Origin of the sequence: Thauera sp. 63 (genome assembly GCF_000310165.2) — a bacterium.
Classification (GTDB): Bacteria; Pseudomonadota; Gammaproteobacteria; order Burkholderiales; family Rhodocyclaceae; genus Thauera; species Thauera humireducens.
Genome location: NZ_AMXC01000008.1, coordinates 1 through 113,083, shown reverse-complemented (window position 1 = coordinate 113,083; position 113,083 = coordinate 1). Strand labels below are relative to the sequence as shown.

The 113,083-nt window shown below is 66.0% G+C and carries 111 protein-coding genes and 4 tRNA genes (1 of these 115 cut by a window edge); 27 read left to right on the top strand and 88 right to left on the bottom strand.

The window, feature by feature from the left end; genetic code table 11:
* From C664_RS09450 to C664_RS09400, 11 genes are all read right to left on the bottom strand, one after another.
* Positions 1–95, bottom strand: the beginning of a protein-coding gene (locus tag C664_RS09450; protein WP_038011413.1) for a TIGR03088 family PEP-CTERM/XrtA system glycosyltransferase. The gene continues 1,033 nt to the left of window position 1, outside the view; the window shows 95 of its 1,128 coding nt (coding positions 1–95); the start codon lies at positions 93–95; its stop codon lies off the left edge, out of view.
* A gap of 44 nt (positions 96–139) precedes the next feature.
* The gene (xrtA, locus tag C664_RS09445) at positions 140–1,660 is read right to left on the bottom strand and encodes an exosortase A (protein ID WP_004258417.1); all 1,521 of its coding nucleotides are present in this window, start codon (positions 1,658–1,660) and stop codon (positions 140–142) included.
* 6 nt (positions 1,661–1,666) lie between these two features.
* On the bottom strand, positions 1,667–2,899 hold the full coding sequence (locus C664_RS09440; RefSeq protein WP_004258413.1) for a TIGR03087 family PEP-CTERM/XrtA system glycosyltransferase: 1,233 nt from the start codon (positions 2,897–2,899) through the stop codon (positions 1,667–1,669).
* 4 nt (positions 2,900–2,903) lie between these two features.
* A complete protein-coding gene (locus tag C664_RS09435; protein ID WP_004258410.1) occupies positions 2,904–3,953 on the bottom strand; it encodes a FemAB family XrtA/PEP-CTERM system-associated protein in 1,050 nt (349 codons plus the stop codon).
* A gap of 29 nt (positions 3,954–3,982) precedes the next feature.
* The gene (locus C664_RS09430) at positions 3,983–4,825 is read right to left on the bottom strand and encodes an XrtA system polysaccharide deacetylase (RefSeq protein ID WP_004258407.1); all 843 of its coding nucleotides are present in this window, start codon (positions 4,823–4,825) and stop codon (positions 3,983–3,985) included.
* A 2-nt stretch (positions 4,826–4,827) separates the two neighbouring features.
* Complete coding sequence (gene wecB, locus C664_RS09425) at positions 4,828–6,024, bottom strand: non-hydrolyzing UDP-N-acetylglucosamine 2-epimerase (protein ID WP_004258404.1); 1,197 nt, start codon at positions 6,022–6,024, stop codon at positions 4,828–4,830.
* Positions 6,021–7,097 (bottom strand): XrtA/PEP-CTERM system-associated ATPase, encoded by a 1,077-nt coding sequence (locus tag C664_RS09420; RefSeq protein ID WP_004258401.1) that lies wholly within the window; start codon positions 7,095–7,097, stop codon positions 6,021–6,023. Before C664_RS09420 ends, wecB begins: the two co-directional genes overlap by 4 nt.
* Positions 7,098–7,108: 11 nt before the next feature.
* On the bottom strand, positions 7,109–8,611 hold the full coding sequence (locus tag C664_RS09415) for a TIGR03016 family PEP-CTERM system-associated outer membrane protein (protein ID WP_038011375.1): 1,503 nt from the start codon (positions 8,609–8,611) through the stop codon (positions 7,109–7,111).
* A 1-nt stretch (position 8,612) separates the two neighbouring features.
* A complete protein-coding gene (locus C664_RS09410; protein ID WP_004258394.1) occupies positions 8,613–9,566 on the bottom strand; it encodes an XrtA-associated tyrosine autokinase in 954 nt (317 codons plus the stop codon).
* 14 nt (positions 9,567–9,580) lie between these two features.
* Entirely contained in the window at positions 9,581–11,128 is a 1,548-nt protein-coding gene (locus C664_RS09405; RefSeq protein WP_004258392.1) for an XrtA system polysaccharide chain length determinant, read from the bottom strand.
* Positions 11,129–11,211: 83 nt separating this feature from the next.
* Complete coding sequence (locus C664_RS09400) at positions 11,212–11,841, bottom strand: XrtA/PEP-CTERM system exopolysaccharide export protein (RefSeq protein ID WP_004258387.1); 630 nt, start codon at positions 11,839–11,841, stop codon at positions 11,212–11,214.
* Between the two features lie 273 nt (positions 11,842–12,114).
* On the opposite strand from C664_RS09400, the gene C664_RS09395 reads away from it, so the two are divergent.
* Positions 12,115–13,524: an MBL fold metallo-hydrolase RNA specificity domain-containing protein gene (locus C664_RS09395; protein WP_004258384.1), complete on the top strand. Its 1,410-nt coding sequence runs from the start codon at positions 12,115–12,117 to the stop codon at positions 13,522–13,524.
* Here the strand turns inward: C664_RS09395 and C664_RS09390 are convergent, their stop codons facing one another.
* From C664_RS09390 to C664_RS09380, 3 genes are read right to left on the bottom strand one after another with little or no spacing between them, the layout of a single operon-like run.
* A complete protein-coding gene (locus tag C664_RS09390) occupies positions 13,525–14,919 on the bottom strand; it encodes a sigma-54-dependent transcriptional regulator (protein ID WP_004258379.1) in 1,395 nt (464 codons plus the stop codon).
* Positions 14,916–16,511 (bottom strand): sensor histidine kinase, encoded by a 1,596-nt coding sequence (locus tag C664_RS09385; RefSeq protein WP_004258375.1) that lies wholly within the window; start codon positions 16,509–16,511, stop codon positions 14,916–14,918. Before C664_RS09385 ends, C664_RS09390 begins: the two co-directional genes overlap by 4 nt.
* Positions 16,477–16,734: a PP0621 family protein gene (locus C664_RS09380; RefSeq protein WP_004258371.1), complete on the bottom strand. Its 258-nt coding sequence runs from the start codon at positions 16,732–16,734 to the stop codon at positions 16,477–16,479. The genes C664_RS09385 and C664_RS09380 overlap by 35 nt, the downstream gene beginning before the upstream one ends.
* Before the next feature lie 164 nt (positions 16,735–16,898).
* Between C664_RS09380 and C664_RS09375 the strand changes: the two genes are divergently transcribed.
* From C664_RS09375 to C664_RS09365, 3 genes are read left to right on the top strand one after another with little or no spacing between them, the layout of a single operon-like run.
* On the top strand, positions 16,899–18,056 hold the full coding sequence (locus C664_RS09375) for a pyridoxal phosphate-dependent aminotransferase (protein ID WP_004258368.1): 1,158 nt from the start codon (positions 16,899–16,901) through the stop codon (positions 18,054–18,056).
* A 57-nt stretch (positions 18,057–18,113) separates the two neighbouring features.
* The gene (gene mtnA / locus C664_RS09370) at positions 18,114–19,214 is read left to right on the top strand and encodes an S-methyl-5-thioribose-1-phosphate isomerase (protein WP_004258364.1); all 1,101 of its coding nucleotides are present in this window, start codon (positions 18,114–18,116) and stop codon (positions 19,212–19,214) included.
* Positions 19,211–19,894, top strand: a complete 684-nt coding sequence (locus C664_RS09365) for a class II aldolase/adducin family protein (protein WP_004258361.1) — start codon at positions 19,211–19,213, stop codon at positions 19,892–19,894. Before mtnA ends, C664_RS09365 begins: the two co-directional genes overlap by 4 nt.
* A 27-nt stretch (positions 19,895–19,921) precedes the next feature.
* Here C664_RS09365 and C664_RS09360 read toward each other — a convergent pair whose 3' ends face one another.
* Positions 19,922–20,803, bottom strand: a complete 882-nt coding sequence (locus tag C664_RS09360) for an NAD(P)-dependent oxidoreductase (protein WP_004258358.1) — start codon at positions 20,801–20,803, stop codon at positions 19,922–19,924.
* Positions 20,804–20,814: 11 nt separating this feature from the next.
* Positions 20,815–21,696, bottom strand: coding sequence for an NAD(P)-dependent oxidoreductase (locus C664_RS09355; RefSeq protein ID WP_004258354.1), 882 nt, complete (start codon positions 21,694–21,696; stop codon positions 20,815–20,817).
* 86 nt (positions 21,697–21,782) lie between these two features.
* Between C664_RS09355 and ybiB the strand changes: the two genes are divergently transcribed.
* Together ybiB and C664_RS09345 are read left to right on the top strand one after the other, a co-directional pair.
* Positions 21,783–22,700, top strand: a complete 918-nt coding sequence (ybiB, locus tag C664_RS09350) for a DNA-binding protein YbiB (RefSeq protein ID WP_038011373.1) — start codon at positions 21,783–21,785, stop codon at positions 22,698–22,700.
* A gap of 39 nt (positions 22,701–22,739) precedes the next feature.
* Positions 22,740–23,105, top strand: coding sequence for a PilZ domain-containing protein (locus C664_RS09345; RefSeq protein WP_004258347.1), 366 nt, complete (start codon positions 22,740–22,742; stop codon positions 23,103–23,105).
* A 33-nt stretch (positions 23,106–23,138) separates the two neighbouring features.
* Here C664_RS09345 and C664_RS09340 read toward each other — a convergent pair whose 3' ends face one another.
* The gene (locus tag C664_RS09340; protein ID WP_004258342.1) at positions 23,139–24,008 is read right to left on the bottom strand and encodes a pirin family protein; all 870 of its coding nucleotides are present in this window, start codon (positions 24,006–24,008) and stop codon (positions 23,139–23,141) included.
* Positions 24,009–24,097: 89 nt separating this feature from the next.
* Positions 24,098–24,697: an FMN-dependent NADH-azoreductase gene (locus tag C664_RS09335; RefSeq protein ID WP_004258338.1), complete on the bottom strand. Its 600-nt coding sequence runs from the start codon at positions 24,695–24,697 to the stop codon at positions 24,098–24,100.
* A gap of 94 nt (positions 24,698–24,791) precedes the next feature.
* Here C664_RS09335 and C664_RS09330 point away from each other — a divergent pair, with 94 nt between their 5' ends.
* Together C664_RS09330 and C664_RS09325 are read left to right on the top strand one after the other, a co-directional pair.
* Positions 24,792–25,739 (top strand): LysR family transcriptional regulator, encoded by a 948-nt coding sequence (locus tag C664_RS09330; protein WP_004258334.1) that lies wholly within the window; start codon positions 24,792–24,794, stop codon positions 25,737–25,739.
* A gap of 36 nt (positions 25,740–25,775) precedes the next feature.
* Positions 25,776–26,291: a disulfide bond formation protein B gene (locus C664_RS09325; protein ID WP_004258330.1), complete on the top strand. Its 516-nt coding sequence runs from the start codon at positions 25,776–25,778 to the stop codon at positions 26,289–26,291.
* Positions 26,292–26,325: 34 nt separating this feature from the next.
* Here the strand turns inward: C664_RS09325 and C664_RS09320 are convergent, their stop codons facing one another.
* The 9 genes from C664_RS09320 to C664_RS09280 form a co-directional block, all read right to left on the bottom strand.
* Positions 26,326–26,646, bottom strand: a complete 321-nt coding sequence (locus tag C664_RS09320) for a hypothetical protein (protein ID WP_004258327.1) — start codon at positions 26,644–26,646, stop codon at positions 26,326–26,328.
* A gap of 125 nt (positions 26,647–26,771) precedes the next feature.
* A complete protein-coding gene (locus C664_RS09315; RefSeq protein WP_004258324.1) occupies positions 26,772–26,996 on the bottom strand; it encodes a YgaP family membrane protein in 225 nt (74 codons plus the stop codon).
* Positions 26,993–30,256, bottom strand: coding sequence for an efflux RND transporter permease subunit (locus C664_RS09310; protein WP_004258321.1), 3,264 nt, complete (start codon positions 30,254–30,256; stop codon positions 26,993–26,995). Before C664_RS09310 ends, C664_RS09315 begins: the two co-directional genes overlap by 4 nt.
* 14 nt (positions 30,257–30,270) lie before the next feature.
* The gene (locus tag C664_RS09305; RefSeq protein WP_004258319.1) at positions 30,271–31,341 is read right to left on the bottom strand and encodes an efflux RND transporter periplasmic adaptor subunit; all 1,071 of its coding nucleotides are present in this window, start codon (positions 31,339–31,341) and stop codon (positions 30,271–30,273) included.
* Between the two features lie 74 nt (positions 31,342–31,415).
* On the bottom strand, positions 31,416–31,805 hold the full coding sequence (locus C664_RS09300) for a sirohydrochlorin chelatase (RefSeq protein ID WP_004258316.1): 390 nt from the start codon (positions 31,803–31,805) through the stop codon (positions 31,416–31,418).
* 58 nt (positions 31,806–31,863) lie between these two features.
* Complete coding sequence (locus C664_RS09295; protein ID WP_004258313.1) at positions 31,864–32,718, bottom strand: tRNA threonylcarbamoyladenosine dehydratase; 855 nt, start codon at positions 32,716–32,718, stop codon at positions 31,864–31,866.
* A gap of 16 nt (positions 32,719–32,734) precedes the next feature.
* The gene (locus C664_RS09290; protein WP_004258309.1) at positions 32,735–33,700 is read right to left on the bottom strand and encodes an MBL fold metallo-hydrolase; all 966 of its coding nucleotides are present in this window, start codon (positions 33,698–33,700) and stop codon (positions 32,735–32,737) included.
* A 114-nt stretch (positions 33,701–33,814) separates the two neighbouring features.
* Positions 33,815–34,306, bottom strand: coding sequence for a single-stranded DNA-binding protein (ssb, locus tag C664_RS09285; protein WP_004258307.1), 492 nt, complete (start codon positions 34,304–34,306; stop codon positions 33,815–33,817).
* A 49-nt stretch (positions 34,307–34,355) separates the two neighbouring features.
* On the bottom strand, positions 34,356–35,540 hold the full coding sequence (locus tag C664_RS09280) for an MFS transporter (protein ID WP_038011370.1): 1,185 nt from the start codon (positions 35,538–35,540) through the stop codon (positions 34,356–34,358).
* A 150-nt stretch (positions 35,541–35,690) separates the two neighbouring features.
* Here C664_RS09280 and uvrA point away from each other — a divergent pair, with 150 nt between their 5' ends.
* Positions 35,691–38,528 carry an excinuclease ABC subunit UvrA gene (gene uvrA, locus C664_RS09275; protein WP_004258302.1) on the top strand — a complete coding sequence of 946 codons (2,838 nt, stop codon included), beginning with the start codon at positions 35,691–35,693 and terminating at the stop codon, positions 38,526–38,528.
* Positions 38,529–38,553: 25 nt separating this feature from the next.
* Here uvrA and galE read toward each other — a convergent pair whose 3' ends face one another.
* The 47 genes from galE to C664_RS09045 all read right to left on the bottom strand — a co-directional run bounded on the left by galE (position 38,554) and on the right by C664_RS09045 (position 71,828).
* A complete protein-coding gene (galE, locus tag C664_RS09270) occupies positions 38,554–39,576 on the bottom strand; it encodes a UDP-glucose 4-epimerase GalE (RefSeq protein ID WP_004258299.1) in 1,023 nt (340 codons plus the stop codon).
* 82 nt (positions 39,577–39,658) lie between these two features.
* Complete coding sequence (gene rplQ / locus C664_RS09265) at positions 39,659–40,054, bottom strand: 50S ribosomal protein L17 (RefSeq protein ID WP_004258295.1); 396 nt, start codon at positions 40,052–40,054, stop codon at positions 39,659–39,661.
* Positions 40,055–40,079: 25 nt separating this feature from the next.
* Positions 40,080–41,060, bottom strand: coding sequence for a DNA-directed RNA polymerase subunit alpha (locus tag C664_RS09260; RefSeq protein ID WP_004258292.1), 981 nt, complete (start codon positions 41,058–41,060; stop codon positions 40,080–40,082).
* A 38-nt stretch (positions 41,061–41,098) separates the two neighbouring features.
* Positions 41,099–41,728: a 30S ribosomal protein S4 gene (gene rpsD / locus C664_RS09255; protein WP_004258287.1), complete on the bottom strand. Its 630-nt coding sequence runs from the start codon at positions 41,726–41,728 to the stop codon at positions 41,099–41,101.
* 14 nt (positions 41,729–41,742) lie between these two features.
* Positions 41,743–42,132 (bottom strand): 30S ribosomal protein S11, encoded by a 390-nt coding sequence (gene rpsK, locus C664_RS09250; protein WP_002931621.1) that lies wholly within the window; start codon positions 42,130–42,132, stop codon positions 41,743–41,745.
* 12 nt (positions 42,133–42,144) lie between these two features.
* Positions 42,145–42,507, bottom strand: a complete 363-nt coding sequence (gene rpsM, locus C664_RS09245; RefSeq protein ID WP_004258282.1) for a 30S ribosomal protein S13 — start codon at positions 42,505–42,507, stop codon at positions 42,145–42,147.
* A gap of 53 nt (positions 42,508–42,560) precedes the next feature.
* Entirely contained in the window at positions 42,561–42,674 is a 114-nt protein-coding gene (rpmJ, locus tag C664_RS20295; protein WP_004258276.1) for a 50S ribosomal protein L36, read from the bottom strand.
* Between the two features lie 24 nt (positions 42,675–42,698).
* Entirely contained in the window at positions 42,699–42,917 is a 219-nt protein-coding gene (gene infA, locus C664_RS09240; protein ID WP_002931617.1) for a translation initiation factor IF-1, read from the bottom strand.
* Positions 42,918–42,920: 3 nt separating this feature from the next.
* Positions 42,921–44,246, bottom strand: coding sequence for a preprotein translocase subunit SecY (gene secY / locus C664_RS09235; protein WP_004258275.1), 1,326 nt, complete (start codon positions 44,244–44,246; stop codon positions 42,921–42,923).
* Between the two features lie 14 nt (positions 44,247–44,260).
* Positions 44,261–44,698, bottom strand: a complete 438-nt coding sequence (rplO, locus tag C664_RS09230) for a 50S ribosomal protein L15 (protein ID WP_004258274.1) — start codon at positions 44,696–44,698, stop codon at positions 44,261–44,263.
* 1 nt (position 44,699) lies between these two features.
* Positions 44,700–44,882, bottom strand: a complete 183-nt coding sequence (rpmD, locus tag C664_RS09225) for a 50S ribosomal protein L30 (protein WP_004258273.1) — start codon at positions 44,880–44,882, stop codon at positions 44,700–44,702.
* A 3-nt stretch (positions 44,883–44,885) separates the two neighbouring features.
* Positions 44,886–45,410: a 30S ribosomal protein S5 gene (gene rpsE, locus C664_RS09220; RefSeq protein ID WP_004258252.1), complete on the bottom strand. Its 525-nt coding sequence runs from the start codon at positions 45,408–45,410 to the stop codon at positions 44,886–44,888.
* 12 nt (positions 45,411–45,422) lie between these two features.
* Positions 45,423–45,776 (bottom strand): 50S ribosomal protein L18, encoded by a 354-nt coding sequence (gene rplR / locus C664_RS09215; protein WP_004258249.1) that lies wholly within the window; start codon positions 45,774–45,776, stop codon positions 45,423–45,425.
* 11 nt (positions 45,777–45,787) lie between these two features.
* A complete protein-coding gene (gene rplF / locus C664_RS09210; RefSeq protein ID WP_038011369.1) occupies positions 45,788–46,321 on the bottom strand; it encodes a 50S ribosomal protein L6 in 534 nt (177 codons plus the stop codon).
* A 10-nt stretch (positions 46,322–46,331) separates the two neighbouring features.
* Positions 46,332–46,727 (bottom strand): 30S ribosomal protein S8, encoded by a 396-nt coding sequence (gene rpsH, locus C664_RS09205; protein ID WP_004258240.1) that lies wholly within the window; start codon positions 46,725–46,727, stop codon positions 46,332–46,334.
* A gap of 13 nt (positions 46,728–46,740) precedes the next feature.
* Positions 46,741–47,046, bottom strand: a complete 306-nt coding sequence (gene rpsN / locus C664_RS09200; RefSeq protein ID WP_004258236.1) for a 30S ribosomal protein S14 — start codon at positions 47,044–47,046, stop codon at positions 46,741–46,743.
* Positions 47,047–47,053: 7 nt separating this feature from the next.
* Positions 47,054–47,593 (bottom strand): 50S ribosomal protein L5, encoded by a 540-nt coding sequence (gene rplE, locus C664_RS09195; RefSeq protein WP_004258233.1) that lies wholly within the window; start codon positions 47,591–47,593, stop codon positions 47,054–47,056.
* 9 nt (positions 47,594–47,602) lie between these two features.
* The gene (gene rplX, locus C664_RS09190; protein ID WP_004258231.1) at positions 47,603–47,920 is read right to left on the bottom strand and encodes a 50S ribosomal protein L24; all 318 of its coding nucleotides are present in this window, start codon (positions 47,918–47,920) and stop codon (positions 47,603–47,605) included.
* 11 nt (positions 47,921–47,931) lie between these two features.
* Positions 47,932–48,300 carry a 50S ribosomal protein L14 gene (gene rplN, locus C664_RS09185; protein WP_004258229.1) on the bottom strand — a complete coding sequence of 123 codons (369 nt, stop codon included), beginning with the start codon at positions 48,298–48,300 and terminating at the stop codon, positions 47,932–47,934.
* A 152-nt stretch (positions 48,301–48,452) separates the two neighbouring features.
* Positions 48,453–48,722 (bottom strand): 30S ribosomal protein S17, encoded by a 270-nt coding sequence (gene rpsQ / locus C664_RS09180; RefSeq protein WP_004258226.1) that lies wholly within the window; start codon positions 48,720–48,722, stop codon positions 48,453–48,455.
* Positions 48,719–48,913 (bottom strand): 50S ribosomal protein L29, encoded by a 195-nt coding sequence (gene rpmC, locus C664_RS09175; RefSeq protein WP_004258225.1) that lies wholly within the window; start codon positions 48,911–48,913, stop codon positions 48,719–48,721. The genes rpsQ and rpmC overlap by 4 nt, the downstream gene beginning before the upstream one ends.
* A gap of 2 nt (positions 48,914–48,915) precedes the next feature.
* Positions 48,916–49,332: a 50S ribosomal protein L16 gene (gene rplP, locus C664_RS09170; RefSeq protein ID WP_004258222.1), complete on the bottom strand. Its 417-nt coding sequence runs from the start codon at positions 49,330–49,332 to the stop codon at positions 48,916–48,918.
* Entirely contained in the window at positions 49,332–50,102 is a 771-nt protein-coding gene (gene rpsC / locus C664_RS09165; RefSeq protein ID WP_004258219.1) for a 30S ribosomal protein S3, read from the bottom strand. Before rpsC ends, rplP begins: the two co-directional genes overlap by 1 nt.
* Positions 50,103–50,111: 9 nt before the next feature.
* Positions 50,112–50,441 (bottom strand): 50S ribosomal protein L22, encoded by a 330-nt coding sequence (gene rplV / locus C664_RS09160; RefSeq protein WP_004258218.1) that lies wholly within the window; start codon positions 50,439–50,441, stop codon positions 50,112–50,114.
* A gap of 9 nt (positions 50,442–50,450) precedes the next feature.
* A complete protein-coding gene (gene rpsS, locus C664_RS09155; protein WP_004258198.1) occupies positions 50,451–50,726 on the bottom strand; it encodes a 30S ribosomal protein S19 in 276 nt (91 codons plus the stop codon).
* A 10-nt stretch (positions 50,727–50,736) separates the two neighbouring features.
* Positions 50,737–51,564, bottom strand: coding sequence for a 50S ribosomal protein L2 (rplB, locus tag C664_RS09150; protein WP_004258193.1), 828 nt, complete (start codon positions 51,562–51,564; stop codon positions 50,737–50,739).
* A 6-nt stretch (positions 51,565–51,570) separates the two neighbouring features.
* Entirely contained in the window at positions 51,571–51,876 is a 306-nt protein-coding gene (rplW, locus tag C664_RS09145; RefSeq protein WP_004258188.1) for a 50S ribosomal protein L23, read from the bottom strand.
* Positions 51,873–52,493: a 50S ribosomal protein L4 gene (gene rplD / locus C664_RS09140; RefSeq protein WP_004258181.1), complete on the bottom strand. Its 621-nt coding sequence runs from the start codon at positions 52,491–52,493 to the stop codon at positions 51,873–51,875. Before rplD ends, rplW begins: the two co-directional genes overlap by 4 nt.
* A 10-nt stretch (positions 52,494–52,503) precedes the next feature.
* The gene (gene rplC, locus C664_RS09135; RefSeq protein ID WP_004258176.1) at positions 52,504–53,142 is read right to left on the bottom strand and encodes a 50S ribosomal protein L3; all 639 of its coding nucleotides are present in this window, start codon (positions 53,140–53,142) and stop codon (positions 52,504–52,506) included.
* Between the two features lie 112 nt (positions 53,143–53,254).
* Entirely contained in the window at positions 53,255–53,566 is a 312-nt protein-coding gene (rpsJ, locus tag C664_RS09130; protein ID WP_004258173.1) for a 30S ribosomal protein S10, read from the bottom strand.
* A gap of 63 nt (positions 53,567–53,629) precedes the next feature.
* Positions 53,630–54,820 carry an elongation factor Tu gene (gene tuf / locus C664_RS09125; protein ID WP_004258139.1) on the bottom strand — a complete coding sequence of 397 codons (1,191 nt, stop codon included), beginning with the start codon at positions 54,818–54,820 and terminating at the stop codon, positions 53,630–53,632.
* Between the two features lie 30 nt (positions 54,821–54,850).
* Positions 54,851–56,950, bottom strand: a complete 2,100-nt coding sequence (gene fusA / locus C664_RS09120; RefSeq protein WP_004258169.1) for an elongation factor G — start codon at positions 56,948–56,950, stop codon at positions 54,851–54,853.
* A 108-nt stretch (positions 56,951–57,058) separates the two neighbouring features.
* A complete protein-coding gene (gene rpsG, locus C664_RS09115) occupies positions 57,059–57,529 on the bottom strand; it encodes a 30S ribosomal protein S7 (protein ID WP_004258166.1) in 471 nt (156 codons plus the stop codon).
* A gap of 33 nt (positions 57,530–57,562) precedes the next feature.
* Entirely contained in the window at positions 57,563–57,940 is a 378-nt protein-coding gene (gene rpsL, locus C664_RS09110) for a 30S ribosomal protein S12 (protein WP_004258162.1), read from the bottom strand.
* A gap of 133 nt (positions 57,941–58,073) precedes the next feature.
* Positions 58,074–62,288, bottom strand: a complete 4,215-nt coding sequence (rpoC, locus tag C664_RS09105) for a DNA-directed RNA polymerase subunit beta' (protein WP_004258159.1) — start codon at positions 62,286–62,288, stop codon at positions 58,074–58,076.
* Between the two features lie 86 nt (positions 62,289–62,374).
* Positions 62,375–66,508 carry a DNA-directed RNA polymerase subunit beta gene (rpoB, locus tag C664_RS09100; RefSeq protein WP_004258157.1) on the bottom strand — a complete coding sequence of 1,378 codons (4,134 nt, stop codon included), beginning with the start codon at positions 66,506–66,508 and terminating at the stop codon, positions 62,375–62,377.
* A 196-nt stretch (positions 66,509–66,704) separates the two neighbouring features.
* Positions 66,705–67,079 carry a 50S ribosomal protein L7/L12 gene (gene rplL / locus C664_RS09095; RefSeq protein WP_004258155.1) on the bottom strand — a complete coding sequence of 125 codons (375 nt, stop codon included), beginning with the start codon at positions 67,077–67,079 and terminating at the stop codon, positions 66,705–66,707.
* A 65-nt stretch (positions 67,080–67,144) separates the two neighbouring features.
* Positions 67,145–67,645: a 50S ribosomal protein L10 gene (gene rplJ, locus C664_RS09090; protein WP_004258152.1), complete on the bottom strand. Its 501-nt coding sequence runs from the start codon at positions 67,643–67,645 to the stop codon at positions 67,145–67,147.
* 266 nt (positions 67,646–67,911) lie between these two features.
* A complete protein-coding gene (gene rplA / locus C664_RS09085; protein ID WP_004258150.1) occupies positions 67,912–68,610 on the bottom strand; it encodes a 50S ribosomal protein L1 in 699 nt (232 codons plus the stop codon).
* Between the two features lie 2 nt (positions 68,611–68,612).
* Positions 68,613–69,044 (bottom strand): 50S ribosomal protein L11, encoded by a 432-nt coding sequence (gene rplK, locus C664_RS09080; protein ID WP_004258147.1) that lies wholly within the window; start codon positions 69,042–69,044, stop codon positions 68,613–68,615.
* Between the two features lie 131 nt (positions 69,045–69,175).
* On the bottom strand, positions 69,176–69,709 hold the full coding sequence (gene nusG, locus C664_RS09075; protein ID WP_004258143.1) for a transcription termination/antitermination protein NusG: 534 nt from the start codon (positions 69,707–69,709) through the stop codon (positions 69,176–69,178).
* A 1-nt stretch (position 69,710) separates the two neighbouring features.
* Complete coding sequence (gene secE / locus C664_RS09070) at positions 69,711–70,058, bottom strand: preprotein translocase subunit SecE (RefSeq protein WP_004258141.1); 348 nt, start codon at positions 70,056–70,058, stop codon at positions 69,711–69,713.
* 24 nt (positions 70,059–70,082) lie between these two features.
* Positions 70,083–70,158 (bottom strand) — tRNA-Trp (locus C664_RS09065).
* Between the two features lie 57 nt (positions 70,159–70,215).
* Entirely contained in the window at positions 70,216–71,406 is a 1,191-nt protein-coding gene (gene tuf, locus C664_RS09060; RefSeq protein ID WP_004258139.1) for an elongation factor Tu, read from the bottom strand.
* Positions 71,407–71,491: 85 nt separating this feature from the next.
* Positions 71,492–71,566 (bottom strand) — tRNA-Thr (locus C664_RS09055).
* Between the two features lie 17 nt (positions 71,567–71,583).
* A tRNA-Gly gene (locus C664_RS09050) sits at positions 71,584–71,657 on the bottom strand.
* Between the two features lie 86 nt (positions 71,658–71,743).
* Positions 71,744–71,828, bottom strand: a tRNA-Tyr gene (locus tag C664_RS09045).
* A gap of 228 nt (positions 71,829–72,056) precedes the next feature.
* On the opposite strand from C664_RS09045, the gene C664_RS09040 reads away from it, so the two are divergent.
* From C664_RS09040 to C664_RS09030, 3 genes are all read left to right on the top strand, one after another.
* Positions 72,057–75,587, top strand: coding sequence for an indolepyruvate ferredoxin oxidoreductase family protein (locus C664_RS09040; RefSeq protein ID WP_004258135.1), 3,531 nt, complete (start codon positions 72,057–72,059; stop codon positions 75,585–75,587).
* 65 nt (positions 75,588–75,652) lie between these two features.
* Positions 75,653–76,405, top strand: a complete 753-nt coding sequence (locus C664_RS09035) for a class I SAM-dependent methyltransferase (protein ID WP_004258132.1) — start codon at positions 75,653–75,655, stop codon at positions 76,403–76,405.
* Positions 76,406–76,517: 112 nt separating this feature from the next.
* The gene (locus tag C664_RS09030) at positions 76,518–77,225 is read left to right on the top strand and encodes a hypothetical protein (RefSeq protein ID WP_004258129.1); all 708 of its coding nucleotides are present in this window, start codon (positions 76,518–76,520) and stop codon (positions 77,223–77,225) included.
* 15 nt (positions 77,226–77,240) lie between these two features.
* On the opposite strand, the gene C664_RS09025 is transcribed toward C664_RS09030, so the two are convergent.
* Complete coding sequence (locus C664_RS09025) at positions 77,241–77,870, bottom strand: response regulator transcription factor (protein WP_038011402.1); 630 nt, start codon at positions 77,868–77,870, stop codon at positions 77,241–77,243.
* A gap of 239 nt (positions 77,871–78,109) precedes the next feature.
* On the opposite strand from C664_RS09025, the gene C664_RS09020 reads away from it, so the two are divergent.
* The 3 genes from C664_RS09020 to C664_RS09010 all read left to right on the top strand — a co-directional run bounded on the left by C664_RS09020 (position 78,110) and on the right by C664_RS09010 (position 81,412).
* Complete coding sequence (locus C664_RS09020) at positions 78,110–78,997, top strand: ABC transporter substrate-binding protein (RefSeq protein WP_004258123.1); 888 nt, start codon at positions 78,110–78,112, stop codon at positions 78,995–78,997.
* Positions 78,994–80,916, top strand: a complete 1,923-nt coding sequence (locus C664_RS09015) for a hybrid sensor histidine kinase/response regulator (RefSeq protein ID WP_004258120.1) — start codon at positions 78,994–78,996, stop codon at positions 80,914–80,916. The genes C664_RS09020 and C664_RS09015 overlap by 4 nt, the downstream gene beginning before the upstream one ends.
* A 73-nt stretch (positions 80,917–80,989) precedes the next feature.
* Positions 80,990–81,412 carry a PhaM family polyhydroxyalkanoate granule multifunctional regulatory protein gene (locus C664_RS09010; protein ID WP_004258116.1) on the top strand — a complete coding sequence of 141 codons (423 nt, stop codon included), beginning with the start codon at positions 80,990–80,992 and terminating at the stop codon, positions 81,410–81,412.
* Positions 81,413–81,466: 54 nt separating this feature from the next.
* On the opposite strand, the gene C664_RS09005 is transcribed toward C664_RS09010, so the two are convergent.
* The 8 genes from C664_RS09005 to C664_RS08970 form a co-directional block, all read right to left on the bottom strand.
* Entirely contained in the window at positions 81,467–82,657 is a 1,191-nt protein-coding gene (locus C664_RS09005) for a CaiB/BaiF CoA transferase family protein (protein ID WP_004258112.1), read from the bottom strand.
* A gap of 54 nt (positions 82,658–82,711) precedes the next feature.
* Positions 82,712–83,947 (bottom strand): phenylacetate--CoA ligase family protein, encoded by a 1,236-nt coding sequence (locus C664_RS09000; protein ID WP_004258109.1) that lies wholly within the window; start codon positions 83,945–83,947, stop codon positions 82,712–82,714.
* A gap of 61 nt (positions 83,948–84,008) precedes the next feature.
* Entirely contained in the window at positions 84,009–84,824 is an 816-nt protein-coding gene (locus C664_RS08995; protein ID WP_004258106.1) for an ABC transporter ATP-binding protein, read from the bottom strand.
* 54 nt (positions 84,825–84,878) lie between these two features.
* The gene (locus tag C664_RS08990; protein WP_004258102.1) at positions 84,879–86,210 is read right to left on the bottom strand and encodes an ABC transporter substrate-binding protein; all 1,332 of its coding nucleotides are present in this window, start codon (positions 86,208–86,210) and stop codon (positions 84,879–84,881) included.
* Between the two features lie 49 nt (positions 86,211–86,259).
* Complete coding sequence (locus C664_RS08985) at positions 86,260–87,336, bottom strand: branched-chain amino acid ABC transporter permease (protein ID WP_004258101.1); 1,077 nt, start codon at positions 87,334–87,336, stop codon at positions 86,260–86,262.
* Positions 87,337–87,351: 15 nt separating this feature from the next.
* The gene (locus C664_RS08980) at positions 87,352–88,281 is read right to left on the bottom strand and encodes a branched-chain amino acid ABC transporter permease (RefSeq protein ID WP_004258096.1); all 930 of its coding nucleotides are present in this window, start codon (positions 88,279–88,281) and stop codon (positions 87,352–87,354) included.
* A 12-nt stretch (positions 88,282–88,293) separates the two neighbouring features.
* The gene (locus tag C664_RS08975) at positions 88,294–89,115 is read right to left on the bottom strand and encodes an ABC transporter ATP-binding protein (protein WP_407084166.1); all 822 of its coding nucleotides are present in this window, start codon (positions 89,113–89,115) and stop codon (positions 88,294–88,296) included.
* A gap of 11 nt (positions 89,116–89,126) precedes the next feature.
* On the bottom strand, positions 89,127–91,106 hold the full coding sequence (locus C664_RS08970) for an AMP-dependent synthetase/ligase (protein ID WP_004258089.1): 1,980 nt from the start codon (positions 91,104–91,106) through the stop codon (positions 89,127–89,129).
* A 261-nt stretch (positions 91,107–91,367) separates the two neighbouring features.
* On the opposite strand from C664_RS08970, the gene C664_RS08965 reads away from it, so the two are divergent.
* Both C664_RS08965 and C664_RS08960 read left to right on the top strand, forming a co-directional pair.
* Positions 91,368–92,444 (top strand): hypothetical protein, encoded by a 1,077-nt coding sequence (locus C664_RS08965; protein WP_004258085.1) that lies wholly within the window; start codon positions 91,368–91,370, stop codon positions 92,442–92,444.
* Between the two features lie 3 nt (positions 92,445–92,447).
* Positions 92,448–93,572: a peptidoglycan -binding protein gene (locus C664_RS08960; RefSeq protein WP_004258083.1), complete on the top strand. Its 1,125-nt coding sequence runs from the start codon at positions 92,448–92,450 to the stop codon at positions 93,570–93,572.
* Positions 93,573–93,588: 16 nt separating this feature from the next.
* On the opposite strand, the gene C664_RS08955 is transcribed toward C664_RS08960, so the two are convergent.
* The 3 genes from C664_RS08955 to icmF form a co-directional block, all read right to left on the bottom strand.
* Complete coding sequence (locus C664_RS08955; RefSeq protein WP_038011397.1) at positions 93,589–93,990, bottom strand: DUF2721 domain-containing protein; 402 nt, start codon at positions 93,988–93,990, stop codon at positions 93,589–93,591.
* A 96-nt stretch (positions 93,991–94,086) separates the two neighbouring features.
* Positions 94,087–95,721, bottom strand: coding sequence for a methyl-accepting chemotaxis protein (locus tag C664_RS08950; RefSeq protein WP_004258076.1), 1,635 nt, complete (start codon positions 95,719–95,721; stop codon positions 94,087–94,089).
* Between the two features lie 207 nt (positions 95,722–95,928).
* Positions 95,929–99,195 (bottom strand): fused isobutyryl-CoA mutase/GTPase IcmF, encoded by a 3,267-nt coding sequence (gene icmF, locus C664_RS08945; protein ID WP_004258072.1) that lies wholly within the window; start codon positions 99,193–99,195, stop codon positions 95,929–95,931.
* A gap of 229 nt (positions 99,196–99,424) precedes the next feature.
* On the opposite strand from icmF, the gene C664_RS08940 reads away from it, so the two are divergent.
* From C664_RS08940 to C664_RS08925, 4 genes are all read left to right on the top strand, one after another.
* The gene (locus tag C664_RS08940) at positions 99,425–100,462 is read left to right on the top strand and encodes an AraC family transcriptional regulator (protein WP_004258067.1); all 1,038 of its coding nucleotides are present in this window, start codon (positions 99,425–99,427) and stop codon (positions 100,460–100,462) included.
* Positions 100,463–100,606: 144 nt separating this feature from the next.
* Positions 100,607–102,667, top strand: coding sequence for a PAS-domain containing protein (locus C664_RS08935; protein WP_004258062.1), 2,061 nt, complete (start codon positions 100,607–100,609; stop codon positions 102,665–102,667).
* Positions 102,664–103,392, top strand: a complete 729-nt coding sequence (locus C664_RS08930) for a response regulator transcription factor (RefSeq protein ID WP_004258058.1) — start codon at positions 102,664–102,666, stop codon at positions 103,390–103,392. The genes C664_RS08935 and C664_RS08930 overlap by 4 nt, the downstream gene beginning before the upstream one ends.
* A 90-nt stretch (positions 103,393–103,482) precedes the next feature.
* A complete protein-coding gene (locus C664_RS08925) occupies positions 103,483–103,965 on the top strand; it encodes a VOC family protein (RefSeq protein ID WP_004258054.1) in 483 nt (160 codons plus the stop codon).
* Between the two features lie 78 nt (positions 103,966–104,043).
* Here C664_RS08925 and ypfJ read toward each other — a convergent pair whose 3' ends face one another.
* Positions 104,044–104,910 (bottom strand): KPN_02809 family neutral zinc metallopeptidase, encoded by an 867-nt coding sequence (ypfJ, locus tag C664_RS08920; RefSeq protein ID WP_004258050.1) that lies wholly within the window; start codon positions 104,908–104,910, stop codon positions 104,044–104,046.
* Positions 104,911–104,981: 71 nt separating this feature from the next.
* Entirely contained in the window at positions 104,982–106,388 is a 1,407-nt protein-coding gene (locus C664_RS08915) for a KamA family radical SAM protein (RefSeq protein WP_004258044.1), read from the bottom strand.
* Between the two features lie 500 nt (positions 106,389–106,888).
* Between C664_RS08915 and C664_RS08910 the strand changes: the two genes are divergently transcribed.
* The 6 genes from C664_RS08910 (at position 106,889) to mnhG (ending at position 113,014) form a co-directional block, all read left to right on the top strand.
* Positions 106,889–109,798, top strand: coding sequence for a monovalent cation/H+ antiporter subunit A (locus C664_RS08910; protein WP_004258040.1), 2,910 nt, complete (start codon positions 106,889–106,891; stop codon positions 109,796–109,798).
* Positions 109,798–110,139 (top strand): Na+/H+ antiporter subunit C, encoded by a 342-nt coding sequence (locus tag C664_RS08905; protein ID WP_004258037.1) that lies wholly within the window; start codon positions 109,798–109,800, stop codon positions 110,137–110,139. The genes C664_RS08910 and C664_RS08905 overlap by 1 nt, the downstream gene beginning before the upstream one ends.
* Before the next feature lie 79 nt (positions 110,140–110,218).
* Positions 110,219–111,853, top strand: coding sequence for a monovalent cation/H+ antiporter subunit D (locus C664_RS08900; RefSeq protein WP_004258035.1), 1,635 nt, complete (start codon positions 110,219–110,221; stop codon positions 111,851–111,853).
* A complete protein-coding gene (locus C664_RS08895) occupies positions 111,850–112,374 on the top strand; it encodes a Na+/H+ antiporter subunit E (protein WP_004258032.1) in 525 nt (174 codons plus the stop codon). The genes C664_RS08900 and C664_RS08895 overlap by 4 nt, the downstream gene beginning before the upstream one ends.
* A complete protein-coding gene (locus C664_RS08890) occupies positions 112,371–112,655 on the top strand; it encodes a K+/H+ antiporter subunit F (protein ID WP_004258028.1) in 285 nt (94 codons plus the stop codon). The genes C664_RS08895 and C664_RS08890 overlap by 4 nt, the downstream gene beginning before the upstream one ends.
* Positions 112,652–113,014: a monovalent cation/H(+) antiporter subunit G gene (gene mnhG, locus C664_RS08885; protein WP_004258025.1), complete on the top strand. Its 363-nt coding sequence runs from the start codon at positions 112,652–112,654 to the stop codon at positions 113,012–113,014. Before C664_RS08890 ends, mnhG begins: the two co-directional genes overlap by 4 nt.
* Positions 113,015–113,083 lie beyond the last annotated feature (69 nt).

Genomic DNA, 113,083 nt, shown 5'->3' with positions numbered 1-113,083 from the left:
ACGGCGTGGCGAAACCGGTCGTACGCCATGTGGTTGATGAGATTGACGACGCCGTTCTCGAGCCCGCCCACGTCGAAGCTGTAGAGCACATGCATGACCAGCGGACGCTCGTCACCCTTGCCGACGGAACCCCGGACGATCATCTCGGAATGCTCTGTGCCGGCGCCTCCACCGCTTGCTCGATCGCGGCGGCGTGGCTCGAAAGGAACGCCTGAAGGCGAGCGCGTGCGGCTTCTTCATCCAGCCCCTCGGGCGTAGCGAGCACGACGACCGCGGAGTCGTCGGCCATTCCGAGCAGCCGGTCGAGCACCAGCCGCAGTTTGGCTTCGACATCGCCTACCAGGCTGCGGCCGTTGATGCGGTACCAGTGCCAGGTGAGCACGCGCCCCTGTGGCGTAGAGATGAGGTTCTCGCGCACCGGTTGGCCCGCGAATACAAGCGTGCGCGAGGTACGCAGCAGACTGACGTCCTTCATTGAGGGTGAGGCGGGGCCATTGCCCCAGGCCACCATTTCACTGTTCTCGCGCTGGTCGAAGTACCAGGCGGCATGGAGCAGCACCGGCGCTGCGCTTTCATGGGTTGCATAGTTCCGCGAGATCTCGGCACGAGCCCCCCCATAGACGGGGCGGTAGTCGAAGGACGCGCCAGGAGATTCGATCCACCCATTTGCGGGCGCGGGCGCGGACAGCGCGACCGGAAACTCGGGAACCGGGGCATCGAGCAGCTTGAGCACGGGTGGGAACAGGGCCACGGCCACCAGCAAGGGCAGGACCGCGAGCCCGCGCATGACGCGCGTCTTATCACCCTGGACCGCCTCGCCTTGCGGCACCATGGCCGCCGGCGCCTCCTGCCACCTGCCGCCGATCCAGAACATCAGGAAGATGACCACGCCGAAGAAGACCCAGCCATAGAGGATGTGATCGACGCCAACCGCGATCTTGTTGTCGGAAAGATAGCCAAGCATGACGATGAAGTACGCCCGCAGCCAGTTGGCGAGGATGGGCACTGCAACGGCGACGAACATGAACAGCAGGCGGCGCTTGAAGCTGGTGTAGTGCAGATAGGCATAGAGCGCCCCCACGAAAAGCGAGGCAATGAGGTAACGCACGCCGCTGCAGGCTTCGACCACGGACCAGCGTCCGTTGGGCACGATGAAATGCAGCCCTTCCTGGTACACGGGCACGCCGGACAGGCGCAACGCCCACACGGTGAACTCGGCGGTGTAGTGCATGAGCGTGGGCAGCATGAACTCGCCGATCGGCACGCCGAAGAAGAGGAACAACAGCGGGAACAGCAGCACCCGACTCAGCCGCCAGCCGAGCACACCGACGAAGGCCGAAACCAGCAACGCGAACAGCGCAAAATGCTGTGCCGCTGCGACGCTGACCATGCCGCCGAGCAGCCAGAGCGATCCGGCGGCGAGGATGGGTAGCGTCATCCAGGCAGTGGGCTGTGGTTGCAGGCTGCCGACACGATCCCGCGCGCGCCACACCAGCCAGCCGAAAGCGGGCAAGACTGCCAAGCCGTGCGCAAAGGTTTCGGAGTGCCACCAGATACCCGCGATACCCTGCGCAGTCTGCCAGTACCAGCCGAGCACCCACAGAAACGTGAGGGTGAGCGCGAGGGGGACAGCAGAAAAGGCACGGTATGTATGGGTCATGGCGGATCAGCGCGCTCGTGGGAGCGCATCCTTTGCGAGCACATCGAGCCGGGCAAGGTGGGCTTGCCAGCTGTAGTTTTCCACCACACAGCGCCGCGCGGCGGCGCCCATCACGCAGCCGACGTCTGGATCTTGCAGAAGCCGGGTGACCATACGGACGGCCTCCTCGCCATTCTGTGCAATCTCGCAGTCCTCCCCCTTACGGGCGGAAAGCCCAACGGCGGCCTCCGCCGACACCACCACCGGCCGCGCCATCGCCATGGCTTCCAGCACCTTGTTCTGAATGCCGCGCGCGATGCGTAACGGAGCGACGACGACATTGGCGTGGGCGCTGTAGGGACGCACGTCCGGCACCGTACCGGTGACGGTGATGCCTTCGCCCGTCAGCGCCTGGACGGCGGGGGCGGGATTCATGCCGACGATCCAGAAGCGCGCCTCGGGCACGCTGCGGCGGATCTGCGGCAACAGTTCGGTGGCGAACCAGGTGACGGCGTCGATGTTGGGCCAGTAGTCCATGGCGCCGCTGAACACGATCACCGGGCCACCCGCGGGATAGGGTGATTCTCCACCGTTGGCCGGCGAGAAGTAGTCCGCATCCACCCCGTTCTGCATGACCTGCGTGCGCTCGCGCGCCTCCGGCGCCGAGCGGATGAACAGGGCCGCTTCGGCTTCGGTGACGAAGAGGCTCGCATCGCTGTCCATGGCCGCCTTGCGCTCGAAGGCCAGCAGGTGTTCGCCTTCGCGGCGATACAGCCAGGACATCGGCCACGGCCGGTCGGCGGCGTACTGCGTCCACTTGGCCGAATCGACGTCGCAGAAATCGACGATGCGCCGCTGCAGGCCCGGCGCGTCGAGGTACTGTGCCATGGGCCCCGAGAAGGCCACCGCCTGAGTGATGCCATGCTGCGCGACTGTGGTGCGCACCCATTGCGCGAGGCGCGCGCTGCGGTAGTACGGGAGGCTCAGCGCCTCGCCGGTCAGCAGGCCGCGCAGGCTCTTGATGCGGCCGAATCGCGGATCGAGTTCGACCGCGCAGACGTCCTCGCACCATTCGCCAAGCCGGGCGACATGCTGGCGGTCGTCGGGATGGTCGACGAAGGTGCCGAGGAAGACGCGCCGGGTGCGCGCCAGCTGGCGCAGGATGTTGAACGAGCGCACCTTGTCGCCCTTGTTGGGCGGGTACGGGATGCGGTGCACCAGATACAGGACCGGAGGAAGGGAAGCGCGCGGATCAGCCAAAGCCCTACCCCAGGTTGCGCACGATGTGCGGCCCGATCGCGTTCGCCACGCCCAGTGGCAAGCGCTTCCACAGCGCGATGAAGGCGCGGTACTTCGGGTTCATCGGGTTGTTCTGCGGCACGCTGTCGCGCTTGTACAGGCGGTATTCGTAGGACAGCGGCTGCGGCTCGAAGCCCCAGTTTTTCTTGAAGCTGTAGGGACCGGTGCCGACCTTGCTGCGGCCGTAGTCGAAGACCTTGCAGCCACGTTCACAGGCGCGGCGCATCAGCTCCCAGTACTTGAAGTCATTGGCGGCCAGGTCGCGCGCGGCCAGGTCGTCGCCGGCGTAGTACGGCAACACCTCGTCGCGGAAGTAGAAGCTGAGCACGCTGGACAGCGGCTTGCCCACGGGGTCGGTGACGGTGAGCACCTCGCAGGCCTCACCGAAGCTGTCCTTGAGGCGCTGGAAGAACTTCTTCGATAGCGCCGGCGTGCCGTGGCGCCGCACGTTGTCGGCGTAGAGCGCGAAGAAGCGGTCGACGTTGGCGTCGATCTCGCTGACGAGCGCGTTCTTGATGCCCTTGCGCACCATCGCTCGCTGCTTGCGCGGGATGGCGAGCATGTTGTCCTCGACCTCGGGCAGGATGGCCTTGCGGAAGGTGACGTAGAGGTCCTGCCGCGGCCAGTCTTCGTGGCGGACCTGCAGGTTGCGGTACTCGAGGTGCTGAACGCCCAGCTTGCGGGCGAGCGCGTCGGCCTCGGCCTCCAGCGCGGACACGGCCTCGGGTCCGGCATCGTCCGCCGCGGCAACGCCGCCATAGACGCAGAACGGCAGCGAGGTCAGCGCATGGCCGAAGAGCCGGCTCCTGACCTCGGCCAGCGGCAGCACGGCGATGATCTCGCCCGCGCGCTCGGCGAACAGGAAGAAGCAGCGGTGCCGCAGCACGTCCTCGACGATGCCCTGCCAGGCCGACAGGTGGAAGAAGGTCGCCTGCGGGCAGGCGCGCACGAAGGCGTCCCAGCGCGGGACATCGGCGGGCGTGAGTGTGCGGACCTTGATCGGCAGTCTGTCCATGGCGTCCTCAGGGCGAACTCAGGTCGTGTTCAGGCCGCGTCGCGGAAGACGTCGTCCGCGCGCCCCCAGGCAAAGTCGGACAGCAGGCGGTCGAGGCGGGATTCGGTACGCTCGAGGTTGATGTAGTGACGGAAGCGGGTCTTGGCCGTGGCCTCACGCACGCGGGGCTGCCCGGGATCGATCTCCCATGGATGGAAGTAGAAGATCGCTGGGCGCTTGTCCGCCGCATTCACGCGGGCGATCTGCCAGCGCGACACCGTGTAGGGCAGCAGCCGGAAGAAGCCTCCGCCGCCGGCCGGCCAGTTGCGGCCAAAGGCGCGCAGCGTGGTGACGGGCACTTCCATCAGCCCGTTCTCGAGGCGCCACGGAAAGCGCGGTGCGTCGGGAATGCCGTAGTGGTCGTGCTTGACCGGATAGACGCTCGAACTGTAGGCGTAGCCGGCTTCGGCGATGCAGTCGTGCGCCCACAGGTTGTTGGTACCGATGGAAAAACTCGGCGCCCGATAGCCGCTGACGCCCTGCCCGGTGATGTCCTCGAGCACGGCCTTGGCCAGCCGGATGTCGGCGGTGAAGGCCTCGGGCGTCATGGCGCTGGCGCGTTCGTGACCGTAACCATGGCTGGCGACCTCGTGACCGTTGTCGGCGATGCGGCGGATGAGTTGCGGGAAGCGCTCGGCGATCCAGCCCAGCGTGAAGAAGGTGCCGCGGGCACCGTGGCCATCGAGCAGCGCGAGGATGCGGTCGACGTTGCGCTCGACCCGGCAGGGCACGGCGTCCCAGCCTTCGCGCGGAAAGTGCGGCGCCAGCGCGGAGACCTGGAAGTAGTCCTCGACATCGCAGGTGAAGGCATTGGTGATGCGGCTGCTGCTCATGGTCACACCCTTGCGGCCTGGGGTTCGGCACTGGCCTGTGCGTCCAGCCAGTCGTACAGGTGGGCCGCGATCCGTTCGGCGGTATGGCCGTCCCAGTATTCGGGAATGCGACCGGCCTTGCCACCGGTGGCCAGGATCGTGCGCGCCGCCGCCACGATGGCCTCGGGCGCGATCCCCACCAGCGTGTTGGTGCCCTGCTCCACCGTGATCGGGCGCTCGGTGTTCTCGCGGATGGTGACGCAGGGCACGCCCAGCGCCGTGGTCTCTTCCTGGATGCCGCCCGAGTCGGTGAGCACCAGGCGCGCGCCCGACATCAGGCCGAGCATCTCGAGATAGCCCTGCGGCGGAAGGATCAGGAAGCCATCGCCGTCGAGTCGATCGAGCATGCCGAAGCGCTCGAGGTTGTTGCGGGTGCGCGGATGCAGGGCGACGATCAGCGGCAGCGCCTGGCTGACTTCGCGCAGGGCGTCGATGATCGGACCGAGCGTGTCGGCACTGTCCACATTGGACGGCCGGTGCAGCGTGACGACCCCGTAGCCGCTCGCGATGCGGCGGGCATCCAGGCCTGCGGCGGCGAGCAGCTCGGCGGCCGGCACGGCCTTGGGCAGGCTGGCGCGCAGGCTGTCGATCATGACGTTGCCGACGAAGACCGCCCGCTCGTCAGGAATGCCTTCGCGCGCCAGGTTGTCGTGTGCGCTGCGCTCGGTGGTGTACAGCACGTCCGACAGCTGGTCGGTGAGGATGCGGTTGATTTCCTCGGGCATGCGGCGGTCGTAGCTGCGCAGGCCGGACTCGACATGCACCACCGGAATGTGGCGCTTGCTGGCGACCAGCGCGCAGGCCAGCGTGGAATTCACGTCACCCACCACCAGCACCGCACGGGCGCCATGCTGGTCGATGACGGGCTCGAAGCGCTTCATGACCTCGGCCGTCTGCACCGCGTGCGAGCCGGAGCCGACCGCCAGGTTGACGTCGGGCTCAGGCAGGTCGAGGTCCGCGAACAAGCGGTCCTTCATCGCCGGATCGTAGTGCTGCCCGGTGTGCACCAGCAGCGTCGGAATCGGCGGATTGTGGGCCGCGAAGGCCTTGATGATCGGCGCCACCTTCATGTAGTTGGGGCGCGCACCGACGATGCAGATGACCGGCGCGGCGGACGGAGCGATGGAAAACGGCGGGGCGGTCAACGTCGAGAGGCTCATTGCGTCTTCTCGCTGGCAGGCGCATCGCGACGCACGGCCTGCAGCAACTGGTTGAGGACATTCAAGGTGGCCGAGACGGAATGCTCGAGGCCGGCCAGGCGGGCCTCGATGCGCTGCATGTCGAACCCGGCCGCCATGCCCGCAACCTGATCCGCCAGCTCGGGCGCGACCTGCAGGCGCTCCAGCGCCAGTTGATCGAACGCCAGGCCCTGCGGATGGTGTGGCGCGCCCGCGGTATGCACTGCACGTGCACCCGCCGCCGCGAACTCTTCCTTGAGCTCTTCGATGACTTCGCGCACGTCGGCTTCGCCGATCGTATGCCGTTCGGACAGGTAGGCACCCAGCAGCAGACGATCGCACAGGGTGTTGATCTTGCGGGGGATGCCGCCGGTGTAGCCGTAGATGGCGGTGTAGGCGCCGGGCTCGAAGGCGGGGTCGTTGTTCCAGCCGACGTGGCCGAGCCGGTGCTCGATGTAGCCACGCGTCTCCTGCGAATCGAGCGGCCCGAGGTGGTAGGACGCGATCACCCGCTGGCGCAGTTGCTGCATCTCGCCGCTCTGCATGATGTCGCGGAACTCGGGCTGCCCGACCAGGAAGCTCTGCAGCAGCGCGTGGTCCTCGAGCTGGAAATTCGACAGCATGCGCAACTCCTCGACCGCCGCCGGGGTGAGGTTCTGCGCCTCGTCGACGATCAGCAGCGCACGCTTGCCGGAGGCGGCAACGGACACCAGGAAGGTCTCCAGCGCCAGCAGCAGGCCGGCCTTGTCCAGCGTCCGACTCGGCACGCCGAATGCGGCGGCAACCATGCGCAACATGTCGCTGGCGTCGATCTGGGTACTGACCAGGTTGGCTGCCACGACCTTTGCGGGGTCGAGGTGCTCGAGCAGGCTGCGCACGATCGTGGTCTTGCCCGCACCGATCTCGCCGGTGATGACGATGAAGCCCTCGCTCTGGTGCAGGCCGTACTCCAGATACGCCATCGCGCGCTTGTGCCCGCGGCTACCGTAGAAGAAGGACGGATCGGGGTTGAGCTGGAAGGGCTTGCCCTTGAACTTGAAGAAGGATTCGTACATCGGGTGTCCGGTCAGAAACGCATGCCCAGCGTGGCGGTGACGGCGTTCTCGGTGTAGTCGTCGCTTCCCTCGGCCTTCTGGTGTCGGTAGCTGAGACCACCGGTGGTGTCGGGGCCAAGTTTGCGCGTCACACCCAGGGTGTAGATGGAGCGATCAATTTCGCGGTTGCTGTCACCCTGCCCTTCTGACCTGGAGCGCGTGAGCGCGCCGTTCAGCGTCGCGAGGCCCGAGAGCTTGTGCGTCAGCGAGACAGAGGCCGAGCGTGTCTTGATGTAGTCGAACTCGCTGAAGTCGTCGGTCAGCAGGAAACCCGAGAAGGTATTCAGGCGCTGGCGCTCGGTCTGATTGAGGGAAACCGACAGGGTGTTGCGGGCACCGGTGAACGTCACGCCCGCGCGCGCCGAGCGCTGGACGAAATAGGCGTTGGTGCGAATACCCACACCTCCGGCCCGCTCGTAGGCCGAGCGTGCGATGCGAACCCTCTCGGCTTCCGGCAACGCCGGGTCGGTCAGCTGATAGAAAAGCTGGAAAACCGGGTCAAGGACGAACCCACCCGCCAGCTCATCGAGCGAAGAGGTGATGTCGCGGCTGATGGAAACATTCCAGACGGAGCGCGCCATGCGATGGCGGACCTGGACGTCGTAACCGGTGCCGAAGATCCGATCCTCGCCCGTGACCGAGATGTTGGTCCGCTCGGTTGGGTACCAGTCGAACCCCATCCCCCAGATCGCACCCTCTTCGCCGTCGGCGACCGCGTAATCATTCGACTCGTATCCCCCGATCGCGCGCACTCGGAACTGGGGGTCGATATTGACGAACAAGGTGGCACGACCGACGTCCTGCGTCACGTCGCGCCCCTGGTCGTCGTCGTAGCTGTTGTCGGTGCGGACGTAATCGACACCCCAGCCGAAGAGCCTGAACGCACCCGGATCGGACAGGCCGAGGGTCCAGCGCTTCTGGTGCTGGTCGCCGATGCTCGCACTTCCACCCTGCAGCCAGCGCGACTCATAGCCGAGCCGCCCCGCCCCCGCATCGCCGAACCTGAACTCGTAGCGCGGTGCAATGGACCATACGCGCGTCTCGTTGTCCTCGCTGGCACTCAGCTCATCGCCGCTATAGCGACGACCGAACGAGGAGGTACTGTTGCGGCTGATCGAGCCCGACGCCGCGATGAACACCGCGTCTTCGATGGCCTCGAACTCGCCGTTGCCCTGAAACGCGAGAAAGGTTTCGTTCTGGTCGGTTTCACGGGCGTGAACGAGGTTACGCAGGCTCGCATCCAGGTAGCCGCGAAACCGGCCCGAAGCGCGCGACACCGACACGCCGGGAGAGACCTCCGCAATCCAGTCCTGCCTGGGATCTTCGCCATCGGTGTCGACGTTGTCGGTCCACGTGAGCCGCGTATTGAGCGTCGGCGTCACGGTCACCGTCTGCGCGAACGCAGGTGCGGCGGCCACGACAGCGAGCGTCAGCACCGACAGCAACGGCGGCATGGCCTGCATGCGTGCGCGCACTTCAGGCTGCCTGTTCCCGCGGAGTATCGCCATAAGAGTAACCATAGCCATAGTAGGAGCCGGGACTGCGCTCGCGCGACTTGTTGAGCACCATCAATTTGATCGGGCAACTCTCGATCGTTGCCAGTGCCTGCCTGATCGTTGCGTGCGTGGTGCGCTCGGCTTCCACGACCATCACGATCTGCCCCATGTGGGTGGCAAGGACACGGGACTCGGTCGTGACCAGCAGCGGCGGCGAATCGAAGATGATGATGCGGTCGGGATAACGCGTCGCCATCTGCTCGAGCAGGCGCGTCATCGCCTCGGAGGCGAGCAGTTCGGTCGCACGCTGGTGCGGCATGCCGGCAGGCAGGATCGAGAGCTTCTCGATGTTGGTCCGAAGCAGGACATCGCTGAGGTCGGTGACGTCACCGGCAAGCACGTCCATCAGTCCCTTCTCGGGCGGCAGGCCGAGTTGCCGGAGGACGGAAGGCCGCGAGACGTCCGCATCCACGAGGAGGACGGTGTAGTCCAGCTCCATGGCCATGCTGATGGCGAGGTTCACCGAGTTGAAGGTCTTGCCCTCGCCCGGGAGGGCGCTGGTCACCATGATCAGGTTGCCGTCGTCAATCTTCGCGGCCCCCGTGGCCGTGGCGTTCCGAAGCAGCGGGCGCTTGATGACCCGGTATTCTTCGGCAGTGGTGCTGCGCGGCCGGTCGGGCGTCACCATTCCGAGCGAGTGAAGCCGTCCGAGATCGATCTGGGCAACGCGGGATACGACACGGCTGAAGGTGTGGCTGTCGGCCTTCGGCACCTCCGATGACTGCACACCGGCAGCCTCCGTCGCGGGTGCCGGCGCTGCCGGCGTGGAGGAAGGCACAGTCGCGGCGGGCTTGACGAGCAGTTCGTCCTCGGGCTCGGCCGAGGCCTGCTTCAGCTGGTCTAGCCGCTGTGCGGCTTTTTCGATAAGGCTCATCGTAGCGTTTCCATTCAGCCCTGGATCAGTTTGAGTGCGACGACGGCAACGGCAAAGCTCGCTGCATACGCGAGAACCCCCCCGCCGAACGCAAGCAGCCCCCTCCGCCGCTTGCGCCTGCGCTCATCGGTCTGAAGCATCGACACGACCCCCAGCACCGGAAGGCCGGTGACCTCACGCAACATGCGCCCGTCGGCAAATGCCGGGCGGAGCTGGCTGATCAGGAAAGTCAGCGCGAAACCGGCACCCAGGCCTGCCAGGGCCGCAAGTGGCAGCAGCAGGAGACGATTGGGCGCCGACGGCGCGGTCGGCAGCGTCGGCGGATCGATCACGCGGAAATCGGCAATCCCGCCCTGCGTGTTCATTTCGACCGAAATCGCCGCTGACTCGCGTCGGGACACGAGACTGTCGTAGTTCGCCTTGTTCACGTTGTAGTCGCGGTTGAGCTGCGCCATCTCCGCCTCGATCTCGGGCACCCGCTTGGCGAGCTCCTGCAGTTGGTCGAGGCGCCCCTGGTACTCCGCCACGCGCGCGCGCATCGACGCCACCCGCGATTCCGACTCGGCCAGCGCGAGCTTCATCTGCTGGAAAACCGGGTTGGAGTTCAGCGCCCCGAACTGCGAACCCCCGCCCGCAGCCCGCATCGTCTCGATCTGCTGGCGCTTCTGCGCCTCGAGATCCTCGATCACGCGGCGGGCGCCGATCACATCCGGATGCTGATCGGTGTAACGCTGCAGGAGGCCGTCGAGGTTGCGCTGGAGCGCTTCGATGCGCCCGTCGATCTCGGGAATGGACACCGCCGAATTCGGTGGCGTCTGCGGCAGCAGGACCGGCTCCTCGCCGACGAGCTGGCGCTGCATGGCGTCGCGCGCGTTCTCGGCCTCGCGAAGCTCGAGTTGCGCCTGCTGGAGCTGTGCATTGAGCTGGGCGATCTGGGTGATGTAGTCGCGTCCGCCGTCGCCGAGCAGTCCCATGTTGCGCAGCCGGAACTCCTTTACCCGGTTCTCGGCTTCGACAAGCTTCTGCTCGTAGTTGCGGATCTGCTCCTCGATGAAGCGGCGGGCAGCGTCCGAGTCCTGCCGCTTGCTGCCCAGCCCGGACTCGACGAACAGCGAAACCAGCGACTGCACGACACGCTGCGCCCGCTCGGGTTTCGTATCGGAGTACGCGAGCGCGAACAGGTTGGTGCGATCCGCCGAACGAATCTGCAGATCCCTTGCGAGACGGGTGATCAAGGCCTCGCGCTGCTCGGGCGTGCGTACGTCGAGATCGAGATCCGCCATGGTGATCAGCTTCTCGACATTGGGCCGGCTGATCAGCGTACGGCTCAGCATGGCGATCTGCTGGTCGATGTTGGGCTGGACCGCCAGCCCGGACATCAGCGGACGAAGAACCGACTGTGTATCGACATGAATGCGGGCGGTGGACTCGTAGCGGTCCGGCATCAGGTAGATGGCCACGCCTGCGGAGAGCCCGACGACCCAGGCGAACGCAAGCCCCCACCACCGGAAGCGCCACATGCCGCGCAGGTATCCGACGATCTGTGTTACGAGTTCTTCCATCGAGTTTCTTCAATCGACACGGAGCCCGCCGTCGCGCACGTGCGCAGGACGAGCGAAGCCCCGGAGGTTGGTGGACTGGCGAATCAGAACCAGCTTTGCGGGATGATCAGGACGTCGCCCGGGCGCATCTCGACGTTGGCCGAGACGTCGCCACGCTTGACGAGATCCTTGATGCGGACGCTGTACTGTTTGTTGCCCTCAGCGGTCCGCAGGATGGTGGCGCTGTTGCCGTCGGCGAACTCAGTCATGCCGCCCACGGCGATCATGACGTCGAGCAGGGTCATCTTCTGGTTGTAAGGGAGGATACGCGGTTGAGCGGCTTCACCGACCACCCGGATCTGCTCGCTGTAAGGCCCGACGAAACCGGTGACGATGACCGTGACGACCGGGTCGCGGATGAACTTCGCCAGTTCCTTCTCGATGTCGCGCGCCAGCGTGGTGGCGTCCTTGCCCATTGCAGGGAGATCCTCCACCAGCGGCGTGGTGATCTTGCCGTCCGGGCGCACGGGCACGGACATCGAAAGCTCGGGGTTGCGCCAGACGACGATATTGACGTTATCGCCCGGCCCGATCACGTAGTTGTATTCCGAATCGGCTGCCGACGCAGGAGCGGGCGGGAAAGAGGTCGCGCATCCAGACAGCAGCAGCCCGGCCAGCCCCAAGGCCACCACCTGCCAGACACGGCCACACACGGACGAAACACACATCTTCATGATCGGGGCTCCCTGTTTTGAATGCGCCATATGATACGTCGACATGCCGCCTTTACATCCTACGAAGTCGCCAAATGCAGCCGGCAGGAACAATTGCACACTGACGTGACAACGGTTCGACCGGATTACCCAAAAATCGGCGCAAGTAACGGAGATTTCAACGTATTTGCCGTTTGAAAAACAATACAAGCAAATATCAGCATTTGTACGGCAAATCGTTGCGGCAATCTGCAGGGATCCCCTGCGATCTCACATGACATATAAAATGATGTCATGAACCCGACCATTCTCCACCACGGCGCCCGTCACGGCGTCACCGGCTCGTGTCATCAGCTTTTCATCGAAGGCACAAACAGCCTGCTCGTCGATTGCGGCCTGTTCCAGGGTGCGGAAACGGCGCCCGACGGCCGGTCGGGTCCCGACCAGCTGGAGATTCCCTTTCCCGTGGACCACGTCGGGGCGTTGATCCTGACCCATGTCCATATCGACCATTGCGGCCGCTTGCCCTGGCTGCTGGCCGCAGGCTTCAAGGGGCCGATCCTGTGCAGCGAACCCACGGCGCGCCTTCTGCCGACCGTGCTCGCCGACGCATTCGAGATCAGCGTAACCCGCGACAAGCGCCTGGTGGAGCGCTACCTGCAGATGATCGAAGCACGCCTGCGCCCCCTGCCCTACCGCCAGTGGCACACGCTCTACCGCAGCGCCACGGCCACCTGCCGCATCCGCCTGCAGCGCGCCGGACACATCCTGGGTTCGGCCTACGTCGAGATCGAACTGTCTGGCAGTGCCTGGCCCACGCGCCGACGCGTGCTGTTCTCGGGCGACCTGGGCGCGCCGCATGCGCCCTTGCTGCCGGCCCCGCAACCGCCATGGCAAGCCGACATCGTCGTGCTCGAGAGCACCTACGGCGATCGCGTGCATGAAGACCGCAAGTCGCGCCGCGAACGCCTGCGCGCCGTGGTCGAGCGCGCGCTGGAAGACGGCGGCACGGTCATCATCCCCGCCTTCAGCATCGGCCGCACCCAGGAACTGCTGTACGAGTTCGAGGACATCCTGCATCGCCAGCGCCAGAAGCCCGGTCGCAACGCGGCGCGCTGGGCGGGGCTTCCGATCTATCTCGACTCACCGCTGGCGAGCCGCTTCACCATGCTCTACCGCGAACTCCAGCCCTTCTGGGATGCGGAAGCGAAGGCCAGGGCGCGCGCCGGCCGCGAACCCCTGAACGACGCGCAACTGGTCGCGATCGATGCGCACGACGCGCATCTCGCCAACGTCCGCCGCCTCGCGCGCAGCGGGGAACCGGCGATCGTGATCGCCGCCAGCGGCATGTGCACGGGCGGGCGCGTCGTCAACTACCTGAAGGCGATGCTGAACGATGCACGCCACAACGTGCTGTTCGTCGGCTACCAGGCCCGCGGCACACCGGGCCATGCAATCCAGACCTACGGCCCGCGCGGCGGCCATGTCGACCTGGACGGCGAGCGCATCGCGATCCGCGCCGGCATCCACACGCTGTCGGGTTATTCGGCCCATGCCGACCGCGATAACCTCACCCGCTTCATCACCCGCATGCGCCACCTGCCCGCCGAAGTGCGGCTGGTGCATGGCGAGGACGCAGTGCGCGAGGCCTTCGCCGCGCACCTGCGGCAGGCGACCGGCAGCCAGGTGCGCGTGCTGGCCTGACTACTCCATGCCCCACTTCTGCAGGCGGTAGCGCAACTGGCGCAGGGTCATGCCCAGATTGCGCGCCGCCGCCGAACGGTTCCAGCGCGTATCCTCCAGCGCCTTGAGCACCCGCATGCGCTCGACCTCGGTGTCGTGGCCGTCATGCTCGACAGCATCCACCCCAGCCGTGGAGCCAGCCTCGGCTGCGGTTGCGTCGGGCCTGGCGGTCGCAGACGAAAAGCAGGCCGGCTGCAGGTCGATGTCGTCCGGCCCGATCTCGTCGCCTTCGCACAGGGCGCAGGCGCGCTCGAGCAGGTTCTCGAGCTCGCGCACGTTGCCCGGAAAATCATGGCGCTGCAGTGCGGTCATCGCCGCTGGGGAAAGCCGGCGCGGCGGGCCGCCTTCGCGCTCGGCGACCCGGGCCAGGATGTGCTCGGCCAGCGCAGGGATGTCCTCGGCGCGCTCGCGCAGCGGCGGGATGCGCAGCGTGATCACGTTGATGCGGAAGAAGAGGTCCTGACGGAACTTGCCATCGGCCACGAGCCGGGAAAGGTCCTGGTGCGAGGCGGACAGGATGCGCACGTCCACGGGCTCCTCCGCATGTGCGCCCACGGGCCGCACGGCCCGCTCCTGGATCGCCCGCAGCAGCTTGACCTGCATGGCCAGCGGCAGCTCGCCGATCTCGTCCAGGAACAGCGTGCCGCCGCTCGCGGCCTGGAACAGCCCTTCCTTGTCGGTCGCTGCGCCGGTGAAGCTGCCCTTGCGATGGCCGAAGAACTCGCTTTCCATGAGTTCGGGCGAGATCGCACCGCAATTCACCGGCACGAAGGGGCCGTTGGCGCGCGCGCCGAGCCCATGGATGAGACGCGCGATGACCTCCTTGCCGGTGCCGGATTCGCCGTGGATGAAGACCGGCGCCTGGTTGCGCGCGAGCTTCTCGGCCTGCGCGCGTAGCTGCAGGAAGGCGGGGGAACTGCCGATCAGCGTGCGTCCGCCAGGCGCGACGACAGCAGCCGAAGGCTCGAGCTTGAGGGCATGGGTGACGAGCTCCCGCAGGCGCTTGAGCTCGACCGGCTTGGTCACGAAGTCGAACGCACCCAGCTTGAGTGCGCGGATGGCGGTCTCGATGCTGCCAAACGCGGTAATGACGGCCACCGGCGTGCTCGGCTGGCGCGCCTGGATGAACTCGACGAGTTCGAGCCCGTCGCCGTCCGGCAGGCGCATGTCGGTCAGGCACAGGCGGTAGCGACGACGCTCGATCAGCGCACGTGCCTCCTGCACCGAACCGGCCGTGTCGCAGCCCAGCCCCATGCGCATCAGGGACAGCTCGATCAGTTCGCGGATGTCGTCCTCGTCGTCCACCACGAGGACGTCGATCGAATCGGGACGATTGCGGCGTTCGTTGACGGTCATGGTCTTTGGCGCCCGCTGAGCATGAAGTTCGCACCCGGCCCGGCTGCCGCAAGCTCCAGCGTGGCATCGTTGGCCTCGGCCAGTTCGCGCGCGATGTAGAGCCCGAGCCCGGTGCCCTTGGGATGCGTCGTGAAAAAGGGTTCGAAAAGATGTCGCCGTGTCGCTTCGTCCAGTCCCGGCCCGTCGTCCCGCACGTGCAGCACGATGCGCCCGCCTGCTTGCGGCAAGGCCTGCAGCTGCACCGCACCGGGCTTGCCCGAACAATGGCGGCAGGCATTGGCCAGCAGGTTGTCGAGGATCTGATGCAGATGGGCACGGTCGATCGCGAAGGTCAGCGCCGGGTCGATGTCGACGTCGACGATATTGTGCTCCTCCGGGTGGCGGAACACGCGCTCGTCGATCACCCCGGCCACGAACGCCGCGAGCGGCAGCGCCTCGGGCAAGGCCTGTTCGCGGCGCCCGAGCGCCAGCACATCGCGAATCATGTGCTCGATGCGCAGGGCGTTGTCGTTGATGATGCGCACCAGGCGGCCCTGCATCGCGGCGCGCTTTTCGTCGGCCAGCAGCTCCGCCGCCTGGGTGACGGCCGAAAGCGGATTACGGATCTCGTGCGCCATGCTGGCCGTGAGCCGGCCGAGCGCGGCAAGCTTGATCTGCTGCAGCTGGCGCTGGATGTCCTCGAAGTCGGTCAGGTAAATCAGCGTGTCGCCGGCCGCGGCGCTTCCCGGCTCGCCGCACACCGCGCGACAACGCAGCAGCCGGCCGGCCGGCCCGATGCGCAGCAGCCGGCCCTCGTCCGCATCGCAGCGCAGCAGCACCTCGTCGAAGGCCGCGTCGATGTCGGTCAGGCGACGCCCTTCGATCATCGCCGGGCCCGCCTCGCACAAGCCCAGCAGCACCGCAGCCTGCGGGTTGGCCTGCAGCGCGCGGCCATCCTGGCTGGCGACGATCACGCCGTCCTGCATGTCGCGGATGATGCGTTCATTCACCGCCTGCTGCTTGGCCAGCAGCGCGCCGCGCTCGGCGGCCAGCGAGGCGTTGTTCTGCGCGCGCAGGGCAAGCAGGCGCGCGACCAGTGCGATGCCGAAGAAGCCGGTGCAGAAGATTCCGACCTGCAGGAAATCCACCGAATGGCCGCCCACCGCCAGCCGCCACGCATTCTCGACCAGCACCGCGAGCGTGGCGATCGAGGCGAAGAACAGCACCATGCGCCCTTCGGCGACCAGCCCGGCCCCGGCCAGGATCACCATCATCAGCACCGGCATGCCGCTGCGGTAGCCGCCGCTCGCCCACATGATCGCCGACAGCGCGAGGATGTCGATGATGGCCTGCAGCGCGATGACGCGATCGACGCCGAAGCGGCGCTGGGCATCGGGGAAGCCGAGCGCGAGCACCGCGGCCAGATAGCCGATGGAGATGACGTTGAAGACGAGCGGCGCTTCGTTGCCGAGGCCGAATTCACGCCCGGCGACGACGAACAGGCCGGCGAGGAGCAGCCGGAACAGGTTGAAGTAGCGCAGCGAAAGGCGCCGCGAACGCTCCGTGGCCTCGCGCACGTCAGTCGGCACGGGGTCCGGCGATACGGTGCGCATCTGAACAGTAGAAGCGGTCGCCATCGCGCACGCCCTCCGACTCGGGGACGTTGAGGCCGCAGTGCGCGCATTCCCTGATGCGCTCCGGCGCGGCAACGGCACGCCCGCCCTTCTTGCGGCCGTTCCGGCCCGCTTCCGCGGCCCGCTCCTTGGCACGGGCGATCGCACGCTGCACCCACCAGATACCGGCCACGACGAGGATGAGGATGAGCAGATTGCGCACGATTCAGGGGGCGAGAAGGCACTCGCGGGCTGGATTGGAACGGCCGGATTCTAACATGCGCAAGGGTTGCGCCCCCGGCAGCGGATCGGGCCGAGGGCGTCACCGGCTGCCATCGCCACGCGGTCTTTGCGACAATGCCCGATCCTTCCGCAATCGCTTACGCCATGCCCCACTTTCCTGCCCCGGTCGCATCCCGCCTGCCCGGCGTCGGCACGACCATCTTCACAGTGATGTCGCGCCTTGCGCACGAATGCGGTGCGATCAACCTGTCGCAGGGCTTCCCCGATTTCAACGCCGAGGACCTGCTGTTCGAGCGCGTCGCACACTGGATGCGTGCCGGTCACAACCAGTACGCGCCGATGGCGGGCTGCCTGCCCCTGCGCGAGGCGGTAGCCGCCAAGGTGGAGGCACTGTACGGCACGCGCTACGACGTCGAATCGGAGATCACGATCACCGCGGGCGCCACGCAGGCCCTGTTCACCGCGGTGACGGCCTGCGTGCGGCCGGGCGACGAGGTGATCGTGTTCGAGCCGGTCTACGACGCCTACGTGCCGTCGATCGAACTCGCGGGCGGCACGCCAGTGCGCCTGCAGCTGGCCGCACCGGACTACCGACCCGACTGGGCGGCGGTGGCCGCCGCGATCACGCCGCGCACGCGCATGATCATGATCAACACCCCGCACAACCCCACGGCCACGGTCTGGACGCCGGCCGACCTCGATCACCTGGCCGCGCTGACGCGCAACACCGGCATCGTCGTCGTGGCGGACGAAGTCTATGAACACATCGTCTTCGACGGCGCCACGCATGCCAGCTGCGCTGCCCACCCCGAGCTGGCGGATCGCAGCTTCGTGGTCTCGAGCTTCGGCAAGACCTATCACATCACCGGCTGGAAGGTCGGCACCATCATCGCGCCGCGCGAGCTGATGGCCGAGTTCCGCAAGGTTCACCAGTTCAACGTCTTTACCGTGAACACCCCGGTGCAGCTCGCGCTCGCCGACTACATGACCGACGCCTCGCGCCACCTCGGGCTGGCGGCCTTCTACCAGGCCAAGCGCGACTTCTTCCGCGACGCGCTGGCCGGCTCACGCTTCGAGCTGCTGCCCTCGCGCGGCACCTACTTCCAGCTCGCGCGCTACACCGGAATCTCGGCGCTCGGCGACGCCGCCTTCTGCCAGCACCTGACGCGCGAGGTCGGCGTCGCCGCGATCCCGGTGTCGGCCTTCTTTGCCGACGGCCGCGACGACCGTATCGTGCGCTTCTGCTTTGCCAAGAACGAGGCCACGCTGAGTGCCGCCTGCGAGCGGTTGCTGCGCGTGTGAGCGCGCAGGACACGCTTGCCACGCACCCTTGCCCCTTACCCGCATGAACCGCCGCCCATGACCGCCCAGCCAGCCCTCACACCGCCCACCTTTGTCCAGCCGATCCCGACCCTGCGCCGCGAAGGCGATCAGGTCCTCGTCCTCGACCAGACGCTGCTGCCCTTCCGCACCGAGACACGCACGCTGCGCACCCTCGCCGATGCCGCGCACGCCATCCGCAGCATGCAGGTGCGCGGCGCGCCGCTGATCGGTGCCACAGCGGCCTACGGCGTAGCCCTGGCGCTGCTGCATGAGGGCAGCGAGGACGCCGCCCTGGGCCGTGCGCTGCAGGTGCTGGGCGCCACCCGTCCGACCGCGGTGAACCTGCACTGGGCACTGGCGCGCATGGCGCGCCGCCTGCGGCCACTGGCGCGCGCCGAACGCCTCGACGCAGCCTGGGCCGAGGCCGAGGCCATCCGCGCCGACGACGCCGCGACCTGCGACGCCATCGGCCGCCACGGCCTAGCGATCATCGAACGCATCGCCGCGCGCCGCCCCGGCCCGGTGCGGCTGATGACCCACTGCAACGCCGGCTGGCTGGCAACCTGCGGCGCCGGCACGGCGCTGGCGCCGATCTATGCCGCGCAGGCCGCCGGCATCGTGGTGGAGGTCTTCGTCAGCGAGACCCGCCCGCGCAACCAGGGCCTGCTCACCGAATGGGAGCTGCGCGCGGCCGGCGTGCCGCACACGCTGATCGCCGACAACGCCGCCGGATTGCTGCTGATGCAGGGCGAGGTGGACATGGTGATCACCGGCGCCGATCGCATCGCCGCCAACGGCGACACCGCAAACAAGGTCGGCACCTACCTGAAGGCCCTCGCCGCGCAGGCCGCGGAAGTGCCCTTCTACATCGCCGCGCCCCACTCCACGCTCGACTTCGCCTGCCCCGACGGCCGCGCGATCCCGATCGAGGACCGCGGCGCGGACGAAGTCTGCGTGCTGCGCGGCCTGGCCGACGACGGCACGCTGGCCGAGGTCCGCCTGGCACCGGCCAGCACGCGCGCGGCCAACCCGGCCTTCGACATCACGCCTGCAGCGCTGATCAGCGGCATCGTCACCGAGCGCGGCATCGCGGCCGCAGGCGAGCTGGCGACCCTGTATCCGGAGGCGGCACGATGAGCGCAGACAAGGAAGACGACCGGGAGGATGCCGGACTGCGCAGCGCGCTGCTCGACACCCTGCGCGCGATGGGCAATGCACGCCTGAACGTCGGCACTGCCGGCAACGCCAGCGTGCGCCTGCCCGGCGCTGCACACGCGACCGTACGCATGCTGATCACGCCCAGCGGCGTACCGGCCGAGCGTTGCCGGCCGGAGGACATGGCCGTGGCCGAGGCCGACGGCAGTTACCACGGTCCGCTCGCGCCCTCGTCAGAGTGGCAACTGCACCGCGACATCTACGCCGCCTTCCCGGCCGCGGGCGCGGTGCTGCACGCGCATTCGCCCTTCGCCACCGCACTCGCCTGCCAGCGCGTCGAGATCCCGCCCTTCCACTACATGATCGCGCGCTTCGGCGGCAGCACCATCCGCTGCGCCGCCTATGCCACCTTCGGCACCCAGGCGCTGTCGGATGCGACCGTCGCCGCACTGCAGGATCGCAGCGCCTGCCTGCTCGCCAATCACGGCATGGTGGTCTTCGGTCGCGACCTCACGCACGCGCTGGCGCTGGCGATCGAGTTCGAGACCCTGTGCGAACAGTACTGGCGCACGCTGCAACTCGGTGCGCCCGTGCTGTTGTCGGCGGCCGAGATGGCCGAGGTGTTGGAACGCTTCCGCTGGTACGGCAAGCCGCGCAGCTGAGCGCAGCCGCCGCGTCCGGCAAGCCGCTCAGCCCGCGCCGCGCGACGAAGCGGCCTCCAGCACGCGCAACAGGCTGGACGTATCGTCCCGCCCCCAGCCTGCCCCCATCAGCGCATTGAGCTGTTGCCACACCTGGGCGGCAACCGGCAAGGGCGCGCCAAGCCGTGCCGCCTCGTCCATCAGGAGGGCGAAATCCTTGTGATGGAGCCGTGCCTCGACCCCGGCTGCGAAATCGCGTTCCACCATCTTCGCCCCCATCACCTCGAGCACCCGCGATCCTGCCGAACCACCCGACAGCGCCGTGCGCACCGCAGCGACATCCACCCCGTGCGCGTCGGCCAGACGCATGGCCTCGGCGCAGGCCTGGATGGCGGCCACCATGATCATCTGGTTGCAGGCCTTCGCCACCTGGCCGGCACCCGGCGGGCCGATATGGACGATGCGCTTGCCCATCGCCGCGAGCAGCGGGCGCACCCGTTCAAGCACGTCCGCCTCGGCGCCCGCCATGATCGCCAGCGTCGCGTCGCGAGCCCCCTGGCCGCCACCGGACACCGGCGCATCGACAAAACCGATGCCACGCGCGGCATGGCGCTCGGCCAAGGAACGCGCCATCGCCGGCGCAATCGTGCTCATGTCGACGTGGATGGCACCGGGCGCAAGGCCCGCGGCCAGTCCGTCCGGGCCGAAGGCCAGGGCGTCGACGTCCGCGCTGGCGGTGACAATGGTGATCACCACCTCGCTGCGCGCGGCCAGTTCGGCCGGCGTCGCGCACAGCGGCACGCCCTCGGCGACCAGCGCCACCGCTGACGTCGGGCGCCGCGCCCACACCGCCAGGTCGTGCCCCGCAGCCCGCAGGTGGCGCGCCATCGGCTCGCCCATCACGCCGAGCCCGATGAATCCGACTTTCATTCGTTACGCCCTCATTCGTCCGCACTGCCGCTCATGCGCTCGAGCAGTTTCAGCATCGCGATCGAATCGTCCTCGCCCAGGCCGCTGCCGACCATGGCGTTGAACATCTGCGCCGTCGCCGCCGACGACGGCAGCGCCAGGCCGAGGCGATGGGCCTCGTCCATGACGATGCGCAGGTCCTTCTGGTGCATCCAGGCCTTGAAACCGGGCTTGAAGTTTCGATCGAGCATGCGCTGGCCGTGGTTCTCCAGAATGCGCGAGTAGGCGAAGCCGCCCAGCAGCGCTTCGCGCACCTTGGCCGCATCGACGCCACTCTTGTGGGCGAAGTTGAGGGCTTCGGCCACCGCAGCCACGCCCACGCCGGTGATGATCTGGTTACAGGCCTTGGCGACCTGGCCGGCACCGGCCGCGCCAATGTGGGTGGCCGACCGCCCCATCGCCTCGAACAGGGGCCGGACGCGCTCGAACGCAGCAACATCGCCGCCCGCCATGATCGTCAGCGTCGCGTTGATCGCGCCGATCTCGCCACCCGACACCGGGGCATCGAGCGCCGTCACGCCGCGCGCGGCCAGACGTTCGGCGAGGGACTGCGCAGCGGCCGGCGCAATCGTGCTCATGTCGATGTGGATGTGGCCGGCCGACGCGCCGTCGGCGACACCATCCGCGCCAAGCGTCACCTGCTCCACATCGGGCGCATCGGCCACCATGCTGATCGTGACCGGCGCGCGGCGCGCAAGCTCGGCGGCGCTCGCGCAGTCGCCCGCGCCGGCCTCGAGCAGCGGCTGCATCGACGCACGCCGCCGGCTCCATACATGTACCGTGTGGCCGGCCTTGATGAGGTTGAGTGCCATGGGCCGCCCCATGAGGCCGAGGCCGATGAATCCGACATCCATTGGGGTGTATCTCCTTGTCCGGGGTTCGATGCGCGACACGCGCGGCGGGCTGGCAGGGCGGTGCAAACCTGCCCATAATCGCCGCCATGAACTACGGCCCAATGATCAAGGAAATCGGACGGGGCGCCAAGGGCGCGCGTTCGCTCGACACCGCCACCGCCGCCGCGCTGTTCGGCGACATGCTCGACGGCAAGGTCCCGGACATCGAGCTCGGCGCCATCCTGATCGCCTTCCGCATCAAGAGCGAATCGCTCGACGAACTGATCGGCTTCAAGCAGGCGATGGATGCGCGCACGGTGCAGGTCGCCGTGCCCGACGGCCCGCGCTGCGTCGTCCTGCCGACCTACAACGGCGCACGCCGGCAGGCCAACCTGATGCCGCTGGTGGCGATGCTGCTGGCGCGCGAGGGCGTGCCGGTGCTGATCCAGGGCCGCCACGACTTCGAGACCCGCGTCAGTCCCTTCGAGCTGCTCGCGGCCCTCGGCCTGCAGCCGGCGACCAGCGCGGACGAGGCATCACGCCGGTTGGCGACGGACCGGCTCGCCTGCATCGGCGTCGACAAGCTGCTGCCCGGACTCGATCCGCTGCTGGCGCTGCGCACGCGCATGGGGGTGCGCGCCAGCGGCCACATCGTCGCCAAGCTGCTCGACCCCTGCCGCGGACGCAGCGTGCGCGTGGTTGCCGTGACGCATCCGGAATATCTCGAGCGCATGGATGCCTTCCTGCGCGTCGATGGCGGGCGGTCGATGCTGCTGCGCGGCACCGAGGGCGAGATCTATGCCAATCCGCGACGCTGCCCGGAAATGCAGGTGTATGTCGACGGCAAGGCGTCGATCGGCGTGGCGGGCGAGGATGGCGGCGCGCCGCCGCTGGCCGGGCTGCCGGATGCACCATCGGTGCGCGAAAACGCCGAACTCATCCACGCCATGCTGCGCGGAGAAGCTGCCATCCCCGCGCCCATCCTGGCGCAGGTGGCGACGCTGAGGAAACTGGCGACCGCCTGAGCGACATTCATTTCAACGGATCGACCCCGGAGGCAGCACATGCACACACCGGATAAGCGGCACTTTGCCCGCATCCAGTTCCACCACGGCGCACAGCTTGTCCTCGACGGCAGGCGTACGGGCTGCGAAGTCGTTGACCTGTCGCTCAAGGGCGCGCTGCTACGGCCGGAGCAGGCGCTCGCGGTGGCGACCGGGGCAGTCTGTACCCTGGAGCTCGTACTCGACGACGGCGATTCGGTGGTGCGCATGGAAGGGTCGGTCGCCCATGCCGAAGCGGACCGCCTGGGCCTGGTGTGGTCCTCGATCGACATCGACAGCATCACCCATCTGCGCCGACTGCTCGAACTGAACCTGGGCGACGCAAGCCTGCTCGAGCGGGAGTTCGTCGCGCTGCGACGCGAGTGACCGCAGCGCTGACGTCGACACCGCCCGCGGCAGTCAGGTGGCGAGGCGGCCGGCGCGGTAATCGGCCACCGCCTGGTAGATTTCCTGCTCGGTGTTCATGACGAAAGGTCCGTACTGCGCGATCGGCTCGTTCAGCGGACGGCCGGCGATCAGCAGGGCGCGGGTGTCGGGTCCGGCCACGATGTGCACACCGTCGCTGCCCGCGTCGTTGGCGAGGATGGCCATGCGCCTGGCCGGCACCGGCGTGTCGCCCAGCGTCAATTCGCCGCGATAGACATACACGAAGGCGTTGTGCCCCGCAGGCAGTGCCTGCGTGAAGCGCGCACCGGCCGGCAGATGCAGGTCGAGATAGAGCGGGGCGGTGGTTTCGCGCGTGACAGCCCCGACGACGCCGTGGCTTTCGCCCGCGATGACCGTGACCTCGACACCCTCCCCGGTCGCGAAGCGCGGCAGCTCGTCACCCGCGAAATCACGGTACCAGGGGGCGCACAGCTTGTCCTTGGCCGGCAGGTTCAACCACAGCTGGAAGCCCTCCATCAGGCCTTCTTCCTGCTGCGGAATCTCGGAGTGGATCACCCCGCACCCTGCCGTCATCCACTGCACGCCGCCGTTCTCCAGCAGGCCTTCGTGGCCAGCGCTGTCACGGTGCCGCATGCGGCCGGCGATCATGTAGGTCACCGTCTCGAAGCCGCGATGCGGATGGTCAGGGAAACCGGCGATGTAGTCATCTGCCCTGTCGCTGCCGAAGGCATCGAGCATCAGGAACGGATCGAGCCGACGCTGCAGCGGCTGGGTCAGCACACGGGTGAGCTTGACCCCCGCGCCATCCGAGGTGGCCTGGCCGGCGACGAGACGCTCGACGTTGCGCGGGCGGATGACGGTTTCGGTGGGACGGATGGACATGACGGCTCTCCTCGAGTCGGGACGGGTATCGGAAATGTGCCGGGCACCGTGGCGCCCGGCCTCATCCTGGTGGGACGGCTGCCCGGCGATCAGGCCAGCGCTGCGGCCATGTCGGCCTCGGCTTCGGCAAAGCCCTGCTGCGCCGCGTCCTCACCCATGTTCAGGCCTTCAGCATAGACAAGGCGAAGGTCGGTCATGCCGAGGAAGCCGAGCACGGTCTGCAGGAACGGGGTCTGCGTGTCGGCCGGCGTGCCACGGTAGCGGCCACCGCGGGCGAAGGCGAGGATGACCTTCTTGCCCTTGATCAGGCCTTCGGGGCCGTTGTCGGTGTAGCGGAAGGTGACGCCGGCGCGGGCGATGGCATCGATCCAGTTCTTGAGTTGAACCGAGATGCTGAAGTTGTACATCGGCACGCCGATGACGATGACGTCGGCGGCCTGCACCTCGGCGATCAGTGCATCGCTCTGCGCGACGCGGGCGGCCTGTTCGGGCGTACGCTGCTCGGCCGGGGTGAACAGGGCGCCGAGCGCGGCTTCGTCGACCACCGGGGCGGGATTGCGGGCCAGGTCGCGCAGTACCAGCTTTGCCTGCGGATTGGCGACCTTCAGGCGGGCGACGATGTCGTTGGCGACGCGGGTGGAGTTGGCGCCTTCACTGCGGGCGCTACCGTTGATCTGCAAGATGTTCATGTTCGCTCTCCGAGGGGGCTGTTGAGGTCCGGGTCTTGTTCCAGGACGGTGATGAGAGTCTAATCGTGCCGACCATAATCATTAACCCACCTTTATGCGCAACATTGTCCCGCAGGCGGAACAATACAACCCCAACGACCTGCTGATCTTCGCCCGCGTGGCCGAAGGCGGCAGCTTCACCGCCGCCGCCGAGCGCCTTGGCCTGCCCAAATCGACGGTTTCGCGGCGCATCTCGCAGCTCGAAGAACGCCTCGGCGAACGGCTGATGCTTCGCACGACACGCCGCCTGACGCTGACCGACTTCGGCGAGGCGCTGCTGGAGCACGCGCGCCAGGTCGCGAGCGAGATCGACGCGGTGAAGGCGCTGGCCGAGAGCCGACAGGCGCGTCCGAGCGGACGACTGCGGGTGTCGATGCCGAGCGACTTCGCCAACCTGCTGCTGACCGACACCCTCGCGGCCTTTTCGGCGCTGCATCCCGCGGTGTCGCTGGAACTGGATCTGTCGCCACGTCGGGTGGACCTGCTGGGCGAGAACTTCGACGTGGCCATCCGCATGGGCGAGCTGCCGGACGACGCCTTGCTCGCCGCACGCCGCCTGGCCGTTTTCCCCAACGGGCTGTACGCCTCGCCCGCCTATCTCGCCGAGCATGGTGAGCCCGACCGACCAGAGGTGCTCAACACGCACCGGGCGCTGCGGCTGCTGGCTCGGACCGGCGAACCGGTCGGCTGGACGCTGATACGCGGTGAGGACCGCTGGCAAGGCACGCCGCCGGGCAGCATCACGGCGAACTCGCCCGAGTTGCTGATCCGGTTGGCCCGGGGCGGCGCCGGCATCACCGCGGTGCCGGACTACTTCGCCGAACCCTATGTGCGCCGGGGCGAACTGCGCCGCGTGCTGCCGGACTGGTGCCTGCCGTCGCACAGCGCCTGGGCGGTGTTTCCGGGCCGCCGGCTGATGCCGGCCAAGACGCGCGCCTTCCTCGACATGCTGCAGACCGCGCTGGGAACCTCTGCCGGCACGCCGCGCTCCGAGGGAGCATGACCTACAATGGGCGCCCGCCCCGGAATGCGAAACACGATGCCCCTGCTCCACACCCTGCTGCGCCTGCCGGCGCGCGTGCTCTACCTCGCCCTCTTCGTCAGCGCCATCGGACTGCTCGGCTTCGGCCTCTATCTGCAGCACGTGAAGGGCCTCGAACCCTGCCCGATGTGCATCATGCAACGCTATGCCTTCCTCGGCGTCGCCCTGATCGCGCTGGTGGGTGGGCTGCACGGACCGGGACAGACCGGCAGCCGCGTCTATGCGGCACTGATCGGCCTGGGTGCGCTGACCGGCGGCAGCATCGCCGCGCGCCAGACCTGGATGCAGCTGTATCCGCCCGAAATCCCGGAATGCGGGCCCGGGCTGGAGTTCATGCTGGAGAGTTTTCCGCTCGGCGAGGCGCTGCCGATGATCTTCCGCGGCGCAGGCGATTGCGCCGCCATCGACTGGACCTTCCTCGGCCTGTCGATCGCCAACTGGTCGCTGGTGACCTTCTCGGCGACCGTGGCCTTCGCGCTGTGGATGCTGGTCCGGCGTGAGCCGGCCCGCTGAGGCGCGCCCTCTGGTCTGAACCGCCGCGCCGGACTTAATCGACCACGCGCACGATCCGCCCGCCGATCTCGTACCGGCCATCACCGAGGGCGTTGCAGCGGATCACTTCGAGCTTGGTGATGAGCGGCGGCCGGTCGGGCGTGGGCGACCCCTGCGGCCCGAGCACCGCAACGTCGATGACTTCGTTGCGCCCCGGCACATAGGCCGCATGCAGCGTCATTCCGCCAACCCCGATCTCGACGCAGACCGCATCGACCCGTTCGCCGTTACGCAGCGCGATGAAGGCGGGACAGCCCAGCGGCAGCCGCCGGTCGAGGCGTCGATCCTGGTACGGCGGAATGTCCTTCATGTTCATGTGCGTACGGGGCAGATCAGAATTACGCGATTCTAGCGCCACCAGCCGCCAGCAGCGCTGCCGCGCGCAGGGCTTTGCGCGCCGGCGTGCACAACATCACGCCGTGCGGGCGCATCCGGCCCGCCTCAGCTCGAACAGCTTGCCTTCTCGTCCTTGACGCCGAGCTTGTGCAGGATGTTCACCAGCGGGCACAGGCCGGTGAAGGCGCTCTGGAACAGGTTGGCGCCGACGAAGGCGGTGAACCACAGGAAATGCTGGCTGACGAACAGCGGCGAGGCCTCGACGCCGAGCGCGAGCGAGATCAGGACGAAGCCGCCGGCGAAGGCGCGGACGTATTCATTGGTGGTCATGCGGAGTTCTCCTCGGGGTTTTGCAGGCGGGCGATGCGGCCGCGCATGGCCGCGTAGTACAGGACCGGGATCACCACCAGGGTGAGCACGGTGGACACGAAGATGCCGAAGATCAGGCTGATGGCCAGACCGTTGAAGATCGGATCGTCGAGGATGAAGATGGCGCCGATCATGGCCGCCAGCGCGGTGAGGCCGATCGGCTTGGCGCGTACGGCCGCGGCGCGGATCAGCGCCTCGCCGAACGCCATGCCCTCAGCCACCTGCTGATTGACGAAATCCACCAGCAGGATCGAGTTGCGCACGATGATGCCGGCCAGCGCGATCATGCCGATCATCGACGTGGCGGTGAATTGGGCACCGAACAGCGCATGGCCGGGCATCACGCCGATGATGGTGAGCGGGATCGGCGCCATGATGATCAACGGCACCAGATAGCTGCGGAACTGCGCCACCACCAGCAGGTAGATCAGCACCAGGCCGACCGCGTAGGCGGCCCCCATGTCGCGGAAGGTCTCGTAGGTGATCTGCCACTCGCCGTCCCACTTGAGCTGGTAGCCGGCGTAGGGATCGTCGGGCTGGCGGATGAACCATTCGCCGAGCGTGCCGTGCAGCCCCGGCGCGCCCTCCAGCGCCATGCCATTGACGCGCGAACGGATGTCGAACATGCCGTACAGCGGCGAATCGAGCTTGCCGCCCATGTCGCCGGTGACATAGACCACCGGCAGCAGGTCCTTGCGGTACAGGATCTGCTCGCGCCGCGTTTCGGCGACCTGCACCAGTTCGGAGATCGCGATCAGCTTGCCATCGCGGGCACGCACCTGCATCGCCAGCAGGTTGCCGACCTCGGACTGGCGCACCGCCGGCAGCTGGATACGCACCGGGATCTCGTACTTGTTGTCGCCGCCATGCACCGGGGTGACGTTCTCGCCCGACAGGCCGAGGCGCACCACCTCGACGATGTCGGCCTGCGCCACACCCATGCGCGCGGCCTTGGGCTGATCGACGCGCAGCACCAGCTTGGGCGCGTCCTCGTCCACCGTGTCGTCCACGCCGACGATGTCGGCAGTCGATTCGAACGCCTCACGCACGCGCCGCGCCACCTCGACCTGGCCGTCATAGTCCGGGCCGTAGATCTCGGCGACGATCGGCGACAGCACTGGCGGACCGGGCGGCACTTCCACCACCTTGGCGTTGCCGCCGTTGCGGCGCGCGATCTCGGTGACGGCCTCGCGCACCGACACCGCGATCTCGTGGCTCTGCCGGCTGCGCGCGGTCTTGTCGACCAGATTGACCTGGATGTCGCCCTGCTCCGGCGCGCTGCGCAGGTAGTACTGGCGCACCAGCCCGTTGAAGTTGATCGGTGCGGCGGTGCCGGCGTAGGACTGCCAGTCGGTGACCTCGGGCACGGTCGCCAAGTGCGCGCCGATCTCGTTGAGCACGCGCGCGGTGTCCTCGACCGGCGTGCCCACCGGCATGTCGAGCACGACCTGGAATTCGCTCTTGTTGTCGAAGGGCAGCATCTTCATGACTACGAGCTGCACCACCGGCAGGGCCACCGAGGCGCCGATCAGCGCCATCACCCCGAGCCACAGCATCAGCCGGTTGCGGGCGCCGCGCTGCGCGTCGAGCATCGGCGTCATGATGCGGCGGAAGACGCCGTCGAGGCGCCGGGTCATCTTGTCCTCGCCCTCGTGGTGATGGGCATCGACGCTCTTCAGCATCTTCTGCGCCAGCCAGGGCGTCACGACGAAGGCCACGACCAGCGAGATGAACATCCCCATCGAGGCGTTGATCGGGATCGGGCTCATGTAGGGCCCCATCAGACCGGTGACGAAGGCCATCGGCAGCAGCGCCGCGATCACGGTGAAGGTGGCGAGGATGGTCGGTCCGCCGACCTCGTCGACCGCCTTCGGAATCAGCTGCCACAGCGGCGTGTCGGGCTCGAGCGTGTGCCAGCGGTGGATGTTCTCGACCACCACGATGGCGTCGTCCACCAGGATGCCGATCGAGAAGATCAGCGCGAACAGCGACACCCGGTTGAGCGTGAAGCCCCAGGCCCAGGACGCGAACAGCGTGGCGGCCAGCGTCAGCGACACCGCGATGCCGACGATGATCGCCTCGCGCCGGCCGAGCGCGAAGAACACCAGCGCCACGACCGCGGCGGTGGCGAAGGCGAGCTTGCCGATGAGCTGGTTGGCCTTGTCGTTGGCGGTCTTGCCATAGTCGCGGGTGACGGTGACCTCCACGCCTTCCGGGATGAGGCTGCCGCGCAGCTTGTCGAGGCGCTGCATCGCCGCCCGGGCGACGTCGGCGGCGTTGGCGCCGGGCTTCTTCGACAGCGCCAACGTGACCGCCGGAAACAGGCCGTGCTGATCGATGCCGCGCTGCTGGGCCGCGGCGCCGGTGCCGAACCAGACGTACTGCGAGGGCTGGTCCGGCCCGTCGCTCACCTCGGCCACGTCGCGCAGGAACACCGGTTTGCGGTCCTCCACGCCCACCACGAGGCTACGCACGTCCTCTGCCGACTCGAGGTAGGTGCCGGTCTGCACCAGCACCTCACGGTTGCCGGACACCAGGCTGCCCGCCGGTTGCGAGGCGTTGGCCAGTTGCAGCGCAGCGCGCAGGTCCTGCGCGGTGATGCCGTGCGCGTTCATGCGCTCGGTGTCCATGTTCACCCGGATCACGTGGCCGGGGCCGCCAATGGTGGCGACGTCGCGCGTGCCGGGGATGCGCTTGAGCTCGGTCTCGGTGGCGCGCGCGACCTGCTGCAGCTCGAAGCCGGCGCGCTCGATGTCGGCCGTCCAGAACGTGAAGCTGACGATGGGCACGTCGTCGATGCCCTTGGGCTTGATCAGCGGCGCTCCCACCCCCAGTTGCGGCGACAGCCAGTCGGCGTGCGAATGCACGGTGTCGTAGAGGCGGACCAGCGCCGTCTGGTTGGGCACGCCCACTTCGAACTGCACCGTGATCACCGCCATGCCGGGGCGCGACACGGTATAGACATGCTCCACGCCAGCGATGCGCGACAGCACCTGCTCTGCCGGTCGCGCGACGAGCGCCTCGACGTCGCGTGCCGAGGCCCCCGGGAAGGGAACCAGCACGTTGGCCATGGTGACGTCGATCTGCGGCTCTTCTTCCTTGGGCGTGATCAGCGTGGCGAAGATGCCGGCCAGCAACAGCACCAGGGCCAGCAAGGGCGTGATCGCATTGCGCTGGAACGCGGCCGCGATGCGGCCGGAAATGCCGAGGCGGTTTTCCATGATCGCCCCCCGGCTCAGCGCGCGGCCGCGGCCGAGCGGGCCTGGATGCCGGCCTGCACCGGGTCGAGTGCCAGCGTCTCGTCGCCCTTGAGGCCGGACAGCACCTCCACCGTCTCGCCACCCTGCAGGACACGGCCGAGGCGAATCTGGCGCAGCGCGAAACCGTCTTGGCCGGCAGCGACATACACCGCGGTGAGTTCGCCGCGACGCAGCACCGTCTTGGCCGGAATCACGAGCGGCTGCGATGCGAGCGGCAGGACTGCAGCGGACTGGAAGTGAACGCGGGCGAAGCTGCCCGGCAACACGTTGCCGGTACTGCCCGGCAGATCGACGCGGACCCTGACGGTATGGGTGCGCGCATCGGCCGCCGGCAGCACGGTGATGGCGGCCGCCTCGATCAGGCGGCCGTCCGACAGCTCCACGCTCGCCTTGAGCGGTCCGTCGCCCAGCAGCGCGAGGCGCTGGGGCGCCAGATCGGCCACGGCGCGCATCTGCACAGGATCGTAGACCGTGAGCAGAGCCCGGCCGGGCTGGGCCATCTCGCCGGCCTCGATGTGGCGCTCGGCAACCAGACCGTCGAGCGGCGAATCGACCGTGGCATAGCCCTGCACCGTCGACGCCTGAGACCGCGCCGCGCCCGCGGCGCGCACCTGGGCCTCGGCCGCTTCGAAGCGGGTGCGAACGGCATCGAGCGCCGACTGGCTCAGGAACTTGCGCTCGACCAGGCTGCGGGCGCGGTCGTATTCGGCACGCGCGTTGATCAGCGCGGTCTGTGCCTGGGCGACATTGGCATCGGCCGCCGCCACCGCCGCACTGGCCTCTGCAGGGTCGATGCGCAGCAGCACCTGCCCCTTTCGCACGCGGTCACCGGCATCGACGGCGAGCTCGACGATGCGACCGGGCACCTGCGCTGCCAGCGTGGACTGGCGCACGGCCTCGATGCTGGCTTCCGCCCCCAGGCTGGCCGCCTGCGCGCGGGACTCGATACGCACGGTCGGCAGCTCGGCGTGCGCCGACGCGATCGCGAACACGCCAGCGAGCGCGAAGCCCGCACGCGCAAGCATGGGAATCAGGGAGATCTTCATGCGAATAAGTATATGCTTATATTTATGAAGATCAAGCACGTAGCAGCGCTACGCGCGCCCAGCGCGGTCAGCGCTCAGGAAACGCAGCTGCGCGCGTAATCGGCCATTGCGGCGACAACCGGTTCGGCCTCGCCGGCCGCCGTCGCGAGCGTGATCGCGCACTGGGGATGCGCCTGCCGCACCTCGTCCAGCAGCAGCGGCAGGTCGCGTTTGAGGTGGCCGCCCTGCGCCAGGAAGATCGGCACGACCGCAATGTGGCGCGCACCGGCGGCCGCCAGCGTAGCGATGGCCTCGGGCAGCGAGGGTTGCATGAACTCGAGGAAGGCGAGTTCAACCGGGGTCGCGTCGGGCTGGGCGAGCATGCGCTCACGGATGCGCCGCATCGGCCCGGCCCATTCGGGATCGCGCGCACCATGGCCGAACAGCACCACGGCAGAAGATTCGGTAGGCGAGGTCTGGCTCATGCTTCAACTCCGGTCAAAGTGAGCTCCGACTGGCGGAACCCGTGATCGTTCGTGATCCTCAACCGGCCAGCCGTGCCCGCCCCGCGCGCAGCAGGTGCTCGATGGCACGCGACACGCAGAACAGCCCGACGCTTGCGGTCATGGCCATGCTCGAGCCGTAGCCGGCACAGGCCAGCCCGTGGAGGCCGCGCCGCGTGGCGGGCGCGTCCGCTGCGGCGATCTCGCCGACGTCGCAGGCGCTCGCGGCAGGATAGCGCAGCGGTTCGGTGGAAAACACCGCCTCGATGCCGAACCGCTTCTTCGGGTCGCGCGTGAAGCCATGCTCCTTGCGCAGACGCGCGCGCACCTTCGACAGCAGCGGATCCTGCAGCGTGCGGGCCAGATCATCCACACGGATCTGCGCCGGATCGAGCTTGCCCCCGGCGCCGCCGGCCATGACCAGCGGCAGCGCGCGCGCGCGGCAGGTGGCGGCGATCGCCACCTTGGCGCGGACGTTGTCGATGGCATCGACGACGACGTCGAAGCCGCGCAGCAGGGCCCCGGCGTTCTCGACCGTCAGGAAGTCCTCGACCGTGTCGACACGGCAGTGCGGGCTGAAGGCCGCGATACGCGCGGCCATCGCCTGCACCTTGGCCTGGCCCAGCGTGGTGTCGAGCGCATGCACCTGTCGATTGATGTTGGACTCGGCAACGTGGTCGAGGTCGATCAGCGTGAGGCGCCCCACGCCGCTGCGGGCAAGCCCCTCCGCCGCCCAGGAGCCGACGCCGCCGATCCCGATCACGCAGGCATGCGACGCGGCCAGCGCGTGCGCCGCCCCTTGGCCATAGAGACGATCGATGCCGCCGAAGCGACGCTCGGCATCGACCTCAGGCGGATCGGACGCAGTGGCAGGCAAGGCGGGGGCCGACGACATCGGGCAGCGGACCTGCTCAGGCCGGCTGGGCTTCGACGGCGCGCTGGCTGTCGAGCCACACGCCCAGACCCTGCGCGTTGAGTTCGAGGTCCATGCGCAGCAGCTCGAGCGTCTGCTCCTCGTCGAGCGCCCATTTCTGGCGGTCGGTCTCCTCGCGCATCACCTGTTCGAGACCGGCGAGGATCTCGACGTGGCGTGCGACACCGTCGCCACGCGCAGCCTGCGCCACGGCGACCATGGCATCGATCAGGCGATGAAGATCGGCCGCGAGGCGCGGCACATCGGTGATGCGGCTGTAGTGGGTCAGGTACATGGCCTGCGGCTGCATGGCCATCATGCGGTCGATCGACTCGTGCATCGCCTGCGGATCGAACTGCGTCGGCGTGGTGGTCGGCACGACGAAGGCGCGCCCGTCCACATCGAGTTCGCGATAGGACAAGCCGAAGGTGTCACCGGTGAAGAAGGCGCGGGCGGTGTTGTCCCAGATGCAGATGTGGTGGCGCGCATGACCCGGGGTGTCGAAGACGCGGAAGCGACGGCTGGCCAGGCGCAGCTCCAGCCCGTCGGTCGCGGGCACGATGCGCTCGGCGGGCACCGGCACCAGCCGGCCATACAGCTGATAGGCGCGCTCGGCGCCGTAGACGGCCGAAGTGCCTTCCCACAGTTTGCTCGGATCGACCATGTGACGCACGCCGCGCGGGTGCACCAGCAGCTTCGCATTGGGCAGCGCACACATCAGGCTGCCGGCCCCCCCGGCATGATCGAGGTGGATGTGGGTCAGCATGACCCAGTCGACGTTCTCCGGCGGGATGCCCAGCGCAGCGAGTGCCGAGAGCACGCGCGGCACGGAGTCGTTGCTGCCGGTATCGACGACCGCCGCCCGCCCCTCCTCGACCACGATATGGATGGCGGCCAGCAGCGGCCGGCCATAGCCGGATTCGAGGGCATGAATGCCGTCGGGCTGGCTGATGAGTTCGTTCATTGTTCTCCCTCCTCGTACCGCAACTTTGGGTTAGAACGCCCAAATTCAATCCTAGGCGCGAGATACGCCCGCGCCCCGGACACACGTCACGTTGTGCAGCGCACTCGTGTCAGGTCAGAACGGGATGTCGTCGTCGAAATCACCGAAGCCGGACGAGGACGGCGCAGGCTGCGACTGCGGACGCGGCGCGGCAGCCGGAGCCTGCTGGCGCGGGGCCGCTGCGGGAGCGTCGTAGCCGCCGTCGTTGCCGCGCATCGGCGCGTCACCGCCTTCGCGGCGGCCGAGCATCTTCATCTCGTCGGCACGGATCTCGGTGGTGTAGCGATCCTGACCGCTCTGGTCCTGCCACTTGCGGGTGCGCAGGCTACCTTCGATGTAGACCTGGCTGCCCTTGCGCAGATACTGGCCGGCGATCTCGGCGAGCTTGCCGTAGAACGTCACACGATGCCACTCGGTGGCTTCGCGGCGTTCGCCGGTATTCTTGTCGCGCCAGTTCTCGGTGGTCGCCAGGCGGATGTTGCAGATGGCGTCGCCGGACGGTGCGAAGCGGCTTTCGGGATCGGCGCCGAGGTTGCCGATCAGGATGACTTTGTTGACGGATGCCATCGGGTTTCTCCTAGGTGTGCAAGTGGCTGCGCGATGCGCAGCGAAAAATTCAGTCCCGCGTCGGTGCGGGTACGACACGCAGCGGCGGCGGGTTCATGCTGGTCGACAGCACCAGCCAGGCCAGCGCCAGCACGCCGCAGAACAGGCTGACCGCACCCGCGCCAAAGCGCTGCCCCAGCCAGCCGCCGAGCAGGCCACCGAGGAAGAGTCCGACGGACTGCAGGGTGTTGTAAACCCCGAGCGCGGTGCCCTTCGCATGCGCGGGCGCGATGCGCGAAATCCATGACGGCTGCGTCGCCTCGAGCACATTGAAGGCGACGAAGAAGAGCGTCAGCAACAATGCCAATGGTATCAGCCCATCACCGATCAGCCACAGTCCGAACTGAACCAGTGCCAGCAATCCGACCGCGGCATTGAACACCGGTTTCATCAGGTTGCGGCGTTCGGCAATGATCACCGCCGGCACCATGACGACGAAGGACAGCAGCACCGCCGGCAGGTAGACCTTCCAGTGCTCGGGCACCGGCAGGCCGCCGCTCGACACCAGCGCGGCCGGCACCATCACCCACATCGTGGTCTGGATCAGGTGCAGCGCGAACACGCCGAAGTTCAGCCGCATCAGCTGGCCATCGCGCAGCACGTCGATGAAGCGTCCGCCGTTGGCACGCGGCACCGGCGGCGCCTCCGGCACGACCCACAGCAGCACGCCAATCGCACCGAATGCGAGGACGGCCGTCAGCCAGAAGATTCCGTCCATGCCGATGGCGGCATACAGCAGCGGCGCCGCCACCATCGACAGCGCGAACACCAGGCCGATCGAAGACCCGATCATCGCCATGACCTTGGTGCGATGCTGGTCGCGCGTGAGATCGGCGGCCAGGGCGGTGACGGCGGCCGAGATGGCACCCGCGCCCTGCAGCACACGCCCGGCGATGATCATGTGGATGCTGTCGGCCAGGGCTGCCACAACGCTGCCGAGCACGAACAGCACGAGGCCGAAGACGATGACCGGCTTGCGGCCGAACCGGTCGGACGCGGCGCCATAGGCGATCTGCAGGCAGGCCTGGGTGAGCCCGTAGGCGCCGATCGCCAGACCCACCAGCGTCAGATTGTCACCGCCCGGGATGCCCGCCGCGTGCACCGCGAACACCGGCAGGATCAGGAACAGGCCGAGCATGCGCAGCGCGAAGATCGCGGCCAGGCTCATGCCTGCGCGACGTTCGGCGGAAGTCATCGGATCTCGCGACGGAACGGACATGCAAAAGGCCGGTTGCGATAAAGCGGCGAATTCTAACATTTCCCCACCCTTGGCTGACGGATTGCGTTGGCCCGCACCGGCGTTCTCTCTTATAGTTTCGGGTTACCTACCGCCAGCCCTGCCGCCATGGACGAGATCCGCATCCGCGGTGCCCGAACCCACAACCTGAAGAACATCAACATCGATCTGCCGCGCAACCGGCTGACGGTGATCACCGGGCTATCGGGCTCGGGCAAGTCTTCGCTGGCGTTCGACACGCTCTACGCCGAAGGGCAGCGCCGCTACGTCGAGTCGCTGTCGGCGTATGCGCGCCAGTTCCTGCAGCTGATGGAAAAGCCGGACGTGGACCTGATCGAGGGTCTGTCGCCGGCGATCTCGATCGAGCAGAAGGCCACCAGCCACAACCCTCGCTCCACGGTCGGCACGGTGACCGAGATCCACGACTACCTGCGCCTGCTCTACGCCCGCGCCGGCACGCCGCACTGCCCGGATCACCCCGAGCACGCGCTGGAAGCACAGAGCGTGGCACAGATGGTGGACCACGTGCTGGCGTTGCCCGCCGAGACACGGCTGATGATCCTGGCGCCGGTCGTGGCGGGCCGCAAGGGCGAGCAGCACGACCTCTTCGCCGACCTGCGCGCCCAGGGTTTCGTGCGCGTACGCGTCGATGGCGAAGTGATGGAGCTCGATGCGATGCCGCCGCTGGAGAAGGGCCGGCGCCACGACGTCGAGGTCGTCATCGACCGCCTGAAGGTGCGCGACGACGTACGCGGACGCATCTCCGAGTCCTTCGAGACCGCGCTGACGCATGCCGACGGACGCGCGATCGCGGTCGAGATGGACTCCGGCCGCGAGCACCTGTTCTCGGCCCGCTTCGCCTGTCCGGTGTGCAGCTTCGCGCTCGCCGAACTCGAACCGCGGCTGTTCTCGTTCAACAATCCGGCCGGCGCCTGCCCCAAATGCGATGGCCTGGGTCAGGTCGATTTCTTCGATCCGGCGCGCGTGGTCGCCCACCCCGAGCTGTCGCTGGCAGCGGGCGCGATCCGCGGCTGGGACCGTCGCAACCAGTTCTACTTCCAGATGCTGGCCAGCCTGGCGGCGCATTACGCCTTCGACATCGAGGCTGCGTTCGAGACCCTGCCAGAGCGCGTACGCGAAGTCGTGCTGCACGGCTCGGGCAAGGAGAAGATCGCCTTCCGCTACATGGCGGACAACGGCCGCATGGTGCTCAAGGAGCACCCCTTCGAGGGCATCATTCCCAACCTCGAGCGGCGCTTCCGCGAGACCGACTCGATCGCGGTGCGCGAGGAACTGACCAAGTACCGCGCGACCCAGCCCTGCCCCAGCTGCCATGGCAGCCGGCTGCGCAGCGAGGCGCGCCACGTGCTCATTGGCGGGCGTGCACTGCACGAGGTGGGGCATCTGCCGCTCGGCGAATGCCGCGACTTCTTTGCCGGCCTGAACCTGAGCGGCGCGCGCGCCCAGGTCGCCGACAAGATCGTCAAGGAGATCGCCGACCGCCTGAGCTTCCTGATCAACGTCGGCCTCGACTACCTGTCGCTCGACCGTTCCGCCGACACCCTGTCGGGCGGCGAGGCCCAGCGCATCCGCCTCGCCAGCCAGATCGGCTCGGGCCTGACCGGCGTCATGTACGTCCTCGACGAACCCTCGATCGGCCTGCACCAGCGCGACAATGACCGCCTGCTGGCGACCCTGGCGCAACTCCGCGACCTCGGCAACACCGTGATCGTCGTCGAGCACGACGAGGATGCGATCCGCAGCGCCGACTATCTCGTCGACATGGGGCCCGGCGCAGGCGAGCACGGCGGCCACGTCATCGCGCACGGCACCCCGGCCGAGGTCATTGCCGATCCATCCTCCGTCACGGGCGATTACCTCTCCGGGCGTCGTGCCATCGCCGTCCCGTCACGCCGCACTGCGCCCGACGAAACGCGCCAGCTGCGCATCGTCGGCGCCCGCGGCAACAACCTGAAGAACGTGGAGGTGTCGCTGCCACTGGGTCTGCTGACCTGCGTCACCGGCGTATCGGGATCGGGCAAGTCGACCCTGATCAACGACACCTTGGCCGCCGCCGCCTCGCGCCAGCTGTACAAATCCGCCACCGAACCGGCCCCGCACGAAGCCATCGAGGGCCTCGACGCCTTCGACAAGGTCATCAATGTCGACCAGTCCCCGATCGGCCGCACTCCGCGCTCCAACCCCGCCACCTACACCGGCCTGCTGACACCGATCCGCGAACTGTTCGCCGGCGTGCCCGAGGCGCGCGCACGGGGCTACGGACCGGGACGGTTCTCCTTCAACGTCCGCGGCGGCCGTTGCGAGGCCTGCCAGGGCGACGGGCTGATCAAGGTCGAGATGCACTTCCTGCCCGACATGTACGTGCCCTGCGACGTCTGCCACGGGAAGCGCTACAACCGCGAGACCCTCGAGATCCGCTACAAGGGCCGCAGCATCCAGGAAGTGCTGGAGATGACGGTCGAGCAGGCACTGGAGTTCTTCGCCGCCGTGACGACCGTCGCACGCAAGCTCGAAACCCTGATGGACGTCGGCCTCGGCTACATTCGCCTTGGCCAGAGCGCCACGACGCTGTCAGGTGGCGAAGCCCAGCGTGTGAAGCTCGCGCTCGAGCTCTCGAAGCGCGACACCGGCCGCACGCTCTACATCCTCGACGAACCCACCACGGGCCTGCACTTCCAGGACATCGAACTGCTGCTGAAGGTCCTCCACCGCCTGCGCGACAACGGCAACACCATCGTCGTCATCGAGCACAACCTCGACGTCATCAAGACCGCCGACTGGATCATCGACATGGGCCCCGAGGGCGGCGCCCGCGGCGGCACTGTGGTCGCCTGCGGCACGCCGGAAAGTGTCGCAGCGCATCCGCAGAGCCACACGGGCCGCTACCTCGCCAAGGCCCTCGCCGGCGGCGCTGCACACGCCTGACCCAAGCCCGCGGGTCAGGCGCGTTTCAGGTCTTGCGGTAACCGAGCGGATTCATGCTCTGCCAACGCCAAGCATCCGCGCACATCGCATCCAGATCCCGCTCAGCGCGCCAGCCGAGCACCGACTGCGCGCGCGCCGGATCCGCCCAGCAGGCCGCGACATCCCCGGGGCGGCGCGCGACGATATCGAACGGCACCGGCCGGCCCGACGCCTTCTCGAAGGCGCGCACCATCTCCAGCACGCTGTAGCCCCTTCCGGTTCCGAGGTTGAGCGTCGTCACGCCCGCCAAGGTGTCGATGCGCTCGAGCGCGCGCAGATGACCGAGCGCCAGATCGACGACGTGGATGTAATCGCGCACGCCAGTACCGTCCGGCGTCGGATAGTCGTCGCCGAAGACCCGCAAGCGTGGCAAACGCCCCACCGCGACCTGGCTGACGTAGGGCATCAGGTTGTTCGGAAGCCCGTCCGGATCCTCCCCGATGCGGCCGCTGGCGTGCGCTCCGACCGGGTTGAAGTAGCGCAGGAGCACGATATGCCAGCGCGGGTCGGCAGCGCCGAGGTCGCGCAGCATCTGCTCCCCCATGAGCTTTGTCCAGCCGTATGGATTCGTCGCCGCTATCGGGAAGCTCTCGTCAATCGGCACGCTCGCCGGGTCACCGTATACGGTCGCCGACGAACTGAACACGAGCTTCCGGCAGCCTGCGGCCCCCATCGCCTGCAGCACCGCGAGCAATCCGTTCAGGTTGTTGTCGTAGTAGGCGAGCGGCTGCGCGACCGACTCACCGACCGCCTTCTTCGCCGCGAAGTGTACGACCGCGTCGATCTCGTGCGTGGCAAACACCTCGCCCATCAACCTGCGATCACGGACATCGCCACGGACGAAGGCGCGCAATGGACGTCCGGCCAACTCCTCGATCCTCCGCACCGCCTCCGGCGACGCGTTGGACAAGTCGTCGACGATCACGACGTCCTGCCCCGCACTGAGCAACTCCACACACGTATGCGAGCCGATGTAACCCGCTCCACCGGTAACCAAAGTCACAGCCATCTCGTGCCTCTCCACCACCACACTAACCGCAGGCGAAAAAAAACCGGGCTATTGCCCGGTTTCCTCTACTTCACGGCCCGACTCAGGCCGCTTCGCCTTCCACGTCCACCGCTTCCCCATCCGGGCGATCCAGCAGTTCGACAAACGCCATCGGGGCATTGTCGCCATCGCGGAACCCGCACTTCAGGATGCGCAGATAGCCGCCGTTGCGGGTGGCGTAGCGCGGGCCCAGTTCGTCGAACAGCTTCACGACCATATCTCGGTCGCGAAGACGGTTGAACGCCAGACGGCGGTTGGACAGGCTGGGCTTCTTGCCCAGGGTGATCATCGGCTCCACCACACGGCGAAGTTCCTTCGCCTTCGGCAGGGTCGTCTTGATCACTTCGTGACGCAGCAGCGAGTTGGCCATGTTGCGGAACATCGCCTGGCGGTGGCTGCTGGTACGATTCAGCTTGCGAAGACCATTACGGTGACGCATTTCAATTCCTCACTTGCCCGGCGTCTCAACCGAGCTTCTCAAGCCCGGCCGGCGGCCAGTTTTCCAGTTTCATGCCAAGGGTGAGACCGCGCGAGGCCAGCACTTCCTTGATCTCGTTCAGCGACTTGCGACCCAGGTTCGGGGTCTTCAGCAGTTCCGTCTCGGTACGCTGAATCAGATCGCCGATGTAGTAGATGTTCTCGGCCTTCAGGCAGTTGGCCGAACGCACCGTCAGTTCCAGATCGTCGACCGGACGCAGCAGCACCGGATCGATCGTGACCTCGGGCTTCGTCACCTGCGGCGCAGCCGTGCCTTCCAGCTCGGCGAACACCGACAGTTGGTCCATCAGCACGCGCGCAGCGTAGCGGATGGCCTGCTCGGGATCCACGGCACCATTGGTTTCGATGTCGATGACCAGACGATCCAGGTCAGTGCGTTGCTCGACGCGAGCGCTCTCGACCAGATAGCTGACGCGACGCACCGGGCCAAACGACGCATCAAGGACGATGTGACCGATCGCCTTGCTTTCGGCATTGACCGGACGGACGTTGCCAGGCACATAGCCGCGACCTTCCTCGACCTTGATCTGCATGTCCAGCTTGCCGCCAGGCGCGATGTGCGCGATGACGTGGTCGGGGTTGATGATCTCGACGTCATGACCCAGCTCGATGTCGGCCGCCGTAACGACGCCTTCGCCCGACTTGGCCAGACGCAGGGTGACTTCGCTGCGGTTATGCAGCTTGAACACCACACCCTTGAGGTTCAACAGCAGATCGACGATGTCTTCGCGGACGCCATCCAGAGTGGAGTACTCATGGAGGACTCCCTCGATCGTCACTTCGGTCGGTGCATGACCGGGCAGCGACGACAGGAGGATGCGCCTCAGCGCATTCCCCAGCGTGTGACCGAAACCCCGCTCGAACGGCTCCATCGTCACCCTCGCCTGTACCGGCGAGGTGCTCTGGACGTCGATGATGCGCGGTTTCAGCAGTGCATTGCTTTGCATCAGCATTCCCTCGGAACTAGAAGAGGATCAGCCCCCGATTAACGGGAGTACAGTTCCACCACCAGGCCTTCATTGATCGTGGGCGGCAGTTCGGAACGAACCGGGTAGGCCTTGAAAACGCCCTTACCGGCCTTCGTGTCGACATCCAGCCACTCGGGGAAGCCACGCGAAGCAGCCGCTTCCAGCGCAGCCTTGACCCGCAGGTGACCACGCGCACGTTCGGTCAGCTCGACAACATCACCCGGACGCACGACGTACGACGGGATGTTCACGCGCTTGCCATTCACCAGCACGCCATTGTGACGCACGACCTGACGCGCCTCGGCACGCGAAGCGCCGAAACCCATGCGATACGCGACAGAGTCCAGACGACCCTCGAGCAGTTGCAGCAGGTTCTCACCGGTCTGACCGCGACGACGGTCCGCCTCGGCGTAGACCTTGCGGAACTGGCGCTCGAGCACGCCATAAAGACGACGGATCTTCTGCTTTTCACGCAGCTGCACGCCATAACCCGACAGACGCTGACCCGAGCGCTGGCCGTGTTGGCCAGGCGCGTAGGCACGGCGCTCGATGGCGCACTTGTCGGTAAAGCACTTTTCGCCCTTCAGAAACAGCTTTTCGCCTTCGCGACGGCACTGACGGCACTTGGGATCGAGATTACGAGCCACTTATCAACTCCTTGTCAGATACGGCGCTTTTTCGGCGGACGGCAGCCGTTATGCGGGATGGGGGTGATGTCCGTGATGCTGGAAATCTTGATCCCCAGCGCGTTCAGCGCGCGAACGGAAGACTCGCGACCCGGGCCGGGGCCCTTGATACGCACTTCCAGGTTCTTGATGCCGCATTCCTGCGCGACCTTGCCAGCCGCTTCGGCCGCCACCTGCGCAGCGAACGGCGTGCTCTTGCGCGAGCCCTTGAAGCCAGCGCCGCCGGACGTTGCCCACGAGAGAGCATTGCCCTGACGGTCGGTGATGGTGATGATCGTATTGTTGAAGCTCGCGTGAACGTGGGCGATACCCTCAGCTACGTTCTTCTTGACCTTCTTACGAACCTTCGTTCCAGTCTTAGCCATTATCGGTTCCTATTACTTCTTGCCGGCGATCGCCTTGCGGGGACCTTTGCGGGTACGCGCATTCGTACGAGTACGCTGACCCCGCAGCGGCAGGCCGCGACGATGACGCACGCCGCGATAGCAGCCCAGGTCCATCAGTCGCTTGATGTTCATCGTCACTTCACGACGCAGATCGCCCTCAACAACGAAACGACCGACTTCGTCACGCAGCTTTTCCATGTCCGACTCGGTCAGATCCTTGATCTTCGTCGAGCGAACGATGCCTGCGGCGTCGCAAATCTTCTGAGCACGCGTACGGCCGATCCCAAAGATTGCGGTCAACGCGATCTCGGCGTGCTTGTGATTGGGAATGTTTACCCCAGCAATACGGGCCATCCGTCTACCCCAAAACGCGAAACATTAAATTTTAATAGCTAGAGTTGACTTAATCAACCCTGGCGCTGCTTATGCCGCGGATCGGTGCAGATGACGCGAACGACACCTTTGCGGCGGATGATCTTGCAATTGCGGCAAAGCCGCTTGACTGAAGCCTGGACTCGCATGTTCTTGCTCCTGTTTCTCTATTCTCACTTGGTCCGGAACACGATCCGGCCCTTGGTCAGGTCGTAAGGGGTCAACTGCACCGTAACCTTGTCTCCAGGGAGGATGCGGATGTAATGCATGCGCATCTTGCCGGAGATGTGGCCGAGGACCATGTGTCCGTTCTCGAGCCTTACGCGGAACGTTGCGTTGGGGAGGTTTTCCGTGACCTCGCCCTGCATCTCGATGACATCTTCCTTGGCCATGTCTTACCGGGTCGGGAGACCGGCCCCCTTGAAGTTCGCCTTCTTCAGCAGACTCTCGTACTGGTGCGACATCACGAACGCCTGAACCTGTGCCATGAAGTCCATCGTGACGACCACGATGATCAGCAGGGAGGTGCCACCGAAGTAAAACGGCACGTTCCACTTCAGGATCAGGAACTCGGGCAGCAGGCAGACCAGGGTGATGTACACCGCGCCGGCCAGCGTCAGCCGCATGAGAATCTTGTCAATGTAGCGAGCGGTCTGATCGCCCGGGCGGATCCCCGGAACGAACGCCCCACTCTTCTTCAGGTTGTCGGCCGTCTCGCGAGCGTTGAACACCAGCGCCGTGTAGAAGAAGCAGAAGAACACGATCGCCAGCGCGTACAGCATCACGTAGATCGGCTGCCCCGGAGACAACGTGGATGCGATGTCCCGCAGCCAGTACATCCCCTCGGAAGAGCCGAACCACTGCCCCAGCGTCGCCGGGAACAGGATGATGCTCGACGCGAAGATCGGCGGAATCACGCCGGACATGTTCAGCTTCAGAGGCAGGTGGGAACTCTGACCACCGTAAACCTTGTTGCCGACCTGCCGCTTGGCGTAATTCACCAGAATCTTCCGCTGCCCCCGCTCCACGAACACCACGAAGCCCGTCACCAGCGCCACCAGCACGCAGATGAACAGCGCGGTGAAAGGATGCATCGACCCAGTCCGAACCAGCTCGAACAGACCACCGATCGCACTCGGCAAGCCTGCTGCGATGCCTGCGAAGATGATGATCGAGATACCGTTGCCGATGCCACGTTCCGTGATCTGCTCGCCCAGCCACATCAGGAACATCGTCCCCGTGACGAGCGTGGCGACGGTGACGAAACGGAACATGAGTCCCGGCTCCAGCACGAGGCCAGGCTGCCCTTCAAGCGCGATCGCGATACCCAGCGACTGCGCGAAGGCCAGCACGAGCGTACCGTAGCGCGTGTACTGGGTGATCTTCCGACGCCCCGCCTCACCCTCCTTCTTGAGCGCCTCCAGCGTAGGCACCGCCACCGTCATCAGTTGCATGATGATGGAGGCCGAGATGTAGGGCATGATGCCCAGGGCGAAGATCGTGAAGCGCGACAGCGCGCCACCCGAGAACAGGTTGAAGACGCCGAGAATACCGCCCGCCTGCGACTGGAACAGCTCAGCCAGCCGCTCGGGATCGATACCCGGGACGGGGATGTGCGCACCCAAACGATAGACGATGAGCGCGCCCAGCAGGAACAGCAGGCGACGCTTGAGGTCGCCGAACCGCCCCGGATTGCCCAGCGTGGCAGAAGGAGTAGCCACAGCCTGTCCCTTTATTACTCAGCCGACACGGAACCGCCGGCAGCTTCGATCGCTGCCTTGGCACCCTTGGTCGCACCGACGCCGCGGAGCACAACCTTGCGGCTGATCTCGCCCGACAGAACGACCTTCGCGGACAGCGCATCGCCCGGAACCACACCTGCCTGCATCAGCGTCAGCAGGTCGATTTCCTCGACCGGCACGGCCGCCAGTTCAGACAGGCGCACTTCCACGTTGCGGGCACGCGTCAGCGAGACGAAGCCACGCTTCGGCAGGCGACGCTGCAGCGGCATCTGACCGCCTTCGAAGCCCGTCTTGTGGAAACCGCCCGCGCGGGATTTCTGACCCTTGTGGCCACGGCCGCAAGTCTTGCCCAGGCCGCTACCGATTCCACGCCCGACGCGCTTGGCGACGGTCTTGGAGCCAGCTGCGGGCTTGATGGTATTCAGGCGCATATCAACCCTCACACTTGACCAGGTAGGACACCTTGTTGATCATGCCGCGCACCTCGGGCGTATCCGCCAGCTCAACCGTATGGTTGAGTCGGCGCAGACCGAGCCCGCGCACGGTGGCGCGGTGCGACTGCTTGGTGCCGATCACGCTCTTGACGAGCGTCACCTTGATTTTCTTGTCCGACATCGCTTACCCCAGGATCTCTTCGACGGACTTGCCGCGCTTGGCAGCAATCTCCGCCGGGGTGTTGATCGCCATCAGGCCGTTGATGGTGGCACGCACGACGTTGTAAGGATTGGCCGAGCCAATGCACTTGCAGATCACGTCCGTCACACCCATCACCTCGAACACGGCACGCATCGGACCGCCGGCAATGATGCCGGTACCGGCCGGAGCGGGCTGCATCAGCACGGACGACGCGCCATGCTTGCCGATCACGGTGTGCTGCAGGGTGCCGTTCTTCAGCGACACCTTGCGCATCTTGCGACGCGCCTCGTCCATCGCCTTCTGAACCGCCACCGGCACTTCACGGGACTTGCCCTTGCCCATGCCGATCGCACCGTCACCGTCGCCGACCACGGTCAGCGCCGCGAAGCCGAGAATCCGACCACCCTTGACGACCTTGGTCACGCGATTGATCGCGACCATCTTCTCCCGCAGGCCGTCATCGCGCTCGTCGGAGGCTTGCGCGCGTTTAGTTTGCTGCTTAGCCATTCGATTCCTCGCTTAGAACTTGAGGCCGCCTTCGCGGGCAGCCTCGGCCAGCGCCTTCACGCGGCCGTGATACAGGAAGCCGGAGCGGTCAAATGCGACCTGCTCGATCCCAGCAGCCTTGGCGCGCTCGGCGATCAGCTTGCCGACGAGCTCCGCAGCAGCCTTGTTGCCACCGTTCGGCACCTGTGCGCGCACGTCGGCTTCGACGGTCGACGCGGCGGCGAGAACCTTCGAGCCGCAGCCCGAGATGACTTGCGCGTAGATATGGCAGTTGGACCGGAACACCGCGAGGCGAACCGCCTTGAGCTCCGCCAGCTTGGCGCGAGTTTTGCGCGCACGGCGAAGACGAGTTTCTTTCTTGTTCATGACGAACCGCCTTACTTCTTCTTGGTTTCCTTGAGCACCACCACCTCGTCCGCATAGCGAACGCCCTTGCCCTTGTAGGGCTCGGGAGAGCGGTAGGCCCTCACCTCGGCCGCGACCTGGCCAACCTGCTGCTTGTCGACACCCTTGATCAGGATCTCGGTCTGCGTCGGTGTCTCGACCTTGACGCCAGCCGGCATCTGATGGACGACCGGATGCGAGAAGCCGAGCGACAGGTTGAGCTTGTCACCCTGAGCCTGCGCACGATAACCGACACCCACCAGGGTCAGCTTGCGCTCGAAGCCCTTGGTCACGCCCGTCACCATGTTGTTCACCAGCGCACGCACGGTACCCGACATCGCACGCGCATTCGGCACGCCATCGCGCGCCTTGCAGACGATCGCGTCACCCTCGCGTTCGACACTGACCTGACCGGTCAGCGGCTGGCGAAGCGTGCCCAGCGGGCCCTTCACGGCGATTTCAGCGTCGGAGATCATGACTTCGACACCGCTCGGAATCGCCACCGGATTCTTAGCTACACGAGACATGGCATCCCCCTTAGGCAACCAGGCAGATGACTTCGCCGCCGACGCGATTCGCACGCGCGCTACGGTCAGTCATCACACCACGCGGGGTGGACACGATGGCAACGCCCAGGCCGTTCATCACGCGCGGCAGCTCGTCGCTTCCCTTGTAGATACGCAGACCGGGGCGGCTGACGCGCTCGATGCGCTCGATGACCGGACGACCCGCGTAGTACTTCAGCGTCACGTCCAGCGTAGCCTTGCCGGCCTCGGCATTGACGGCGAAGCCGTCGATATAACCTTCGTCCTGCAGCACCTTCGCGATCGCGACCTTCAGCTTCGACGACGGCATCGATACCGACGCCTTCTGAGCCTGTTGGCCATTGCGGATGCGCGTCAGCATGTCGGCGATGGGATCGGACATACTCATCTTCGAATTCTCCTTACCAGCTCGCCTTGGTCATGCCAGGCACTTCGCCGCGGAAAGCGATCTCACGCAGCTTGTTGCGGCACAGACCGAACTTGCGGAACACACCACGCGGACGACCGGTCAGCGCGCAACGGTTGCGCTGACGCGTCGGATTGGCATTGCGCGGCAACTGCTGCAGCGCAAGACGAGCCGTCATGCGTTCTTCTTCGGACAGCTTCATGTCCTGGACCTGCGCAACCAAGGCCGCACGCTTGGCGGCAAACTTTGCCACCAGCTTCGCGCGCTTGGCTTCGCGATTGATCAGAGCGAGTTTCGCCATATCACCCTCAATTCTTGAACGGGAACTTGAACGCACCCAGAAGCGCACGCGCCTCTTCGTCCGTCTTCGCCGTCGTCGTGATGCTGATGTTCATCCCGCGCAGAGCATCGATCTTGTCGTACTCGATTTCCGGGAAGATGATCTGTTCCTTGACGCCGAGGTTGTAGTTGCCACGACCGTCGAAACCCTTGGCACCGATACCACGGAAGTCGCGAACACGCGGCAGCGCGATCGTGACCAAGCGATCCAGGAACTCGAACATGCGCGGACCACGCAGCGTGACCATGCAACCGATCGGGTAGCCATCACGAATCTTGAAGCCCGCAATCGACTTGCGGGCCTTGGTGGCAACCGGCTTCTGACCAGCAATCTTGGTCATGTCGCCGATGGCGTGCTCGAGAATCTTCTTGTCGCCAACAGCCTCACCCACACCCATGTTGAGGGTGATCTTGGTGATGCGCGGCACTTCCATCACGGACTTGTAGCCAAACTGCTTTTGCAGCGCCGGCGCCACTTCGTCCTTGTAAACCTGTTGCAAGCGAGCCATCGTCACTCCTTAGGCGTTCACCAGCTCGCCGTTCGACTTGAAGAAGCGGACCTTGCGGCCGTCTTCAAGCGTCTTGATCCCGATGCGATCACCCTTCTGGGTAGCGGGATTGAACAGCGCGACGTTCGAAACATGGATCGGCATCTCCTTCTCGACGATGCCACCCACTTCACCCTTCAGCGGATTCGGGCGCACATGCTTCTTGACCCGATTCACACCCTCGACCACGACGCGCTCGTCATCGACGCGGCGCAGCACAGTGCCACGACGGCCACGATCCTTGCCCGTCAGCACCACCACTTCGTCACCCTTGCGGATCTTGTTCATCTAGCGACTCCTCAGAGCACTTCAGGCGCCAGCGAGACGATCTTCATGAACCGCTCGGAGCGCAGCTCACGCGTCACCGGCCCGAAGATACGGGTGCCGATCGGCTCAAGCTTGTTGTTCAGGAGGACGGCCGCGTTGTTGTCGAACTTGACCAGCGAGCCGTCAGGACGACGAACACCCTTGGCAGTACGAACCACCACGGCGTTATAGACGTCACCCTTCTTCACACGACCGCGCGGCGCGGCATCTTTCACGGTGACCTTGATGATGTCGCCAATGCCGGCATAGCGGCGCTTGGAACCACCCAGGACCTTGATGCACATCACCGAGCGCGCGCCGGTGTTGTCGGCCACGTCCAGTCTGGACTGCATTTGAATCATGAAAATATCTCCAACTTATCCCGCATGTGCGGACAGTCTTGGAACCCGTCAGGGTAGGATGCCCCGAGCGAGCCCCGGAGCAAAGAGGCAAAAGTATAACAGCCTGGCACCAAGGCGCCAAGCTGTTTTTTCGTTTGCTACTTACTCACTACTCAGATGACACGTGCCTTCTCGAGCACCTTGGCGACACGCCAGGTCTTGGTGCGCGAGATCGGACGGCATTCCTCGATTTCAACGAGGTCGCCAGCCGCCGCCACGCCGTCTTCGACGTGGGCGTGGTACTTCGCCGAACGCGTGATGATCTTGCCGTAGAGCGGGTGCTTGACCCGGCTCTCGACGAGGACCGTCACGGTCTTCTGCATCTTGTCGCTCACCACACGCCCAACCAGCGCGCGGCGAACCTTTTGAACTTGCTCGCTCATTGCTGACCCGCCTTTTCGCGCAGGATGGTACGCACGCGCGCGATGTCGCGACGAACCTTCCCGATCTGACTCGTATTGCCCAACTGCTGCGTCGCATGCTGCATGCGCAGCGAAAACTGCGCCTTCAGCAGGTCGAGCAGCTCCGTGTTCAGCTCATCAGCGCTCTTGGCGCGGAGATCACTCGCTTTCATGCTCAAGCTCCCACCATGCGAGTCACGAACACCGTTTCGATCGGGAGCTTCGCGGCAGCAAGCCGGAATGCTTCACGAGCGAGGGCCTCGTCCACGCCATCCATTTCATACAGCACCTTGCCGGGCTGGATCTCGGCAACCCAGTACTCCGGGTTACCCTTGCCGTTACCCATACGAACTTCGGCGGGCTTCTTCGAGATCGGCTTGTCCGGGAAGATGCGGATCCAGATGCGACCACCGCGCTTGATGTGGCGGGTCATCGCACGACGCGCGGATTCGATCTGGCGCGCCGTCAGTCGGCCACGACCGACCGCCTTCAGACCGTATTCGCCGAAGGACACCTTCGCACCACGGGTAGCGATACCCGTGTTGCGGCCCTTCTGCTCCTTGCGATACTTCCTTCTAGTCGGCTGCAGCATCATTCACCCCTGCTTTCTTCTTGCCGGCCTTCGCCACGACGGGCGGGACGACGACCCGGACGGCCTTCGCCATCACGCGGGGCGCCACGGCGGCCACGGCGGTTGTCGGCTTCCGGCTCGGCAGCAACCGGCTGTTCATTGCGACCCAGCATCTCGCCCTTGAACACCCACACCTTGATGCCGATGATGCCGTAGGTCGTCTTCGCTTCCGAAACACCGTAGTCGATGTTGGCGCGCAGGGTGTGCAGCGGCACACGGCCTTCGCGATACCACTCGGTACGGGCGATTTCGGCACCGTTCAGACGACCTGAGCTCATGATCTTGATGCCCTGGGCACCCAGACGCATCGCGTTCTGCATCGCGCGCTTCATCGCGCGGCGGAACATGATGCGCTTCTCGAGCTGCTGCGCGATCGAATCGGCGATCAGCTTGGCGTCGACTTCGGGCTTACGCACTTCCTCGATGTTGACGTGAACGGGCACGCCGACGATCTTCTGCAGGTCGCGCTTCAGCGCCTCGATGTCTTCACCCTTCTTGCCGATGACCACACCGGGACGTGCGCTGTACAGCGTGACGCGCGCATTCTTGGCCGGACGCTCGATGATGACGCGACCCACCGATGCGTGCGCCAGACGCTTCTTGAGGTACTCACGGACCTTCAGGTCCTCGTGCAGCATGCCGGCGTAGTCGCGGCTGGAAGCGAACCAGCGCGAACCCCAGTCACGCGTGACGGCGAGGCGGAAGCCAGTGGGATTGATTTTCTGACCCATGTTTACTCCTTACTCGCCGACAGTCACGTAGACGTGGCAGGTGGGCTTGAGGATGCGGTTGCCGCGACCCTTCGCACGCGCGGTGAAGCGCTTGAGCGTCATGCCCTCTTCCACGTGAATGGTCTTGACCTTCAGCGCGTCGATATCGGCACCGTCGTTGTGCTCGGCATTCGCGATTGCGGACTCGACCACCTTGCGGATGATCTTGGCGCCCTTCTTCGGCGAGAAGGCCAGAATGTTGAGCGCCTGCTCGACGGACTTGCCGCGAACCAGATCGGCGACCAGACGGCCCTTCTGGGCCGACAGGCGTACGCCACGGAGAATTGCTTTGGTTTCCATGTCGTCCTCTTAGCGCTTGGCCTTCTTGCTGGCGGCGTGACCCTTGAAGGTACGCGTCAGCGCGAACTCACCCAGCTTGTGGCCGACCATGTTTTCGGTCACGAACACGGGAATGTGCTGCTTGCCGTTATGCACGGCAATCGTCAGACCGATGAAGTCGGGCAGGATCGTGGAGCGACGCGACCAGGTCTTGATCGGGCGCTTGTCGTTGCTCGTCCGAGCCGCGTCGACCTTCTTCAGGAGGTGCGCGTCGATGAACGGGCCTTTCTTGATAGAACGTGCCATCTTTTACCCCTTAACGCTTATGACGACGCTGCACGATCATGTTGTCGGTGCGCTTGTTGCTGCGGGTGCGATAACCCTTGGCAGGCGTACCCCACGGGCTGACCGGCTCGCGAGCCTCACCGGTGCGGCCTTCGCCGCCACCGTGCGGGTGATCGACCGGGTTCATCGCCACGCCGCGAACGGTCGGGCGAATACCACGCCAGCGATTCGCACCCGCCTTGCCGATCTTGCGCAGGCCATGCTCTTCGTTGCCGACTTCGCCGATGGTTGCACGGCACTCGACATGCACGCGGCGGATTTCGCCCGAGCGCAGACGAAGCTGAGCGTATGCGCCTTCACGCGCAAGCAGCTGAACCGAAGTACCGGCAGCGCGTGCGATCTGGGCGCCCTTGCCCGGCGTCATCTCGATGCAGTGAATCGTCGAACCGACCGGGATGTTGCGGATCGGCAGGGCGTTGCCCGGCTTGATCGGGGCCTCGGCGCCGCTCAGCAGCTGCTGACCGACTTCGACGCCACGCGGAGCGATGATGTAGCGACGCTCGCCATCGGCGTAGCACAGCAGCGCGATGTGCGCCGAACGGTTCGGGTCGTACTCGATACGCTCGACCTTCGCCGGGATGCCGTCCTTGTTCCGACGGAAGTCAACGAGGCGATAGTGCTGCTTGTGACCACCACCCTGGTGGCGCACCGTAATACGACCGTTGTTGTTACGACCGGCGTTCTTGCTCTGCTTCTCGACCAGGGACGCAACCGGACGACCCTTGTAGAGGTCCGGATTGACAACCTTGACCTGGGCGCGACGGCCGGCAGAGGTAGGCTTGAGTTTTACGATTGCCATGATCTATCACTCCCCAGCCGCAAAGTTGATTTCCTGGCCGGGCTTCAGGCACACAAAAGCCTTCTTCCAGTCCTTGCGACGACCCATGGTCTTGCCGAAGCGCTTGCTCTTGCCCTTGACGTTCAAGACCTGCACCGACTTGACCTCGACCTTGAAGAGCGCCTCGACGGCCGCCTTCACTTCGGGCTTGGTTGCATCGGCAGCGACTTTGAACACCACCTGCTCATTCTTGTCGGCGACGAAAGTCGCCTTCTCGGAGATCTGCGGGGCGAGCAGCACCTGCAGCAGACGTTCCTGACTGATCGCGCTCATTGCCACGCTTCCTCCATCTTCGCCAGCGCACCCTTGGTGACCAGCACCTTCGGGAAACGCACCAGCGACACCGGATCCGCTTCGTTGACTTCCAACACCAGAACCTGGTGCAGGTTGCGCGAAGACAGGAACAGGTTCTCGTCGATTTCGTCGGTGATGACCAGGACGGAATCCAGGCCCATACCCTTCAGCTTCTGCGACAACAGACGAGTCTTCGGCGCCTCGACGCTGAAGCTATCCACGATCGCGAGACGATCTTCACGCGCCAGCTGCGAGAGGATCGCCGCCACGCCGGCGCGATACATCTTGCGGTTGACCTTCTGGCTGAAGTTCTCGTCCGGGGTATTCGGGAAGATCTTGCCGCCCCCGCGCCACAGCGGGCTCGAGGCCATACCGGCACGTGCATTGCCCGTACCCTTCTGACGGAAGGGCTTGCGGGTCGACTTGGCGATCTCCGAGCGGCCCTTCTGCTTGCGGTTGCCCGAGCGCGCATTCGCCATGTAGGCGGTCACGACCTGGTGCACCAGCGCTTCGTTGTAGTCACGACCAAACAGCACATCCGACGCTTCCAGCGTCGACGCGGCCTGACCCTGATCATTCAAGAGTTTCAGTTCCATTCCGCGCTCCTTAGGCCTTGACCGCCGGGCAAACGAGCACGTCGCCGCCCTTCGAACCCGGCACTGCACCCTTCACCAGCAGCAGCTGACGCTCGACATCCACGCGAACGATCTCCAGACCCTGGGTCGTGCGCTGCACGTTGCCGTACTGACCAGCCATGCGCTTACCCGGGAAGACACGACCCGGATCCTGCGCCATACCGATCGAACCCGGCGAATTGTGCGAGATGGAGTTACCGTGAGAGGCACGGTTCGACGAGAAGTTGTGACGCTTGATCGGACCCGAAAAGCCCTTACCGATCGTCACACCCGTCACATCAACCTTTTGACCAACCTGGAACAGGTCAGCCTTGATCACATCACCCGCATTGAAGCCGGCAACCTGATCCTCAGCGATGCGGAATTCCTTCATGCCGCGGCAGGGCTCGACACCCGCCTTGGCCAGATGGCCTGCAACCGGCTTGGTGATGCGGCTGGCGCGACGCTTACCATAAGCGACCTGCACCGCGGCATAACCGTCGGTCTCAACCGTCTTGATCTGGGACACACGATTGTCCGACACGTCAAGCACCGTCACCGGGATGGTACGACCATCCTCGGCGAAGATGCGAGTCATGCCGACCTTGCGTCCAACAAGGCCTAGACTCATTTTTTTCTCCTGAATCCCGGTTGCGATTGACCGGGGGTCACAATTAATGCGCCAAAAGGCACAAAGGCCGGATTATACCGGCCTACTCGAAACTTCTGCAAGCAGGGATCGCTTACTGAAGCTTGATCTCGACATCCACACCCGCCGGAAGATCCAGCTTCATCAGCGCATCGACCGTCTTGTCGGTCGGATCGATGATGTCCATCAGGCGCTGGTGAGTGCGGATTTCCATCTGGTCACGCGACGACTTGTTGACGTGCGGCGAGCGCAGCAGGTCGAATCGCTCGATGCGGGTCGGCAGCGGAACGGGACCGCGAACCACGGCGCCGGTGCGCTTGGCGGTTTCAACGATCTCGAGGGCCGACTGGTCGATCAGGCGGTAGTCGAAAGCTTTCAGACGGATGCGGATTTTCTGGTTCTGCATGGTTTTTCCTAAAGAGCGAAAAGAGCGGAAGGCGGAGCCGCGAAGCCCCGCCCAAATCGAGTCTTACTCGATGATCTTGGCGACGACGCCGGCGCCGACGGTACGGCCGCCTTCGCGGATCGCGAAGCGCAGGCCTTCTTCCATGGCGATCGGGGCGATCAGCTTGACGGTGATCGACACGTTGTCGCCCGGCATGACCATCTCGGTGCCTTCAGGCAGCGCGATCGAACCGGTCACGTCCGTCGTACGGAAGTAGAACTGCGGACGGTAGTTGTTGAAGAACGGCGTGTGACGGCCACCTTCTTCCTTCGACAGCACGTAGATCTCGCCGGTGAAGTGGGTGTGCGGGGTGATCGAACCCGGCTTGCACAGCACCTGACCGCGCTCGACATCTTCACGCTTGGTGCCGCGCAGCAGCACGCCGACGTTGTCACCGGCCTGACCCTGATCCAGCAGCTTGCGGAACATTTCCACGCCGGTGCAGGTGGTCTTGACCGTGGGCTTGATGCCGACGATTTCGATTTCCTCGCCAACCTTGACGATGCCACGCTCGACACGACCGGTCACCACGGTACCGCGGCCCGAGATCGAGAACACGTCTTCGATCGGCAGCAGGAACGGCTTGTCGATCGCGCGCTCCGGGGTCGGGATGTAGCTGTCCAGCGCTTCGGCCAGGCGCATGATCGCCGGCTCGCCGATGTCGGACTGGTCGCCTTCGAGCGCCTTCAGCGCCGAACCCTTGACGATGGGAATGTCGTCGCCCGGGAAGTCGTACTTCGACAGCAGCTCGCGCACTTCCATCTCGACCAGCTCGAGCAGCTCTTCGTCGTCGACCATGTCGCACTTGTTCAGGAACACGACGATGTACGGCACACCGACCTGACGCGCCAGCAGGATGTGCTCGCGGGTCTGCGGCATCGGGCCGTCAGCGGCCGAGCACACCAGGATCGCACCGTCCATCTGGGCCGCGCCGGTGATCATGTTCTTGACGTAGTCCGCGTGACCCGGACAGTCAACGTGCGCGTAGTGGCGCGTCGCGGTCTCGTACTCGACGTGCGAGGTGTTGATGGTGATGCCGCGCGCCTTCTCTTCCGGCGCGCTGTCGATTGCATCGTAGCCCTTCGCTTCGCCACCGAACTTCTTCGACAGGATCGTGGTGATCGCCGCGGTCAGCGTGGTCTTGCCGTGGTCAACGTGGCCGATGGTGCCGACGTTCACGTGCGGCTTGGTACGTTCGAACTTACCCTTTGCCATGTTCGTGAGTCCTTGAGTTGAGTGTGTTGATTACTTACGGCTGCTGATGACGGCTTCGGCAACGCTCTTCGGAGCTTCAGCATAGTGCTTGAACTCCATCGAGTAGGTTGCGCGACCCTGGGTCAGCGAGCGCAGCTGGGTAGCGTAGCCGAACATTTCGGCAAGCGGCACCTCGGCCTTGACTTCCTTCATCCCGCCCGGGATGTCATCCATGCCCTGGACGATGCCACGACGACCAGACAGATCGCCCATGACGTTACCCATGTAGTCTTCCGGAGTCTCGACCACGACCGCCATCATGGGCTCGAGCAGCACGGGGCTGGCGCGACGCATTGCTTCCTTGAAAGCCATCGAACCGGCCATCTTGAACGCGTTTTCGTTCGAGTCCACGTCGTGGTACGAACCGAAGTGCAGCGTGACCTTGACGTCGACCACCGGGAAGCCCGCCAGAATGCCGTTGTTGAGCGTTTCCTGGATGCCCTTGTCGACCGCCGGGATGTACTCTCGCGGAACCACGCCACCCTTGACGGCATCCACGAACTCGTAACCCTTGCCCTGCTCCGCCGGCTCGAGGTTGATGACCACGTGACCGTACTGACCACGACCGCCCGACTGCTTGACGAACTTGCCTTCGACGTCGTTCGCGGCCTTGCGGATCGTCTCGCGGTAAGCCACCTGCGGCGCACCGACGTTGGCTTCGACGTTGAATTCACGCTTCATGCGGTCGACGATGATCTCGAGGTGAAGCTCACCCATACCCGAGATGATGGTCTGCCCCGACTCTTCGTCCGTGCGCACGCGGAACGACGGATCTTCGGCCGCGAGTCGCGACAGCGCCAGACCCATCTTCTCCTGGTCGCTCTTGGTCTTCGGCTCGACGGCGACGTGGATCACCGGGTCCGGGAAAACCATGCGCTCGAGGATGACAGGCGCCGACACGTCACACAGCGTCTCGCCGGTGGTGACATCCTTCAGGCCGACCACGGCCGCGATGTCACCCGCCAGCACTTCCTTGATCTCTTCACGATCATTGGCGTGCATCTGGAGGATCCGGCCGATCCGTTCCTTCTTGCCCTTGATCGAGTTCAGGACGGTGGAGCCCGACTCGAGCACGCCCGAATAAACGCGGATGAAGGTCAGCTGACCGACAAAGGGGTCGGTCATCAGCTTGAACGCGAGCGCCGAGAACTTCTCGTCATCCTTGGCGTAGCGAACCACTTCCTTGTCATCGTCATCGACACCGGCCACAGGCGGAATGTCGATCGGCGACGGCAGGTACTGGATGACCGCGTCCAGCATGCGCTGCACGCCCTTGTTCTTGAACGCGGTACCGCAAAGCATCGGCTGAATTTCGCACGCGAGCGTACGGGCACGCAGACCGGCAACGATCTCGCCTTCGGACAGTTCGCCTTCCTCGAGGTACTTGTTCATCAGTTCCTCGCTGGCCTCGGCTGCCGCCTCGATCATGCTGGCGCGCCACTCTTCCGCGGTCGCCATCAACTCGGCCGGGATCTCGTGATACTCGAACTTCATGCCTTGGGACGCTTCGTCCCAGATGATCGCCTTCATCTTCAGAAGATCGACGACACCCGTGAAGCTATCCTCAGCACCGATCGGGATGACCACCGGAACCGGATTGGCCTTGAGGCGCGTCTTCATCTGGTCGACGACCTTGAAGAAGTTCGCACCCGACCGGTCCATCTTGTTCACGAAGGCAAGACGCGGCACCCGGTGCTTGGTCGCCTGACGCCACACGGTTTCCGACTGCGGCTGCACACCACCCACGGCGCAGTACACCATGCAAGCGCCATCAAGGACGCGCATCGAGCGCTCGACTTCGATGGTGAAGTCGACGTGACCCGGGGTGTCGATGATGTTGAAACGGTGCTCGGGAAGCGAGCGATCCATGCCCTTCCAGAAGCAGGTCACCGCAGAGGACGTAATGGTGATGCCACGCTCCTGCTCCTGCACCATCCAGTCGGTGGTCGCTGCACCATCATGCACCTCACCGAGCTTATGGCTCACGCCGGTGTAGAAGAGGATACGCTCGGTCGTAGTCGTCTTGCCGGCGTCAATGTGAGCGGAGATACCGATGTTGCGGTAGCGCTCGATGGGTGTCTTGCGAGCCACGTTATACCTGCCTTCTGTTATGCGCGCCGTAGACGCGATCAACGAATTTCTTGCGTTAGAAAACAATCGAGCCCTATACAGGGCCCGAGTTACCGCCACCGACCAGAATCAGAAGCGGAAGTGCGAGAACGCCTTGTTGGCTTCAGCCATGCGGTGAACTTCCTCGCGCTTCTTCATGGCGGCGCCGCGGCCTTCAGCAGCCTCGAGCAGCTCACCAGCGAGACGCTGAGCCATGGACTTCTCGGCACGCTTGCGCGCAGCTTCGCGCAGCCAGCGCATCGACAGCGCCATGCGGCGCGACGGACGCACTTCGACCGGCACCTGGTAGTTGGCACCACCGACGCGACGGCTCTTGACCTCGACCACCGGCTTCACGTTGCCCACGGCAGCGGCGAACACTTCCAGCGGATCCTTGCTGGACTTGGACGTGATGTGATTGAACGCGCCATAGACGATGCGCTCGGCAACGGACTTCTTGCCCGACTGCATGATCACGTTAATGAACTTCGAAACGTCCTGGCTACCGAACTTCGGATCGGGCAGGACTTCGCGCTTGGGTACTTCACGACGACGCGGCATGACAACCTCTCGCTAAATTTCTTAGGCCAACAATCAGGCTTTCTTCGGACGCTTCGCGCCGTACTTGGAGCGCGACTGCTTACGATCCTTGACACCCTGCAAGTCGAGGGAGCCGCGAACGATGTGGTAACGCACACCCGGCAAATCCTTGACACGACCGCCCCGGATCAGAACAACCGAGTGCTCCTGCAGGTTGTGACCTTCACCACCGATGTACGAGATGACCTCGAAACCATTGGTCAGGCGGACCTTGGCGACCTTACGCAGCGCCGAGTTCGGCTTCTTCGGGGTCGTGGTATAGACGCGGGTGCACACACCACGCTTCTGAGGACAAGCTTCCAGGGCAGGAACCTTGCTCTTCGAAGCTTCCATCTGGCGCGGCTTGCGGACAAGCTGATTGATTGTTGGCATAGCTTAAGAATTTCCCAAAAAACCGAGGCAGCCCACCACGGGCCGCCTCGGGCGGATTATTCCGGCTGCGACTGACTACGATTGGTCAGTCCACAAAAAGAGGCCGGAGTTTATTCCGAGACGACAGAAAAAGTCAACTGGCCTCGCTGTCCTGCTGTGTTTCGCTCGAAGCTTCGACAGGCGCCCAAGCGTGCTCGGCCCCCAGATCCATGCCTTGCTCCTGCGCCTTGCGGCTGCGGTGGTAGGCGAGACCCGTACCGGCCGGGATCAGACGGCCGACAATCACGTTTTCCTTCAGGCCACGCAGTTCGTCGCGCTTGCCCATGATCGCCGCCTCGGTCAACACGCGCGTCGTCTCCTGGAAGGACGCCGCGGAGATGAAGGAGTCGGTCGACAACGAAGCCTTGGTGATACCGAGCAGCACGTTCTCGTACTGCGCCGGCAGCTTGCCTTCGGCTTCCATGCGGTCGTTCTCGTCCAGCACTTCCGAACGCTCGACCTGCTCCTCGCGGATGAAGCGGGTGTCGCCCGGATCGGTGATGACCACGCGCCGCAGCATCTGGCGCACGATCACCTCGATGTGCTTGTCGTTGATCTTCACACCCTGCAGACGATAGACGTCCTGCACCTCATCGATGATGTAGCGCGCCAGCTCGCTGATCCCCTGCAGGCGCAGGATGTCGTGCGGGTCGGCCGGACCGTCGACGATGAGTTCGCCCTTGTTCACCACCTGACCATCGTGGACCATCAGGTGCTTGTCCTTCGGGATCAGGAACTCGTGTGCCGTGCCGTCGGGCTCGGTGATGACGAGACGCTGCTTGCCCTTGGTTTCCTTGCCGAAGGACACCGTACCGGTGTACTCCGCCAGCAGGCCGGCGTCCTTCGGCGCACGAGCTTCGAACAGTTCCGCCACGCGCGGCAGACCACCGGTGATGTCGCGCGTCTTTGCAGACTCCTGCGGAATACGCGCCATGATGTCACCGACGCCGATCTGCTGGCCGTCCTTCACGGTGATCAGCGAACCGACCTGGAAGGTGATCGCCACGGCGTGATCGGTACCTGCGATCTTGACCTCTTCGCCGTTGTCGTCCAGCAGCTTGACCTGCGGACGCACACCCTTGGTGCTGCCGGTGCTGGAACGCCGCTTCGAGTCGATGACCACCAGCGTCGACAGGCCGGTCACTTCGTCGATCTGCTTGGCGACGGTCGCGCCTTCCTCGACGTTCTCGAACTTCACGGTACCGGCATACTCGGTCACGATCGGACGGGTATGCGGGTCCCAGGTGGCGAGTTGCGTGCCCGCCTTGACGGTCGCGCCGTCGTCGACCAGCAGCATTGCGCCGTAGGGCAGCTTGTGACGCTCGCGTTCGCGACCCATGTCGTCGGCGACCACGACCTCGGCCGAGCGCGCGATGACGACCTTCTCGCCCTTGGCGTTGGAGACGTAGCGCATGTTGCCGGCGAAACGGATCGTGCCGCCGGACTTGGCTTCGACGCCGCTGGCAGCCGCAGCCCGCGAGGCCGCACCACCAACGTGGAAGGTTCGCATGGTCAGCTGGGTGCCCGGCTCGCCGATCGACTGGGCGGCGATGACGCCCACCGCCTCACCGGCGTTGACCATCGAACCGCGGCCGAGGTCGCGGCCATAGCACTTGGCACACAGGCCGTAGCGCGTTTCGCAGGTCAGCGGCGTACGCACCTTGACCTCGTCTACACCCAGGCTCTCGATCAGGTCGACCGCATTCTCGTCGAGCAGGCTGCCCGCCTCGATCTCGGTTTCCTGCGTATCGGGATTCACGACGTCCTCCGCCGTGACACGGCCCAGAATGCGCTCACGCAGCGGCTCGACGACTTCACCGCCCTCGATCAGCGCCTTCATCGCGAAACCGTCACGCGTGCCACAATCGTCCTCGATGACCACCAGATCCTGCGTGACATCGACCAGACGACGCGTCAGGTAACCCGAGTTTGCGGTCTTCAGCGCGGTGTCGGCCAGACCCTTACGGGCGCCGTGCGTCGAGATGAAGTACTGCAGAACGTTCAGGCCTTCGCGGAAGTTCGTCGTGATCGGCGTCTCGATGATCGAGCCGTCCGGCTTCGCCATCAGGCCACGCATGCCGGCCAGTTGTCGGATCTGCGCCGCGGAACCGCGCGCGCCCGAGTCGGCCATCATGTAAATCGAGTTGAACGACTCCTGACGGACGGTCTTGCCTTCGCGGTTGACCACTTCCTCGGTGCCGAGCTGCTCCATCATCGCCTTGGCGACCTGGTCGCCGCAGCGCCCCCAGATATCCACGACCTTGTTGTAGCGCTCACCATCGGTCACCAGACCGGAGGTGTACTGCTGGGCGATCTCCTTGACCTCGGCTTCGGCTGCACGGATCAGATCGTGCTTGGCGGTCGGCACCAGCATGTCCTTGACCGCGATCGACAGACCGGCACGCGTCGCCAGCCGGTAGCCGAACTGCATCAGCTGGTCGGCGAAGATCACCGTCGCGCGCAGTCCGCAGCGCCGGAAGGAGGCGTTGATCAGCTTCGAGATCTCCTTCTTCTTCAGCGGCTTGTCGATGACGCTGAACGGCAGGCCTGCCGGCAGGATCTCCGACAGGATCGCGCGGCCGGCGGTCGTCTCGTAGCGGTTGATCTTCTCGATGCGCTCACCGTTGGGGCCGAGATCGGCCTCCTTCAGACGAACGGTGATGCGCGCATGCAGCGCGATCTGGCCGGATTCGTAGGCGCGCTTGACCTCCGCCACGTCGGCGAACAGCATGCCTTCGCCCGGCACGTTCACGCCCTCACGGGTCGCGTAGTACAGGCCGAGCACGATGTCTTGCGACGGCACGATGATCGGCTCACCGTTGGCAGGCGAGAGCACGTTGTTGGAAGCCAGCATCAGCGTACGCGCTTCCATCTGCGCCTCGAGCGACAGCGGGACGTGGACGGCCATCTGGTCGCCGTCGAAGTCGGCGTTGAACGCGACGCAGACCAGCGGATGGAGCTGGATTGCCTTGCCTTCGATCAGCACCGGCTCGAAAGCCTGGATGCCAAGACGGTGCAGCGTCGGTGCGCGGTTCAGCAGCACCGGATGCTCGCGGATCACCTCTTCGAGGATGTCCCACACCACCGGCTCCTGCGACTCCACCATCTTCTTGGCCTGCTTGATGGTCGTAGCCAGCCCCATCAGCTCGAGTTTGTTGAAGATGAAGGGCTTGAACAGTTCCAGCGCCATCAGCTTGGGCAGGCCGCACTGGTGCAGCTTGAGCTGCGGGCCCACGGTAATCACCGAACGGCCCGAGTAGTCGACGCGCTTGCCGAGCAGGTTCTGGCGGAAACGGCCGCCCTTGCCCTTGATCATGTCGGCCAACGACTTCAGCGGGCGCTTGTTGGCGCCGGTCATCGCCTTGCCGCGGCGGCCGTTGTCGAGCAGCGAGTCGACGGCTTCCTGCAGCATGCGCTTTTCGTTACGCACGATGATGTCGGGCGCCTTGAGCTCGAGCAGGCGCTTGAGGCGGTTGTTACGGTTGATGACGCGGCGATACAGATCGTTCAGGTCGGAGGTGGCGAAGCGGCCACCGTCCAGCGGCACGAGCGGACGCAGGTCGGGCGGCAGCACCGGCAACACTTCCAGCACCATCCACTCGGGCTTGATGCCGGACTGCTGGAAGGCCTCAAGCACCTTCAGGCGCTTCGAGAACTTCTTGATCTTGGCTTCGGAGTTGGTGGTTTCCAGGTCGCCACGCAGCTTCTCGACCTCGAGGTTCACGTCGAGCGTACGCAGCAGTTCGCGGATGCCCTCGGCGCCCATCACGGCGTCGAAATCGTCACCGTACTCCTCGACCTTGGCGAGGTAGTCGTCTTCGGTCAGCAGCTGAGCGCGGTTGAGCGGGGTCATGCCCGGCTCGACGACGACGAAGGCTTCGAAGTACAGGACGCGCTCGATGTCGCGCAGGGTCATGTCGAGCACCATGCCGAGACGGCTCGGCAGGCTCTTCAGGAACCAGATGTGGGCGACCGGTGAGGCCAGTTCGATGTGGCCCATGCGCTCACGGCGCACCTTCGACAGGGTCACTTCGACCCCGCACTTCTCGCAGATCACGCCGCGGTGCTTGAGGCGCTTGTACTTGCCGCACAGGCACTCGTAATCCTTGACCGGGCCGAAGATCTTGGCGCAGAACAGACCATCGCGTTCAGGCTTGAAGGTGCGGTAGTTGATGGTTTCCGGCTTCTTGACTTCGCCGTAGGACCAGGTGCGGATCTTGTCGGGCGAGGCGAGGCCGATGGTGATCGCATCGAACTCTTCCTCGTTCGGCAGGGTTTGCTTGAACAGATCAGCGAGCAGGCTTTTCATCTATCACTCCATCCGGGCCGCCGCATCGTGTGCGGCGGCCCCGGGATTCAATCGCAGGCGGGTTATCGGGAAGGAATCGGATGCGCTTATTTGCGGTCGAGATCGATGTCGATCGCGAGCGAACGGATTTCCTTCACCAGCACGTTGAAGGACTCCGGCATGCCGGAATCGATCTTGTGCTCGCCCTTGACGATGTTTTCGTACACCTTGGTCCGGCCGGTCACGTCATCGGACTTGACCGTCAGCATTTCCTGCAGCGTGTAGGCCGCACCGTACGCCTCCAGCGCCCAAACTTCCATCTCACCGAAGCGCTGGCCACCGAACTGCGCCTTGCCGCCCAGCGGCTGCTGGGTGACGAGCGAGTACGGGCCGGTCGAACGCGCGTGCATCTTGTCATCGACCAGGTGGTGCAGCTTGAGCACGTGCTTGTAGCCCACCGTCACCTTGCGCTCGAAGGCCTCGCCGGTACGGCCATCGAACAGCGTGACCTGACCGCGGACCGGCAGGCCGGCCAGCTCGAGCATCTGCTCGATCTCGGATTCCTTGGCACCGTCGAACACCGGGGTCGCGAAGGGCACGCCCTTCTTGAGGTTGCCTGCGAGATCCAGCACTTCGTCGTCGCTGAGGCCGGCGATGTCCTCGGCCTTGCCGCTGCCGTTGTAGATCTGGTCCATGAAGCCGCGCAGCTCGTCGGCCGACGCCTTGGCCTGCATCATCTTGTCGATCTGCTGGCCCAGGCCCTTCGCCGCCCAGCCGAGGTGCGTCTCGAGGATCTGGCCGATGTTCATCCGCGACGGAACGCCCAGCGGGTTCAGCACGATGTCCAGCGGCGTGCCGTCTTCCATGTAGGGCATGTCCTCGACCGGGACGATCTTCGACACGACACCCTTGTTACCGTGACGGCCGGCCATCTTGTCACCCGGCTGCAGGCGACGCTTGACGGCCAGGTACACCTTGACCATCTTCTGCACGCCCGGGGGCAGTTCGTCGCCCTGGGTGAGCTTCTTCTTCTTGATCTCGAAAGCCTGATCGAAGTCCTTGCGGGTGTTCTCCAGGCCCTCGCGCACCGCTTCGAGCTGGGTCGCCAGCGTCTCGTCGGCCATGCGGATGTCGAACCAGTGGTAGAACTCGAGCGAGTCGAGGTACTCCTCGGTCAGCACGGCGCCCTTGGCGAGCTTCTTCGGACCACCATTGGCCTTCTGGCCCAGGATCATGCGCTTGATACGGGCGAACGCGTCGCGTTCGACGATGCGCATCTGGTCGGCGAGGTCGGTCTTGAAGCTGCGCAGCTGGTCGTCGATGATCGACTGCGCGCGCTTGTCGCGCTCGATGCCTTCGCGGGTGAAGACCTGCACGTCGATAACGGTGCCGACCATGCCCGAGGGTACGCGCAGCGAGGTGTCCTTCACGTCGGACGCCTTCTCGCCGAAGATCGCGCGCAGCAGCTTCTCTTCCGGCGTCAGCTGGGTCTCGCCCTTCGGCGTGACCTTGCCCACCAGCACGTCGCCGGCTTCGACCTCGGCGCCGATGTACACGATGCCCGACTCATCCAGGCGCGACAGCTGCGCCTCGCCCAGCGACGCGATGTCGCGGGTGATTTCCTCGGGTCCGAGCTTGGTGTCACGGGCAACGACCGTCAGTTCCTCGACGTGGATCGAGGTGAAGCGATCGTCGGCGACCACGCGTTCGGAGATCAGGATCGAGTCTTCGAAGTTGTAGCCGTTCCACGGCATGAAGCCGACCAGCATGTTCTGGCCCAGCGCGAGCTCGCCGAGGTCGGTCGAGGCCCCATCGGCCACGACGTCGCCCTTGGCGATGCGATCGCCCACCTTCACCACCGGACGCTGGTTGATGTTGGTGTTCTGGTTCGAGCGGGTGTACTTGATCATGTTGTAGATGTCGACGCCGACTTCACCCGCGAGGGTCTCGTCGTCGTTCACCCGCACCACGATACGGTTCGCATCGACGTAGTCGACGATGCCGCCACGCATGGCCTGCACGGCGGTGCCCGAGTCGACCGCCACACGGCGCTCGATGCCGGTACCGACCAGGGGCTTCTCCGGACGCAGGCAGGGCACGGCCTGGCGCTGCATGTTGGCGCCCATCAGCGCGCGGTTCGCGTCGTCGTGCTCAAGGAACGGGATCAGCGAAGCGGCAACCGATACGATCTGGCCCGGCGCAACGTCCATGTACTGGACCATGTCCGAGGTCGCCAGCAGGAATTCACCCTTGTGGCGGCAGGACACGAGGTCGCCCGCCAGCATGCCGGCGGCGTCGATCTCGGCGTTCGCCTGCGCGATCACGTACTGGCCTTCCTCGATCGCCGACAGGAAATCGATCTGGTCGGTGACCTTGCCGTCGACCACCTTGCGGTACGGCGTCTCGAGGAAGCCGTGGCGGTTGGTGCGGGCATACACGGCCAGCGAGTTGATCAGACCGATGTTCGGGCCTTCCGGCGTCTCGATCGGGCACACCCGGCCGTAGTGCGTCGGGTGCACGTCGCGCACCTCGAAGCCGGCACGCTCGCGCGTCAGACCGCCCGGGCCCAGCGCCGAGACGCGACGCTTGTGCGTGATCTCGGACAGCGGGTTGGTCTGGTCCATGAACTGCGACAGCTGGCTGGAGCCGAAGAACTCCTTGATCGCGGCCGAGATCGGCTTGGCATTGATCAGATCGTGCGGCATCAGGTTGTCCGACTCGGCCTGCGACAGACGCTCCTTGACCGCGCGCTCGACGCGCACCAGGCCGGCGCGGAACTGGTTCTCGGCGAGTTCGCCGACCGAACGCACGCGGCGGTTGCCGAGGTGGTCGATGTCGTCGATCTCGCCGCGACCGTTGCGCAGCTCGACCAGCACGCCGATGACGGCCAGGATGTCTTCATTGACCAGCACGCCCGGGCCGTCTTCGCCCTGGGCGCCGACGCGCTCGTAGAAGCGCTTGAGCCAGCCCGGCGCCTTGTCGTCGATCTTCTCGGGATAGGCGCGGCGATTGAACTTCATGCGACCCACGGACGATAGGTCGTAACGCTCCTCGGCGTAGAACAGGCCGTTGAACAGACCTTCGACCGCGTCTTCGGTGGGCGGCTCGCCCGGACGCATCATGCGGTAGATCGCGACCTTGGCAGCCCACTGATCAGCGGTCTCGTCGATACGCAGGGTCTGCGAGATGTAGCCACCGCGATCGAGGTCGTTGATGTAGAGGGTACGCAGTTCGGTGACACCGGCGAGGCGCAGCTTGTCGAGCAGGTCCTCGGTGATCTCGTCGTTGGCGCGCGCCAGCACCTCACCGGTCTCGGGATCGGCGATGTCGTTGGCGATCACGCGACCGAGCACGAAGTCGTCGGGCACGCCGATTGTCTTGACCCCAGCCTGGTCGATCTCGCGGATATGCTTGGAGGTGATGCGCTTGTCACGCGCGACGATGATCTTGCCATCGGGGGTGACGATGTCGAAACGCGCCACCTCACCGCGCAGGCGATCGGGAACGAGCTCGAACTGAGCGCCCTCGCCCTGCAGGTGGAAGTTGTCGAAGTCGTGGAAGGTCGCGAGGATCTCTTCCGGCGTCATGCCAATGGCGCGCAACAGGATGGTGACCGGCATCTTCCGGCGGCGATCGACGCGGAAGTACAGGTAGTCCTTCGGGTCGAACTCGAAGTCGAGCCAGGAGCCGCGGTAGGGGATGATGCGGGCGGAGAACAGCAGCTTGCCCGACGAGTGCGTCTTGCCGCGGTCGTGCTCGAAGAACACGCCGGGCGAACGGTGCAGCTGCGACACGATGACGCGTTCGGTACCGTTGATCACGAAGGAACCGGTCGTGGTCATGAGCGGAATCTCGCCCATGTAGACTTCCTGCTCCTTGACCTCCTTGATGGTCTCCTTCGGCGCTTCGCGATCCATGATCACAAGGCGCACACGCGCGCGCAGCGGCGACGCGAACGTCAGCCCGCGCTGCTGGCACTCCTTCACGTCGAAGGCAGGCTCGCCCAGCATGTACTGGACGAACTCGAGCCGCGCGTTGCCGCTGTGACTCGAGATCGGGAAGATCGAGGAAAAGGCCGCCTGCAGGCCCTGGGTGCGCCTGGCTTCCGGCAGGGTTTCAGCCTGCAGGAACTCGGCAAACGACTCGATCTGGGTGGCGAGCAGGAAAGGCGCATCGAGCACGGCCGCGCGCTTGGCGAAGCTCTTGCGGATACGTTTCTTTTCAGTGTAGGAATACGCCATGGATGCTCCGGCTAGAGGGCTAACATCGGAAAGACAGAACACAGCGTCCGCATGACTTCAAGCCGCCGTGCGGCTCGCAAACGCTCTGCTCTGGCTTCGGACTCGGCTTGCCTGCCCAGATGGGTCGCAAGCTTTGATACAAAGCACGAAAGGGCTGGCACTCCTGAGAGTGCCAGCCCCGCTGGAAAGCCGAATATTACTTGATTTCGACCTTGGCGCCAGCGTCTTCCAGTTGCTTCTTCAGCGCGTCGGCGTCGGCCTTCGAAGCGCCTTCCTTCACGGTCTTCGGCGCGCCGTCGACCAGATCCTTCGCTTCCTTCAGACCCAGGCCGGTGGCAGCGCGGACGACCTTGATGACCTCGACCTTCTTGTCGCCGGCGGCGGTCAGCACGACGTCGAACTCGGTCTTCTCTTCGGCGGCCGGAGCGGCAGCGCCAGCGCCCGGAGCGGCCACGGCCATCGCGGCGGCGGACACACCGAACTTCTCTTCGAACGCCTTGACCAGGTCGTTCAGTTCCATAACGGTCATCGCGCCAACGGCTTCGAGGATGTCTTCTTTGGTGATTGCCATGTCAAAAACTCCAAAAATCTAGAATGTTCAGATTGCTTGTGCGAACTGGTCGAAGATCACCGCGCTCAGGCAGCGGCTTCTTCTTCGCGCTTCTTGGCGAGAGCGGCCATGGCGCAGGCGAAGCCCGACACCGGCGCCTGCATGACACCCAGCAGGGTGGACAGCAGCTCATCGCGGCTCGGGATCGAAGCGAGCGCCTGCACGCCGGCCTTGTCGAGCGTCTTGCCCGCGTAGGAACCGGCCTTGAGCGACAGCTTGTCGTTGCCCTTGGCGAAGTCGTTCAGCACCTTGGCAGCAGCGACCGGATCGGTCGAGATGCCATAGATCAGCGGACCGGTCAGTTGATCGGCCAGACCCTCGAACGGGGTACCGGCGATCGCACGACGGACCAGGGTGTTCTTCAGCACACGCAGATACACACCAGCGTCGCGAGCCTTTGCACGCAGCGCGGTGAGATCACCCACCTCGATACCGCGGTACTCGGCCACCGCGATCGACTGTGCGTTGGCCACTTGTGCCGACACCTCAGCCACTACGGCTTTCTTGTCATCAAGATTGAGACCCACAGGTCTTTCCTCCTATCAAGTCAACACGCGAATCGCAAACAGCGCGACTCGCACCCACGGCGACCTGGATCAGGAGCGGGGCTGGGTCACAGCCATAATCCTGTTCTGGGCACACCATCTGCGCAGGCCGTCCTGGGACGATTAGACGGTTGGTCAACGACCCCTCCCGCACCTGCGGTCTTTGACGATCCGTGCCGACGTCGAAACGGCGGCACGGCCCAAAGTTCTGTTGCCGCCTGCCTGAAAGACAGGCAGCGAGCACATCATCAAGCGGCGTTGACGCTGCTCGGCTCGACGCGGACGCCGGCACCCATGGTGCTCGACACCGCGATGCGGCGCAGGTAGACACCCTTGGCAGCAGCCGGCTTGGCCTTGACCAGCGCATCGACGAAAGCGGACAGGTTCTGCTGCAGCGCGTCGACGCCGAAGGAGGCGCGACCGATGGTGGCGTGCACGAGACCCGCCTTGTCGGTGCGGTACTGGACCTGGCCGGCCTTGGCGTTCTTCACGGCCGTGGCGACGTCCATGGTCACGGTGCCAACCTTGGGGTTGGGCATCAGGCCGCGCGGACCCAGGATCTGACCCAGCTGACCGACAACGCGCATGGCGTCCGGCGTTGCGATGCAGACGTCGAAGTTGAGGTTACCAGCCTTGACCTGCTCGGCGAGGTCGTCGAAACCGACGACCTCCGCACCGGCGGCACGCGCGGCTTCAGCCTTGTCGCCCTGGGCGAAAACGGCCACGCGAACGCTCTTGCCGGTACCGGCGGGCAGCACCACGGAACCGCGCACCACCTGGTCGGACTTACGTGCATCGACGCCGAGATTCACGGCGATGTCGATCGATTCGTCGAACTTGGCGGTGGCGCACTCCTTCACCAGCGCCAGCGCTTCGGCGACGGGGTAGGCCTGGTTGCGGTCAACCTTGGCGCGCAGCGCCTGAACTCGCTTCGACAGTTTCGCCATGATTACAGGCCCTCCACAGTGATGCCCATGCTGCGGGCGGAACCGGCGATCGTGCGCACGGCAGCGTCCATATCGGCAGCGGTCAGATCAGGCATCTTCGCCTTTGCGATTTCCTCGACCTGCGCACGGGTCAGCGAGCCCACCTTGTCGGTGTGCGGCTTGGCCGAACCCTTCTGCAGACCGGCGGCCTTCTTGATCAGCACGGTCGCCGGCGGCGTCTTCATGATGAAGGTGAAGGACTTGTCGGCGAAGGCGGTGATCACCACCGGAATCGGCAGACCCGGCTCCATGCCCTGAGTCTTGGCATTGAAGGCCTTGCAGAACTCCATGATGTTCAGGCCGCGCTGACCCAGCGCCGGACCGATCGGGGGGCTGGGGTTGGCCTTGCCGGCCGGCACCTGCAGCTTGATGTAGCCAATGATTTTCTTTGCCATTGCGGCTTGCTCCTATGATGAGTGCTAGCGCACCGGATTCCCCGGCGCTCCTCGCGATGCACGCCTGATGGCGCACACGGAGGTGCGCGTCAACAGGCTACGGCAGGCCCTCAGGCCTGCCGCTCTTGCACTCAGGTCTTTTCGACCTGGGTGAAATCCAGTTCCACCGGCGTTGCGCGACCAAAAATGGTCACCGAAACGCGCAGCTTGTTCTTCTCGTAGTTCGCATCTTCGACCGAGCCATGGAAGTCCGTAAACGGACCTTCCTTCACGCGCACGACCTCGCCGATCTCGAACAGCACCTTCGGACGCGGCTTGTCGACGCCTTCCTGCATCTGCTGCATGATCTTTTCGACCTCCTTCTCAGAGATCGGAGCCGGCTTGTTGGCCGTCCCGCCCACGAAGCCGGTGACCTTTGGCGTCGACTTCACGAGGTGCCAGGTCTCGTCGTTCATTTCCATCTCGACGAGGACGTAGCCCGGAAAGAACTTGCGCTCGGTAATGCTTTTCTGGCCGCCCTTCATCTCGACGACCTCTTCGACCGGAACCAGGATCTGGCCGAAGGAATCCTGCACGCCCGCACGATTCACGCGCTCGATGAGCGCGCGCTGCACCGACTTCTCGAAGCCGGAATAGGCATGCACCACGTACCAACGCTTCGTCATATCACTTCCAACCCAGAACGAGATCGTAAAGAACCCATTCCAGGCTCTTGTCGGTCAGCCACAGGAAAATCGCCATCAGGACGACAAACGCAAACACGAGACCCGTCGTCTGAACCGTTTCCTTGCGACTCGGCCAGACAACCTTCTTGGTCTCGGTGATTGCTTCGCGCGCGAACTCGACGAAACGGCGACCCGGTTCGGAGAACCACGCGACAGCCACGCCCGCCGCCACGCCCGCAAGGACGGACAGCACACGCAACACGAGCGGCTGCTCGGAAAGCAGATAGAAGCCGACAACACCGGCCGCCAGCAGAGCCAGAGCCAGCGCGAACTTCAACTTATCGGCCATTACGGAAAACCACCCGGAAAATTATGGCAGGGGCAGAGGGAATCGAACCCCCAACCTTCGGTTTTGGAGACCGACGCTCTGCCAATTGAGCTATACCCCTGCAGCAGAGACTACAAGGCGCACCCGCACGGATGCGCCCTGCATCGATCAGCGAGTCTTACTCGATGATCTTGGCGACGACGCCGGCGCCGACGGTACGGCCGCCTTCGCGGATCGCGAAGCGCAGACCTTCTTCCATGGCGATCGGGGCGATCAGCTTGACGGTGATCGACACGTTGTCGCCCGGCATGACCATCTCGGTGCCCTCGGGCAGCGCGATCGAACCGGTCACGTCCGTCGTACGGAAGTAGAACTGCGGACGGTAGTTGTTGAAGAACGGCGTGTGACGACCACCTTCTTCCTTCGACAGCACGTAGATCTCGCCGGTGAAGTGGGTGTGCGGGGTGATCGAACCCGGCTTGCACAGCACCTGACCGCGCTCGACATCTTCACGCTTGGTGCCGCGCAGCAGCACGCCGACGTTGTCACCGGCCTGACCCTGATCCAGCAGCTTGCGGAACATTTCCACGCCGGTGCAGGTGGTCTTGACCGTGGGCTTGATGCCGACGATTTCGATTTCCTCGCCAACCTTGACGATGCCACGCTCGACACGACCGGTCACCACGGTACCGCGGCCCGAGATCGAGAACACGTCTTCGATCGGCAGCAGGAACGGCTTGTCGATCGCGCGCTCCGGGGTCGGGATGTAGCTGTCCAGCGCTTCGGCCAGGCGCATGATCGCCGGCTCGCCGATGTCGGACTGGTCGCCTTCGAGCGCCTTCAGCGCCGAACCCTTGACGATGGGAATGTCGTCGCCCGGGAAGTCGTACTTCGACAGCAGCTCGCGCACTTCCATCTCGACCAGCTCGAGCAGCTCTTCGTCGTCGACCATGTCGCACTTGTTCAGGAACACGACGATGTACGGCACACCGACCTGACGCGCCAGCAGGATGTGCTCGCGGGTCTGCGGCATCGGGCCGTCAGCGGCCGAGCACACCAGGATCGCACCGTCCATCTGGGCCGCGCCGGTGATCATGTTCTTGACGTAGTCCGCGTGACCCGGACAGTCAACGTGCGCGTAGTGGCGCGTCGCGGTCTCGTACTCGACGTGCGAGGTGTTGATGGTGATGCCGCGCGCCTTCTCTTCCGGCGCGCTGTCGATTGCATCGTAGCCCTTCGCTTCGCCACCGAACTTCTTCGACAGGATCGTGGTGATCGCCGCGGTCAGCGTGGTCTTGCCGTGGTCAACGTGACCGATGGTACCGACGTTGACGTGCGGCTTCGTCCGCTCAAACTTACCCTTAGCCATATCGCTATCCTTAAAATCAGAACCAGAAAAACCAGTGCGGCGCCCAATCGTGTTGGCCACCGCGCCAGGCCAGGCAGAAAATGAGTGGTGCCCTTGACGTGGATTGAACACGTGGCCTCTCCCTTACCAAGGGAGTGCTCTACCACTGAGCTACAAGGGCGCCGAAAACAGCACATCTGGAGCGGGTGAAGGGAATCGAACCCTCGTCGTAAGCTTGGAAGGCTTCTGCTCTACCATTGAGCTACACCCGCGCCTGCCACTGCAAAACAAACCGCAGTCGATTCACTACAACCGCCACGCCAACCGCGCCATGTGCGCACCTGACGTTAAGTATTACTGGTGGAGGGAGAAGGATTCGAACCTTCGAAGGCTGAGCCGTCAGATTTACAGTCTGATCCCGTTGACCGCTTGGGTATCCCTCCACGCGGGAAGCCCCGCACTATAGGGGACACCCCTTGCCCTGTCAAATACTTTTTGCGTCGCAGGTCAAAAAAGTCCGAGCTTGCGTCCTCGTGGGGCTCCATTCAGGGTTTGCCGCCATTGAGCCCCCCCGGTCTCCGCCCTAGTCTGGACGTGACTTAAGCGCGCCAGAGTGCGGCAGCGCGACCGGCCCGACCTCAGGAAGACTGACTCTGAAAGGAGACGGCATCATGGGCGACCCCGGATTTCCGGCTGCATCCGGCAGCGTCAGCCTCGACGACAAGTACACGCTCGAGTCCGGGCGCGTCTACATGACGGGCTACCAGGCACTCGTCCGGCTCCTGCTGATCCAGAAGGCTCGTGACGAGGACGCAGGCCTGGATACGGCGGGCTTCGTATCCGGATACCGCGGCTCGCCGCTGGGAGGGCTGGACCAGACCCTGTGGAAGGCACGTGCGCACCTCGAGCGACACCACATCGTCTTCCAGCCCGGCGTAAACGAGGACCTCGCGGCGACGGCCGTGTGGGGCACGCAGCAGCTGCAGTTGTCGCCGGGTGCGCGCCACGCCGGCGTGTTCGCGATGTGGTACGGCAAGGGCCCCGGCGTGGATCGCTGCGGCGACGTGTTCCGCCATGCCAATGCGGCGGGCAGCGCGCGATTCGGCGGCGTGCTGGTCGTGGCTGGCGACGACCATGCTGCCAAGTCGTCCACGCTGCCCCACCAGACCGACCACTTCTTCAAGTCGATGATGATGCCGGTACTGGCGCCGGCGGGGGTGCAGGAGTACATCGACTTCGGTGTGCATGGCTACGCGCTGTCACGCTACTCGGGATGCTGGGTGGCGTTCAAGGCACTGGCGGATACGGTCGAGACGTCCGCCTCCGTCGAGATCGACCCGCACCGGGTGCAGGTGTCGATGCCGACCGATTTCGCGTTGCCGCCGGGCGGCCTCAACCTGCGCTGGCCCGACCCGCCGCTGGTGCAGGAGAAACGCCTGCTGCACTACAAGCTCTACGCTGCGCTGGCCTACGCGCGCGCCAACGGGCTCAACTGCATCATCATCGACTCACCCCACCCCAGGCTGGGCATCATCACCAGCGGCAAGAGCTACCTCGACGTGCGCCAGGCGCTCGACGACCTCGGCATCGACGACGCGCTGGCCGGCGAGATCGGCCTGAGGCTGTACAAGGTCGGCATGGTGTGGCCGCTCGAAGCCGACGGCGTGCGCAGTTTCGCAGAAGGGCTGGACGAGATCCTGGTGGTCGAGGAAAAGCGCCAGCTGCTCGAGTACCAGCTGAAGGAAGAACTCTACAACTGGCGCGAAGACGTGCGCCCGCGCGTGGTCGGCAAGTTCGACGAGAAGGGTGAATGGGCCCACGTGCTGCGGCCGGACGGGACGATCGACCATGGCGACTGGCTGCTGCCGGCCGCCGGCGAGCTGACCCCGGCGATGATCGCCCGCGCCATCGCCAACCGGATCGGTCGTTTCTTCACCTCCGAGCGCATCGAGGCCCGCCTCGCCTTCCTGCAGGCCAAGGAAGCGGCGCTGGCACGCCGCGCCTTCCAGGCGGACCGCGTGCCGACCTTCTGCTCTGGCTGCCCGCACAACACCTCCACCCACGTGCCCGAATGCAGCCGCGCGCTGGCCGGCATCGGCTGCCACTACATGGTCACCTGGATGCCGGAACGTCGTGCCGGCACCTTCACCCACATGGGCGGCGAGGGCGTACCCTGGGTCGGGCTCGCCCCCTTCACCGACGAGAAGCACATCTTCGCCAACCTCGGCGACGGCACCTATTTCCACTCCGGGCTGATGGCGATCCGCCAGGCGGTGGCCGCCCGAGTCAACATCACCTACAAGATCCTCTACAACGACGCGGTGGCGATGACCGGCGGCCAGCCGCACGACGGCCCACTCGACGTGCCGACCATCGTGCGCCAGTTGCAGGCCGAGGGCGTGCATAACATCGTTGTCGTGACCGATGGCACCGAGCGCGCCTACGGACCGTCCGACCTGCCCCACATTCCGATCCGCCACCGCGACGAGCTCGACACCATCCAGCGCGAGCTGCGCGAGTCGGGAGGGGTCACCGCACTGATCTACGACCAGACCTGCGCTGCCGAGAAACGCCGGCGCCGCAAGCGCGGCACCTACCCCGACCCGGCACGCCGCGTCTTCATCAACGAGGCGGTATGCGAGGGGTGCGGCGACTGCGGCGAGCAGTCGAACTGCATGTCCATCCTGCCGGTCGAGACCGCCCTCGGGCGCAAGCGCCGCATCGACCAGTCCTCCTGCAACAAGGACTACTCCTGCCTCAAGGGCTTCTGCCCGAGCTTCGTCACCATCGAAGGCGGCCGTCTGCGCAGGGGCCAGGCGCTGCAAACCGCGACGACCGAGTTCGACGCGCTGCCACCCCCGCGGCTGCCGTCAACCGCACGCCCCTTCGGCATCCTCGTGACCGGGGTCGGCGGCACCGGCGTCATTACGATCGGCGCGCTGATCGGCATGGCGGCCCACCTCGACGGCAAGGGCGTGACCGTGCTCGACATGACCGGACTGGCGCAGAAAGGGGGCTCGGTCTACAGCCACGTCCGCATCGCCGATCATCCGGACGCACTGCACGCCGTCCGCATCGCCGCCGGCGAAGCGGACGCGGTGATCGGCGGGGACCTCATCGTCAGTGCCAGCACTGAGGCCCTGGCCAAGATGGCGCCCCGCCGCACCCGGGCCGTGATCAACGTCGCCGAGATCCCGACTTCGGAATTCGCCCACAACCCGGGCTGGAAGTTTCCTCAGGCCGAGATGATCGCAACGCTGCGCGAAGCCATGGCGGACGGCACGGACTTCATCGACGCTCAGCGCCTGGCCACCGCGTTGCTCGGCGACGGCATCGCGACCAACCTCTTCCTGCTCGGCTTCGCCTGGCAGCGGGGCATGGTGCCGGTTTCAGAGGGCTCGCTGATGAAGGCCATCGCCCTCAATGGCGTCGCCATCGACCTGAACCGCAGCGCCTTCGTGTGGGGACGGCGGGCAGCCCATGACCTCGCTGCCGTCGAACGCCATGCGGCGCCCCAGGTGTCCACCGAACCCCTCCCGGCGGACCTTGATGCGCTGGTCGCGCACCGCATGGCACTGCTCACCGCGTATCAGGACGCCGCCTACGCCGAACGCTTCCGCGGGCTGGTCCACCGCGTGCGCGACATCGAGGCGCAGCGGGTCGGCGCGGGCAGCACACGCCTTGCCGAGGCGGTCGCCCGCAGCTACGCGAAGCTGCTGGCATACAAGGACGAGTACGAGGTCGCGCGGCTCTACACCGAACCGGCTTTCCAGCAGGCGCTGGCGGCCACCTTCGACGGCGATTACACCATCCGCTTCCACCTCGCTGCGCCCTTGCTGGCGAAACCCGATCCGAATACCGGCCTGATTGCCAAGCACAGCTTCGGCCCGGGCATGCTGAAGGTCTTCCGCGTGCTGGCGAAGCTGAAACGGCTGCGCGGCACGCGCTGGGACCTTTTCGGCCACACGGCCGAGCGCCGCGCCGAACGCGCCCTGATCGAGCAGTTCGAAACCGACGTCGACGAGCTGCTGTGCACGCTGAACTTTGCACGCCTGCCGCTGGCCGTGCAGATCGCCTCGCTGCCCGAGCACATCGGCGGCTTCGGCCACGTCAAGGCGCGGGCGATGGCACGTGCCGCAGAGCGTCGCGCCGAGCTGCTCGCCGAATGGCGAGCCCTCCCCCAGCGGCAGACGAGCGCCTGAACGCGGGTGCAGGGAGCTGCGTCGGGACGCTATGATCACGTCCTCCCACCTTCACCTGCGCCCGCATGCCCCCCGCCGCCAAAGCCCTCCTGGCCCAGCTCGCTGGCGCCGCTGGCGCCCTCGTCCTCGCCCGCAACGGATGGCTGACCGGACTCTGGCCGCTGGTTGGGGCTCAGGCGGGGCTCGCCGCCGCCGTGGCGTTCGGCATGGGCAGCGCGCGCTGGTGGCTGCCGATCCATCTCGGCTTCCTGCCACTCGCAGTCGTCGCCCTGCAGCTGGGCATCGCCCCGGCGTGGTACCTCGCGGCCTTCGTGCTGTTGCTGCTGGTCTACTGGACCAGTTTCCGCACCCAGGTGCCGCTCTACCTCAGCAACCGCCCGACCGCCGCGGCGGTGGCCGGGCTGCTGCCGGCCAGGCCCCTGCGTCTGCTCGACATCGGGGCCGGTACCGGCTCGCTGCTCCGTCCGCTGGCGCTCGCGCGCCCCGAAAGCCGCTTCAGCGGCGTCGAGCTCGCCCCCGCACCGTGGCTGATCGGGCGCGTGCTGTGCGCACCGCTCTCCAACATAGACTGGCGACGCGCCGACCTTTTCGCACCCGCGTGGGCAGACTACGATGCAGTGTATGCCTTCCTCTCCCCGGTGCCGATGCCGGCCGTGTGGGCCAAGGCCGTTGCCGAAATGCAGCCGGGCAGCCTGCTGATCAGCAACAGCTTTGCCATTCCGGACGTGCAACCCGAGCGCATTGCGGAAGTGGGGGACCGACGCGGCACGCGCCTCTACGTCTATCGCATCCCGAGCCCGACGGGCGGGGGCCGATAGATCGAAATGGCGCCACGAAGCATCGCTTTTCCGGCGCTTGCCGCACGTGCCGGCTCGCGATAATCCTGATCGTGCGGCCACTGGCGGTCGCAAGCAAAGGACGAAGGGATCCATGGCTGAGATCATCTGCGTGATCGGCAACAAGGGCGGCACCGGCAAGACCACGCTGTCGCACATGCTGTGCCAGGGGCTGGGGCTGCTGGGGCAACGCGCCGCCTGCGTGCTCACCGACACCTCGCGCGAACCGCTGTTGCCCGGAGGGCGGCGCTACGTGACCGCCGACGCGCGCACCCGCGACGCCCTGACCAAGGTCGTCGACAAGCTGCGCAGCCTCGACGACTGGATCGGCGTCATCGACGGCGGCGGCAACCGCACCGAGATGGACCGCAAGCTCTATGCGCTGTCCGACATCGTGCTGCTGCCCTTCCGCGAGTCGCACGAGGACATCCGCACGGTGGTCCGCGACCTCGAGATGTTCCCGCGGGCCTATGCCGTGCCGACGCAATGGCCGACCAACGCCTGGCAGCGCGATGCGGCCGACCGCAACGTCGCGCAGTTGATGAGCGCCTATCGCCACCGCATCCTGCGGCCGGTCAACGCCCTGTCGTCGACCAAGCTGCTGTTGCAGAAGCAGGTGCCGGAGCAGATGCCCACCCCGCTGGCCAATGCCTGCCGGGCCATTGCGCGCCAGGTCCTGCAGGTGCTGGAGATCGACTTCTCGGAAACCACGGTGGACGAGGACCTGATCGACGAGGTCGAGCCGCTGCCGGCGGCGGAGATGCCGTTGCGACTGGCCAACGCCGCGCGCCGCTCGCACTGAGGACAGCGGGCGCCCTCAGAGGCGCGTGCCGCTGCGCGACATGACGACGAGCGCCTGGGCGCGATTGGATACGCCCAGGGCGCGGAAGATCGCGGTGACGTGAACCTTGACCGTGCCCTCGGACAGGCCGAGCAGGTCCGCAATTTCGCGGTTGGTCTTGCCGCTGGCGAGCAGATCGAGCACGCGGGACTGCGCCGTCGTGAGGCCAAAGCGCTCGCTCGGGGGTACGCGGCGGCCACCGGGCGCCGACGCGGAACGAGTCGCCGGGGTATGCACGCCGCCGGCGAGCACCACGCGCACGGCCTCGAGCAGCACGTCGCCCGGGTTCGACTTCGACACGTAGCCCGAGGCGCCCGCCTTGATCGCTCGCCGCACCGACGCTTCGTCGTCGATGGCCGAGACAACGATCGCCGGGACATCCGGAAAGCGCTTGGCCAGCACCCCGAGCAGCGAGAAACCATTCATGTCCGGCAGCATCAGGTCGATGATCGCTAGATCGATGTCCGCATCGGTTTCAAGCCGGACAAGCGCCTCGTCGGCGCCACTGGCCTCGATGCACACCAGCCCGGCCTGCAGGCGCGCGAGGCTCTGTGCCATGGCTTCCCGCACCAGGGCGTGATCTTCGACGATGAGAATCCTGCTCAAGAATGACTCCAGGCGCGGCAGAGCGTAGGCATGCGGATGCGTGAAGCATAGCACGCCCCCCATACCCTCCCTCTACCGGCAAGCCGCGAAAGCACGCACAATCGCGCTACCGCGCCACCCGATCGAGATATCCCGGTTTGTTCCCGTTTCGCCTTCCGGCCCATGCCACTCCACAGGAACACGACCGGGCAACCCCATGCTCAAGGAGGCGGGGCGAAACCTTCGGCCGCTGGCTGCTCGTGCTGCTGATCGTGCTCGGGCCGCTGGCGCCCGCGCTGGCCGCCCAACGCATCCTGATCGTCACGAGCACCGAAACGCCGGCGCAGACCGAGGCCGTCAGCACCTTGCAAGCCGAGCTGGAGGAGCGCGGGCGCGCACTCGAGACCCGCCCCTGGGATCAGACCTCGGCCGAACAGACGCGCGCCGTCGACATCGTCGTCACGGTCGGCACGCCGGCAGCGCGCGCCGTCGCGAATCACGCCAGCCCGGCACCGGTGCTGCACATCCTGCTGTCGGCCCACAACTACGCTTCCCTGCCCGCCCGCGCCAGCGGGCGCCAGTCGGCAATCGTGCTCGACCAGCCTCCTGCGCGCCTCGTCGCACTGGTACAGCTCGCCTTGCCGACGCTGCAGCGTGTTGCCCTGATTGGCGGGCCGCAGAGCGAGGATCTCGTCTCCCAGCTTGCGCAGGCTGCGGCGCACGCGCGCCTCGGCGTCGCGCAGGCTTCCATCGTCCGGGAAAACGAACTGTTCGGAGCGCTGCAGGCCGTGCTGGCCGAACCCGCGGTGCTGGTTGCCACGCCCGATCCGGCGGTCTTCAACCGCTTCACCGTGCAGAACATCCTGCTCACCGCCTTCCGCCATCGCTCGCCGGTACTCGGTTTCTCGGCAGCCTACGCCAAGGCGGGTGCCCTGTTGAGCCTGTTTTCGACCCCCGCCCAGATCGGCAGCGATGCCGCACGGGTGGTCGAGTCCGTGCTGCGCGGCGGCACCCTGCCTGCGGTCTCGGGGCCGCACAGCTTCGAGGTGCAGACCAACCCCACGGTGGCACGCTCGCTGGGCATCGAACTGCCAGCGGCCGAGACGCTGACCGCTCGGCTGCGCAGCCTGGAGGAGGCGGAGCCATGATGCGCAACTGGGGCATCCGTGCCCGGGTGATGTTCGTCACCATCGTGCCGATGCTGGTGCTGGCCGCGCTGATGACGGCCATCTTCACCAGCCTGCGCCTGTCCGACCTGGATGACGCGCTCGGCGCACGCGGCCAGGCCTTTGCCCGTCAGATCGCCGCCGCGAGTGAATACAACGTCTTCGCCGGCAACCGCGACGCCTTGCGTCTGCTGGCCCTCGCGGCAACGGGCGAGGAGGATGTGCTCGCGGTACGGATCCTGGACGCCGACGGCCAGACGCTTGCGGCGGTCGGCGCACTGGCCGCCGACCGCCTGCCCGCGGCGATGCCGACCTCCCTGCCGCCGCTCACGGTCGCGGAAGGTGCACGCCTGCGTGTCGTCGAGCCGATCCGGGCGAGCCCGATCGACATCGACGACGGCTTCACCCTCGATGCATCGCCGACACCGCGCCGCGATGCCATCGCGCAGGGCAGCATCGTCCTCGAGCTGTCCCTCGAACGCATCCACCAGCATCGCCGGCACCTGCTGCTGGCCGGCGTCGGCGCCATGCTCGCGGTGCTCGTGGGCAGCGTGATGCTGGCAGCGCGCATGAGCCGCGGCGTCAGCGGCCCGATCCGCGAGGTGGCGGACGCCGTGCTGCGCATCGGTCACGGCGCGCTTCACGAGCGCCTGACCGTGCGGGGCGGCGGCAGCCTGCGCCGGCTTGCGGTCGGCGTCAATGACATGGCCGCACGCCTCGAGCATGCCCACGAGGACATGCGGCGCCAGGTGAGCGACGCCACGGCCGAACTGCGCGCCCGCACGCTCGAGGCAGAGCAGGCGAACGTCGCCAAGTCGCGCTTTCTGGCCGCGGCCAGTCACGATCTGCGCCAGCCGATGCATGCGCTCGGTCTGTTCATCTCCGAACTTGCACAGCAGTCGCTCGATGCCCGCAGCCGTCAGATCGTGGACCGCATCGCAGCCTCGGCCAACGCCATGGATCAGTTGCTCGACGGTCTGCTCGACATCTCGCGGCTCGATGCCGGCGTGATGACACCCGTCGTGCGCGCCTTCGACCCGCAGCCCGTGCTCGAACGCATCGTCGCGGAGCGGACGTCTGCCGCGCGCAGCCGGGGTCTGCGGTTGCGCCTGCGTCCAGGTCGTGGCTGGGTGCGCAGCGACCCGATACTGTTCGAGCGCATCGTCGGCAACCTCGTCGGCAACGCGATACGCCACACGCAGGACGGCAACATCCTCGTCGCATGCCGCCGCCGCGGTGACCGGCTGCGCATCGAGGTGCGCGACAACGGTCCGGGGATTGCAACGGAATCACAGGAAATCATCTTCCACGAGTTCGTCCAGCTCGGAAATCCCGAGCGCGCACGCGACAAGGGGCTGGGACTGGGCCTGGCGATCGTGCGCCGCCTCGTCGACCTGCTGGCCCACCGTCTCGAGCTGCGCTCCGCCCCCGGTCGGGGCTCGACCTTCGCGGTCGAGTTGCCCCTGACCGCCCCCGAGGTCGAGGGCCGTCCAGCGGAGGACGCGCGTGCGCTGGGCAGCCTCGACGGGCTGCGCGTCGCGATCGTCGAGGACGACCCGCTGGTCCGCGACGCGATGGCGGGGCTGCTGTCCTCGTGGGATTGCGAGCTGACCATCGCCGGCAGCGCCGAGACCCTGCTCGCGCAACACGCGGCGTCGCCTCAGGGCTTCGACGTCGTGATCACCGACCTCCGCCTGTCCGGTCCCATGGATGGCATCGATCTCGTCGCGGAACTGCGCGCCACGGGCGACGGCACGGGTCCGCAGGCGATCCTCATCAGCGGCGACACCGCGCCCGAGGTGCTCGCCCGCGCCCGCGCGGTCGGCCTGCCGCTGCTCTACAAACCGGTACGCCCGGCCAAGTTGCGCGCCCTGCTCCAGCGCATGCTCGGCGCCAGCTGACACGCTCCGCCACAGCGTTGCATGGCTTCGGTTACTATTGGTCCATTCTCAAGACACAGCCGGGAGAACGCCGATGTCGCAAGATCAGAACGCTCAGGACCCGCTCGAATTCGTCCGCGGCATGTGGAACAGCATGGGCTTCTCCCTGCCGGGCATGGTGACGCCGACGCTCGATGTCGACGAGCTCGACAAGCGCATCGCCGACATGAAGGCGGTCGAGGGCTGGCTCAAGATGAACCTGAACATGCTGCAGATGAGCATCCAGGGCCTGGAGATGCAGCGCGCGGCGATCGCTGCCGTCAAGGCAATGAGCCAGCAGGCCAAGGCCGGCGACGACCAGGCCGACGCCGGCGCCAACCCGTTTGCCGCCGCCGCCGCGATGTGGCCGTGGAACTTCATGAATGGCGAACAGGGCACCGCGGCCGACGCACCACCGTCTGCGTCCGAACCCAAGACGACGCGCAGCACGCGCCGCAAACCCTCCGACGGCAAATAGGCGTCCGCCTTCAATCCGGCACACGGCCCATCCCGCGGATGGGCCATTGTGTTTTCAGATGGCGCCGGCCCCGCGCAGGCGTTCGATATCGGCCGGCGAAAAGCCCGCCTCTGCCAGCACCGTATCGCTGTCCGCGCCGGCGACGGCCGGTGCGGGCCGGGCCGGCACCGCCGGCATCCCGGACAGTCGCACCGGCGGGCCGAACTGCCTGACCCCGCCCACCTCCATGACCATCCCGCGCGCGCGCAACTGCGGGTTGTCGAGGCTCTCCTCCATCGTCAGCACCGGGGTCACGCAGCAATCGACGGCATCGAACACGCCAACCCACTCCGCCTGCGTGCGTGCGCCGAAGATGGCGACCACCTCCGCCCGCGCCGCCGCACCCGCCGCGCCGGTGACCAGGTGCGCCGGCTTCAGGTCGGGACGGCCCAGCGTGTCACACACCAGATGCCAGAACTTTTCCTCCAGCGCGCCGACCGCCATGTAGCGCCCGTCCGCCGTGCGATACACGCCGTAGCACGGCACCTCGCCGGTCAGCAGGTCCTCGCCGCGCGGCCGCACGCGGCCATTGGCCAGCACCTCGGTCAGCGGGAAGATCGCATGCGCCATCACGCCATCGGTCATCGAGACGTCGACGAGACGCCCCTTGCCGCTCGCGCGCGCATCGACCAGGGCCACGAGCACCCCGAACAACGCGCTCATCGTGCCACCGAGGAGGTCGCCCAGTTGCAGGTTGGAGATCGCCGGCGCGCCGCCCGCGGTGCCGATCTGGTCGAGCACGCCAGCGTAGCCGATGTAGTTGATGTCGTGCCCGGCGCGCAGCGCATACGGCCCGGTCTGCCCGTAGCCGGAGATGCTGCAGAACACCAGTCGCGGGTTGATGCGCGCCAGCGCCTCGTAGCCGAGGCCCAGCTTGTCCATCACCCCGGGGCGAAAACCCTCGATCACGATGTCCGCGGTTTCCACCAGCTTCTCGAACGCGGCCTTGCCGTCCGGGTGCTTGAGATCGAGCCGCAGGCTGCGCTTGTTGCGGTTCACCACCTGGTACAGATAGCTGGTGTCGCCCCCCATCGCGCCGAGCGTTCGCGCGTAGTCGCCCGCGCCGGTGTCCTCGATCTTGACGACATCCGCGCCGTAATCGGCGAGATGCTGGGTGGCGAGCGGACCAGGCAGCAGGCGGGTCAGGTCGAGCACGCGCACACCCGCCAGCGGCAGGCGTGCTGAAGCATTCAGGGTATCGGTCATGAGCGTGAAAGCGGCGCCCCGCAGGCGCCGCGCAGAATGAAGACGAAACCGAGCTTACGCGTAGGTGCGCACGTCGTCGATGACCTTGCCATCGTTGGCCAGCGCACCGTTCGGCAGGAAGGCGACCTCGCCACGCAGCTTGGTCACCTCGCGGATGCTGGCCGCGACCGCCGTTGCCAGGGCTTCGCTGCCGCCGCCAGCCACTTCGCACATCAGGGTCATGCGGTCGTTGAGATCGGGGTTGTCCACCACCAGTCGCGCCCGCACGATCTCGGGGTGACGGCGCACCACCTGTGCGATCTGGCCTGGATGCACGAACATGCCCTTGACCTTCGTCGTCTGGTCGGCGCGCCCCATCCAGCCCTTGATGCGCAGGTTGGTGCGACCGCAGGGCGAGCTGCCGGGGAGCAGCGCCGACAGGTCACCGGTGCCGAAGCGCACCAGCGGATAGTCGGGATTGAAGGTGGTGACGACGACCTCGCCCACCTCGCCCGGCGCCACGGGATCGCCGGTGCCCGGACGAACGATCTCGAGCACGATGTCCTCGTCCACCACCAGCCCTTCGCGGGCCTCGGTCTCGTAGGCGATGAGGCCGATATCGGCGGTTGCATAGGCCTGGTAGGCCGAGATGCCACGTGCGGCGAAAGCGTCGCGCAGGCTGGGCGGAAAGGCCTCGCCCGACACGAAGGCCTTGGTGAAGGACAGCTTCACGCCCAGTTCATCCGCCTTGTCCAGCAGGATGCGCAGGAAGGACGGCGTGCCGACGTAGGCATTGGGCTGCAGGTCGGCGATGGCGGCCAGCTGCTGCTCGGTCTGGCCGACCCCGGCCGGGAAGACCGTGCAGCCCAGCGCATGGGCCGCGGTTTCCATCATCGAACCGGCCGGCGTGAAGTGATAGGAGAAGGCGTTGTGCACCAGATCGCCGGCGCGGAAACCTGCGGCGAACAGCGCCCGCGCCAGGCGGTAGTAGTCGGGACGCGCCCCTTCGGGTTCGTACAGCGGCCCGGGCGACGCAAACACGCGACGGCAGGCACTGCCCCAGCCGACGGCGGCAAAGCCGCCGAACGGGCGCGCCGCCTTCTGCATCTCCAGCAGTTCCGACTTTCGTGTCACCGGCAAGGTGGCGAGCGCCGACCGGCTCGTCACCGAGTCGGGTTCGACGTCCGCCAGCAGGCGGCCGAAAGCCGGCGCACCGGCACGGGCGTGGGCGATCTGCGCCGGCAGTCGCTCCATCAGCTCGCGCTCGCGCGCTTCGGGGGGGCGGGTTTCCCGCGTGTCGTAGAAGTTCATGTCGGCATCCCTGCTCGATGCAATGTGGTGTTCCGTCTTACCTGCCGCCCTTTCGGCCGGTTCAGCTCAGCCAGCGCTTGCGCCGGCGGTAGTGCTTGATCTCGCGGAAGCTCTTGCGCCCTTCGCCCGACAGGCCGAGGTAGAACTCCTTCACGTCCTCGTTGTTCGACAGCTCGCTGGCGGCGCCTTCCATCACGATGCGGCCGTTCTCCATGATGTAGCCGAAGTCGGCATAGCGCAGCGCGACCATGGTGTTCTGTTCAGCGAGCAGGAAGCTCACCTTCTCCTTGGCGTTCAGATCCTTGACGATCTCGAACACCTCCTCGACGATCAGCGGCGCGAGGCCCATCGAGGGTTCGTCCAGCAGCACCAGACGAGGCTTGGCCATCAACGCACGGCCAATCGCGCACATCTGCTGTTCACCGCCGGACGTGTAGGCCGCCTGGCTGTTGCGACGCGTCTTCAGGCGCGGGAAGTAGTTGTAGACCTTCTCCAGCGTTTCCTCGACGGCCGCCTTGCCGTCGGTGCGGGTGTAGGCGCCGGTGCGCAGGTTCTCCTCGATCGTCAGGTGGCCGAAGCAGTGGCGGCCTTCCATGACCTGCACCACGCCGCGCTTGACGAGGTCCGCCGGCGTCATCGCCTCGACGCGCTCGCCCTTGTACTCGACCGAGCCCTTCGTCACCTCGCCGCGCTCACCCTTCAGCAGGTTGCTGACCGCGCGCAGCGTGGTCGTCTTGCCGGCGCCGTTGCCGCCGAGCAGGGCCACGATGCTGCCCTCCTGCACCGACAGGGACACGCCCTTCAGGACGAGGATCACGTGGTTGTAGATGACCTCGATGTTGTTGACGCTGAGGAATGCTGAGTTCGGAGCGTTCATCTCGAATTCCAGGCAATGGCCCCCGCACCCTGCGGCACGGGGGCATGTTTCAACTTACTGCGCGCACTGCTCGGCGGTACGGCGCTGGATGTTCTTCTCGGCCGCGTACTTGGACGCAGCCTCGAGCACCATCGGGCGCAGCACCTTGTCGTCGGCCTGGTACCAGTCGGACGTGAAGCCCCACTTCGAGCCGTCCCAGGTGTGGACGCGAACCCACGACGAGCCCATGTGGTCCGTGCAGGTCGTCTGGACCGGGCGCATCACGCCGGCAAAGCCCATCCCGTCAAGCTTGGCCTGATCGAGGTTGAGGTTCTCCAGACCCCAGCGCACCTGCTCGCCGGTCATGACCTTGCCCTTGCCGTAGCGCTCCTGCGCCTGGCGCACGCCCTCGACACCCAGCATGGCGGAGATCAGGCCGCGCATGTAAAGCACGGAACCGACTTCTTCCTTCGGACCCGTACCCTGGCCCTTGTCATGCAGCGCGGCGAGGATGTCCTTGACGACCTTGCTGTTCGGCTCGGCGCCATGCTGCAGCGCGAGCGCGCTGTAGCCCTTGGCACCGGCGCCGACGTCCTTGACGTCCGGTTCGGCACCGGCCCACCAGATGCCCAGCATCTTCTCGCGCGGGTAGCCGGTGGCCTGGGCTTCCTTGATGGCGGTGGAGTTCATCACGCCCCAGCCCCACAGCAGCACATGGTCGGGACGGTCGCGGCGGATCTGCAGCCAGGTGGCCTTCTGCTCAACGCCCGGGTGGGCGACGGGCAGCAGCTGCAGGTCGAAGCCGTGCAGCTTGGCGCGCTCCTGCAGCACCGGGATCGGCTCCTTGCCGAACGGGCTGTCGTGGTAGACTAGGGCGATCTTCTTGCCCTTGAGCTTGTCCAGCCCGCCTTCCTGCTGGCCGATGTGCTGGATGGCAACGTCGGCGCCCACCCAGTACGAGCCCAGCAGCGGGAAGTTCCAGGCGAACACCGAACCGTCCTGCGATTCGCTGCGGCCGTAGCCGGCAGTGATCAGCGGAATCTTGTCGACCGCGGCCTTGTCGGTCAGTGCGAAGGTGACGCCCGTCGACAGACTCTGGAACAGGGTGGCGTTCTTGCCCTTCAGGCGCTCGTAGCATTCCACGCCACGGTCAGTGGCATAGCCGAACTCGCATTCCTCGAACGACAGCTTCACGCCGTTGATGCCGCCCTGCGAATTGATGAACTTCAGGTAATCGACATAGCCGTTCGCCCAGGGGTTGCCGTTGGCGGCATAGGCGCCGGTGCGATACACCAGCACGGGGAAGAACTGTTCCTGCGCCTGGGCGTTGGCGGCAGGCGAGAACACGGCGGACGACAGCCCCACCGAGGCAATGGCAGCCGCAAGGGCCAGGGAACGGAATTTCATGAGTCTCCTCCTTGTAATAAGCATCATGGGCACTGCGAACGGCACTGCATCAATGCGGGAAAGGCCACAGACGCAGTTTCTGCTTGGCGATCGACCACAGTCGGGCGAGGCCATGCGGCTCGACGATCAGGAAGAAAATGATCAGCGAACCAAAGATGATGAACTCGGCATGCGAGATGCTGGCAGTCGACACCGTCACACCCACCAGGCTGCCGAGGAAAGGCAGGAACTGGTTCAGGAAGATCGGCAGGACCACGATGAAGGCGGCGCCGAAGAAGCTGCCCATGATCGAACCCATGCCACCGATGATGACCATGAACAGCAGCTGGAAGGAGCGATCGACCGAGAACGCCGCCGGCTCCCACGAACCCAGGTGCACGAAGCCCCACAGCGCACCCGCCACACCGACGACAAAGGAGCTGACCGCGAAGGCCGACAGCTTGGCGTACATCGGGCGGATGCCAATCACCTCGGCGGCCACGTCCATGTCGCGGATCGCCATCCACTGGCGGCCGATGGTCGCGCGGGTCAGGTTCTTGGCCAGCAGCGCGAACACCACGACGAAGGCCAGGCAGAACAGGTACTTCTCGGCCGGCGAGTCGATGATCCAGCCGAAGGCGTCGAGCTTGGCGACCGACACCGAACCCGAGCTGGAGTTGTTGGTGAACCAGCCGATGCGCAGGAAGGCCCAGTCGCACAGGAACTGCGCGGCCAGCGTCGCCACCGCAAGGTAGAGGCCGCGCACCCGCAGGCTGGGAATGCCGAACAGGATGCCGAAGCCCGCCGCCGCCACACCGCCGAGCAGCATTGCGAGGATGAGCGGCATGCCGTCGATGCGCACCATGAAGTTGTATGCGGCATACGCCCCGATCGCCATGAAGGCGCCCGCGCCCAGCGTGATCTGGCCGCAGTAGCCCACCAGCAGGTTCACCCCCAGCGCCGCCAGCGACAGCACAAGGAAGGGAATCAGCACGGCGCGGAACAGGTACTCGTCCGCGAGGAGCGGCACGCCGATGGCGGCGAAGGCGATCAGGCCGAGGACGAACCACTTGTCCTGGGCAATGGTGAAGATCTGTTGGTCGGCCAGGTAGCTCGTCTTGAACTGGCCATTCTCACGATAAATCACAGTGTGTTCTCCAGGTCAGACGCGGTTGATGATCTTCTCGCCGAACAGGCCCTGCGGCCGGAACAGCAGCACGATGAGCGCCATCACGTAGGCGAACCAGATCTCGATGCCGCCACCCACCATCGGTCCGAGATAGACCTCGGACAGCTTCTCGCCGACACCGATGATCAGGCCGCCGACGATCGCGCCCGGCACCGAGGTCAGGCCGCCGAGGATCACCACCGGCAGGGCGCGCAGCGCAACGGTGACGAGCGAGAACTGCACGCCCATCTTGGAGCCCCAGATGATGCCGGCCACCAGCGCCACCAGACCTGCCACGCACCACACGATCACCCAGGTCTTGTTCAGCGGGATGCCCACCGACTGCGCGGCCTGGTGGTCGTCCGCCACCGCGCGCAGCGCACGGCCGATCGCGGTCTTCTGGAAGAAGATGGTGAGACCGCCCACCAGCACCGCCGCCAGCGCCGCGGCGATGAAGTCTTCCTTGTTGATCATGACGCCGCCTTCGATCAGGCCTTCGAACATGATCACCGGGTCCTTCGGCATGCCGACGTTGATCGAGTAGATCTCGCTGCCGAAGAAGGTCTGGCCGAGGCCCTCGAGCACGTAGGCGATGCCCAGCGTGACCATCAGCAGCGTCGCGCCTTCCTGGTTCACCAGCTTGCGCAGCACGAAGCGCTCCACGCCCCACGCCACGATGAACATCACCACGCCGGCACCGATGATGCCGATCACGTTGGCCAGGAACAGGCTGTCACCGCCCAGCGCGGCGTTGGCCCATTCGGAGAAGCGCGCCATCGCGAGCGCCGCCACCAGCACCATCGCGCCCTGGGCGAAATTGAACACGCCGGAGGCCTTGAAGATGAGTACGAAGCCCAGGGCGACCAGCGAGTACAGCATGCCGGTCATCAGCCCGCCCAACATCGTTTCGATAAAGAATCCCATGTCCCGCTCCGCTCAGTGACCGCTGCCCAGATAGGCGTTGATGACGTCCTGGTTGTTCCGGACTTCGTCCGGCGTCCCGTCGCCGATCTTCTTGCCGTAGTCGAGCACCACGACGCGGTCGGAGATGTCCATCACGACGCCCATGTCGTGTTCGATCAGCACGATGGTGGTGCCGAACTGGTCGCTGATGTCGAGGATGAAGCGGCACATGTCCTGCTTTTCCTCGACGTTCATGCCGGCCATCGGCTCGTCGAGCAGCAGGATCTGCGGCTCCATCGCCAGCGCGCGACCGAGGTCGACGCGCTTCTGCAGGCCGTAGGGCAGCGCGCCCACCGGCGTCTTACGGATGTGCTGGATCTCGAGGAAGTCGATGATCTCCTCGACCTTCTCGCGGTGCGCAATCTCCTCGTTGCGTGCCGCGCCGATCCACAGGGCCTGCTGGAAGATGTTGGTCTTCATCTTCAGGGTGCGGCCGGTCATGATGTTGTCCAGCACGCTCATGCCCTTGAACAGCGCGATGTTCTGGAAGGTGCGCGCGATGCCCTGCTGCGCCGCCATGTGCGGCTCCATCTTCTTGCGCTCCTCGCCACGGAACATGATCTTGCCTTCCTGCGGGTGATACACGCCGTTGATCACGTTCAGCATCGAGCTCTTGCCGGCACCGTTGGGGCCGATGATGGCGCGGACCTCATGCTCGCGGATGTTGAAGCTGATGTCGGTCAGCGCTTTCACGCCGCCGAAACGCAGCGAGATGTTCTGCAGGTCCAGGATCACGTCGCCGAAGCGGCGGCCCGGCTGGGCAACGGCTGCGGGGTTCATGTCGGTCATGTTCATTCCTCGTTTCCTCAGGCCGCGCGCTGGCCGGCCTGCGGCGCAAAGGTCTTCACTTCCTCGATGCGCAGGTCGGCGGAGACCTTGCCGGTACGGCCGTCCTCGTACTTGACCTGGGTCTCGATGAACTGGCTCTTCCTGCCCTCGAACATTGCGTCGACCAGCACGCCGTACTTCTCGGCGATGAAGTTGCGGCGCACCTTGCGCGTGCGGGTCAGCTCGCCGTCGTCGGCATCGAGTTCCTTGTGCAGCACCAGGAAGCGCTTGATCTGCGCGCCGCTCATCTTCGGATCGGTCGCGAGGTCGGCATTGACCTTCTCGACGCAGTCACGGATGAGCTCATACACCGCCGACTGCTGGGCAAGGTCGGCATAGCCGGAGTAGGCCATGCCCTTCTTCTCCGCCCAGTTGCCCACCGCCTCGAGGTCGATGTTGATGAAGGCGGTGACGAAGTCCATACCGTTGCCGAAGGTCACCGCTTCCTTGATGTGCTGGAAGAACTTGAGCTTGTTCTCGATGTAGTTGGGCGCGAACATCGAGCCGTTCGACATCTTGCCGACGTCCTTGGCGCGGTCGATGATCTTCAGGTGGCCGTCCTCGTCGAAGTAGCCCGCGTCGCCGGTCATGAAGTAGCCCTCGGCGTTGATCGACTCGGCGGTGGCGTCCGGGCGCTTGTAGTAGGCCTTCAGCAGCATCGGCCCCTTCACCAGGATCTCGCCGTTGTCGGCCAGCTTGACCTCGACGAAGGGCGCGGGCTTGCCCACCGAATCCAGCTTGATCTGGCCATCGGGCTGCAGGCACACGTAGGCGCAGGTTTCGGTCTGGCCGTAGAGCTGCTTGAGGTTGATGCCGATCGAGCGGTAGAAGCGGAACAGGTCCGGCCCGATCGCCGCGCCGGCGGTGTAGGCCACGCGGATGCGGCTCATGCCGAGCACGTTCTTGAGCGGGCCATATACCAGCAGGTTGCCCAGCCAGTACTGGAAACGGTCGCCCCCCGACACCGGCTTGCCGTCGAGGATGTCGGCGCCGCAGCGGCGGGCGACGTCCATGAAATGATGGAAGATCTTGCGCTTGAGGCTGCCGGCGTCCTCCATGCGGATCATGACCTGGGTCAGCAGGTTCTCGAACACGCGCGGCGGGGCGAAGTAGTAGGTGGGGCCGATCTCGCGCAGGTCGGTCATCACCGTCTCGCCGGATTCCGGGCAGTTGATGGTGAAACCGGCCACGGTCGCCTGGGCGAAGGAGAACAGGTGGTCGCCCACCCAGGCCATCGGCAGGTACGAGAGGATGTCCTCCTGGTCGGTGAGCCTGTCGAACTGCATGCCGCCGCGCGCCGCCGAGATGAAGGCCTCGTGCGTCTGGCACACGCCCTTGGGCTTGCCGGTGGTACCCGAGGTGTACAGCATCACCGAGATGTCGTCGGGCGAACCCTTGGCGATCTCGCCGTCGAGAAAGTCCGGCTGGTTGCGGTCGTGGATGCGCCCCATCTCCTGCAACTCGTCCAGCCCCATCAGCAGGGTCTGGGTGTAGTGGCGCATGCCGCGGGCGTCGTCGTAGATGACGTGCTCGAGCAACGGCGCTTCGCCGGCGATCTCGAGCATCTTGTCCACCTGCTCCTGGTCCTCGACGATGGCGAACTTGATCTCGGCGTCCTGCAGCACATAGACCATTTCCTGCGCCACGGCGTCCTGGTACATCATCACCGGAATGCCGCCGAGGCACTGGCAGGCCGCCACCGACCAGTACAACCGCGGCCGGTTGTCGCCGACGATGGCAATGCGGTCGCCGCGCTTGAAGCCCAGTTGCGCCAGCCCGCAGGCGATCGCCCGCACGTTCTCGGCCACCTGCGCCCAGCTATAGGTCTGCCAGATGCCGTATTTCTTTTCGCGCATGGCGGGCCGTTGCGGCCGCACCTGCGCATGGTGCATCAGGTAACGCGGAAAGGTATCCAGCCCCCCTTCCTGCCCTGCATTCCGCACTTGCTTGTCGGACATGCCCCTTTCTCCTCCGGTGTCGTGCTGCCTGTCTCCTCACCCGTCCCCCTCGGCTTGTTCTGCGGGGCCGGACGCGACACGGCGTGCTGCCCGTGTCGATTCAGGCTGCAGTCTCGCAAGGCATGTTTGCGCAACTGTTTGTGGAATGTACTGAATTGTTGCAATTGCCGGGCCGACCCGGCGCAGCGCCGGGCGAAGGCGTCCGGCGCTCGAATCGCGCTAGACTGCGGGTCACGCCGAACCCTGCGCAAGAGGTCGCCGATGGAACACAAGGTCTTCACCAAACCGGTCCATGTCACCACCTGGATGGGCGTCTTCCTGGCCCTGGTCGCGGTGCTCGCCGCAGTGCTGGTGCCACAGCTCAAGCACGCCTTCCTGGCCAATGCCGCCTTCAATGGCCTGATCGTGTTCGTGCTGGCGATCGGCATCGCAGTGAACCTGCGCCAGGTCTGGCGCCTGCAGCGTGAGGTGCTGTGGATCGAGGCCTTCCAGCAACACCCGGATGCCACGGCCGACACCCCGCGGCCCACGCTGCTGGCACCCATGGCGCGGCTCCTGTCGAGCCGCAAGCGCGGCCAGTTCCACCTGTCGCCGGCGTCGATGCGCACGCTGCTCGACAGCGTGCAGATCCGCCTGGAGGAGCAGCGCGACCTGTCACGCTACCTCATCGGCCTGCTGATCTTCCTCGGCCTGCTCGGCACCTTCTGGGGCCTGCTCGTCACGATCCGCTCCATCGGCGAGATCATCGGCAACATGAGCGTGGGCAGCGATCCCGTGGCGATGTTCGAAGCGCTCAAGACCAAGCTCGACGCGCCGCTGGGCGGCATGGCCACCAGCTTCTCGACCTCGCTGTTCGGCCTGGCCGGCTCGCTGATCGTCGGTTTCCTCGACCTGCAGTCGGGCCATGCACAGAACCGCTTCTACAACGAACTGGAAGAATGGCTGTCGCACATCACCCGCCTGCCTTCGGGCACCGGCATCGAAGGCGAGGCGAGCGTACCCGCTTACGTGCAGGCCCTGCTGGAACAGACCGCCGAGGGCCTGGACCGCATGCAGCGCTCCTCGGCCGAATCCGAGCGCGAGCGCCGCACCACCGCGGAACACCTCGCCGAGCTCAACACCCAGCTTGGCCGCCTGGCCGAACTCATCGGCCGCGAATCGCGTGACCTGTCCGCCCTGTCGGCCTCGCAGGACGAGTTGCGCGGCCTGATCCGCCAGCTCGCCCAGCAGCCGGCACAAGGCGCGCAGTTCTCGGAAGACCTGCGCGCCGAACTGCGCCTGCTGTCGCGCACCATCGCCGCCGCCCTGGGCGGTGCAGGCAGCCAGAAGGCGGACTGAGCCATGGCCCGCCTGTCCCGCCGCCGCGCGCTGGACTTCTGGCCCGGCTTCGTCGACGCCCTCGCCTCGCTGCTGATGGTGTTGGTGTTCGTGATCCTGATCTTCGTCATCGGCCAGTTCGTGCTCGCCGACGCGGTGAGTGGACGCGACCGCGCGCTGGCGCAACTCAACGCCGAACTCGCAGCCCTGGCGAAGACGCTCAGCCTGGAGCAGTCGGCCCGGGAACTGGCCGACGTCCGGGTGGGCGAACTGAGTGCCTCGCTCGCCGGTTCCGAGCGCGAGCGCGAAGCCCTGTCCACCGAGTTGCTCAGCGCCCGCGGCGAACTACATGCCGCACAGGATGAAGCCAAGGCGCAGCGCGAGGAAGCCGCCCGCCTGTCCGCCGACATCGCCGCGCTGGCGCGGCTCAAGAGCGAACTCGAGGCCGAGGTCGCGCGCCTCGCCAGCGCCCTCGACACCTCGGAACGCGGCCTCAAGGAGCAGACCGCGATGTCGGAGCAGGCGATCGCCCAGGTCGAACTGCTCAACCGCCAGCTGGCGGCGGTGCGCACCCAGCTCGAACAGCTCAACGCCGCGCTCGCGGTCGCCGAGGCTGCGGCCCGCGACAAGGACCTGAAGATCGAGGAGCTAGGCCGCGAGCTCAACCTGGCGCTGGCCGCCCGGGTGAAGGAGCTGGCGCGCTACCGCTCCGAGTTCTTCGGCCGCCTGCAGGCGGTGCTCGGCAATCGCAAGGACATCCAGATCGTCGGCGACCGCTTCGTGTTCTCGAGCGAGGTGCTGTTCCCGACCGCCTCGGACGAGGTCAGCGCGGAAGGCATGATTCAGCTCACGCGGCTGGCCGAGACGCTGAAGACGCTGTCGGCAGAGATCCCGGCCGACCTGCCCTGGGTGCTGCAGGTCGACGGCCACACCGACCGCCGGCCGATCTCAACGGCGCGCTTCCCGTCGAACTGGGAACTCTCCACCGCGCGCGCGCTGGCCATCGTCAAGTTCCTGCGTAGCCAGGGCATTCCCCCGCAACGGCTGGCGGCGACAGGCTATGGGGAATTCCATCCGCTGGATTCGCGCAACGCCGAGGACGCCTACGCCCGCAACCGCCGCATCGAACTGAAGCTGACGAGCCGCTGAGGCGAAGCCGCGCCGCTCAGCCCTGCGGCGGACGGCGGGCGTCCTCGAGATCCTTCACCACCACCGACAGGGCCTCGGTCGAGATCAGCACCTCGACCAGCGACAACACCAGGGACAGCGCCAGCGTGAGGATGCTGGCGCCGAACAGCAGCTTGCCGGGCAACTCGGACTCCATGAACAGCGCGAACATCGACAGGGCGCACAGCAGGAAGCTGAGCACGCCGAAGCTCTGCATGTACTTCGTCAGCAGAATGCGGCGCTTGAGGCCCGGCAACTGGCGCTGGACAAGATCCGCGCTTCGATCGGTCGAGACATTCAGCTGGCGGATCACCTGGGCCAGCGTCAGGAAGCGGTTGGTATAGGCGAGCAGAAGCAGCGAGATGGCCGGAAAGAGCAGCGCGGGCGTGGTCAGATTCATCATGCGGCGAGTGTAACCCGAGCCCGGCCGGCAGCCTCCGCCACCGCCCTCGGCGCCATCGCCCACACCGCCGCGCCACGGCACGGTGCGTTCGCTTTAGACCTTGACCCGCGCCAGGGCTGCATCCAGGGCGCTGGACACCTCGGCAAGCCCGCGCGAGGTATCGGCGATCCCGGTCACGGCCATCGCGGAATCCTCGGCGCGCCGGGCGATGTCCTCGACACTGCCGGCGATCGCGGCGGCAGCGCTCGCCTGTTCCCGCGTCGCCAACTGGATTCCGTCGCTGAGGCGCAGGCTGTTCTCCGCAGACTCGCGGATTTCCGTCAGCGCAGCGAGCGCCTCCTGGATCAGGCCCACGCTGAACTGGACGCGGGCGCTTCCGGACTCGGCACTGCGGACCGCCGCGAGGGTGTCGGTGTGCAGCGACTCGATGATGGCGCCGATCTCCACCGTTGCCGTGGTCGTCCGCTCCGCCAGCTTGCGCACCTCGTCCGCCACCACCGCGAAACCGCGCCCCTGCTCGCCCGCCCGCGCCGCCTCGATCGCCGCGTTCAGCGCGAGCAGGTTGGTCTGGTCGGCGATCTCCTTGATCACGGTGGCGATCTTGCCGATCTCCTCCGACGACAGGCGCAGTCTGTCCATGGTCGCCGTCGTCTCGCTGACTGCCTGCGCGAGTTGCTCGATCTCGCTCACCGCATGGCCCGCCTGCTCCATGCCTTCGGCCGCCATGCGTCGCGTCTCGCGCGCAGCCCCGGCCGACGCCACGGCATTCTCGGCCACCTCGCCGACAACCACGGTTACCTGCTCGACGGCAGCGGCGGTATTGGACGCCGAATCGCTGGTCCCCGCGGCGCTGTCCGAGACATGGTCGCTCGATCGTTGCAGCGTGCGCGACTCCGCCACGATCCGGGCGCCCGCTTCGCGCACGTTGATCATGATCGCCTGCAGGTTCGCCATCATCGCGTTGTAGGCGTCGCCGATGGCTTGCAACTCCCCACCTCCCTGAAGGCGTGCGATACGTCTCAGGTCACCATCCTGCTGTGTCGCAGCCATCGTCTCACGCAGGCGCGACAGGTCTGCGGACATGCCGCGCACCACGCCGAACTGCAGCCACGCGCCGACGAGCAGGGCCAGCGCCAGCACGCCCCACAACCATGCGTCAGGCAGCGCAGCGCCACTCAGCGCGGCCGCGGCGAGGAACGCGGCCGCCGCCGTCATGACGCCAAGCCCGCAACCGAAACGCCCCACCAGCGACCAGTTCGTCAGTCGCCCGAGCATTCCGGCACGGACCACGCGGCCGTCACGCACATCGAACTTGCCGGGACTGGCGCGCATGCGGCGGTAGGCCGCATCGACCCGCGCGATGACCTCGCGATCCGGTCGGCGGCGAACCGATTCGTAGCCCACCACCTCGCCGTTCTCCCTCACCGGCGACGCGAAGGCGTGCACCCAGTAGTACCCGCCATCCTTGCGCCGATTCTTGACGTAGCCGCTCCAGGACATACCGGCCTTCAAGGCACGCCACAGGTCCGCAAAGGCCTCCGGCGGCATGTCGGGATGGCGAACGATGTTGTGCGGCTGTCCGATCAGCTCGTTGCGGTCGAATCCGGACAGTGCGACGAACAGATCGTTTGCCACCTCGATTCGCCCGGCACGATCCGTCCGGCTGTAGATGAACTCCCCGTCGGGGACGATGGTTTCGTCCGAGCTGACTGGTTGGTTGATGCGCATTTATTCCTCCCTCGGGTACTTGCATCCTTCACATACGGCGCATCCTGGTACCACGAGGGCATTCCTTGAGCGTGCACGTGCATATGGCTGCGGATTTTGCGCCATATCAAGGAAATGCCAAGCGAAACACGCCACGTACAGGCAAAAAAAACGGCGCCGAAGCGCCGTGTCCCATTAGGGAGAGGGGAAGCCGGGAGAGACTGTCCGTTACATGCTGCGGCGGTACTGGCCGCCGACCTTGTAGAGCGCATCGGTGATCTGACCCAGCGAGCAGTAGCGCACCGCGTCGACCAGCACCTCGAAAACGTTGGAATTGGTGATCACGGCCTGCTGCAGCTTGGCCTGCCACTTGGGCGCCTCGGCCTTGTTGCGGGCATGGAAGTCGGCCAGGCGCTTCAACTGGCCCTGCTTCTCTTCCTCGGTCGAGCGCGCCAGCTCGATCTCCTGCTGGGCCTGGCCCTTCGGGTTGAGGAAGGTGTTCACGCCGATGATCGGGTAGGAGCCGTCGTGCTTCTTGTGTTCGTAGTAGAGCGACTCCTCCTGGATCTTGCCGCGCTGGTAGCCGGTTTCCATCGCACCCAGCACGCCGCCGCGGCTGGCGATGGCCTCGAACTCCTTGAGCACGGCTTCTTCGACGAGATCGGTGAGTTCCTCGATGATGAAGGCGCCCTGGTTCGGGTTCTCGTTCTTGGCCAGGCCCCACTCGCGGTTGATGATGAGCTGGATCGCCATCGCACGGCGCACGGACTCTTCGGTCGGCGTGGTGATCGCCTCGTCGTAGGCGTTGGTGTGCAGCGAGTTGCAGTTGTCGTAGATCGCGATCAGCGCCTGCAGCGTGGTGCGGATGTCGTTGAAGTCCATCTCCTGCGCGTGCAGCGAGCGGCCCGAGGTCTGGACGTGATACTTCAGCTTCTGGCTGCGCTCATTGGCGCCGTACTTGTTCTTCATCGCCACCGCCCAGATGCGGCGGGCGACGCGGCCGATCACCGAGTACTCCGGGTCCATGCCGTTGCTGAAGAAGAAGGACAAGTTGGGCGCGAAGTCGTCGATGTGCATGCCGCGCGCGAGGTACGACTCCACGTAGGTGAAGCCGTTCGACAGCGTGAAGGCGAGCTGGCTGATCGGGTTCGCACCGGCTTCGGCGATGTGATAGCCGGAGATCGACACCGAATAGAAATTCTGCACCTTGTTATGGACGAAGTACTCCTGGATGTCGCCCATCATCTTCAGCGCGAATTCGGTGCTGAAGATGCAGGTGTTCTGGCCCTGGTCTTCCTTCAGGATGTCGGCCTGCACCGTGCCGCGCACGGTCGACAGCGTCCAGGCCTTGATCTTGGCGTACTCGTCCTCGGTCGGGTCGCGGCCGTTGTCGGCCTTGAACTTGGCGATCTGCTGGTCGAGCGCGGTGTTGAAGAAGAAGGCGAGGATGATCGGCGCCGGGCCGTTGATCGTCATCGACACCGAAGTGGTCGGCGCGCACAGGTCGAAGCCGTCGTACAGCACCTTCATGTCGTCGAGCGTGGCGATGGACACGCCGGAGTTGCCGATCTTGCCGTAGATGTCCGGACGCGGATCCGGGTCGCAGCCGTACAGGGTCACCGAGTCGAAGGCGGTCGACAGGCGGTGCGCCGGCATGCCTTCCGAGACCCGCTTGAAGCGGCGGTTGGTGCGGAAGGCGTCGCCCTCGCCCGCGAACATGCGGGTGGGGTCCTCGCCCTCGCGCTTGAACGCGAACACGCCGGCGGTGTAGGGGAAGGAGCCGGGAACGTTCTCCTTCATCAGGAACTTGAGCGTCTCACCCTCGTCCTCGAAGCTGGGCAGCGCGACCTTGCGGATCTTGCTGCCGGCCAGCGAGGTGTGCGTGAGCTGGGTGCGGATCTCCTTGTCGCGGATCTTCACCACGTACTCGTCGGCGGCGTACAGCGCCTTCTCGGTCGGCCACTGCTCCAGCAGCTTCTTCGCTGCCGGGGTGAGCTCACCGTCCTTCCAGTTGATCAGCTCGTCGAACGAGCCGGCGTCCTTGCCGCACTGCTCGAACAGCCCCTTGGCAATCTTCAGCGACTGGCGCTCGCGTGCGACGCGGGCCTGCTGCTCGACGTGCTTGTGATAGCCACGGACCGTGTCGGCGATCTCGGCGAGGTAGCGGATGCGCTCGGCGGGGACGATGGCACGGCCTTCCGAGGACGCCTTCACGCTCACTGCAGGCAGCTTGCTCTTGGCGGCCTTCAGGCCCTTTCCGACCAGGGCCGGCAGCACGGCCTGGTACAACGCGGTGACGCCATCATCGTTGAAGCGCGCCGCCATGGTGCCGAAGACCGGCATCTCGTCGGTGTTCTGGCTGAACAGCTCGCGGTTGCGCTGGTACTGCTTGCGCACGTCGCGCAGCGCGTCCTGCGCGCCCTTGCGGTCGAACTTGTTGATGGCGACGAAGTCGGCGAAGTCGAGCATGTCGATCTTCTCGAGCTGGCTGGCGGCGCCGAACTCGGGGGTCATCACGTACAGCGACAGATCGACGAAGGGCACGATCGCTGCGTTGCCCTGGCCGATGCCGGAGGTCTCGACGATCACCAGGTCGAAACCGGCCAGCTTGCATGCGGCGATGACTTCGGGCAGCGCGGCCGAGACTTCGGAGCCGGTGTCGCGGGTGGCGAGCGAGCGCATGTAGATGTTGTCGTGCTCGATCGCGTTCATGCGGATGCGGTCGCCCAGCAGCGCGCCGCCGGTGCGCTTGCGCGAGGGGTCGATCGACACGATGGCGAGCTTGAGCTTGTCGTCCTGGTCGAGACGGAAGCGGCGCACCAACTCGTCGGTCAGCGAGGACTTGCCCGCGCCGCCGGTGCCGGTGATGCCCAGCGTCGGCACCTCGGTCTTGGCCGCGGCGTCGATCAGCGCCTTCTTGACGTCGTCGCCGTAGCCGCCGTTCTCGAGCGCGGTGATGATGCGCGACAGCGCACGGCGATCGCCGGCGGCCAGCGCCTTCAGCACCGCGTCGGCCTTCTGCGGCGCAGCCTTGGTGATGTCGGTGTCGCAGCGCTCGACCACGCTGTTGATCATGCCCTGCAGGCCCATCTTGGCGCCGTCTTCGGGCGAGAAGATATGGGTGACGCCGTACTCGTGCAGTTCCTTGATCTCGGCCGGCACGATCACGCCGCCACCGCCGCCGAAGACCTTGATGTGCTCGCCGCCGTTGGCCTTGAGCAGATCGATCATGTACTTGAAGAACTCGACGTGGCCGCCCTGGTAACTCGTGATGGCGATGCCCTGCACGTCTTCCTGCAGCGCGGCATTGACGATCTCGCCCACCGAACGGTTGTGGCCAAGGTGGATGACCTCGGAGCCGGTCGACTGCAGGATGCGGCGCATGATGTTGATCGAGGCATCGTGGCCGTCGAACAGCGCCGCGGCGGTAACGAAACGCACCTTGTTCTTCGGCTTGTAGGGCTGCAGCTTGTGCGCAACGCTCAGGTCGGTCATGTCGGTCTTCCCCCGGACGTGTTGATGATGGTGGTGCTGCTGTTATGGCCTGAATGGTAGAAGGCACCCGGCGCCTTTGCCATTGCGCTTGCCGACGGCAATCATGCAAAATCCGCCAATCTTCGATGCAGCACGGCGCCTACCCGTCCCCTCCCACACCATGCTCCCGAACAAGCGCGAACGACAGCGCGGTCATCGCCAGGCAGCCCGAAATCAAGCCACTGTGGCGATGGGCTTCGTCGACGGCATGCTGTCGGGCCTGCGCCGCCGGGGACACGACCCCACCGCGCTGCTGACCGCGACCGGCATCAGCCTTGCAGATGTCGCCAGCCGCGTCCCGGTCGACCGCTATGCCGCGCTCTACAACCTGATCATCGCCGAACTCGACGACGAGGCCTTCGCCCTGTTCTCGCGCCCGATGCCCACCGGCAGCTTCGAGTTCCTGTGTCGCGGCATGCTGGGCGCGACGACGCTCGACGACGCCCTGGCGCGGGCCTGCCGCTTCCTGCGCATCGTGCTGCCCGACCTGCGGGTGAGCGTCCGCCGTGACGGCACGCGCGCCGAGCTCGAGATCGCGGAGACGCAGCCCGTGTTCGCCGGGCGCGAAGACCCGGCCCGCGTCTTCGCCTTCGAATGGCTGCTGCGACTGGTGCATGGCGTGGCCTGCTGGTTCGTCGGCCGCGGCCTCGCGCTCGACAGCGTGCGCTTTCCCTACGCCCGGCCGGCGCATGCCGACGACTACGCGCTTGTCTATACCGAACGCTCGAGCTTCGAAGGCGACACCCTGCTGGCCCGCTTCCACGACAACCTGCTCGACCTCCCCATCCGGCGCGACGACGCCGCGCTCGGCCGCTTCCTGGAAGGCGCACCGGGCCGCATCTCGATGCTCTATCGCCGCGACCGCGAGATGGTGCTGCGGGTGCGCGACCTGCTGCGCGCCGCGCTGCCGGAGAACCTGTCGATCGAACAGGTCGCACAGCAGTTGCACCTGTCGACCCGCACCCTGCACCGCCGGCTCGAGGACGAGGGCTCCAGTTTCCGCCTGATCAAGGAAGCCACGCGGCGCGACATCGCCTACGCGCGCCTGACGAAGACCGCGCAGCCGATTGCCCAGCTGGCGGCGGACCTGGGCTACGCCGACACCTCCACCTTCTACCGGGCCTTCGTCGCGTGGTCGGGACAGTCGCCCGAGCAGTTCCGCAGCCAGCTGGCCGCACGACACGGCGCCATGACAGGCGGGAAGCCCCAGAGAGGCGAACGGCGATAACGTTGACGTAAACGTCATCGTTTCGTCAGGATGCCGGATTGACGCGGCTTGCCAAGGATGTGACGCCTGCCCTGCCCGGCAGCGACGAACTGTGCAACCATTGGTCAGAAGACACGCGAGAGACACAGGAGGCGCGCCCGGATCATGGCGAAAGCAGTCGAGGACGAACTTCAGTTGACCGCATCGTCGCCCGAGCAGCGCCGCCGCTACGACCTGCTGATGGCGGGTCTCGACCTGCTGGATCAGGCCATCGCCGTGTTCGATGCGTCGCCGAAGCTGGTGACCTGGAACAAGGCGCTGCTGCGCCTGCTCGACTTCCCGGAATCGCTGGTCCGCGTCGGCACGCCGTTCGAGGCCTTCGTGCGCTTCAACGCCGAGCGCGGCGAATACGGCGAAGGCGACATCGAGAAGCTCGTCGCCGCGCGCATGGCCTCGGCCCGCGCCTTCGAACCGCACTACGTCGAACGCGTACGCCCCAACGGGCGCGTGCTGGCCGTACGCGGCGTGCCGATCCCCAACCTGGGCTTCGTGTCGCTGTGGACCGACGTCACCGAACAGCGCCGTGCCGAGGCGCTGATCCAGGAACAGAACGCGCGCCTAGAGGCCCGCGTGCGCGAACGCACGGCCGAACTGGAAAAGGCCAACCGCGAGATCGACCAGATTGCCGAGGCGCTACGCCTGTCCGAGGGCCGCATGCGGCTGATCCTCGACGCCATCCCGGCGATGATCGCCCATGTCGACGCCGGCCGCCGCTACCGCTTTGCCAACCGCGCCTACGCCGAATGGTTCGGCCTGACGAAGGAGAGCATCGTCGGCCGCTCCATCGTCGAAGTGTTCGGCGACGATGCCTACGCTGCGATCGAACCCTATCTCGAGGACGCCGAGAACGGCGAGCGCGTCAGTTACGAGTACGCACGCAGGAATGCCGAGGGCCGGCTGGTCCATGCACGCAGCGCGGTCGTGCCCGACGTGTCGCTCGAAGGCGGCTTTCGCGGCTATTTCGTGATGTCGATCGACATCACCGAGCAGAAGGCCAGCCAGGCCGCGCTGGTGCAGGCGCAGAAGATGGAGGCGGTCGGGCAGCTCACCGGCGGGCTGGCGCACGACTTCAACAACCTGCTCACCATCATCATCGGCAACCTGTCGGCCCTGCAGGGCAAGCTGGCGGGCGGCGAGGGCAGCGAATACGTCGACCCGTCGCTGCAGGCGGCGCGGCGCGGTGCGGAGCTGATCCGCCGCCTGCTGACCTTTTCGCGCCGCCAGACGCTGGAGCCGACCGCGGTCGAGGTTGGCGAGCTCGTGCGCAACATGACGCAACTGCTGGTGCGAACGCTGGGCGAAACCATCGCCGTGCATCTGCAGTTGCCCGACCGGCCGATGTACGCACTGGCCGACGCCAACCAGCTCGAGAACGCGCTGATCAACCTCGCCATCAACGCGCGCGACGCCATGCCGGACGGCGGCGAGCTGACGATCACCGTACAGCCGCGTCGGGTCGATGGCGCGCTCGCGAAGCTCGGCGAGGTCGCGCCCGGGGACTATGTGCAGTTCGACGTCAGCGACACCGGCAAGGGCATCGAGCCGGCCGTGCTCGCGCGTGTGTTCGAGCCTTTCTTCACGACCAAGCCCTTCGGCGGCGGCAGCGGCCTGGGGCTGTCGATGGTGTACGGCTTCGTGCGCCAGTCGGGCGGCAACATCCGCATCCTCAGTACGCCGGGCAAGGGGACGAGCGTGCGCTTCGTACTGCCCGAGACGCCACCGCTCAAGCAGGCCCCTGTCGCGGCCGGCCACCGCGACGCGCCCGCGGCCGTGCTCACCGGCCCCATCCTGCTGGTGGAAGACGAGCCCGAGGTGCGCAAGGTGATCCGCATGCAGCTCACGGCACTTGGCCATGCGGTGCTCGAAGCCGGCGACGGCGTCGAGGCCCTGGCGCTGCTCGAAAGCGTCGAGGACATCGCGGTGCTGATCAGCGACACCGTGATGCCGGGCGGATTGAACGGCCGCGAACTGGCGCAACGCGCCCGCGCCCTGCGCCCTGCGCTGCCCATTCTGCTGGTCACCGGCTATGCGCGCGAGTTGCCGGCCGGCGACGATGCGGCTGCCGGAATCCCGGTGTTGCGCAAGCCTTTCGACCCGCCGGCGCTCGCCGCCGCGCTGGCCAGCCTGACCCTGACGGACCCGACCACGGAGCCTTCCGCCACATGACGATGAACGCAACGGATACCGGCAACCCGATCATCTTCGTGCTCGAAGACGAGCCGGACATTGCCCGCCTGATCTGCAGCAGCCTCGCCGAGTACGGTTTTCGCTGCGAGCACCTGCGCACCGGGCGCGACCTCCTGGTGCGCGCACGCTCGACGACGCCCGACCTGTGCATCGTCGACCTGGGCCTGCCCGACATGGACGGCATGCAGGTCGTGCGCCAGTTGCAGGAAGGCACGCCGTGTGCGGTCCTGATCCTGACCGGCCGCAACGATGTCACCGACCGCGTGCTCGGCCTCGAACTCGGCGCCGACGACTACATCGTGAAGCCCTTCGAGCCGCGCGAGCTGGTCGCCCGCGTGCGCTCCATCCTGCGCCGCTACCAGCGTTCGGCGGCGGCTGAGGCGATCACCGAGCGCAACATCGCCAGCTTCGCCGGCTGGATCTTCGATGGCAACCGCCACACCCTCACGGCCCCCGACGGTCGCGAGATCGGCCTGTCCGCCGCGGAGGCTGGCCTCCTCGCCACGCTGCTGCGCCGCCCGAACAAGATCCTGTCGCGCGAGCAACTGCTGGGCGAACGCGACGTCGATCCCTTCGACCGCAGCATCGACGTGCGCATCTCCCGCCTGCGGCGCAAGCTCGACGACGACCCGCAGAACCCGAGGCTCATCAAGACCGTTTACGGCGCTGGCTACCTGTTCGCGGCCCAGGTGTCATGGCAGTGAGCCAGCGGCACGGGATGGCGGGAGGTTTTCAAGTCTAGTCGCGCCGTTCATAATTATGAGTTATTGATTAGCCACTACCGGAGTCCTCCAATGTCGTCCCCGCGCCCCTTCAAGATCCTCGGCATCCAGCAGATCGCCATCGGCGGCCCGAGCAAGGAAAAGCTCAAGACCCTGTGGGTCGACATGCTCGGCCTGGAAGTCACCGGCAACTTCGTCTCCGAGCGTGAGAACGTCGATGAGGACATCTGCGCGATGGGCGCCGGCCCGTTCAAGGTGGAGGTCGACCTGATGCAGCCGCTCGACCCCGACAAGAAGCCCGCGGTGCACACCACGCCGCTGAACCACGTCGGCCTGTGGGTGGACGACCTGCCGAAGGCGGTGGAGTGGCTGAGCGCCAACGGCGTGCGCTTCGCCCCGGGTGGTATCCGCCGCGGCGCAGCGGGTTTCGACATCACCTTCCTGCACCCGAAGGGCAACGAGGAATTCCCGATCGGCGGCGAAGGCGTGCTGGTCGAGCTGGTGCAGGCGCCAGCCGAGGTGGTCGAGGCGTTCGCCAAGCTCGCCGCAGGCTGAGCACGACACTCGTCGGTCCAAAGGGGCACGGCCTTGCGGGCGTGCCCCTTTTTCACTCGCGGCCCCGCGGCGCGAAGACTACAGCGCCGCCACCGAGAAGGTGTCGCACGCACGCAGGTCGCCCTGCGCCAGGCCGACACGGAACCAGCGCACCCGCTGCGCAGCACTGCCGTGGGTGAAGCTGTCGGGCACGGCATAGCCCTGCGCCTGCTTCTGGATGCGATCGTCGCCAATCGCGGTGGCGGCGCGCAATGCCTCATCGACGTCGCCCTGCTCGAGGACCTGCCGCGTGCGATCGGCGTGGTACGCCCACACCCCGGCCAGACAGTCGGCCTGCAGTTCGAGTCTTACGGATAACTGGTTCGCCTCCCGCTCGGACAGGCGCTGGCGTGCCTGCTGCACCTTGTCGGAGATGCCGAGCAGGTTTTGCACGTGGTGGCCGACCTCGTGCGCGATCACATAGGCCTGTGCGAAATCGCCCGGCGCGCCGAAACGACGGTGAAGATCGTCGAAGAAGGACAGGTCGAGATACACCTTGCCATCGGCCGGACAGTAGAACGGCCCCATCTGCGCCTGCCCGACGCCACAGGCACTGCGCGTGGCCCCGGAGTAGAGCACCAGCTTCGGTTCCTGGTACTGGCGGCCGCCGGACTGAAAGATCGGCCCCCAGGTGTCCTCGGTGTCGGCCAGCACCATCGAGGTGAAACGCGCCAGCTCATCCTCGGCCGCCGAGCGCGGCACGCCCGGCTGCGAGGACTCGATTGCCGGCGGCTGCACCATGGTCGCAGTGTCGAGCACCACGCTCGGGTCGATGCCGAAGTACATCGCCACCAGCACCAGCACGAGGGTGCCGATGCCGATCTTGCCGCGCCCGCCCAAGTGAGGCCCGCCCTGGCCGCGGCGATCCTCGACGTTGCGGCTTTCCCTGCCGTTGCGAAAGTCCATGATCCTCTCCCGCCGTTTCCTGTTGGCATGCTACTCCGCCAACCGTGGCGGCGGGAAAGGATGTCGCGCGCTCAGTCCGCGTGAGCCGCGGCGGCGAGCTTGTCCTCGCGGATCGCCTCGTACTCGTCTTCCCAGAACCACTTTTCGTCGCCGAAGGCCGGCTTCAGGTGGTGCAGCCAGGTGGCCTGGTCGTCGTACCGGGCGAAGAACGGACGCTGCACCCAATCCGGATTGCGGCCTTGGATGAAGCGCAGCGCGAACACTTTCTCGCCGGCGATCTCGGTCACGCCCTGGATCTCGACCTTGCCCGGGCTGGCGCTCATGCTCGGCCCGCGCGCGGTGCGGGCGAGACCCGATACCTGCTGCAAGGCCTCGCGGTAGATCTGCCAGGCACGCGCCAACGGCACCTCGAAGTAGGCGCGCGCGCCGGTGTCGCGCTCGGCAAACAGGTAATAGGGGACGATGCCGAGCTTGACCTGCAGCTTCCACATCTTCGCCCACACTGCGGGGTCGTCGTTGATGTGCGCCAGCAACGGCCCCTGCGCGCGGATCACCGCACCGGTGCTGCGGATGCGACGGATCGCAGCCTGCGCGACCTCGGTGTCGAGCTCCTTCCAGTGGTTGTAGTGCGCCATCAGCGCGACGTGCTTCCCCGCCTCGACCAACTGCGTCAGCAGGCGGATCAGGTCGTCGGCGTCCTCGGCCCCGAGGAAGCGATGCGGCCAGAAGGTCAACGCCTTGGAGCCGATGCGGATCGTCTGGATGTGGTCGAACTCGGGCTGCAGCAGCGGCTCGAGATAGTCGCGCAGATGGCGCGTCTTCATCACCATCGGGTCGCCGCCGGTGAACAGCAGGTCGGTGACTTCGGTGTTGCGACGCAGGTAGTCGTGCAGCGTCTTGGCTTCGGAGGCTGCGATACGCAGTTCCTTGTCGCCGACGAACTGGGCCCAGCGGAAGCAGAAGGTGCAGTAGCTGTGACAGGTCTGGCCCTGGCTGGGGAAGAACAGCACCGTCTCGCGGTACTTGTGCTGGATGCCGTCCAGGCGCGTGCCGTGCTCGTCGCGCGGCATGTTCATCTCCATCTGGTCGGCCGGATGCGGGTTGAGCTCGTGGCGCACCTCGGCGATGGCCTGCTCCAGTTCGGCCTTGTCGGCACCGTTGCGCAGCAGGGTGGCGATGCGTTCGAAGTGCGCCGGCGCCAGCATGCCGCGTTGCGGGAAGGTGAGCTGGAAGATGGGGTCGGCCGGGATGTTGTTCCAGTCGATCAGTTCGTCGATGACGTACTGGTTCACACGGAAGGGCAGTACCGAGGACACCACCTTCATCTCGAAGCGCTGCGCAGCGGAAAGTCCTTCGAGCTGCGGGATGCGATCGAGGTCGCGCTGCGTGTAAACCTTGAACGGCACCGGCTCGAAAGCGGCTTGGGCGGCCTCCTCGATGCGCCAACGGGGCTGGAGGGCCTGCACTTGAGCACTCATCTGTCGTCTCCTTGCGGTCTGGTCTTGCAATTTGCGTCGGCGCCACGGAGGCGGCGCCCACAGCCCTGCGACCGGATGCAGTTGGATCGGTCGGACGGTCGTCAGGGAATCAGGGAAAGCGTCCGGCGGCGCAGAGGGATGGCGCCAGGCTCCGGATCGGCATGCGCCCGCTTCCGCGGGCTCGATGGAAGTGGGCGCATGTTATTTCACGAAGTTAATTTGTGCAAATATGATTGAGCGGCCTGCAATTTAGTTCCCGACGGGATCGCCTGCCGCCTTCGTGCGCGGCATCTCGGCCCGCTGGCGCCCATCGGCATCGCCATCCGGCACGCGCAAAGTCCGCCTGAAATGGAGGGAACCCCGCGCGAAAAAATGCATCCCTCCACCCTTGGCATCAAAGTTGCTGTGTTATCTTCAACCTCACTCCGGCCATCCCTCAGGGCCCCTGCCGGATCGCGCTGCACCCGGTCGCCACTCGATTCGCCGCCTGATCACGTTCAATGCTGCTCGCCTCACTCATCCTCATCCCGTTCCTCGGCAGTGCCCTTGCCGCACTGATGCCGCAGGACGCGCGCAACCGCGAATCCTGGCTGGCGATCGCGGTTGCGGTTTGCGGTCTGCTGATCGCGCTCGCCCTGTTCCCGCAGATTGCGAGCGGCGAAGTGCTGCGCGAGGAGTTCGCCTGGCTGCCTGCGCAGGGCCTCTTCTTCGTGCTGCGGGTTGACGGGCTGGCCTGGGTGTTCACCCTCCTGGTGCTGGCCATCGGCCTGCTGGTGGTGCTCTACGCGCGCTACTACATGTCGCCCGACGATCCGGTGCCGCGCTTCTTCTCCTTCCTGCTCGCCTTCATGGGCTCGATGCTGGGCGTGGTGCTGTCGGGCAATCTGGTTCAACTGGTGGTGTTCTGGGAGCTCACCAGCCTCACCTCCTTCCTGCTGATCGGCTACTGGCACCACCGGGCCGATGCCCGTCGCGGCGCGCGCATGGCCTTCACCGTGACCGCCACCGGCGGACTGTGCCTGCTCGCCGGCGTGCTGGTGCTCGGTCATATCGTCGGCAGCTACGACCTCGACACCGTGCTTGCAGCCGGCGACCAGATCCGCGGCCACGACCTGTATCTGGCCGCACTCGCCCTGATCGCGCTCGGCGCGCTGACCAAGAGCGCGCAGTTCCCGTTCCATTTCTGGCTGCCGCACGCAATGGCAGCGCCCACCCCGGTGTCGTCCTACCTGCACTCGGCGACGATGGTGAAGGCCGGCGTCTTCCTGCTGGTGCGGCTGTGGCCGGCACTGGCGGGCACGCCGGAGTGGACCTGGATCGTCGGCGGCGCCGGCGTCTGTACCCTGCTGCTCGGCGCCTTCATCGCCATCTTCCAGCACGACCTCAAGGGCCTGCTGGCGTACTCGACCATCAGCCATCTCGGCCTGATCACGGTGCTGATCGGCATTGGCACGCCGCTGGCAATGGTCGCGGCGATCTTCCACATCCTCAACCACGCGACGTTCAAGGCATCGCTGTTCATGGCCGCCGGCATCATCGACCATGAATCGGGAACGCGTGACCTGCGCCTGCTGCGCGGGCTGCGCCACAAGCTGCCGGTCACCGCCACGCTGGCCATCGTCGCCAGCGCTGCGATGGCGGGCGTGCCGCTGCTGAACGGCTTCCTGTCGAAGGAGATGTTCTTCGCCGAGACGCTGCACGTCGGCGGCGACCGCAACTGGTGGATGTCCTTCGCCGCGGTGGCGATGGGGATGTTCAGCGTCGCCTACTCGCTGCGCTTCATCTCGATCTTCTTCGGCACGCCGGCGCAGGACCTGCCGCGCGATCCGCACGAACCGCCGCGCTGGATGCGCTTTCCGGTCGAGCTGCTGGTGCTCACCTGCCTCATCGTCGGCATCGCACCCGGCATCAGCATCGAACCGATCCTGAACATCGCGGTGCATTCGGTGCTCGGCAGCGCGGCCCCGGACTATGACCTCGCGGTGTGGCACGGACTGAACCTGCCGCTCTTCATGAGCGTGCTCGCGCTCGCGGGCGGCGTGTTGCTGTACATCGTCCTGCGGCGCCACTTCGATCTGCAGCAGCGCGAGCAGGTGCCGCTGATCCACCGCTTCAACGGCGCGCAGGCCTACGAGACGACGATGCTGCAGCTGACACGCTCGGCAGGCTGGCTACTCAGACGCATCGGCACCACCCGGCTGCAATCGCAGTTGGTGCTGCTGATGCTCATGCTGCTGGTGGTGCCGCCGATCCTCGCCGGCGCGCCGCCCGCGTGGACGCGCATCCCGCTGCAGGACTTCGACCCGCTGTTCGCTGCGATCTGGGCCATCGGCGGCGCCTGCGCCGTTGCCGGCGCCTGGATGGCGAAGTATCACCGCCTGGCCGCGCTGGCCCTCATCGGCGGCACCGGCATCGTCACCGCGGCAACCTTCCTGTGGCTGTCCGCGCCCGACCTGGCGCTGACCCAGCTGATGGTGGAGACCGTCACCACCGTACTGATCCTGCTCGGCTTGCGCTGGCTGCCGCCACGGCTCGAGTCGGTCGACACCCCCGCGCAATCGCCCACCCGCGTGTGGCTGAGGCGTTCGCGCGACCTGCTGATCGCGGTCGGTGGCGGCCTCGCGCTGGCCGCACTCACGTATGCGGTGCTGGTGCATCCGGCCTCGGACACGATCGCCGACTTCTTCCTGCTCAACGCACTGGGCGGCGGGGGCGGCAGCAACGTGGTCAACGTCCTGCTGGTGGACTTCCGCAGCTTCGACACCCTGGGCGAGATCACTGTGCTGGCGATCGTCGCCCTCACGGTGTATGCCCTGCTGCGTCGCTTCCGCCCGGCCCCGGAAAGTGCAGGCGTCCCGCCGCAGCAGCGCTTCGAGGCGGACCCCGCCAGCAGGCAAACCCCTGCGCAACAGGCGGACAGCGGCTACCTGCTGGTCGCCGGCATCTACATGCGCCTGCTGCTGCCCTTCATGGGCGTGATCGCAGTCTATTTCTTCATGCGCGGCCACAACCTGCCTGGGGGAGGCTTCGTCGCCGGCCTCATCTTCGCCGTCGCCATCCTGGTGCAGTACATGCTTGCGGGCACGGTCTGGGTCGAGAGCCACATCAACCTGCGCCCGCATCGCTGGCTGGGCTTCGGCCTGGTGCTGGCCTGCGTCACCGGCCTGGGTGCATGGCTGTTCGGCCACCCCTTCCTCACGACCTACACCGCGCACGTGGACTGGCCGCTGGTCGGTGAGCTGCACCTGCCGAGCGCCTTCGTGTTCGACCTTGGGGTGTTCACGGTCGTGGTCGGCACCACCATGCTGATGCTGGTCGCGCTGGCCCACCAGTCGCTGCGGGCACACCGCCTGCCGGGCGAGGAGGCCCAGGCCGTCGAACAAGGCAACGCCGACGGGAGGGCGAACTGATGGAACTGGTACTGGCGATCGCCGTCGGGGTGGTGTTCGGCTCGGGCATCTGGCTGATCCTGCGCCCACGGACCTTCCAGCTCATCACCGGCCTGCTGCTGATGTCCTATGCGGTGAACCTGTTCATCTTCGCGATGGGCCGCCTGTGGGTGGACAAGCCGCCGATCACGCCCACCGCCGGTGTCGATCCCGCCCAGTTCGCCGATCCGCTGCCGCAGGGCCTGGTGCTGACCGCCATCGTGATCGGCTTCGCCACCACCGCGCTCTACCTGGTGATGATGATCGGCGCGCGCGGCCTGAGCGGCAGCGACCACGTCGATGGCGAGGAGCCGCGCGAATGAGCGCGCCCGCACGGCCGCCCGAAGGGAAGCGCTCTCCTCCCCCGGGGAGGATGTCGCGCAGCGACAGGAGGGTAGTCCAATGAACCCGCTGCCCTGGATGCACCACCTGATCATTGCCCCCGTGCTGCTGCCGCTGCTGGTCGGCGCGCTGCTGATCCCCGTCAACCAGAAGCGCCACGCGCGGAAGTTCGCCTTCAGCGTCGCCAGCGGCGCGCTGCTGTGGGGGGTGGCGATCGCCCTGCTGGTGCTGGTGGACCAGGAACACTGGCCGGATGGCATTGGCGTGTATCTCGCCTCGAACTGGGCGGCGCCGTTCGGCATCGTGCTGATGGTCGACCGCCTTGCCGCGCTGATGCTGGTGCTGACCTCGACCATCGCACTGGCCGTGCTGGTGTTCTCGGCACGGCGCTGGGACCGGGTCGGCGTGCATTTCCACTCGCTGTTCCAGTTCCTGCTGATGGGGCTCAATGGCGCCTTCCTGACCAACGACCTGTTCAACCTCTTCGTGTTCTTCGAGGTGATGCTGGCGGCGTCCTACGGTCTGGTGCTGCACGGCTACAACCTGCGCCGCATCCAGGCCGGCATGCAGTACATCGCAATCAACCTGGCCGCTTCGCTGCTTTTCCTGATCGGCGTGTCGCTGATCTATGCGGCCTCGGGCACGCTCAACATCGCTGACCTCGCGACGCGCGTGAGCGGCCTCGGTGCCCAGGACACCTGGCTGTTGCAGATCGGCGCCACCGTGCTGGCGCTCGCCTTCCTGACCAAGGGCGCGATGTGGCCGCTCGGGTTCTGGCTCCCCACCACCTATGCGTCCGCCTCCGCACCGGTGGGCGCGATGCTGGTGCTGATGACCAAGGTGGGGGTGTATGCGGTGCTGCGGGTATGGCTGGCGGTGTTCGGCGAGGGCAGCGGCGAAGGAGCGAGCGCGCTCGCCGGCTTCGGCCTCGCGGCGCTGACCGTCGGCGGGCTCGCGACCCTGCTGTTCGGTGCCGTCGGCATGCTGTCCAGCGAGGACGGCGGGCGCATGGCGGGCTACGGTGCGATCATCTCGTCCGGCACGCTGCTCGTGGTGATCGGCCATTCCGGCAGCGCGGTGCTGGCCTCGGGGTTGTACTACCTGCTCGGCTCCACGCTGGCGATGGCAGCCTTCATGCTGCTGATCGAACTCACCGAGCGCATCCGCCCGCCGGGCGCGGCGCTCCTCGCCATCACCATGGAAGCCTTCGCCATCGAGGACAAGCCGGAAGACCCGGTGGGCGTCGGCATGCCAGGAACCCTCACCTTTCTCGGGCTGAGCTTCGCTGCATGTGCGCTGGTGATCAGCGGCATGCCGCCGCTGTCGGGCTTCGTCGCCAAGTTCAGCCTCTTCCACGCGATGCTGGGCGCGACGCAGGGCGAGGTGCCGGCCACCACCTGGCTGATCATCGCGCTGATGGTGCTGGGCGGGCTGGCGGCGATCATTGCCCTGATGCGGCTGGGTGTGCGCACCTTCTGGGCGTCGGGCGCCGTGACCGCGCCACGGCTGCAGTTCTCCGAGGCCGTGCCCGTCGGCGCACTGGTGTTGGCGTGCGTGCTGCTGACGGTGCAGGCGGGGGCGGTGTTCGACTACCTCGGGCGCACCGCCAACGGCCTGCTGCGCAGCACCGATTACAGCGCGCGCGTGCTGGGCGAACCGCCCGTGCAGCGGGCACCGGCAGGAGGCGCGCAATGAGACGCTGGCTACCCGCACCGCTGTTGTCGGTCTGCCTGTTGCTGACGTGGCTGCTGCTCAACCAGAGCGTCGATGCCGCACACTGGCTGCTGGGCGGCGTGCTCGGCATCGTTGCGCCACTGCTGGCACGTCCGCTGCAGCCCCACGGCCATGCCCGGCTCCGCCGCCCGCTGGCGCTGTTCCGGCTGCTGTGGTTCTCGGCGATCGAGATCGTCCGCTCATGCTTCAACGTCAGTCAGATCATCCTGCTGCGCCGCTCGGCCGACGTGAACTCGCAGTTCATCCGGATCCCGCTCGACCTGCGCAGCCCGCACGGCCTGGCCCTGCTGTCCTGCCTCATCAACTCCACGCCGGGTACGGTGTGGGTGGAACTCCTGCCCGACAGCCACGACCTGCTGCTGCACGTGTTCGACCTGCACGATGCACAGTGGTGGGTGGAGACGATCAAGACGCGCTACGAGCAGCCGATCATCGAGGTCTTCGAGTCGGCCGGCGCGAGAAGCCCGGGAGAAGCTGCATGACGACCGTGACGCTGCTTTCGGCGGCAATCCTCTTCGCGCTGGCCTGCGTGATCCTTGCCATGATCCTGTGCACCCTGCGCCTGCTGATCGGGCCTTCGGCCCAGGACCGCGTGCTGGCGCTCGACACGCTGTGGATGTGCACGATGGTGCTCGCCCTGATGCTGGGCATCCGTCACGGCAGCCAGATCTATTTCGAGGCGGCGCTGATCATCGCCCTGCTCGGCTTCGTGTCGACGATCGCGCTGGCCAAGTTCCTGATGCGCGGCGAGGTGATCGAATGAGCACGGTTGCATCCCTGCCCTGGTGGGCCGCGGTGCCGGTGGCCGTCCTGCTCGTACTGGGCGGACTGATCACGCTGCTCGGCACGCTCGGCCTCCTGCGCCTGCAGACCTTCTATCAGCGCATCCACGGTCCCGCCATCACGACCACCCTCGGCGCGGGCTGCATTCTCGTCGCCTCGATGGTGTATTTCACCGTGGGGCAGTCACGCCTCGTGATCCACGAATTGCTGATCAGCGTCTTCGTGCTGATGACGGCGCCGGTCGTGGCCATGCTGATCATGCGCGCCGCCGTTTACCGGGACCTTCGCAACCACCGCGACCCGGTCGCAACCGGCGATCAGCCGCCAGAGCCGGACTGATCCGTAGCCTCGAGCGCTTCGTGCAGAAAAAAAAAACGGGCCTGCTCACGCAGGCCCGCCGATTCGACA

Coding starts and splice junctions, on each gene's coding strand:
- C664_RS09310 (WP_004258321.1), bottom strand. CDS start 30,256: ATGGAAAACCGCCTCGGCATTTCCGGCCGCATCGCGGCCGCGTTCCAG.
- C664_RS09325 (WP_004258330.1), top strand. CDS start 25,776: ATGCCCCTGCTCCACACCCTGCTGCGCCTGCCGGCGCGCGTGCTCTAC.
- C664_RS09345 (WP_004258347.1), top strand. CDS start 22,740: ATGCACACACCGGATAAGCGGCACTTTGCCCGCATCCAGTTCCACCAC.
- rpsN (WP_004258236.1), bottom strand. CDS start 47,046: ATGGCGAAACTCGCTCTGATCAATCGCGAAGCCAAGCGCGCGAAGCTG.
- nusG (WP_004258143.1), bottom strand. CDS start 69,709: ATGACGAAGCGTTGGTACGTGGTGCATGCCTATTCCGGCTTCGAGAAG.
- C664_RS09040 (WP_004258135.1), top strand. CDS start 72,057: ATGGGCGACCCCGGATTTCCGGCTGCATCCGGCAGCGTCAGCCTCGAC.
- C664_RS08995 (WP_004258106.1), bottom strand. CDS start 84,824: ATGAACGCTCCGAACTCAGCATTCCTCAGCGTCAACAACATCGAGGTC.
- rpsC (WP_004258219.1), bottom strand. CDS start 50,102: ATGGGTCAGAAAATCAATCCCACTGGCTTCCGCCTCGCCGTCACGCGT.
- rpsH (WP_004258240.1), bottom strand. CDS start 46,727: ATGAGTATGTCCGATCCCATCGCCGACATGCTGACGCGCATCCGCAAT.
- C664_RS09280 (WP_038011370.1), bottom strand. CDS start 35,540: ATGACTTCCGCCGAACGTCGCGCAGGCATGAGCCTGGCCGCGATCTTC.
- C664_RS09000 (WP_004258109.1), bottom strand. CDS start 83,947: ATGAACTTCTACGACACGCGGGAAACCCGCCCCCCCGAAGCGCGCGAG.
- C664_RS09420 (WP_004258401.1), bottom strand. CDS start 7,097: ATGTACGAATCCTTCTTCAAGTTCAAGGGCAAGCCCTTCCAGCTCAAC.
- C664_RS08895 (WP_004258032.1), top strand. CDS start 111,850: ATGAGACGCTGGCTACCCGCACCGCTGTTGTCGGTCTGCCTGTTGCTG.
- rpoB (WP_004258157.1), bottom strand. CDS start 66,508: ATGGCGTATTCCTACACTGAAAAGAAACGTATCCGCAAGAGCTTCGCC.
- C664_RS09015 (WP_004258120.1), top strand. CDS start 78,994: ATGATGCGCAACTGGGGCATCCGTGCCCGGGTGATGTTCGTCACCATC.
- rplF (WP_038011369.1), bottom strand. CDS start 46,321: ATGTCTCGTGTAGCTAAGAATCCGGTGGCGATTCCGAGCGGTGTCGAA.
- tuf (WP_004258139.1), bottom strand. CDS start 71,406: ATGGCTAAGGGTAAGTTTGAGCGGACGAAGCCGCACGTCAACGTCGGT.
- rpsL (WP_004258162.1), bottom strand. CDS start 57,940: ATGCCAACAATCAATCAGCTTGTCCGCAAGCCGCGCCAGATGGAAGCT.
- C664_RS09355 (WP_004258354.1), bottom strand. CDS start 21,696: ATGGATGTCGGATTCATCGGCCTCGGCCTCATGGGGCGGCCCATGGCA.
- C664_RS08970 (WP_004258089.1), bottom strand. CDS start 91,106: ATGTCCGACAAGCAAGTGCGGAATGCAGGGCAGGAAGGGGGGCTGGAT.
- C664_RS08915 (WP_004258044.1), bottom strand. CDS start 106,388: ATGAGTGCTCAAGTGCAGGCCCTCCAGCCCCGTTGGCGCATCGAGGAG.
- rpmD (WP_004258273.1), bottom strand. CDS start 44,882: ATGTCGGACAAGAAAATCAAGGTGACGCTCGTCAAGAGCGTGATCGGC.
- C664_RS08950 (WP_004258076.1), bottom strand. CDS start 95,721: ATGCGCATCAACCAACCAGTCAGCTCGGACGAAACCATCGTCCCCGAC.
- C664_RS08930 (WP_004258058.1), top strand. CDS start 102,664: ATGACGATGAACGCAACGGATACCGGCAACCCGATCATCTTCGTGCTC.
- rplX (WP_004258231.1), bottom strand. CDS start 47,920: ATGAACAAGATCCGCAAGGGTGACGAAGTGGTGGTGCTGACGGGCAAG.
- C664_RS09290 (WP_004258309.1), bottom strand. CDS start 33,700: ATGAACGAACTCATCAGCCAGCCCGACGGCATTCATGCCCTCGAATCC.
- C664_RS09320 (WP_004258327.1), bottom strand. CDS start 26,646: ATGAACATGAAGGACATTCCGCCGTACCAGGATCGACGCCTCGACCGG.
- rplL (WP_004258155.1), bottom strand. CDS start 67,079: ATGGCAATCACCAAAGAAGACATCCTCGAAGCCGTTGGCGCGATGACC.
- rplO (WP_004258274.1), bottom strand. CDS start 44,698: ATGCGCCTGAATACCATCAAGCCCGCAGCTGGCTCCAAGACCGTCGCC.
- C664_RS08955 (WP_038011397.1), bottom strand. CDS start 93,990: ATGAATCTGACCACGCCCGCGCTGCTCTTTCCGGCCATCTCGCTGCTT.
- C664_RS09390 (WP_004258379.1), bottom strand. CDS start 14,919: ATGACCGTCAACGAACGCCGCAATCGTCCCGATTCGATCGACGTCCTC.
- tuf (WP_004258139.1), bottom strand. CDS start 54,820: ATGGCAAAGGGTAAGTTCGAACGTACCAAGCCGCACGTGAACGTCGGC.
- C664_RS09005 (WP_004258112.1), bottom strand. CDS start 82,657: ATGACCGATACCCTGAATGCTTCAGCACGCCTGCCGCTGGCGGGTGTG.
- rpmJ (WP_004258276.1), bottom strand. CDS start 42,674: ATGCGAGTCCAGGCTTCAGTCAAGCGGCTTTGCCGCAATTGCAAGATC.
- C664_RS09405 (WP_004258392.1), bottom strand. CDS start 11,128: ATGGAAGAACTCGTAACACAGATCGTCGGATACCTGCGCGGCATGTGG.
- rplK (WP_004258147.1), bottom strand. CDS start 69,044: ATGGCAAAGAAAATCATTGGCTACATCAAGCTGCAGGTGCCGGCCGGC.
- rplB (WP_004258193.1), bottom strand. CDS start 51,564: ATGGCAATCGTAAAACTCAAGCCTACCTCTGCCGGCCGTCGCGCCCAG.
- C664_RS08905 (WP_004258037.1), top strand. CDS start 109,798: ATGGAACTGGTACTGGCGATCGCCGTCGGGGTGGTGTTCGGCTCGGGC.
- C664_RS08960 (WP_004258083.1), top strand. CDS start 92,448: ATGGCCCGCCTGTCCCGCCGCCGCGCGCTGGACTTCTGGCCCGGCTTC.
- C664_RS08940 (WP_004258067.1), top strand. CDS start 99,425: ATGGGCTTCGTCGACGGCATGCTGTCGGGCCTGCGCCGCCGGGGACAC.
- rpsQ (WP_004258226.1), bottom strand. CDS start 48,722: ATGAGCGAGCAAGTTCAAAAGGTTCGCCGCGCGCTGGTTGGGCGTGTG.
- rplV (WP_004258218.1), bottom strand. CDS start 50,441: ATGGAAACCAAAGCAATTCTCCGTGGCGTACGCCTGTCGGCCCAGAAG.
- C664_RS08910 (WP_004258040.1), top strand. CDS start 106,889: ATGCTGCTCGCCTCACTCATCCTCATCCCGTTCCTCGGCAGTGCCCTT.
- mtnA (WP_004258364.1), top strand. CDS start 18,114: ATGACCGCCCAGCCAGCCCTCACACCGCCCACCTTTGTCCAGCCGATC.
- C664_RS09300 (WP_004258316.1), bottom strand. CDS start 31,805: ATGAGCCAGACCTCGCCTACCGAATCTTCTGCCGTGGTGCTGTTCGGC.
- rplD (WP_004258181.1), bottom strand. CDS start 52,493: ATGGAACTGAAACTCTTGAATGATCAGGGTCAGGCCGCGTCGACGCTG.
- C664_RS09305 (WP_004258319.1), bottom strand. CDS start 31,341: ATGAAGATCTCCCTGATTCCCATGCTTGCGCGTGCGGGCTTCGCGCTC.
- rplW (WP_004258188.1), bottom strand. CDS start 51,876: ATGAGCGCGATCAGTCAGGAACGTCTGCTGCAGGTGCTGCTCGCCCCG.
- rpsJ (WP_004258173.1), bottom strand. CDS start 53,566: ATGCAGAACCAGAAAATCCGCATCCGTCTGAAAGCTTTCGACTACCGC.
- C664_RS09435 (WP_004258410.1), bottom strand. CDS start 3,953: ATGGACAGACTGCCGATCAAGGTCCGCACACTCACGCCCGCCGATGTC.
- C664_RS08890 (WP_004258028.1), top strand. CDS start 112,371: ATGACGACCGTGACGCTGCTTTCGGCGGCAATCCTCTTCGCGCTGGCC.
- C664_RS09395 (WP_004258384.1), top strand. CDS start 12,115: ATGAACCCGACCATTCTCCACCACGGCGCCCGTCACGGCGTCACCGGC.
- C664_RS09330 (WP_004258334.1), top strand. CDS start 24,792: ATGCGCAACATTGTCCCGCAGGCGGAACAATACAACCCCAACGACCTG.
- rpsS (WP_004258198.1), bottom strand. CDS start 50,726: ATGGCACGTTCTATCAAGAAAGGCCCGTTCATCGACGCGCACCTCCTG.
- C664_RS09035 (WP_004258132.1), top strand. CDS start 75,653: ATGCCCCCCGCCGCCAAAGCCCTCCTGGCCCAGCTCGCTGGCGCCGCT.
- C664_RS09430 (WP_004258407.1), bottom strand. CDS start 4,825: ATGAGCAGCAGCCGCATCACCAATGCCTTCACCTGCGATGTCGAGGAC.
- rpmC (WP_004258225.1), bottom strand. CDS start 48,913: ATGAAAGCGAGTGATCTCCGCGCCAAGAGCGCTGATGAGCTGAACACG.
- rpsE (WP_004258252.1), bottom strand. CDS start 45,410: ATGGCTAAGCAGCAAACTAAACGCGCGCAAGCCTCCGACGAGCGCGAT.
- xrtA (WP_004258417.1), bottom strand. CDS start 1,660: ATGACCCATACATACCGTGCCTTTTCTGCTGTCCCCCTCGCGCTCACC.
- mnhG (WP_004258025.1), top strand. CDS start 112,652: ATGAGCACGGTTGCATCCCTGCCCTGGTGGGCCGCGGTGCCGGTGGCC.
- rpsK (WP_002931621.1), bottom strand. CDS start 42,132: ATGGCTAAGACTGGAACGAAGGTTCGTAAGAAGGTCAAGAAGAACGTA.
- rplP (WP_004258222.1), bottom strand. CDS start 49,332: ATGCTGCAGCCGACTAGAAGGAAGTATCGCAAGGAGCAGAAGGGCCGC.
- infA (WP_002931617.1), bottom strand. CDS start 42,917: ATGGCCAAGGAAGATGTCATCGAGATGCAGGGCGAGGTCACGGAAAAC.
- galE (WP_004258299.1), bottom strand. CDS start 39,576: ATGGCTGTGACTTTGGTTACCGGTGGAGCGGGTTACATCGGCTCGCAT.
- C664_RS09365 (WP_004258361.1), top strand. CDS start 19,211: ATGAGCGCAGACAAGGAAGACGACCGGGAGGATGCCGGACTGCGCAGC.
- C664_RS08965 (WP_004258085.1), top strand. CDS start 91,368: ATGGAACACAAGGTCTTCACCAAACCGGTCCATGTCACCACCTGGATG.
- C664_RS09315 (WP_004258324.1), bottom strand. CDS start 26,996: ATGACCACCAATGAATACGTCCGCGCCTTCGCCGGCGGCTTCGTCCTG.
- C664_RS08975 (WP_407084166.1), bottom strand. CDS start 89,115: ATGAACATGACCGACATGAACCCCGCAGCCGTTGCCCAGCCGGGCCGC.
- C664_RS09375 (WP_004258368.1), top strand. CDS start 16,899: ATGCCCCACTTTCCTGCCCCGGTCGCATCCCGCCTGCCCGGCGTCGGC.
- rpsM (WP_004258282.1), bottom strand. CDS start 42,507: ATGGCCCGTATTGCTGGGGTAAACATTCCCAATCACAAGCACGCCGAG.
- C664_RS08980 (WP_004258096.1), bottom strand. CDS start 88,281: ATGGGATTCTTTATCGAAACGATGTTGGGCGGGCTGATGACCGGCATG.
- C664_RS08925 (WP_004258054.1), top strand. CDS start 103,483: ATGTCGTCCCCGCGCCCCTTCAAGATCCTCGGCATCCAGCAGATCGCC.
- C664_RS09295 (WP_004258313.1), bottom strand. CDS start 32,718: ATGTCGTCGGCCCCCGCCTTGCCTGCCACTGCGTCCGATCCGCCTGAG.
- wecB (WP_004258404.1), bottom strand. CDS start 6,024: ATGAGCCTCTCGACGTTGACCGCCCCGCCGTTTTCCATCGCTCCGTCC.
- C664_RS09340 (WP_004258342.1), bottom strand. CDS start 24,008: ATGTCCATCCGTCCCACCGAAACCGTCATCCGCCCGCGCAACGTCGAG.
- rpsG (WP_004258166.1), bottom strand. CDS start 57,529: ATGCCGCGTCGTCGTGAAGTACCCAAGCGCGAAGTCCTGCCCGATCCG.
- C664_RS09410 (WP_004258394.1), bottom strand. CDS start 9,566: ATGAGCCTTATCGAAAAAGCCGCACAGCGGCTAGACCAGCTGAAGCAG.
- rplQ (WP_004258295.1), bottom strand. CDS start 40,054: ATGCGTCACCGTAATGGTCTTCGCAAGCTGAATCGTACCAGCAGCCAC.
- icmF (WP_004258072.1), bottom strand. CDS start 99,195: ATGACCGACCTGAGCGTTGCGCACAAGCTGCAGCCCTACAAGCCGAAG.
- ybiB (WP_038011373.1), top strand. CDS start 21,783: ATGAACTACGGCCCAATGATCAAGGAAATCGGACGGGGCGCCAAGGGC.
- C664_RS08935 (WP_004258062.1), top strand. CDS start 100,607: ATGGCGAAAGCAGTCGAGGACGAACTTCAGTTGACCGCATCGTCGCCC.
- rplE (WP_004258233.1), bottom strand. CDS start 47,593: ATGGCTCGCTTGCAACAGGTTTACAAGGACGAAGTGGCGCCGGCGCTG.
- rplR (WP_004258249.1), bottom strand. CDS start 45,776: ATGAACAAGAAAGAAACTCGTCTTCGCCGTGCGCGCAAAACTCGCGCC.
- rplN (WP_004258229.1), bottom strand. CDS start 48,300: ATGATTCAAATGCAGTCCAGACTGGACGTGGCCGACAACACCGGCGCG.
- rplC (WP_004258176.1), bottom strand. CDS start 53,142: ATGAGTCTAGGCCTTGTTGGACGCAAGGTCGGCATGACTCGCATCTTC.
- C664_RS08990 (WP_004258102.1), bottom strand. CDS start 86,210: ATGAAATTCCGTTCCCTGGCCCTTGCGGCTGCCATTGCCTCGGTGGGG.
- C664_RS09030 (WP_004258129.1), top strand. CDS start 76,518: ATGGCTGAGATCATCTGCGTGATCGGCAACAAGGGCGGCACCGGCAAG.
- C664_RS09385 (WP_004258375.1), bottom strand. CDS start 16,511: ATGCGCACCGTATCGCCGGACCCCGTGCCGACTGACGTGCGCGAGGCC.
- C664_RS09260 (WP_004258292.1), bottom strand. CDS start 41,060: ATGCAAAGCAATGCACTGCTGAAACCGCGCATCATCGACGTCCAGAGC.
- rplA (WP_004258150.1), bottom strand. CDS start 68,610: ATGGCGAAACTGTCGAAGCGAGTTCAGGCGCTGCGCGCCAAGGTTGAC.
- ssb (WP_004258307.1), bottom strand. CDS start 34,306: ATGGCATCCGTCAACAAAGTCATCCTGATCGGCAACCTCGGCGCCGAT.
- C664_RS08900 (WP_004258035.1), top strand. CDS start 110,219: ATGAACCCGCTGCCCTGGATGCACCACCTGATCATTGCCCCCGTGCTG.
- rpoC (WP_004258159.1), bottom strand. CDS start 62,288: ATGAAAAGCCTGCTCGCTGATCTGTTCAAGCAAACCCTGCCGAACGAG.
- C664_RS09360 (WP_004258358.1), bottom strand. CDS start 20,803: ATGAAAGTCGGATTCATCGGGCTCGGCGTGATGGGCGAGCCGATGGCG.
- C664_RS09400 (WP_004258387.1), bottom strand. CDS start 11,841: ATGAAGATGTGTGTTTCGTCCGTGTGTGGCCGTGTCTGGCAGGTGGTG.
- uvrA (WP_004258302.1), top strand. CDS start 35,691: ATGGACGAGATCCGCATCCGCGGTGCCCGAACCCACAACCTGAAGAAC.
- ypfJ (WP_004258050.1), bottom strand. CDS start 104,910: ATGGACTTTCGCAACGGCAGGGAAAGCCGCAACGTCGAGGATCGCCGC.
- secE (WP_004258141.1), bottom strand. CDS start 70,058: ATGGCCGATAAGTTGAAGTTCGCGCTGGCTCTGGCTCTGCTGGCGGCC.
- C664_RS09335 (WP_004258338.1), bottom strand. CDS start 24,697: ATGAACATCTTGCAGATCAACGGTAGCGCCCGCAGTGAAGGCGCCAAC.
- C664_RS09010 (WP_004258116.1), top strand. CDS start 80,990: ATGTCGCAAGATCAGAACGCTCAGGACCCGCTCGAATTCGTCCGCGGC.